This window comes from Claveliimonas bilis, from assembly GCF_030296775.1.
Taxonomy (GTDB): Bacteria; Bacillota; Clostridia; order Lachnospirales; family Lachnospiraceae; genus Claveliimonas; species Claveliimonas bilis.
Map to the genome: position 1 here is coordinate 173015 of NZ_AP027742.1, position 115343 is coordinate 288357.

The window sequence follows — 115343 nt, forward strand, 5'->3', positions numbered from 1 at the left end:
TGAGATCAGCCGTATGAAAAACGGTGAAGAAGGTCTGTTAAGTTACACTTATCAAGATAACCCGGTAGGAGAGGCAGTTGTGAAGCTTTCAGGGGATAAAGCGTTTAAAGATATTTCCGGAGAGGAAAAAATAGAAGAAAGTAAAATGCCGGTGTGGCAGCTTCTTCTGATATGCTTTCTCATTATTATCGTTTTACTGGCAGTTTGGCTTGTGATAGCAGCACAGCGCCGATCGAGAAGAAGGCGGCGCAGACGGCGCCGGAATCGTCGGGGAAGATAAACGCAGGCACTTGACTTGTCGAGGGTTTCCGTTTATAATTTTAAAGACGTAAAAACAGAAGAATTGACCATGCGTAAAAGACTATGACGAAGACAGTAGGATATATGGGAACGTTCAAGCGAGCCGGCGATGGTGGAAGGCCGGTGCAAGTAGTATATATCTGAATATCACTTTAGAGTCGCAGTTTCCGAAAGGACAGCATAAAATTCTTAGTAGGAACTGACGGGATCCGCCGTTACCGGAAGGCATATGTTGGTATGTTAGGTGGTTTATAAATGAAGGAATGCAAGCTTTCATCCTAATACACAGGATGGAAGCTTTTTTATTCAATACAATTTTACACAGGGTAATTCGCAGTTTTACACATGGCAAATTGTAATTTGGCACGTAGTAAACCTTAAAAGTGTTACGTGTCCTGCCAAAATAATAACAAGGAGGAAAAACATGTACAAGAAAGTTTCAACTGATTTGAAATTTGTTGACCGCGAAAAAGAAGTAGAAAAGTTCTGGGAAGAGAATCACATTTTTGAAAAAAGTATGGAAAACCGCAAAGAAGGCGAGACATACACCTTCTATGACGGCCCTCCGACTGCAAACGGAAAGCCGCACATCGGCCACGTCCTGACCCGTGTTATTAAGGACATGATTCCAAGATACCGCACCATGAAGGGATATATGGTTCCAAGAAAAGCAGGCTGGGATACGCACGGTCTTCCGGTAGAGCTGGAAGTTGAGAAATTACTCGGTCTTGATGGAAAGGATCAGATTGAGGAATATGGTCTGGAACCCTTTATTAATAAGTGTAAAGAAAGTGTTTGGAAATACAAAGGGATGTGGGAAGATTTCTCCGGAACCGTAGGTTTCTGGGCAGATATGGATAATCCCTATGTTACGTACCACAATGATTTTATCGAATCCGAGTGGTGGGCGTTGAAACAGATCTGGGATAAAGGACTTCTGTATAAAGGTTTTAAGATCGTTCCCTACTGTCCCCGCTGTGGCACTCCGCTTTCAGCCCAGGAAGTGGCTCAGGGCTACAAGGATGTAAAAGAGCGCTCAGCTATCGTCCGTTTTAAGGTAAAGGATGAGGATGCTTATATTCTGGCATGGACCACAACTCCGTGGACTTTGCCGTCCAATATCGGTCTTTGTGTGAATCCGGAAGAAGATTATGCGAAAGTAAAGGCAGCAGACGGCTATGTATATTACATGGCGCAGGCTCTTTTGGATACAGTGCTTGGAAAACTGGCAGAAGAAGGAAAACCGGCCTATGAAGTTCTGGAGACTTACAAAGGACAGGAACTGGAATATAAAGAATATGAGCCGTTGTATCAGTGTGCTTATGACTGTGCAGCAAAACAGAATAAAAAAGCGTTTTTCATAACATGCGACGGCTATGTTACACTGACAGACGGTACAGGTGTTGTTCATATTGCACCGGCCTTTGGTGAAGATGATGCCAAGGTAGGACGCAAATATGATATGCCGTTTGTACAGCTGGTAGATGAAAAAGGAAACATGGGAGAGACAACGCCATTTGCCGGCCTGTTTGTAAAGAAAGCGGATCCGGAGGTGCTGAAGGATCTGGAGGCGAGAGGGCTGCTCTTTGACGCGCCGAAATTCGAGCATAGTTATCCCCACTGCTGGAGATGTGATACACCGCTTATCTACTATGCGCGTGAGTCCTGGTTTATCAAAATGACAGCGGTAAAAGACGACCTGATCGCAAATAACAATACCATTAACTGGATCCCGGAAAGTATCGGAAAGGGACGTTTCGGCGACTGGCTGGAAAATGTTCAGGACTGGGGAATCAGCCGAAACCGTTACTGGGGAACTCCTTTAAATATCTGGGAGTGTGAATGCGGACATCAGCATTCCATTGGAAGCATTGAGGAATTGAAATCCATGTCTGACAACTGTCCGGATGATATTGAACTGCACCGTCCTTATATTGACGATGTAACTATCAAATGTCCGAAGTGCGGCGGGGAAATGCACCGCGTGCCGGAAGTGATCGACTGCTGGTTTGATTCCGGCTCCATGCCGTTTGCCCAGCATCATTATCCATTTGAAAATAAGGAGCTGTTTGAGCAGCAGTTCCCGGCGGACTTTATTTCCGAGGCAGTGGATCAGACAAGAGGATGGTTCTATTCTCTGCTTGCTATTTCCACTCTGATCTTCAACAAGGCTCCTTATAAGAATGTTATTGTTCTTGGGCATGTGCAGGATGAGAATGGTCAGAAGATGAGTAAGTCCAAAGGAAATGCGGTAGATCCTTTTGACGCTCTGGAGACATACGGCGCAGATGCGATCCGCTGGTATTTCTATGTAAACAGTGCGCCATGGCTTCCGAACCGTTTCCACGGAAAAGCGGTTGTAGAAGGACAGCGCAAATTCATGGGAACATTGTGGAATACGTATGCATTTTTTGTTCTCTATGCGAATATTGATGAATTTGACGCATCAAAATATGAACTGGAATATGACAAACTGCCGGTTATGGATAAATGGCTTTTGTCCAAGATGAATACACTGATCAAGGAAGTGGATGACCACCTTGGAAATTACCGGATCCCGGAAGCAGCAAGAGCGCTGCAGGATTTTGTAGATGACATGAGCAACTGGTATGTCAGAAGAAGCAGGGAGCGTTTCTGGGCAAAAGGAATGCCGCAGGATAAGATTAACGCGTACATGACTCTTTATACGGCGCTTGTGACTCTCTGCAAGGTGGCAGCTCCTATGATTCCTTTCATGACAGAGGAAATTTATCAGAACCTGGTAAGAAGCATTGACAAGTCTGCTCCGGAGAGTATTCATCTGTGCGACTTCCCAACAGCAGACGAGGCATTTATTGACAAAGAACTTGAGGCTAATATGGATGAGGTTCTGAAGATTGTCGTTATGGGTCGTGCCTGCAGAAATACGGCCAATATCAAAAACCGTCAGCCGATCGGACAGATGTTTGTCAAGACAGGAACACAGCTTCCTGAATTTTACCAGGATATTATAAAAGAAGAGCTGAATGTAAAGAATTTAACATTTACACAGGATGTACGTTCCTTTACTTCATATACATTTAAACCGCAGTTAAAGACAGTAGGACCAAAATATGGTAAAATGTTGGGTGGAATCAAAGCTGCTTTGTCATCACTGGACGGAAATGCAGCAATGGATGAAGTCAATGAAACAGGAGCTTTGAAACTCAATGTAAATGGACAGGAAATCACGTTGTTTAAAGAAGATCTTCTTATCGATACAGCACAGATGGAGGGATATGTATCAGAGGATAATAATGGAATTACAGTTGTTCTTGATACAAACCTGACACCGGAACTTCTTGAAGAAGGTTTTGTGCGTGAGATCATAAGTAAGGTACAGACAATGAGAAAAGAAGCGGATTTTGAAGTGACAGACAAGATTCACATCCGTTACGAAGGAAGCGAAAAGGCCGAAAAAGTATTTGCAGATCATGCTTCAGAAATCAGCAGTGAAACACTTGCACTTTCTGTTGAAAAATCCACTCCGGCAGGCTATGTGAAGGAATGGAATATCAACGGAGAAAAAGTGACGATCGGTGTCGAAAGATAAGGGTCTGAAGAAGGAGGATAATCATGTATAATCCGAGATTTGAAAAGGAAACTTTTAAAAAAGAGGTAAAGCATAATGTAAAGACTCTTTACCGCAAAACAATAGAGGAGGCGACTCCGCAGCAGCTTTTTCAGGCTGTGTCCTATGCGGTAAAAGAGGTTATTATTGATGACTGGATCGCAACACAGAATCAGTTTAAAAAGGATGATCCAAAAATAGTATATTATATGTCCATGGAATTTCTCATGGGAAGAGCGCTTGGAAATAACCTGATCAATATGACTGCTTACAAAGAAGTGAAAGCGGCGCTGGATGAAATGGGAATCGATCTGAATGCGATTGAGGATGAGGAGCCGGATCCGGCGCTTGGAAACGGCGGTCTTGGACGTCTGGCTGCCTGCTTCCTTGATTCTCTTGCAACACTTGGATATGCGGCATACGGATGCGGTATCCGCTACCGCTATGGTATGTTCAAACAAAAGATCGAAAACGGATATCAGGTAGAGACTCCGGATAACTGGCTGAAAGAGGGGAATCCATTTGAGCTTCGCCGGGAAGAATATGCCAAGGAAGTGCGTTTTGGCGGAAATATCCGCGTAGAATATGATGATTCTACAAACCGGACGAAATTTGTACAGGAAAATTATGAATCTGTACTTGCCATTCCTTATGATATGCCGATCGTGGGATATGGAAATCATCATGTCAATACGTTAAGAATCTGGGATGCAAAGGCTATTACTGATTTCCAGCTGGATTCCTTTGACAGAGGAGATTACCACAAAGCAGTAGAGCAGGAAAATCTTGCAAAAACCATTGTCGAGGTGCTCTATCCTAACGATAATCACTATGCGGGAAAAGAGCTTCGCTTGAAACAGCAGTATTTCTTTATTTCAGCAAGTATACAGGCTGCCATTACAAAATATAAAAAGACACATGATGATATTCATAAACTTCCGGAGAAAGTGATCTTCCAGATGAATGATACCCATCCGACGGTGGCAGTGGCTGAACTTATGAGAATCCTTCTCGATGAAGAGGAGCTCGGCTGGAATGAGGCCTGGGATATTACAACAAAGACATGTGCTTACACAAATCATACGATCATGGCAGAGGCATTGGAAAAATGGCCCATCGACCTTTTCTCCAGACTGCTTCCCCGTGTTTACCAGATCATCCAGGAGATCGACCGCCGCTTCCTTATTCAGGTAAGAGAAAGATACCCGGGCAATGAGGAGAAAGTCCGCAAGATGGCGATCCTCTACAATGGGCAGGTGAGAATGGCTCATCTTGCCATTGTTGCCGGTTTTTCTGTCAATGGTGTGGCAAGACTGCATACAGAGATCTTGAAAAATCAGGAGCTTCGAGACTTCTACGAAATGATGCCGCAGAAATTTAATAACAAGACAAACGGAATCACACAGAGAAGATTCCTGATGCATGGAAACCCTCTCCTTGCAGACTGGGTAACAGAAAAAATAGGTACAAAAGACTGGATCACAGATTTGTCACTTATGTCCGGATTGAAGAAATATGCGGATGATTCCAAAGCGCTGGCAGAATTTATGGATATTAAATATAAAAATAAAGTCCGTCTGGCAGAATATATCAGGAAGCATAACGGAATCGAAGTGGATCCACGCTCTATTTTTGATGTACAGGTAAAGAGGCTGCATGAGTACAAGAGACAACTTCTCAACATTCTTCATGTTATGTACCTGTATAATCAGATTAAGGAGCATCCGGAGATGTCCTTCTTCCCGAGAACCTTTATTTTCGGAGCAAAGGCGTCCGCAGGATATATCAGGGCAAAAGAGATCATCAAGCTGATCAACTCTGTAGCTGATATAGTCAATAATGACCGCAGCATTAACGGAAAGCTGAAGGTGGTATTTATTGAAGATTACCGTGTTTCCAATGCAGAGATCATCTTTGCGGCAGCAGACGTCAGCGAACAGATTTCCACAGCATCAAAAGAAGCTTCCGGAACAGGAAACATGAAGTTTATGCTGAACGGAGCGCCTACACTTGGAACTATGGACGGAGCCAATGTAGAGATTGTGGAAGAAGTCGGAATGGAGAATGCCTTTATTTTCGGATTAAGCTCTGAAGAAGTCATCAATTATGAAAATAACGGCGGTTACCATCCGCAGGATATTTACAACAGCGATCCGGATATCCGCAAAGTGGTAGATCAGCTGATCAATGGAACTTACTCCAACGGAGATCACGAGATGTACCGGGATCTTTATAATTCTCTTCTCTGTCCGAAAGACGGATCAAAGGCAGATATGTATTTTATCCTGAAAGATTTCCGCGCTTATGCCGAGGCACAGAAGAAAGTAGAAGAGGCGTATAAGGATAAAGAAAGATGGGCGAAAATGGCTCTTCTTAATACAGCATGCTGCGGTAAGTTTACCTCTGACCGTACGATTCAGGAATACGTGGATGATATCTGGCATCTGGATAAGGTGACAGTGGAGATTTAAAAGGTCAGGAATCCTGAAGGGTATAAAAGAGATAACCCTCTCATACATTAAGGTATGGGAGGGTTTATTTTATGCGGCAGAAGTTGAAAAAAATGGGATGCTATATCATTATTATTGTTTTGCTCCCTTATGTAGTGACCGTTTTCCTAAACGGGCCATCAATAGAAACAGCGGCTCCGGCAGACGAAATGGAGGTTATGGTAAAGCAGGGGGAAAAAGAAATACAGCTTCCTCTGGATGAATACGGAATTGGCAGGATGGCAAAGGAGATTCCGGCATCCTACGAAGAGGAGGCCATCAAAGTCCAGGCAATACTTGTCCGGACTGCCGTATACAAGCAATTGAAGGAAGAAGGCAGCGAGGCAGTTCTTGCAGACGATTTCTGGACAGAAAAAGAAATGAAAGAAGAGTGGGGGAGCAGGAAATTTTCCGAATATTACCGAAAAATGGAAAATGCCTGGCAGGAGACAGAGGGACAAGTTGTAATGTACGGCGAAGAACTGGCAAACACACCTTTTACCAGGCTGACAAACGGCAGTACAAGGGATGGAAAAGAAGTGCTGGGCAGCGAGGATTATCCTTATTTGAAAATCAAAGAATGTCCCCTCGATATTGAATCAAAAGACCAGATCAGGACAGTCACAACAGAGGACATGGACGCAGAAATAAAAGAAACGGATACGGCGGGCTATGTCACCAGTGTCCGAGTGGGAGAGGAGACTATGAGCGGCGAGGAATTTCGGGAAAAATATAAATTAGATTCCAGCTGCTTTATTCTCCAGAAGTATGATGGGAAAATGCGCATTACAACCCGGGGAATCGGTCATGGTCTGGGACTTAGCCAATATACGGCAAATGAGATGGCGAAAGAGGAAAAAACAACGGAAGAAATCCTGCAGTATTTTTTTGAAGGAACAGAAATAAGGGAGGTTGCGGAAATTATTAGAAATTCTGGTAATACAGAATAATGATATCAGCTTCTGGCAAAAATATAGCCAGAGGTGATGAATATGAATAAAAGACAAAAACCTTCAAAAAAGAGGAAGGGTGCCGGTATTGGAATCGCTGTCTGCTTTGTAGCCGCAATTATCATGGTTGGAACATATACGCTTCGGGATTATCAGGAAGCAAAGCGGCAGGAGCTGGCATTGTCAGAGGATGAGACAAAGGAAAAAGATATGCGGGAGGAAGAGCCGGAGGATGGAACAAAAGAAGAGGCAGGCAGTAATCTTGTGATCAATACAGAAGAAGATCCTACTGTTGCCAGCAGCAGCGCTGCAGAAGAGTCAGAGGAACAGGAAGACGCCCAAATTTCAGAAAATACAGATGGGACAGCCGGAGAAAACGGTTCATCTTCTGCAGGGATATCTGCGCAGACAGCCGGAAACAACTCATCTGTAAATTTTACAGAAAGCAGTAAGCTTTTGTGGCCGGTAGACGGAAATGTACTGATGAATTACAGTATGGACGAGACCGTATACTTTTCTACACTGGATCAGTACAAATACAATCCGGCACTGATCATTTCCGGTGCTGAAGGAGACCAGGTCATCAGCAGTACGGCGGGAGTAGTAAAATCCATTGATGAAAATGCCGAGACGGGGACAACAGTAAACGTTGATATCGGGAACGGATATGAGCTGTTTTACGGCCAGCTGAAAGATGTGACTGTTAATACCGGAGATTATGTGGAGGGCAAGACGGTACTGGGATATGTGAGCCAGCCTACAAAATATTACAGTGTTGAGGGTTGCAATGTATACTTTGAAATGAGAAAAGACGGACAGCCAATCGATCCGGTAACGTTTATGGAGTAAGTTTGGGACGTAACACTTTTTAAAAGTGTTACGTCCCAAACTGCCTTTTACGGTGGGCAAACTTGCGTTTTACGGTGTCTCTATTTGAAAAAAACGGTGTGTTTCGTTATAATAGAAGTGCAAAATGTGGAAAAGATGTGGATAAACTGTCAAAAGATGGGGGAAAAGCAAGTGGAAAACTTGTCGAAAACAAATTATACATACATTTTAAAATGTAAGGACGGTTCGTTGTATACGGGATGGACCAACAACCTGGCGAAACGTCTCCAGGCCCATAATGAGGGGAAGGGTGCAAAATATACCGGAAGCAGACGGCCTGTAACTCTGGAATATTATGAGATATATGAGACAAAGGAAGAGGCCATGCGTCGGGAATATGAGATCAAACATATGGGAAGAAAAAAGAAGCTGGAGCTTATTGAAAAGAAATGTCAGAAAGAAGACAAAGAAAAAAAGCCGGAGGAATTGTAACCTCTGGCTTTTCGTTCGGTACAATTTATTCAACCGGCTTACAGGACGAATGCATACATGACAACGAAGTGACATGCACTTCCTAACATGACGAAAACGTGAAAAATTTCATGACTTCCGAAATTTTTATGACGGTTGTTAAAAAGAGGAAGCTTCAGTGCATATATTACTCCGCCAATAGTATAGATGATTCCTCCGGCCAGCAGCCAACCGAATGCAGCAGGTGACATGGAATTGAGAATTTGTGTAAATGCCAGCACACACGTCCAACCCATTCCGATGTACAAAACGGAAGATACCCATTTGGGGCAAAATACCCAAAATGCCTTTAAAACAATTCCAAGAATAGCAATTCCCCATACAATGGACAGAAGAATAATACCGGTTTTTCCTTTCAGTACAAGAAGACAGATAGGAGTATAGCTTCCGGCGATAAGAATAAAAATCATCATATGGTCAATTTTTTTCAAAACAGTATTTATCTTTTCGGAACGATTAAAGGTATGATATGTGGTGCTTGCTGCATATAGCAAAATAAGGCTTACTGCATATACTGCTATGGATATAATATAAATGCGTCCCGGCTCATGTGCGGCCTTGATCAGCAGGGGAACAGCAGCAAAAATTGCCATCAGCATTCCAATGAAGTGTGTAATTGCGCTTCCAGGATCTTTTACGTGTGACTTGATCATTTGTGTCATAATCTTTACCTCCTAGAAATATAAAACATAATAAGTAGTTTTTAAAACTATATTATCCATATACATATATTATATACGCTTACGCCAAAAATGCAACAATTTTAAGAAATATTTTGAAAATCGAAATATTAAAACTGGACTGGTTAAAAAGTAAATAACTGGCTATTTTTACAAATCCACTCTGGTGATATGATAGACACATCAAAAGGAAAGAAAACGACAGAGAAAGGAAGCATCGAAATGGAACAAAAAAATCAGACGGTTACAAAACTAGCACAGACAGCGATTCTTGCAGCATTGTGTTATGTGTCATTCACATATCTACAGATAAAAATTCCAATGCCGGGCGGTGACGCCACATCGCTCCATATTGGAAATGCATTCTGCGTACTGGGAGCGCTTCTTCTGGGAGGCTGGTACGGTGGGCTTGCAGGAGCGATCGGAATGGGAATTGCAGATATCATGGATCCGATTTACATTACAGGAGCCCCGAAAACATTTTTCCTTAAACTGTGTATTGGTCTGATCGTGGGATTAGTTGCTCACAGAATAGCAAAGATCAATGAAAGTGACGATAAGGCGTATGTCTTTAAATGGAGTACAATTGCAGCGGTTGCCGGACTTGGATTTAATGTCATTGCAGATCCGCTGGTAGGATATTTTTATAAGATGTACATTTTGGGACAGCCGCAGCAGATGGCAGAAGTGCTTGCAAAATGGAGCACAGCCACAACATTTGTCAATGCGGTAGTATCTACTGTCCTCGTATCTGTCCTCTACAATGCAGTGCGTCCTATTCTTCTTAGGAGCGGTCTTATGCTGAAGCAGGAAAAGAGAACAGGAGTGCTGAAGCATTAGGAGAAAAGGCAGAATATTTGTAACAGCGCTATAAACCCCTGCCCTCGAAAAGAGGAGCAGGGGTTTTGACGGAAGGCCGTTTACAAGAAAAATATTTTTCTACAGCTTTGCTTTAGTAATTTTCGGCTTTTCTTTCAAAGTAAGCCTTCGGATGAGCACATACCGGGCAAACTTCCGGAGCTTCTTCTCCATAATAAATGAATCCGCAGTTTCCGCATTTCCATCCAAGAGGAGCGTCGCCTTTGAAAGTTTCTCCTGCTGTATAGTGATCCAGAAGTCTCTGATAGCGGGCTTCATGAGCCGCTTCAACTTTTGCAACACCCTCAAATTTTGCAGCAAGCTCTTCAAATCCTTCTTCTCTTGCTTCTTCAGCCATGCGTTTATACATGTCTGTCCATTCGTAATTTTCGCCTGCAGCGGCATCTTTCAGGTTTTCAGCAACATCACCGATTCCGTGAAATTCTTTAAACCACATTTTTGCGTGCTCTTTTTCCTGATTTGCAGTTTCTTCAAAAATGTTCGCCATCTGGACAAATCCTGCTTTTCTTGCAGCACTTGCATAATATGTATATTTGTTGCGTGCCTGTGATTCTCCTGAGAAAGCTTCCATTAAATTCTTTTCTGTTTTTGTTCCTGCATATTTAGACATAATTGATCCTCCTTTTGTTTATAGTAAGTGATAATGGATTTCTGTAAAGTGACTGATTAAGAATGATAAAAAGGGCTGTAGAAAAAAACTTATCCTGCAGCCCAGCGTTTTTTAGCCAAAGTATCTCTTTAACAGTCCTTCAAATGCTTTTCCGTGACGAGCTTCATCTCTTGCCATCTCATGAACAGTGTCATGGATTGCATCAAGGTTAGCAGCTTTTGCACGTTTTGCAAGATCAAATTTTCCAGCGGTAGCTCCGTTTTCAGCATCTACACGCATTTCCAGGTTTTTCTTTGTGCTGTCTGTCACAACCTCTCCTAACAGTTCGGCAAATTTGGAAGCATGCTCTGCTTCTTCCCAGGCAGCTTTTTCCCAGTAAAGTCCGATTTCCGGATATCCTTCTCTGTGAGCAACTCTAGCCATTGCCAGATACATACCAACTTCTGTACATTCTCCTTCGAAGTTTGCTCTTAAGTCTGCAAGGATGTCTTCGCTAACGCCCTGAGCAACACCTACAACATGCTCTGCAGCCCATTCTCTTTCTCCTGTCTGCTCTTTGAATTTTTCAGCCGGTGCGTGACAGACTGGACATTCAGCCGGAGCAGCTTCTCCTTCATAAACATAACCACATACTGTACAAACAAATTTTTTCATAGTTCTTTCTTCCTTTCTTATGATTTATTTTATTTTTAATATTAGTAATTGTTACTAATATTAATTTACAACTTTTTATCTGCATTGTCAATAGTTATTTTGTTTTCTTTTTCAAACAATCGCCGCATGTTCCGAAAAACATTGCAGTATGAGACTCTATAGAACCATCAAAACACTTTTCAGCAAGTTTGTCAATGGAATCCAGAGGTTCCATATATAAATCAATTACTTTGCCGCAAGACGTACAGATAACATGATAGTGAGGTTCTATCGTACCATCAAACCGGTCGCCCCCGTCAGGAGTCGTGATCTTGCTGATCTCGCCCATATCGGCAAGAAGATTGAGATTTCTGTATACCGTACCAAGACTGATGCGGGGAAATTCTTCGCGCACATGCATATAGACAGTATCGGCAGTGGGATGTTCTTTTGTGCTGGCGAGAAATTCTTTGATCGCCTCACGCTGACGGCTGTATTTCAAATTTGCCATGATGCATCCTCCCTTCCTAGTTAATAAATGCAATGTGAATTATATAATAATGATAATTATTACTGTAATTAAATTATACATCTTTATGAGGAAAAGTCAACTCTTTTTTAGGCAGTTCATTTTTTGTTTTGATTTGTACAATCTGAAATTTAACAAATTGTAACAAATTACGACTGAAAAAGAGAGAAATATTAAGAAAAACATAATAAAATGTAGAGAAAATTCAAAGAAATTCAGTTGACAATGCATAATGCGGTTGATATAATCATATCGTAACATTTGTAACAATTCTGTAATATTTACAAAAGATAAGAAAACATAAACGAAAGATCGAGGAGGTTGTTTATGAATTCTAATCTTAAAAGAGGATTGTTCTTAGTTACTTTGGCAGGAGTAATTTCAATTTCCGGGGAGACAGCAAAAGCAGCTGATTCGGATAAAGATACAGAAGCAGCGCTTCCGAATGTGGGAATTGAAGCGGTATTAAATGACTGTTACGCGTCAGATGAAAAGATTAATGTGGAGAGTTATTTAGTGCCGACAGAAAAAGGAGAGTATTCAGATATGGCGTTCACAAACGTGGGGACAGATACTTTTCTGTTTGTGCGAAGTGAACCAACGACACAGAGTGAATGGGTAGGAAAGTTGTATACGGATTATGCAGCCCAGATTATCGGACCAGTAGGAGAATGGACAAAAATTCGGTCGGGTTCCGTAACAGGGTATGTATATACAGACTATATTATAATAGGAAATAAGTCACAGCAAAAAGCCCAGGAACTCATACAAAATTCTGAAGGCCAGACAGAAGAGGAGCCCTTCCGCTACGCCGAATCCAGGCAGGAGGAAGAGGAACGGCTGGCAAGAGAAGCAGCAGAAGCCGCCGCAGCTGCACAGGAAAGGGCAGAGGCAGAAAGACAAGCCCGGGAAGCGGCAGCTGCCAAGGCGGCTCAGGCTGCATCAAGTACCGGACAGGCAATTGTAGATTATGCCTGTCAGTTTATCGGAAATCCGTATGTATGGGGAGGGACAAGCCTTACAAATGGAGCAGACTGTTCCGGTTTTGTCCAATCTGTATATGCACATTTTGGGATCAGCCTTCCGCGGACTACCTGGGATCAGGAAAATGTGGGTACAGGCATCAGCTATGACCAGGCATTGCCGGGGGATTTGATCCTGTACGAAGGACATGTGGGAATTTATATGGGAGATGGACAGATAGTAAATGCCATCAATCCTTCAAAAGGAATCGGAGTCATTCCTGCAACCTGCATGAGCATAAAGACCGTTCGACGGGTATTGTAAATGAAAGTTTCCCTTGTCAGGCGCATTTGCAGGATGATAAAATGGGATTGCACAAGATATCATTAGCAGGATGAGGGAAACCAGATGAAACGCATATTGTTGATCGAGGATGACAAAGATTTGAACAAAGGGCTGGTATATGACCTGGAAATGCATGATTACAGGGTATATCCAGCTTTTTCTTTATCGGAAGGAATGTTATATCTGGAAGAAAATAAAGTAGATCTGATTTTGCTGGATGGAAATCTTCCGGATGGAGATGGATTTGATTTTTGCCGGCAGGTGAAGAAAGAAAAGGAGACAGCGGTTATTTTTCTTACGGCAAGGGATATGGAGCAGGATGAACTGCAAGGATTTGACTGCGGAGCGGACGACTATATCACAAAGCCCTTTCATATGCCGATCCTTCGCCGGAGAATAGAGGCGGCGCTTCGCAAAACCGGCCGACAGGAGCAAAAAAGAGAGAACTCTGTATACCGGGATGATGCGCTTCTTATCGACTTTGAAAATCTGCAGGCCAGACTGAACGGCAGGGAACTCCTGCTGACACCGACGGAATTTCGGATCTTAAGACTGATGACTGTAAATAGGACAGTGACAAAGCAGCTTTTACTGGAAAAAATCTGGGATACATCAGGCAGTTTTGTAGATGAACATACTGTTGCAGTCAATATCAACCGTCTTCGGAAAAAGCTGGAAGGGAGCGGGCACGAATATATTAAGACGGTGTACGGCATGGGATACCAGTGGAGGGGGATGGAAATATGAGGCCGGGTATGGAATTGATTGTGGCGGGAACCCTGCTGGGAGCTGCTTTGATCATGCTTTTGCTCGCCGTGCTGGCGATGCTTTTGACAAGAAAAAATCTGACGGAATACAGTCGGAAGCTTTCCTATACACTGGATCGCATGATAAGCGGAGATAAGGAGATTGCCTTTGAGGAAGAAAAGGAGACACTGATCGGAAGAATACAGGTCAAAATGAGACAGGTCTACGAGATTATGCAGGCACAGGCAGATCAGAGATGGGAAGAAAAGAAACAGATGGAAGAGATTGTCAGTGATATTTCCCATCAGGTTAAGACGCCTATTGCCAATCTGCGCATGTATCATGAGCTGGCGGCCCAGGAGCCTGAGAAAGCCGGGGAATTTATGGAGGCAGAGGAAAGGCAAATTGATAAGCTGGAATTTCTCATGAAGACTATGATAAAAATGTCCAGGCTGGAGACAGGACTGATAGAAGTAAAACCGCTGAAAAATAAGGTTTACGACCTGATTTTTCAGGCAGTGTGTACCATCGCTTTGAAAGCGGAGAAAAAAGAGATAGATATAGAGGTGGAATGCAGTGAGAACCTGGAGGCGCTGTTTGACAGAAAATGGACAGTGGAAGCGCTGGCCAATATTCTTGATAATGCGGTAAAATACAGCGGAAAGGGCAGCAGGATCCGGATCAGAGCCGACAGGACGGACTATTTTGTGAGGATCCGTGTGGAGGATGAGGGAAGAGGGATTCGGGAAGATAATCTTCCCAATATTTTTAAAAGGTTTTACCGGGAAAAGGAAAGCAATGATGTAGAGGGTGTGGGAATCGGACTTTATCTGACTCGTCAGATTATTATGCAGGAAAAAGGATTTGTAGAGGCGTTGTCCCGACAGGGGATCGGATCTGTCTTTTCTCTGCATTTGCCTGCTGATGTACCGGAGACTTTTGAGGGATAAGGCAGACAGAAGTCATAAGATTATCTCGAAACTGTGATATTTTTGAGAGCAGTTTGAGATAATCTTTTTTTATGATGTAGAAAACGGAGGTTTCCTTCACAGGAAAAATCGCAGGACAGAAAGGACAGAAGAATTATGAACTATATTTTGGAAGCACAGAACCTGAAAAAATATTATGGAAAAGAGCCCAACATTACAAAAGCATTGGACGGTGTCAGCCTTGCAGTGGGGCAGGGAGAGTTTGTCTCCATCATTGGAACCAGCGGAAGTGGAAAATCTACGCTTCTGAATATGCTGGGAGGTCTGGATGTGCCGGACTTTGGCGAAATTATTATTCGGGGAAAAAAGATTGCCAAGATGAACGATGAGCAGCTTTCTATCTTCCGGAGGAGAAATATCGGATTTGTATTTCAGAATTACAATCTGGTTCCGATTCTGAATGTGTATCAGAATATCGTCCTTCCTATTGAGCTGGACGGGAATCAGGTGGATAAGGAGTATGTGGAAAAAATTATCCGTATGCTGCACCTGGAAGAAAAGCTGGAAAATCTGCCGAATAATCTGTCCGGCGGACAGCAGCAGAGGGTGGCGATCGCAAGAGCCCTTGCCAGCAAGCCGGCGATCATCCTGGCGGATGAGCCTACAGGAAATCTGGACTCCAGGACATCCCTGGAGGTGATGGAACTTCTGCGGATGACAAGTACGGAATTTGACCAGACGTTGGTAATGATCACACACAATCCTGAAATTGCTCAGGTGGCTGACAGGATGATCCGCATCGAAGATGGAAGGATCGTTAAAGGAGCGCCGTCTGTCAGGGAGAATCTGGGATAGAGGAGGAATAGAGATGCTTTTAGAAAATGACAATAAAAAATTTATCCGGACGTTATCCAACAACTGTCTGAAAGCAAATAAAATCCGCAATGCGATTGCTCTTCTTGCCATTATGCTGACGGCCCTCCTTTTTACGGCAGTAGCGACCATTCTCCAGGGGACTCAGATTAGTGTGCGGGAGCAGACGATCCGCCAGTCGGGAACAAGATTTATGGCTTCGATTAAATTCACAACGGCTGAAAAAACGAAAGAGCTTATGGAAGATCCGTTGTGGGAAACCGTGAGTGTAGAGCGGGTACTTTGGAAGATAGTGAATCCGGAGCTTATGGACATCAGTGTCAACATGGCGTGGATGGAGGAAACTTATGCAAAGAACAGTTATATGGAAATTGAGGAAGGGCATATGCCCGAGGAAGAATACGAGTTTGCCTGTGATACGGAGATTCTGCGGCTTCTGGGGATCCCGGAGGAAACAGGAACAAAGGTGAACATACAGTATCTGACGGATGAGGGAGTAAAAGAAGAACCTATGACGCTTAGCGGATACTGGGAGGGAGAAAAATATGAACAGACTGCTGAAGTGATGGTGTCGGAGGCATTCCTCGAAAAGAGGATTGATGAAAGCACCATCGCCCATGACGCCAGCGTCCCGGGATCTTACTGTATCCGCGGAAGCTTTGCTACGGATGAGGATGTGGAAGGCCAGTTAAACATGGTGATCGCCAACGCCGGATTTGATCCCGACGCAGAAAGAGGAAAAGAGGGATTTGTGGTCCATCACACGAATCCGGCCTATGAGAACAGGAATGAAATGGGAGGCGGAATGATAGCAGCGGCGGTTTTCGGAGTGCTGATGATCCTCCTGGCAGGCTATCTTATTATTTACAACATATTTCGCATTTCTATACTGAAAGATATTCGGCTGTACGGTCAGCTCAAAACGATCGGTACCTCGCCGAAGCAGCTGAAATATATGGTAAAGCGGCAGGGATATCTTCTGGCGCTGGCAGGGATTCCGGCAGGGCTTATCTTAGGCTGGCTTCTTGGAAATGTACTTCTGCCCCTTATCATGGCAAGTACAACAGTGGGAGAGTCTGTATTTATCATGCCCCATCCCGCTGTGTGGGTGGTGTCGGCAGCCTTTACCTTTCTTACCGTGTGGATCAGCTGCGGCCGCCCCGGAAAGCTGGCAGCCAGAGTATCTCCTGTGGAAGCGCTGCGATATCAGGACGGTGAGGAAGGCGGCAAAGCCAAAAAGAAAGGCAGAGATTCCCATCATCGGATTTTCCAGATGGCGTCGGCAAATTTAAAACGAAACAGAGGGAAGACAGTCCTTGTGGTCATGAGCATCGCCTTGAGCCTTATTCTTTTGAACAGTGTACTTGGTGCGACAGGATGCTTTGATAAAGAGATATATGTCCGCCGGAACGCAGTGACTGATTTTATTGTGCACAGCGGAAATTATGGGAATTTCAGTGTAGATGATTATACAAAAACACTGAATCCGAAGCTTTCCGGAAAGCTAAGTGAAATGGAAAATGTAAAAAATTTTGGGGAAGTATACTGCCATATTCTTCCGCCGGAACAGGTTACGGACATCGAGCAGGGATCCCTGATTAATATTACAGAGATTAACGGGAAAAGGACGAATATTGTAACCGAAGGCACAAAAGAAGAATTTGGAAATGCAGTTTCAGAGTTTGACTGGCGCCGTACAGTTTACGGGTGGAGCAGAAATATTCTGAATGATGTGATATTGATAGAAGGAGAACTGGATTATGACAAGTTGAACAGCGGAAACTACGTGATCATGGCAGGATTTTTAGGAGATGACGGCCTCTATGCGAAAGAGTCTCAGGAGTTCCATGCCGGTGATAAAATCCGGCTGGATATTGGCGGGGAAGAAAAGGAGTATGAAGTGCTTGCTGTGGCAGGTGCAGTGCATAATCTGACACTGGATTCTTCTTTGGGAGGATATGAGGCGGTTGTGTTTTCAAAGGAACAGTTTCAGGCTATATTCCCGGATGATACAGATCCGCTGGTCTGTGCATTTGATGCCGAGGAAGGTACGTTTGCCGAGGTAAACAGCGAGGCAGAACAGATCACATCCCAGTTGAACAGCAGCATGATCACCCGATTGTCGGAAGAAAGAGAGTTCGATGAGATACAGAGTACCTATCGGATCGTGGGAATCGTACTGGCGGCGGTCTTTGCCGTGATCGGCATCCTGAATCTTATCAATGTCATTTTGACCGGAGCGATTGCAAGACAGAACGAGTTTGCTGTCATGCGGAGTATCGGCATGAGCCAGAGACAGCTTAAGAAGCTGTTCATCTATGAAGGTGTCCTGTACGCCCTCCTGGCCGGGGCAGTAGGTATAACAGCCAGTGCGGCAGTTTCGCTTACTGCAGTAAAAGCAATCGTATCTAACTGGTGGTTTGCCAGGTACTCTTTATCAGTCCTTCCTGCATTTGAGGCGGCCCTTATATGCAGCCTTCTGGCAGCAGGAATTGCGTGGGTGATCGACCGTATGTGGAATAAAGGAAGCATTGTAGAAAAATTAAGAAGAATAGAGTAGAAAACGGACAAGAAAGGGCGTATTTGCTACCTTTCTTGTCCACTTTTTCTTTAATAACTTATGTAATGTTTCGAAAATCGAAATAATGTACAATTTACACAAATTTGTAAAAACATGGAAAATTTTGTAAAAAAGACTTATCCAAGTTATCCACATAAAAAACCATGAAAAAGGTGGAAAAATCAAAGTTTTTGAAAACTTATCCACATTATCCACATGGATATCCCGGTTTTTGGTGGATTACTTACGTCAAATAAAAGAACGAATGTTTTGTGAAGAAATGATAAAAATGAGTTTTTGTCGAAAAAACAGGAAAAGAAACTTGACAAATAAATAACCAGAAATTAACGAGAAATTTATTTTAAATGTTTACACAATGAAAGAAAGCAGATATAATAAAAACTACGTGGAAGATAAAGGAGGATTAATGAATTATGGTAAATAAAGAAATGACAATTGGCGAATTGTTAAGTGTAAATCCAGATGTGGCACCGATTCTCATGGAAATCGGAATGCATTGCCTTGGCTGCCCGGCTTCCCAGGGTGAAACATTAGAAGAGGCAGCTATGGTACATGGGATCGATGCGAATCTGCTGGTAGAAAAGATCAATGCGTTTATCAATGCCAATGCATAAATCAGGTTTTCTGGATTCAGGAAAGCAAAACATCCGGACAAGTCCTTGGACTGACCGGATGTTTTTTTTTGTCATTATTGATTTTTAAGTCTTTGATTAAATCTGTGAAAGATTCTGTACTGCATCCGCAGACAGTATAATCTCACAATGCTCTTCCAAATATGCCAGGGAGGCGCTGGAAGCTTTTTCCAAAGTTCCGTACTCGGACAGCATATTGCAGATTCGGTTAAATTCCCGTGTTGTGTGGTCTGACTGTGTCAGGGCAAGAATGTACATATCGGCTTTATGGTCTTTATACAATGTGTTGGAACCGAAATATATTGACTGCAGCAGATGAGCTGCATGAATCACCTGATCCATATTGGTAAAAGAAAACAGCCGGAGGGAAAGAGAGCGCTCCTTTTCTGACTTCTTATCGGAAGTTTCCGACACGGAGGAAACACTTTCCTTAACTTTTCCCAGGAGATTTAAAAGCTCCTCGGCGCCTTCCAGCTTTTCAAGGGCTGATTCCTTTACGGAGTCCCATTCTCCTCCCGGAGAAGGGGCAAATTTAGAAAATCTAGTATCGAGTTCCTCAGGATCTTCGACTTTTGTGATTATCAGCACGATTGAATCGGAAGAAGCGGGAATCGCTTCTATCATAAGAGGAATATCCTCGGCTTCAAAACCGAATTCAAATGCCGCTTGTTGCATCATATCATGGAAAAGTGATTTTGCCTTTTCAGTTCCATAGGCAAGTTCGCTTAACTGAAGCTGCCTGTCAGTTAAATCAGCACGTGTAAGAGTACAGCGAATCTGATTATCGTTGATCTTTTCAATCTTCATAATTATCACTTCCTTTTTCACAGTATATCATATGGGATGATCAGAGTTCAATAAAATAAAAATAAAAAAAGCTTGCGTTAACATAAAAATAGGTGCTATAATACCAATACAGAAATTAGTATTCCCAAATCATACATTCTTAGAATAGATCTGTCAATCAGATTTTATTTACGATCAGGTAATCTCAATGTAAATCTAGTAACCAATCAACAATATTTCAAACAAGTCGGATCAGACGCAATTCAACAGGAAAGTTTTATTTAATCAGAAAAAGTTCAAAAACATGTTTCAACAAGAAAAAGATCTGCTCGAAAAATGTTGAAAGAAGCGAGTGCTGTTTCTGTAATCAGACATATTTTAATATATCACGCACTTCCATAAGGAGATATGTCTGAATGTAAGTTTTAGTTATATTCCATTTTATGCAGACGGAAGGAAAAGGTTTCTTTGCAGCAGGAAAAAGGAGGCTGTGATGCCGGAAGAAAGAAAGGAATTTCAGGAAATGTTCAGTGAGCTGAACATGTATGAAAAACGGGGAGTATATATTGCAATGGAGGGAAAACCGGCAAGCCCGACACAGATCGTACAGGCGCATATGGTGAGTGAAGATTCCGGATATATGAGAGATTATGTTTTAAATGAAAACGGAGATCTGAAAGCGTTGTACTTCTATCATGTTAACCAGAGTATTTAAAAGTAAAAAAGCGCAGACACCCCTCGCGGAATAACGGAGAACAGTCCAGCCGCGCCATGTGGCAACCCTGTGGCTGAACTGTTACAAAAATATTCTTAAATGTCGAAATAAATAATGACGGAACCTGCAAAAGTTGATATAATGAGGTATATGTGGGAGGTGCAGCATGGAACAAAGACGCAGAAGGCGCCGTAGAAGGCGGCCGCAGTCAAGACGGAGAAGAAAGCGTAACCTGATTCTGAAAGTAGGTTTTTTCATAATACTGATAGTGGGAATTATTGCAGCTGTCTTTTTGTGGAGAAGATACGGACCCTCAAAAGAACAGGCGGATTTAAACGGATATTATGGAATAGAAAGTGAAGACCAGCTCGCTATCGTTGTAAATAATGATATTCTTGAACCAAAAGGAATGATATCGGATGGAAGAGCTTACGTAGAATACAGCATTGTCCGGGATTATATCAATCAGAGATTCTATTGGGATCCGAGCGAAAACATCCTGCTTTATACACTGCCCAATGATACGGTATCGGTAGATGTGGGAAGCACGGATTATACGGTTTCAAAACAGAAAAACACCGGGGATTACGTCATTTTAAAGACAGAAGGAAGTACAGCTTACATTGCGCTGGATTTTGTGAAACAGTATACGGATATGGAATATGAAGTCTATGACGACCCCAGTCGAGTGGTTGTAGTGACAGAGACCGGGGAAGTGAAGGTAGCAGAGGCGAAGAAAGATACGCAGGTACGTTATCAGGGCGGAGTAAAGAGTCCGGTACTTACAGAAATCAGTAAAAATGACATCGTAACTTATATTGAGGACGAAGGCGACTGGAAAAAAGTCCGCACGGAAGATGGATTTATTGGATATGTAAAGAAAAGCGCGCTTCGCGATGAGGAGACTCAGAAAATAGACAGAGGATTTGAAGAGCCTGAATATACCAATATTTCCAAGGATTATACTATTAACATGGCATGGCATAATGTTACAAACAGCGATGCCAACAGCAGTGTTCTGGAAATGATCGCCAGTACGAAAGGACTGACAACTATTTCACCTACCTGGTTCCATGTGGCAGATACATCCGGCAACCTGGAATCCATTGCTACAGCGGACTATGTGAATTACGCACATCAGTCAGATATAGAAGTCTGGGCGGCGATACGTGATTTCGACGGCGGAATTAATTCCGCGGAAGAATCCTATGAATTATTAAGCCATACTGCAAACAGGACAAACCTGATCAATCAGCTCATGTCAGAGGCACTCAGAGTAGGACTGGATGGAATTAATGTAGATTTTGAAAAAATTTCCGATGAGTGCGGAGAACATTACATTCAGTTTATCCGGGAGCTGTCTGTACAGTGCCGGAAAAACGGTATAGTACTTTCTGTGGATAATTATGTGCCGCAGTCTTATAATCAGCAGTATCATCGGGAAGAACAGGGAGTTGTTGCCGACTATGTAGTCATCATGGGCTATGATGAACATTACAGCGGTTCCCCGGAGGCAGGCTCAGTTGCTTCTTATGATTTTGTAAAGGCAGGTATTGAGAATACGCTCAAGGAAGTGCCGGCAGAGAAGGTGATCAATGCAGTGCCGTTCTTTACGAGAGTATGGAAAGAAACGCCTAAGACAGAAGAGGAGCTGGCAGCAGACCAGGGAACAGATGCGGAGCAGTATACTACAAAAGTAGAAAGCACAGCTTACAGCATGGCAGAAGCAAAAGCCGTAGTGCAGCAGGCAGGAGCCACTGCACAGTGGGATGACACGACCAAACAGAATTACGCGGAGTGGGAAGCAGATGGAGCGACCTATAAAGTATGGTTGGAAGATACCCAGTCTCTTGAGCCGAGACTTCAGCTTATGAAGGATTATAAACTGGCAGGTACAGCGGCGTGGCGCCTGGGTCAGGAAGAATCAGATGTCTGGGAACTGATTTTGAAATATGTAAATTAATAAACGTCTCCTGACAGACATATATTAAATAAAATATGTGTTGTCAGGAGATGTTTTTTTGCGGAAAGGATTGGAGTTTATTTTGGCGCTGGCTGTTCTTGCAGGGCTTGTCTTTGCAGGAAGAGAAGTCAGCCGGTATGCGTCGGCACAGAAGGTAGAGGCCAATAAGCTGGTTGTGCTGGATCCGGGGCATGGAGGAAGAGACCCGGGAAAGGTGGGAGTCGGGGATGTCCTGGAAAAAGATCTGAATCTTGCCATAGCAAAGAAGGTGAAGAAAATACTGGAGAAGGATGGACTGGAAGTCATTATGACAAGAGAGAAAGACGAGATGCTCTGTTCGAAAGATGCTTCTAATAAAAAAGTAGAAGATCTGAAAAACAGAATTGAACTTATTAACAGCAATGAACCGGCAGTGACAGTGAGCATTCACCAGAACAGTTATCCCGATGAAACAGTAAAAGGGTCTCAGATTTTTTATTTTACTCATTCGGCGGAGGGAAAAGAGGCGGCGGAAAGAATGCAGGAGGAATTTCTTGCCGCATTTCCCGATAATACGCGGGAGTTAAAAGCGAACGATACATACTATCTTCTGAAAAAAACAGAAGTTCCCACCATTATTGTGGAGTGCGGATTTTTGAGCAACAGTGAGGAAACAAAGCTTTTAAGCCAGGATGAATATCAGTTGAAACTGGCAAAAACGATTGCCAAAGGGATAGAAAGCTGGGCAGTGACGGCAGGGTAGTAAAAAGCAGGAAATAATGTTATAATAGAAAACATGGAAACAAAAGTAGAAAGAATAAATCGAGAACAAATGAATATGGAAATAATCCGTGAAGCGGGCAGTATTTTAAAAAAAGGAGGACTGGTTGCCTTTCCGACGGAAACAGTATACGGTCTTGGGGCAAACGCCTTGGATGAAAAAGCCGCAGCAAAGACTTATGCGGCCAAGGGAAGACCATCTGATAATCCTCTGATCGTTCACATTGCCAGGCTGGAAGATTTATATGAGGTGGCAGAGCATGTGCCGGAGAAGGCAGAGACTCTGGCGCGAAAATTCTGGCCGGGACCGCTTACGATGATCTTTGAAAAAACCTCTATTGTGCCCTATGGAACAACGGGAGGGCTGGAGACAGTTGCCGTTCGTATGCCGGATGATGAGATTGCAAGAGCACTGATCCTTGCCGGAGGCGGATATGTTTCCGGCCCAAGTGCCAATACATCAGGAAGGCCAAGCCCCACTACCGCCGGACATGTGATGGATGATCTGAACGGGAAAATAGAAATGATCCTGGATGGAGGAGCAGTTCATATCGGGGTGGAATCAACGATTGTAGATATGACTTCGGAGCCGCCTATGATCTTAAGGCCCGGTGCGGTAACAAAAGAAATGCTGGAAAAAGAAATCGGACAGGTCCTGGTGGATCATGCTGTCTTAGATGCAGACAGTAAAACGCCTCCCAAGGCTCCGGGAATGAAATACCGCCATTATGCGCCAAAGGCAGAATTGACTGTCATAGAAGGAGAGCTGGAATCTGTTGTAAGTACGATTCAAAAGATGGCGGGAGAAAAAGAGGAGCAGGGATACAGAACAGGTATCATCGCCACAGAAGAAACAGTAAACAGATATTCAGGCAGTAATATAAAATGTATTGGAACCAGAGAAGACGAAAGTACAGTGGCGGCAAATCTTTACGGCATTCTTCGGGAATTTGACGCTGATGGTACGGATTATATTTACAGTGAATCCTTTGATGCAGAAGGGATTGGAAGTGCTGTGATGAACCGGCTTTTGAAAGCAGCCGGACATCGTGTGATCAAAATTTAAGAAAGGGGCAGCAGCAGTGATACTGCCGCTGAGGTAATAAGTGCCGATCCCTTGTATATCGGCGCTGGGAAAATAAGATAAAACCAGGAGGAAAAAACAAATGTCAAATGTATATGTAATGGACCACCCGCTGATCCAGCATAAAATCGGCTTTATCCGCCGGCAGGAGGTGGGGTCAAAGGACTTTCGGGCTATTGTCAGTGAGATTGCGATGCTGATGTGTTTTGAAGCAACGAGAGATCTGAAGCTGCAGGATGTAGAGATTACCACGCCTATATGTCCTACCGTGGCGAAAGAACTGGAAGGAAAGAAGCTGGCGATCATACCGATCCTTCGGGCAGGCCTGGGAATGGTGGAAGGGATGCTTCAGCTCATACCTGCGGCAAAGGTGGGCCATATCGGATTATACAGAGATCCGGAGACATTGAACCCGGTGGAATATTACTGCAAACTCCCGGCAGACTGCGATGAAAGAGAAGTCTTTGTTGTAGATCCCATGCTGGCAACCGGAGGCTCCTGTTCCGCGGCTATTGAGCTTTTGAAAGCAAAAGGAGTAAAGAAGATCCGTTTCCTCTGTGTGATCGCAGCGCCGGAAGGAGTGGCGAGAATGCAGAAGGAGCATCCGGATGTAGATCTTTATATAGGCGCGCTGGACGATCATTTGAACGATCATGGATACATTGTACCGGGGCTTGGAGATGCCGGCGACCGCATTTTTGGTACAAAATAGCACAAAGGGGGAAGGACGAGATGGGAAGCAAAAGAGAAGGATATATAAGCTGGGATGAATATTTCATGGGAGTGGCAATCTTATCCGGACAGCGTTCGAAAGATCCGAATACACAGGTAGGGTGCTGTATCGTAAGCCAGGATAACAAGATTCTTTCCATGGGATACAATGGCTTGCCGATCGGATGTTCTGACGATGAATTTCCCTGGGACAGAGAGGGAGACGATCCCCTTGATACAAAATATGTCTATACTGTGCACAGCGAATTAAATGCGATATTAAATTACAGAGGAGGCAGCCTGGAAGGCGCTAAATTGTACGTTTCCCTGTTTCCCTGTAATGAATGTGCAAAAGCGATCATACAAAGTGGGATAAAAGAAGTGATCTATGACTGCAACAAATATGAAGGGACCCCGTCTGTGACCGCATCAAAGAGAATGTTCGACGCGGCGGGAGTGAAATATCACCAGTATAAGCGAACGGGAAGAAAGATAGAAATAGAGTTGTAATGCAATTTGGGACGTAACAAACTTTAAAAGTGTTACGTCCCAAATTGCATTAAGTGGTGGGTAAAACTGCGTTATACCCTGGGTAAAATTGATTTTGCCTGCCGGAGGAGAAAGCTATACCGCTTCCATGCGGCGTTTCCCCTGTAAATGTAACAGTCGATAAGATCAGGATCAGAAGCATTCTGGAAGTTATTGTAGGCATCTTCAATTTCCTGTCTGGCAAGAGCGATCTCTTCTGCAATATCAAAATTATCTTTGTCGAAAGACAGTCTTCTATAAATATCCTCTTCAGCTGCTTTTCCCCGTTGAAATAGTTTCATTGCGGCGGTCACCTCCATGGCTTTTTCCTCTTTATTCCTAGTATAGCCAGAAAGGTAGAATAAAATACCGTCAGGAAGGATATATATGGAAAAAGAGGAAAAGCAGGAAAAAATATGTCGGAAGAAAAACCAGGAATAATTTTTAATTTTTTTATCAGAGCATTAATAGGAATGGCAATTATTTTCTTTGTAAACTATTTTCTTGACAGCAGGGGAATTGAAGCGTCAGTAGGGATGAACGGGGTTTCGTTTTTGACATCCGGAATCCTTGGTATTCCTGGGGTTGCGTTGCTTTATGGTATTGTTCTCTATAAAGTTTTGTAGAAATCTCACAAAGTTTACATATCTTTCGAAAAGCTATGGACATTTATGGAAGACAGGGATATAATACATTCTACAAGTTGTCATAACTTGTATCTGATTGAATCTTGTTGAACGTCTGAATTGTTTCTGGAGTTCTTATGCCATTCGGTTAAGAAATTCAAAAACGCAAGCAAAACTGAATATGGAGTTATTTTTTTAGTAACAGGAGGGAACTTGTGAGCAGCAAAAACTTGGTCATCTGTGATCCGGATTCAGAATACGCTGCCAGGCTGGCTGTCTATTTCAGCGGGAAAAGGGAACTTGCCTTTCAAGTGAAAACATGCAGTTGTCCCCAGCAGATACAGCCGATCCTGGAAAAAGGTACCATCGATTTTCTCATGCTGGCGGAAGAGTTTTATGAACCATACCCGGATGAAGTGGTAAAAACTTCGGGCAAGCTTATTCTTCTGTCATCGGAAAAAAGGGAAATCTGTGCCGATTCCTGTCCGTCAGTTTTTAAATATCAGCCGGCGGAAAATATTTTTACAGAGCTTCTGCAAATATGCGCGAAAGAAAAGCAGGAGGATATTCTGAAGATACGAAAAGACAAAGAAGGCAGGATCATAGGATTTTATTCTCCTGTCCGCCGTCTCGGACAGACAGCGATGGCGTTGGAAATGAGCAGGGAGTTATCGAAAAAGGAAAACGTATTGTATCTGAATCTTGAAACTTACGCGGGCATAGACGGATACTTTCCGGACGAAACGCAGAAAAATTTATCTGTACTTCTGTATTATCTGAAACAGGAAACGAGGAATCTGGGACTGATATTGGCTGGATTGATCTGCCAGTATGAAGGAGTAGACTATATTCCGCCGGTTCAGATTCCGGATGATCTTAAAGAAATTTCAGCAGATGAGTGGATATGGCTTTTTGAGGAAATTCTGACAGGAAGCATTTATGATGTGCTGATATTGGACATAGGCGAGAGCATACAGGGGATTGTAAAAATTTTAAATGTCTGCGACGAAATATACATGCCTGTCTCAGATGACCGGTCTGCTGCTTCCAAAATCCGTCAGTTTGAGCGAATGCTGCTTCAGTCGGGAAGCAGTGAAACAGCAGAGAGGGTGGTTCGATGTGATTTCAGAAGAACAGCTGCAGGAAAAAATTATGAAAAGGCTCGATCTATCAAAGGAAATCGAAGATGACGAGCTGACGGGGCTGATATTCCGCGTGCTTGCAGAAGAAAGCGAGATGGAATATATTCCGCTGCAGAAAAAGGTAAGCCTGGGAAGAGAATTATTCAATGTTTTTCGAAAATTGGATGTATTGCAGGACTTTATTGAAGACGAAGAAATTACTGAAATTATGATTAATGGAACGCAAAATATTTTTGTGGAAAAAAGAGGAAAACTTTATCTGACAGATAAAAGATTTCCATCCAGAACCCGTTTAGAGGATGTGGTGCAGCAAATTGTGTCGGGAGCAAATCGCATGGTCAATGAGGCTTCCCCCATCGTGGATGCCAGGCTGGCTGACGGATCCAGGGTAAATGTCGTACTTTATCCCGTGGCTCTTAACGGTCCCATTGTAACCATCAGAAAATTTCCACAGGAGCAGATTACCATGAAGGAACTGATCAGACTTGGTGCTCTAAGTGAAGAGTTGGCTGAATTTTTAAAAATGCTGGTAGTATCGGGATACAATATTTTCATAAGCGGCGGGACAGGTTCTGGAAAGACGACGTTGTTGAATGCGCTGTCGCAATTTATTCCAAAGGATGAAAGAATCATTACGATCGAAGACAACGCAGAGCTGCAGATCCAGGGAGTTCCAAATCTGGTAAGGCTGGAAGCAAGAAATCCAAATGCAGAAGGAACCGGAGAAATCACCATACGCAGTTTGATACGCTCGGCTCTTCGGATGCGGCCGGACCGGATTATTGTAGGGGAGGTCAGAGGACCGGAGACAATTGACATGATACAGGCAATGTCTACCGGTCATAAAGGAAGCCTTAGCACCGGACATTCGGACAGTCCAAAGGACATGCTTCAAAGACTGGAAACCATGGTGATTATGGGAATGGACATTCCTCTGGCAGCTGTTCAAAGACAGATTGCGTCGGCTATAGATATCATTATACACATTGGCAGACTGCGTGATAAAAGCAGGAAAATACTGGAGGTGGTAGAGGTTCTGAATTATGAGGAGGCTCAGATTAAAACAAGACCACTTTATGAATTTGAGGAAACAGAAGGAGGAAAACCGGGGGAAATGGTTAAGGGAAGCTGGAAAAAAGCTGCTGAGTTATTCCACAAAGAAAAATTATTTTCAGCAGGATATCAGGAAATATGAATATGTTGTGGCATTTACAAAAGCTGCGGCTCTTTTGGGGCTGATCGCATACTTGTATTACGAATCTATATGGGCGTTTTTTCTTCTGACGCCGGCGATAGTCGGATATATGAAGATTTGGGAACAGGAATGTGTACAACAAAAGGAAAGAGAATTTCGGCAGCAGTTTCAGGAGGCGATCCGCTTGATGCTGGCTTCGCTGAATGTAGGGTATTCCTTGGAGAACGCTATAAAAGAAACAAAAAAAGATCTTGATATACTTTATAATGGACAAACGGCAATCCAAAGAGAGTTTACCTATATGATCCGCCAGATTTTTGTTCAAATTCCTACGGAACAGATTTTGGAGGAGTGGGCGGACCGGGTAAAGCAGGAAGACCTGCAGAATTTTGTAAATGTTTTTGTGACAGCAAAAAGAAGCGGAGGGGATCTTCTGTCTATTATCAGAGATTCTATTGGGCAGATCAGGGACAAAATCGAAGTGGAAAGAGAAATCGAAACACTGATCGCTGCTAAAAAGTATGAATTTAAAGTAATGTCAGCGATTCCTTTTGGAATTATCGGATATATGAAAATCAGTTTTCCGGAATTTATGGAAATCTTATACGGAAATGTTTTAGGAGTAGGAGTGATGAGTATATGTCTGATGATATACGCCGGAGCCTACTATTTTGGACAAAGAATTGTAAATATAGAAATTTAATGGCAGCGGTGTTGGTGATAACCGGAATCCTGGCAGCGGTTCTTCTTGCAAGCGATATTGGAAAATCCATTGTTTCGCAGAAAACGATTTCAAGAAATTCCTATGGAGAAGGAACGGTAAAAAAGCAGCTGGAGATTTCGGCAGACGGTCAAAAAATAGAAGAACCAATCGAGATTGAGATAATGGAAAGGCAGTATACAGCCGGAGAAATTCAGGAGGTGTTCCGTCGAGCGGTAGAGCAGATAGAAAGACTGGCATTGGCAGAAAATGAAAGTGCGGAAAAGGTGCAGACGGATCTTAATCTGGTTACAAGTATTCCGGATGAGCCTGTAAAAGTAGAGTGGGAGCTGGACCGTTACGATATCATGGACATCAATGGGAAACTTCATGAGGAGACGGTTGAAGAATTGGAACAAAAGGGTGAAACGGGGATTCTGGTACAGTTAAAGGCATGCCTGACTTATACAGAAGATGAGACTAAGCAGGCTATGCATGAGATGGCAGTTCGCGTGTATCCTCCAGTGAAAACAAAGACAGAAAATCTAATCGCGGACATTAAAACAGAAATCTCAAGAATAGATACGAAAAATAAGACAAAAGAAACAATAAAATTACCTGAAAAAGTAAATGGAAAGGAAATTTCGTATTACTATCCTATGGACTTCCGGGGATTAACTGTGTTGATTATGGGGATTGTGGTGGCAGTACTTCTGTTTTTCCTGGACAGACAAAACAGGAAAAAAGAACAAGATGACAGAGACAGGCAGATGATGCAGGATTATCCCCGGATTGTAAGCCAGCTTAATCTGCTTTTAAGCGCCGGGATGAGTACAAAAAGCGCATGGAAAAAGATTATAGATGAATATAAGAAAAAGAAGATAAAGGGAAAGAAAAGGTACGCCTATGAGGAGATGGAGGCGGCCTGGAATGAAATGTGCAGCGGAGTACCGGAAAGAGAGTGTTACGAGCAGTTTGGAAGCAGGTGCAGGCTGCAGGCATATATGAAATTAGGGACGCTGCTGTCCCAGAACTTGAGGAAAGGGACGAAGGGGCTGGCAGATATGCTGCGTCTGGAAGGGATTCATGCTTTTGAAGAGAGGAAAGCATTGGCAAAAAGATTAGGCGAAGAAGCGGGGACAAAACTTCTTCTTCCCATGTTTTTTATGCTGGCGGTTGTGATGATCATCATTATTGTTCCGGCCTTTTTATCCATTCAACTATAGAGTTTATAAGGAAGGAGAACATATGTGGAGACTACATTATTTTATGCATTTGATGAAAGAAAAAAAGGGAATTGGCGTAGTGGAAGTGATTTTAATTTTAGTTGTGCTGATTGGGCTTGTCATTATTTTTAAGTCCCAGCTTACCAGCCTGGTCCAGACTATATTTCAGAAAATTACAAGTGAAAGTGCAGGAATCTGAAACGTTGGAGAACCTGCGGGGAGAAATGACTGCTTTTTTAGCATTGATTTTTATTTTGCTGATTTCCTTTGCGGGTTCTTTGATGGAAAGCGTTTCTATACAAAGCGCGAAAAACTACAGAAGAGCGGATATGAACCGGGCGGTGGAATCGGTGTTTGCAGAGTATCAGAAAGAGATGCTGGAAGAATTTGATCTGTTTGTCCTGGAAGGAAGTTATGAAAGCGGCAGCTATTCTAAGGATAGGATCATGGATCGGCTTTCCTATTATGGTGCGGGAAATATGGAGCACAGTATAAAAAGAATGGAAATTATCACGGACCGAGGAGGAGCACCTTTTCTTGAACAGGTGAATCAGTGGGTAAAGCATAAATACGGTTTGGATAAGCTGGATGGGCTGCTGGGAGAGGCGCAAAGTTGGAAAAGCCAGAGCGAAGAGGCAAAGAAGTTCCAGAAAGAGGAAGAAAATCAAAATCAGACACTGGAAGATTTGCTGAAGGAAAATGAGCAGCAGCTGCCGACAGAAGATAATCCTTTAAATACAGTTTCCGGGCTGAAAAATTCTCCGCTTTTAAACCTTGTTATGCCAAAGGAAAAAACAGTATCGGCGAAAAGTATCGAACTTTCTTCCATGGTATTTCACAGAAGCCTGGAAGAAGGATATGGAGACTTCCAGGATGTTTCAGATGGGACAGGCGCTTCTTCTCTGGCGCTGGGAGTATATCTTTTAGAGCACTTCAAATCGGCAGTTTCAAAAGAGGAGAGTGATACCGGGGCATCAGCAAGTGCGCTGGAGTATGAATTGGAATACATACTTGGCGGAAAAGGCAGCGACAGAGAAAATCTGGAATATGTTGTACAGCGGCTCCTGGCTATCCGAGTAGTTCCTAATTATATTTATCTGCAAAGCGACAGTGCAAAGAAGGCGGAAGCAAGAGCGATGGCGCTTACTTTGTGCACATTGCTGGCTGTCCCGGCAATTACGGAGGCAGTTATGCAGGCGCTTCTGTTTGCCTGGGCCTTTGGAGAGAGCGTGGTGGATATAAGAGCTTTGCTGGACGGAAGAAAAGTACCTTTAACGAAAGATCGGCAAAGCTGGCAGCTTCAGTTGTCCGCCCTGTCCCGGCTGGGAGAAGAGGGAGAATGGAAAAGCGGACAAGATTCAGAAAAAGGATTGGATTATACCGATTATATAAGAATCTTACTTTTCCTGCAAAACACCGGGCAGACAGCCCGGCGCAGCCTGAATCTGATGGAGCAGAAATTGAGAACAGAGAAGGGATTTACCTGGTTTCGGGCAGATTACTGTATCACAAAAATAGAGTTTGAATCTGTTTGCAAACTTCGCAGAGGGATCAATTACCGCTTTGCTACCTATTTCGGATATAACTAGATTTTATATATTGCTGAGTTTCAGAGATTTACCTATATAGCCAGACAAAAGAGAAGCCGGAAACATGGAAAGGCGTCCTTTTGAAGGAATTATTTACTATGGAAAGAGAGGTGCAAAATGGCTTTCACGGATACAACCATGTTCTTTAATCAAAATATCTCACATCGTCATCATTGTTTGTTGAACAAAAGGGCGCCTTTCTGTGTTTCCGGAAGTATAACAATAGAGGCAGCGCTGGCTGTTCCTATGTTTTTTCTGGCAATTATTGCGCTTTGCTATATGATGGAAGTAATGTCAGTGCGGACAAGCATACGAAGCGGAATGCAGTCGGCGGGGAAGATGGCGGCCAGAGAAGCATATATGAAGCCGGTTCTCATTCCGGGAGAGATTGAAAAAACGGTGATTGAGTCAATTGGAGAAGAGCGGCTGGAGCAAAGTATTATAGAAGGTGGCAGTCAGGGAATACGCTGTGAAAAATCCTACATGTCTCCGGTGACAGGACTTATGGAGATCCGGGTAAATTACAGAGTGTTTCTTCCGGTGCGATTCTTTGGACAAATTACAGTACCGATGGAAGAGTCCTGCAGATTAAAAGGATGGATAGGATACGAGAAAACAGGATTTTTACATAGGGATGAAACCGTTGTTTATATTACAGAGACAGGGATGGTCTACCACAAAGACTATCACTGTACCTATCTGGAGCTGTCGATCAAAACAGTACCGTCCAATGAGGTAGATGCTCTTAGAAATAAAAGCCAGGGGAAATATTATCCCTGTGAACGGTGTACAGGCCGCCAGCTGGGGGAAGAAGTGTATATTACAGATTATGGAAATCGCTATCATTCATCTTTAAGCTGCAGCGGTCTGAAAAGAACAATTTATGCAGTACCGCTGTCAGAGGCGGCGGGGAAAGGAGCTTGTTCAAAATGCGGATAACAAAAATCATTCAGGAACTTAATGTGGAAAACCTGATATGTTTAGGGGTTCTGACAGGAATTTCTGTGTATGATATATTATTCAGGAAAATTTCCGGATTTGTCCTGATGTTGGGAAGTATACTGGCAATAGGATATGGACTGACCGTATCGGAAAATCCCTGGTATATTTGTGCGGCAGGAGCGGCAGTCGGAGGCATCTTGCTGGGAATTGCCTATGTGACAGATCAGGCGGTGGGATATGGAGACGGTTGGCTTTTGGCAGCTCTTGGTGTCTATCTGGGAATCTGGGCTGTTCTTGAAGTGCTGATCGTGGCATGGGGGCTGATGGCAGGGGCAGCCGCAGTGTGCCTTGTAAAGAAAAGATGGTCCAGACATGCAGCTCTTCCAATGACGCCGTTTGTAACTTTTGGTTTTATTATATTTATGGTCAGTGAATGTATTTATGAGTGACAGGAAAAAGGATAAGTCAATATTAAAAAAGAAATATCAGGGAAGCCTGACTGTGGAGGCAGCATATCTGATGCCGGTGATAGGGATGATATTAGCAGTCAGCATTTTGGCATTATTTTATTTTCATGACAAGAATATTATTTCTTCATGCGCTTATGAAACTGCAGTAGTTGGGAGTACGAAGGCGAGAGAAAAAGATGGTGTCAGTCCTGATATTCTGATCCGGGCTTTTCAGGAGAGGATACATGGGAAATGTATCCTCTTTCCGGATGCAGCTGTGGAGGTGCAGGTGAAAGAAAACATGATCCTAGTTCATGCTTATTCCCGAAGAAAGGGAATGACAGTATCGACAGAGCATAGAATGAAAGTGACGGATCCTGAAAAATATATACGTGATTTTCGAAGAATCGGGAAATAAGGGAGAAGATATGTTAGAAAAGGAATATGGAATAGAAAAGGCAGAGTATAGAAGAGGACTTGAGCAGACTATGCTGATATTTGAAGGAGAAACTGCCTACATAGAAGATTATCAAATGAAAATGCTGGAAGAAAATCATATAAAAGGGTTTTTGGACGTAAGGGGGAGGGGACAGGATGGAACCAGTTTGTATGAATATGATATTACTGGAAAAAGAAGCATAAAATCGATCTATGAAGAAAGAAAAATCACTATAAGAGAAATGAAAAAATTTACAAAAAAAGTCTTGGCACTGCTAAGAGAAGCATCAAGATATCTTTTGGATGCGGATAGGATTGTTTTGGATCCGGAATTTATTTTTTATGAAAATGGGGAATATGCTTTCTGCTACTATCCGCTGGGAGGATGGGATGTATGGAAGGCTTTTCATAAACTAACAGAACATTTTGTGCAGTGGACAGATTATCAGGATGACAATAGCGTGAAATGCGCTTTTTTGCTGCATAAGGAAACTATGCGTGAAAATTATAGTCTGAGGAAAATTTTGAAAAAACTGGAAGAAGATGAAGAAGAAAAAAAGACAGCAATACTTCAGCATACAGAACAAGAACCTGCGGAATATTCATATGACACAAAAGAACATGACTGGATTACAAGTCAGGAAATGGGAAGCAGTATACTGCGAGAGACGGATAATATGTGGAACCCGGTAAAAAACTTTCTGAAACGCCATAAAAAACCGGTATGGAAAGCGTGGGACGGAATTTATATTGATGAAGAAGAATTATAACAAAATGTAGTAATTTGCAGGAAATGTTTCAATCTGTTGACGGAAGAAGAAAAATACACACTCCGTTTCGATTTATGATATAATATCGTCAGACACTATATCTTTGCCCCAAGAAGTGTACATTTGGGCAGACTTCATTAAAGGAGAAAAAATGTACCAGAAAAAGGCAGTATTTACAATTGGATTATTGGCAGTAAACGTGGCAGTATTTTTCTTTCTGGTATTTCAGGGAAGAACAGAAGATCCGATCTTCATGATAGAACATGGCGCTATGCTTACTCCTTTGGTGGAGCAAGGTGAGTATTATCGAATGATCAGCAGCATCTTTTTGCACTTTGATTTTTCTCATCTTATGAACAATATGCTAAGCCTTGGGTTGTTGGGGTGGCAGCTGGAATTGACACTTGGAAAAATAAAATATGTTATTATATACCTCTGTTCAGGTATTGCCGGAAATCTGCTGTCTATGATTGTGGATATCAGAACAGGAGAGTATGCGGTAAGTGCCGGCGCTTCAGGGGCAATCTTTGGCATTATCGGAGCGCTTCTTTATATAGCGGTCAGAAATCATGGCAGGATTGGCAGGATATCCGGCAGAGGATTGGCGTGGATGGCAGTCTTTACATTGTACTATGGGTTTACAAGCACAGGAGTAGATAATTACGCTCACATTGGCGGGCTGGTCTGCGGATTCATCCTGGCAATATGTTTATATTGGAAGAAGGATCGTGAATACGGTTCCTTTTCCTACCGTTGATGTTACAGTTATCTGACCTTCATGGGCATCGATGACCCGGCGGACAATGGCAAGTCCCAGTCCGGTTCCATTGGATTTATAGGTCACAAAGGGCTGAAAGATCTGGCTTTGCTGTTCCTCGGAGATACCACAGCCGGAATCCTCAATCTGTACAGCAATATTGTGGTTCTGTACAAATGCTTCAAGCCGGATAGAGCCGGATCCGTCAATAGATTCTGCAGCGTTGCGCAGAATATTGAGAAATACTTCCTTAAGTTTTGTGCGGTCTGCACAGACAGTTGGAAGGGAAGGAGACAAAAAAGAGGTAAATTCAATCGGACCATCCATGCAGGAAGAAGCAAAGGAAAGTACGATATGCTCCATAAATTCGCGGAAAGAAAACACGGAACGGCTTAAGGATGTACTGTGATTCAAAGAAGAAAGCTCTTCAAGAAGCTGTTTCATATATTCAATATCTTCGCGCATAGAACGCCAGTAACGGTCAGAGATGATTTCGGGATGGCGTGATTCCAGAAACTGAAGCGTACTGTAGACTAAAGTGAGGGGATTTCTGATTTCATGGCTGATAGCTGATATCGTTTCCTCCTGAGATGACAAAAGTTTCTGGATCAAAGTTCGATTTTCGGGCTTTTCTGACATTAATTGTTCTAATTTGTCGTAATCAGTACTTGTAAACATAGGATACTACCGCCTTTCTGGACTTCAAGTTTAGCACTGGCGGTTCAAATATTCAATTACTATTTTAAGGAAAGAAGGATGATGATATGAGAGATGAAAACTGTATTTTTTGCAAGATAGCAAATGGAGAAATTCCGTCGGCTACTCTTTATGAGGATGATGATTTTCGCATTATTCTGGATCTGGGACCTGCATCCAAGGGGCATGCACTCCTTTTACCTAAGGAACATTACGAGAATCTGTATATGCTTCCCGACGAACTGGCGGCAAAAGCATTGCCGGTTGCAAAAAAAATGATTACAAAACTGACAGAAGTGCTGGGCTGTGACGGATATAACGTCGTGCAGAATAATGGCGAGACTGCCGGCCAGACGGTATTCCACTTCCATATGCATTTAATTCCGCGTTATAAGGGAGACCAGGTTGGGCTTGGATGGAAAATGGGAGAGCTTACAGACGAGGAACGGGACGACATTCTTGCCAAATTGCGAGAGGCCTGATAGAAAAAGGAATACAAGGGATAAAAGGAATATTGATGTGGAAATAGAATTCATAGGAGGATCCGGATTCGATGCCATATATGAACAGCATAAGGCCAAAATCTTTCAGACAGCAATGATGTACACAAAGGAATGGCATACTGCAGAAGATATTACACAGGAGGCATTTCTTAGATACTATATCTACATGGAACATGCGTCGATCGATAATACCAGACAATGGCTGTTGACAACAACCAGAAATATAGCTTTGAATTACAGAAGAGATCGCAGCAGAGAACAGCTTGTAGATTTTGAAGAATTTGGTGAAGATAAAATGGATTGCAGTGAGAGCACTGAAACGATATTCTTTAGAAAACTCTGGAAGAGAGAAGTGTTTACATCCAAAAATGAAATTTTAAATTCCACCTCTCCTACGGGTAGTAGCGTTTACTTCTGCACAGTTGATATTTACTCTTTCATACATCCATGGTATGGTTATCTCTCCTTCTGACAGCAGTAGAAGGAGGCTCATCATGAGTAAATATATTCCTGGTAACCAAAAACATCTTACCCTTGAAAACCGTATCTATATCGAAAACGAACTAAATAAGGGCACTTCCTTTAAGGATATTGCCAGGTTCCTGTGTAAGGATCCTACTACAATCTCTAAAGAAGTCAGGGCTCACCGTCTCTCAGACTGGTATCACAAAGGGACTTTCTATAATGCCAAAAACTTCTGTATTCACCGCTATCACTGTAAGAAAACGAACGCCTGTGGAAAGATTGTCCTGTGCGGAATCAAATGCGCATCCTGTCCTACCTGCAACCAAACCTGCAGAAACTTTGAAAAAGAGCATTGCGTAAGGCTTGACCGGGCTCCCTATGTCTGCAACGGCTGTACGAAAAAAATCAATCACTGCACGCTTGCCCACAAATACTCTTATAACGCCAGGTTCGCTGACAGGAAATACCGGGAAAAACTCCGGGATTCTAGAACAGGTATTAACATGACCAAACGGGAGCTTCACAAAAAGGATCAGATCATTTCCCCTCTGATCGAACAGGGACAGTCTCCCTATCATATCCTGACAAACCATCCGGAGCTGGATATGTCCGTCCGTACCCTGTATTCGTATCTTGACCAGGGACTCTTTACGGCAAGGAACATAGATCTGAAACGGAAAGTTCATTTCAAACCAAGAAGGTGCCATAAAACACAGATCACGGACAGAGCAGTCTTTAGCAACCGATTATATCATGACTTCTGTTCCCTTGCCCTTACAGGCTATGTCCAGATGGATACTGTCCATTCTTCCAGGGAATCAAAAAAGACCTTGCTGACCATGTTTTTCACCAAAGAAAAACTCTTCCTTGCTTTTCTGATGAACCGCTGCACCAAAGGCGCTGTCCGTCTTGTTTTTGACCGTCTGGAAAAGCGTATGGGAACCTATGAATTTACTTCCGTGTTTGAATATATCCTCACGGACCGGGGCTCTGAATTTGGTGATCCGGATGCTTTGGAAACCGGCGTAAACGGAATACAGCGTTCCAGCATTTATTACTGTGACCCGATGCAGAGTGGGCAGAAGGGCGGATTGGAACAAGCACACACGATGCTGCGGATGATCCTCCCAAAAGGAACCAGTTTTGAATTCCTTACACAATGGGACGTAAACCTGATTGTGAACCATATCAATTCCACACCGAGGGAAAGCCTGGGTGGGAGGACGCCATACAGCGTCGCGTTGGAAGCACTTGGAGAAGAGGTCTTAAACGCATTTCAGCTTAGACCGATTGCCCCGGATGAGGTAAATCTGACGCCTAAGCTGATCCGCTTTAATCACTAATCAACTGATCGAAATCTGCTGTCAGACTGGAAGTAAACGTTTCACATTTTTTAGATGTGGCCGGTGGAATTCAGTCCCGCACACCGTATTCCAGCGGTCCGTTTCCCATGCCCAGAAATCAAGTATTTTTCGATGAGTTTAGCTAATTATAACAGAAAACTGGAGATTTTGCTTAAAAATCCCCTGTAAAATCCGCGAAAAATAAAGTATGGTGGAATTTACCTCTTCACCGGAATTTAAAATTTCAATTTAGCGAAGTGTTTACATCTACGATAACGATTTTAGATGCACTGTATGAAAAGAATCGCCGATGGTATGATGCGGTTACGCTGGTTTACTGTATGGAAAGACCGCAGAAAGAAGTAGCGGAGTGTATGGGTGTTAATCTGGATACTTTACATAGTATGTTGTATAGAGCAAGAAATTGGATAAAGGAGTATTGCAGAGAAGAATATGACCACATCCATGAAGCATAAAAACAGGTGCCGATACGACACCTGTTTTTTACAGCAATATTATTCATTGACAGCAGATTCAATTAAATCAATAATAGTGTCAATAGAATTTTGTTGGTGAGATTTCGCCATAGCATCTACATACTGCCGGCGATTTGCATACAATTCATGGATAGATGAAAGCAAAGTTTCACTGGTAATATTTTCTTCTTCCAGAACAAGGCTGAAGCCCTGGCGTTCAAAGGAACGGGCATTCAGGATCTGGTCGCCGCGGCTTGCATTGGCAGATAAAGGTATCAAAAGATTGGGCTTATGAAGGGCAAGCAGCTCACAGATAGCATTTGCACCGGCTCTTGATATTACAATATCCGTAAGTGCGAACAGATCTTTCAGCTCATCTTTGATGTATTCGTACTGGACATAGCCGCTTATATTGTTTAAAGTAGGGTCAAGCTTGCCGCGTCCGCACAGATGAATGATCTGGAACTCTTTCAGGATTTCAGGAAGATTACTGCGCACGGCATCATTGATCGCAGCGGCTCCCAGGCTTCCGCCAATAATAAGAATAACCGGTTTGTCGGGAGATAATCCCGTAAATAATCTGGCTTTTTCTTTATCGCCTTCCAGCAATTCCTGACGGATGGGAGAGCCGGTCAGAACCGCTTTGTCTGCGGGGAGAAGTTTTACTGTCTCCGGGAAATTGCAGCAGACTTTTGTGGCAGAGGGAATCGACAATTTATTTGCAAGACCGGGAGTCATATCGGATTCATGTATAATAGTAGGTACTTTACATTTTTTTCCGGCCATGACAACAGGAACGGATACAAAACCGCCTTTAGAAAAAATAACATCAGGATTTAATAGTTTGATCAACCTTTTTGCTTCCCCAAACCCTTTCAATACGCGAAAAGGATCTGTGAAATTCTGAAGGCTGAAATAGCGGCGGAGCTTCCCGGAAGAAATTCCATGATAAGGGATGCCGAACTGCTCGATCAATTCTTTTTCAATGCCATTGTAAGAACCAATATAGTGAATATCATACTGCAATTCTTTTAGCCGCGGCAATAAAGCGATATTAGGGGTAACATGGCCGGCGGTACCGCCGCCGGTTAAAATGATACGTTTCATATTGTTCCTCCGATTTAAACATTCTAAGACAATTGTATACGTAACAAGGGAAAGGGTCAAGAAAAAGTCATAAATGAAAATGCTATAAATCGAAAATCGAGAGAGGTATGTCATGAAAGAACAATTCGACAACGAACAATTCAGTCAGTTTTTGAATGAACAGCTTCAGAGGGAGGCAGAAGAAATAGAAAAAGAGCTGGAAGAGCATCCGGAGCTTGCTGATCTGTCCCCTGATGACAGTGTGAAGGACAGGCTGTATGCACAGATAGAAGAATACGAGACACAGAAAGCTCTCAGTAAATTGTCGGAGAAGGACCGGGAGGCTCTCCGTCTGGGAAGAATGCTTCAGAAAGAGCGGGAAGAAGATGAGACCCGCCGGACAGTACGAAAACGCCGTATGGGCTGGAGACGTATTGCGGCCCTTGCTGCTGTGATGATATTTGTGCTGGGACTTGGAATCACAAGTGTAGGCGGACCGAAACGAGTAATGGAAGTCATGCAGCAGATGGTTGGCGGAAGAGAGATGACGAGAATTAATTCAGATGATGACGAGATATTGAGTTCCGGAGAAAGCGAAGAAGAAAAGTCATATCAGCAGATAAAAGATGAATTGGGGATTGATCCGGTGAGACTATTCACAAACATAGATGGAATGCGGTTTGTCGGGGCAGAAATAGATGAGATGATGCAGACGGCAAATCTGCTTTTTGATATGAAAGGAAATGTTGTTTCGTATATTGTCAGCCTGTCCTATGCGGATGGTTCTTTTGGTTCTGATATTGAAGATCAGCTGGTCGATACCTATCCATACAAGACAGAGCACTTTACTGTTGAGGTGAGAGAATATCTGATTTCAGAAACTAATGAAACAGAATTTTCAGCAGAGTTTGATTATCAGGAGGTTCATTATCAGCTGACAGGTATTATGGAAAAGGCAGAATTAGAAGAAATTTTAAAAAATTTACATTTTTTATAAAAATCCCGTCAGTTTTTGTCCTTATATGTGTCTTACTATATGAGGAAAGAAAAGTAGGAAATGTGGAGGGATGATATGAAGAGAAGGATTATATCTGTGTGCTGTGCTGCTGTGATGATTATGGGACTAACAATCAGCGCGGGATTCCAAACAAATGCGACTGAAAGTCAACCTATCAACAATCACTCATATCTCACACACGAAACAGAATCTACAGGTATAGCCACACTAATTACCAGAGGTGCAGACCTTCAGACCGGGTATTCTAAAATTGTACGGTTAGGTCCCGGAGTCATCTATGCCGGAGGAACGACTATTGCACAGCATGAAGTAGAATCTGTAAAAGTGTCTGTGATGGTAGAACGGGCAAAGGATGAAAACGATGACTGGCACTATGTAGATCTTTGGCAGAAGGAAAATAAAGATTCACTTTCTGTCAGTTCCAACAAACGGTTGGAGGTCGAAGGGGACTGGTATTACCGTGTCCGCTGTGTACATTCGGCAGGAAATGACATGAGCAGTTCTTACACCGATGGTATTTACATTGAGGAACCTTAGACCTTTGTATTAGCCAGAAACATGACCAAGCACCATGCTGGGACTGTTGTATTTACTACTTTGCGGTGCAAATTGGAAACTATATGAAACCTAATTTTTTTATTTTTTCCTTACATTGAGAAGCCGTCATCAGGTCTGAAAGGACTAAAGTCGTCGCAAAGTAGTAAATACAGCAGTTCCAGCAAAAAGAAAGCAAGAGAACAAATCCAAGAAACAGGAGAGGAAGGTGAGCATGAATGCTTGCCTTCCTTTTCCGTTATAGATAAATATAGAAAATTGACAAAAATACCCGGGGTATATGTCGATTTGGGACGTAGTAAACTTTAAAAGTGTTACGTCTCCTGTTAAACATTTAACAATCTTTTGCGGCGCGCAGGGCTTTTGCCAGCTGATCCGGGCAGGATGTCGGTTTGTTGCCGCAGCGGATTCCCTCCATACGCTCGATGGCCTCGTCCACGTTCATTCCTTTGACGAGATGAGAAATTCCCATTGTATTGCCTGCGCATCCTCCGACAAACTCTACGGATTTAATGGTGTCTCCGTCTAATTCTACATTGATCTGTCTGGAACAGACGCCCATTGGTCTGTACTGCATATCTATACCTCCTCTGTAGTCATTAAGAAAATATCAATATTTTTATTATGACAGATGGTACCCCTTATTGGCAAGCCTGTTTCATACAAAATTCCGTCAGCGGCAGTATCCCGGACTTGCCAAAGCAGCCCGGAACGAATATACTCAATGCAGTAAGAAAAAGTAAAAGGAGGCAAAGCGTATGATAGGAATTATCGGAGCAATGGAAGACGAAGTGGCGGCTCTGAAAGAAGCTATGGAAATAGAAAAAACAGAGGAACAGATCGGCATGACCTTTGTGAAAGGGAAACTGTGCGGAAAAGATGCGGTTGTAGTACGAAGCGGTATCGGCAAGGTGAACGCTGCCCTGTGTGCACAGATTCTTGCTACGGTGTATAAGGTGGACGTGCTGATCAACACAGGAATTGCCGGATCTTTGGATGCCAGAATTGATATTGGAGATATGGTTATTTCTACAGACGCTCTGTATCATGATATGGATGCGGTGAATTTTGGTTATGAACCGGGACAGATCCCGCAAATGGATATCTTTTCTTTTCCGGCGGATGAGCGCCTCATAGAACTTGCGAAAGCGGCAAACGAGGAAGCAAATCCGGATATCCACACTTTTACAGGGAGAATTGTGACTGGAGATCAGTTTGTATCATCAAAAGAAGTAAAAGAAAGTATTGTAGAAAAATTCCATCCTCTGTGCACAGAGATGGAGGGAGCGGGCATTGCGCACGCCGCCTACCTGAACAAAATTTCGTATGTCATAATCCGGGCGATTTCGGATAAAGCCGACAACAGCGCCACGATGGACTATCCGGCTTTTGAAAAGCAGGCAATCAGCCACAGTGTAAGGCTTGTAAAAAATCTGCTTCCGCGGATCTGAAAAATGAGTCCTGCCATTTTTGTCAAAAAAGAAGAAAAACCAACAAAATGCAAGAAACCAGAGACGAAAACTGTTGAACGGTTTTTCTGATTTCTTCTTCCGGTTCGAGTATAATCGAATCAAAGAAGGAGGGTTTTGTGATGTTAGAAGTGGTATTGGACAAGCAGATCCTGGTCATACTGATCGGGATAGCAGCGGTATTAGGAGTGCTTAGTAAATGTGTGGCGGGATTTTCCCTGAAAAGGCTGGTTCGGGCAGCAGGAAACATGAACAAAAGCAGTCATGCTCTGGTCCGGCTGATCAAAGCAAAATTTGAACATACCTGCATGATCAGCGACCGGGTGCAGAATGTAGATGCCTTTGTGGGAAAATATCTCTATGAATACCGCGTGGTGGGACTTCGTCTCCACACATGGCGGAGGATGGAAAAGGCGGCGGTATGGCTCTGCCTGATCTTCGGTCTTGCCGGAGCAGCGGCATGGTACTCACTATATGGTATGGGAGATCAGGTGCTTCAGTACGCTGCCGGGGGAGCGGGAACGGCCATCCTTGTATTTCTGTTCCAGCTTACCGGAGATGAGAAGTATCAGCTGGATGCAGTGAAAAATTACATGGTAGACTACCTGGAAAATATCTGCGCCCGCAGGTACGAAAAGGCGCAGCAAAAAGAGATACGGGAAGAGTGGAAGGAAATGGCGCCGCCTGAACCGGAAAGAACCCCAATACAGAGTGGGGCGGTTTCACAGACGGTTGCAGATACCCGGGCAGCAGGCGACGTGCTTCTGGAAGAAGACGAACCATCGCCGGAACCCCTTGCTTCCAGGGAGGCAGGAGCACAGACTGTTTCGGAAGCAGCCGGAGCCTGGGAGGCGGCCAACCGCATGGAGCCGGAAGTTGCTGCGGTAAAAAGAACAGAAGAGCAGAAAAAGGAAGAAAACGCAGCTTTCAGCCAGCGGACCAGAAACAGCTCTGTAAAAAATGCCTCAGTAAAAAGGAAGGCAGAGGAAGCGAGAGATCTGAAAGACGAGTGCAAAGACCAGAAAGAAAAAGAAGTGCCCAAAGAAGTACTGATAAGAGAGATCCTGGAAGAGTTTCTGGCTTGATTTCCATACGCTATTTTCCTTGCCAAGAGGGGGCAATACTGCTAAAATAAAAATAGCGTAGTGTGCGATACCGATGGAAAAGTGTTGCAGGCGCGTTAAAAAGCTACCGGGGGGCACATGTAATAATAGCAGATTACCCGGATGGAAATAACATAAGATAGATAGAAGGAAGGTATTACTATGAGCAGTAAAGTGACATTTGATTATTCAAAAGCAGCAGCATTTGTAAAAGAACATGAAATAGAAGCTATGAAGAAGATCGTGGAAGATGCAAAAGATGTGCTGACAGGCAGAAATGGTGCGGGAAATGATTTCCTCGGATGGATCGATCTGCCGGTTGACTATGATAAAGAAGAGTTTTCACGTATCCAGAAAGCAGCAGAGAAAATAAAGGCAGATTCCGAAGTGCTGATCGTGATCGGAATCGGCGGATCCTACCTGGGAGCAAGGGCAGCAATTGAATTTCTGCGCCACAATTTCTACAACATGGTTCCAAAGGAAATCCGTAAGACACCGGAGATTTACTATGCAGGAAACAGCATAAGCAGTACCTACCTGAAACATCTTATTGACGTGATCGGAGACAGAGATTTCTCCGTAAATATTATTTCCAAATCCGGAACTACAACAGAGCCGGCTATCGCATTCCGTATTTTCAAGGAAATGCTGGAGAAAAAATACGGCAAAGAAGAGGCGGCAAAGAGAATTTACGCTACAACTGATAAAGCAAAGGGAGCGCTGAAGAACCTTGCAACAGAAGAAGGTTATGAAACATTTGTTGTTCCGGATGATGTAGGAGGACGTTTCTCTGTACTGACAGCAGTAGGCCTTCTGCCGATCGCAGTCAGCGGAGCAGATATTGAAAAGCTGATGGAAGGCGCGGCATCCGGAAGAGAGATGGCTTTGAACAACCCATTTGAAGAAAACGACGCTCTCCAGTATGCGGCAATCCGAAACATTCTGCACAGAAAAGGAAAATCTGTGGAAGTGCTGGCAAACTATGAGCCAAGCCTTCACTATGTATCAGAATGGTGGAAACAGCTTTACGGCGAAAGCGAAGGAAAAGACCAGAAGGGAATCTTCCCGGCATCTGTTGATCTTACGACAGACCTTCACTCCATGGGACAGTTTATCCAGGATGGAAGCCGTATCATGTATGAAACCGTAATGAATGTGGAAACTTCTCAGGAAGAGATCATTCTGAATGAAGAGCCGGTAGATCTGGACGGATTGAACTATCTGGCAGGAAAGACCGTTGATTTTGTAAATAAGAGCGCAATGAACGGTACTGTTCTTGCACATACAGACGGAAATGTTCCGAACCTGATGGTAAATATTCCGGAGCAGAACGAATATTATCTGGGACAGCTGTTCTACTTCTTTGAATTTGCATGCGGCGTCAGCGGATATGTATCCGGTGTAAATCCTTTCAACCAGCCGGGAGTAGAGAGCTACAAGAAAAACATGTTTGCTCTTCTTGGAAAACCGGGATACGAAAAAGAAAGAGAAGAACTTCTGAAAAGATTGTAGAGAATATATATGGAGACACTATACAGCAGGCTGAAGGCATACAGCGATACGGATTATTATGGCTTCCACATGCCGGGACACAAAAGAAATCAGATACGTTTTGGTGAAGGGCTTCCCTATGGGATCGATATTACAGAGATTGAGGGGTTTGACGATCTTCATCATGCAGACGGCATTATAAAAGAAGCCCAGCAGGAGGCGGCCAGGCTCTACGGAGCAGAGGAAACGAAGTTTCTGGTAAATGGAAGTACAGCAGGGATTTTAAGTGCTGTTCTTGGCTGTACGAAAAAGGGAGATCAGATCCTTGTTGCAAGAAACTGTCATAAATCCGTCTACCATGCCATATTTCTGAATGAGCTGGAACCGGTCTATCTGTGGCCCGGTTTCAGCCGTCAGTTTCAGTTAAATACGGAAATCTCCGTAAGCGCAGTGAAAGCTGCGCTTACTAAGCATTCCCGGATAAAGGCGGTTGTTATTGTCTCACCCACCTATGACGGAGTTGTCTCTGATATTGAGTCAATTGCAGAGGCAGTCCATGAAAGGGGAATCCCCCTGATCGTGGATGAAGCCCACGGCGCACATTTTGGATTTCACCCTTATTTTCCGGAAAATGCGCTGAAAAAAGGTGCGGATGTGGTGATCCACAGCCTTCATAAAACCCTTCCCTCTCTGACACAGACAGCGCTGCTCCATATGAGAGGGGAGTATATAGATAAAAGAAGGATTTCTTCTTATCTGGATATGCTCCAGTCAAGCAGTCCTTCCTATATCCTGATGGCGAGTATTCATGAATGTATTCGGATGCTCAGGGAGGAGAAGGAGCAGCTTTTTGAACCTTATGTAAGGAATCTTGATACTCTGCGGAAAAATCTGCAGAATCTGAAACATTTGAAACTGGTACAGACAGAACATTACGACCGGTCAAAACTTGTAATTTCTGTAAGACATACGGATATGAGCGGCAGAGAGCTGTACAGGGAGCTTTTGGAAAAGTATCATCTTCAGATGGAGATGGCGGCGGGATCCTATGTACTTGCCATGACATCTTCGGGAGATACGAAGGAAGGATTTGCACGGTTTGAGCAGGCCCTGTTTGAGCTGGATGCAGCTGCTAAACTTCGGGAAAACGTACAGGAAGACGATATAGCAAAACTGCCTGAAAATTCTGTTATCTGTACAAGCGCCAAGGCAGCCCTTTGCGGGGCGAAAGAAACAACATACCTGCCTGTTGAAAAGAGCGAGGGAATGATCTCTTTGGAGTATGCCTACCTCTATCCGCCGGGCTGCCCGATGATCGTACCGGGCGAGCGGATCAGCAGGGAATGTATCAAACGGCTTGCAGGCTATCAAAAGCTTGGTTTTAAAATAGAAGGCCTGGAAAAAGAAGGAAGCATTGGAGTCTGGAACAATGGGTAAAATATTTTATATCATGGGAAAAAGTGCATCCGGAAAGGACACGATCTTCAGAGAACTCAAAGAGCGCTGTCCACAGCTTGGAATGGTTGTCCCTTATACGACAAGGCCGATCCGTGCAGGAGAAAAAAACGGGGTGGAATATTTTTTTACAGATGAGGCGGCTTTGGCTAAAATGGAAGCAGAGCACAAGATCATAGAAATCCGCTCTTATGATACGGTTCATGGCATCTGGAAATATTTTACTGCAGCGGACGGGCAGATTGATCTGGAGAGTTCTGATTATCTGATGATCGGAACGCTGGAATCTTATGGAAAAATGAGAGAATATTACGGGGAAGAACATTTGATTCCCCTTTATATAGAAGTCGAAGACGGGGAGAGGCTTACAAGGGCGCTCCTTCGGGAACGGCAGCAGGCACAGCCTAAATACAAAGAAATGTGCCGCCGCTTCCTGGCAGACGAAGAGGATTTTTCAGAAGAGAACCTGAAGAAGCTGGGTATCAGACGAAGGTTTGACAACAGCAGCAAAGAACAATGTTTAGAAGAAATCACAGAGGTAATATACAATGGCAAGCTTTAAAGACGTAGTAGGACATAAGGATATTATAAAATATATACACAATGCAGTAGAGGAAAATAAAGTGTCCCACGCCTACATTCTGAATGGAGAGCGGGGATCCGGCAAAAAAATGCTGGCCAATCTTTTTGCCACAACACTCCTGTGCGAAAAAGGAGGGCCGGATCCATGCAATGTGTGCCATTCCTGCAAGCAGGCAGAAAGCGGCAACCACCCGGATATTATCCGGGTGAACCATGAGAAGCCCAATACCATCAGTGTGGATGATATCCGGCAGCAGGTGAACAATGATATACAGATCAAACCTTATCAGGGACCTTATAAAATTTATATTATAGCAGAAGCGGATCTGATGTCAGTACAGGCACAGAACGCCCTTTTAAAGACCATCGAAGAACCACCGGAATATGCGGTTATCTTCCTTTTGACAGAAAATGCAGAAGTGCTGCTGCCGACGATCACATCCAGGTGCGTCATGCTGAAGCTCCGGAATATCCGGGATACGCTGATCCGAAAATATCTGATGGAAAGCCTGCAGATACCGGATTACAAGGCGGACATGTGCACGGCATTTGCCCAGGGAAATATGGGGCGCGCTATTATGCTGGCAAACTCCGAATATTTCAATGAGATCCGGGAGGAAGCGGTACAGCTTTTAAAGTACATCAACGAGATGGATGTCAGCGAAATTGTGAAGGCCATTAAAAAGATCAGCACCTATAAGCTGGAGGTAAACGATTATCTGGATATCATCATGATATGGTACCGGGATGTACTGCTGTATAAGGCAACAAAAGAAATGGACAGGGTAGTATTCAAAGATCAGCTTCCTTATATCCAGGAAAGGGCGCGCAAAAGCTCCTACGAAGGGATTGAGCTGATACTGGAAAGCCTGGAAAAAGCAAAGCAGAGGCTGAAAGCCAATGTTAATTTTGAACTGGTGATGGAGCTCCTGCTTTTGACGATAAAGGAGAACTGACAATATGATAAAAGTAATTGGAGTAAGATTCCGCACTGCCGGAAAGATCTATTTTTTCTCCCCCGGAAAGCTGGAGATCAAGCAGGGAGACAACGTGATCGTGGAAACGGCAAGAGGAGTGGAATTTGGTTATGTGGCAGCAGGGCCGAGGGAAGTAGAAGAAGATAACATAACCCTTCCCCTGAAGTCTGTCATTCGCATTGCCACAGCGGATGACATCCGGAAGGAAGAAAAGAATCGGGAGAAAGAAAAAGAAGCATTCAAGATCTGCCTGGAGAAAATACGCAAGCACGGTTTGGAAATGAAACTGATCGATGCGGAGTATACATTTGACAATAATAAAGTACTGTTTTACTTTACTGCAGACGGACGGATCGATTTCCGCGAACTGGTAAAAGATCTGGCAAGTGTGTTCCGCACCAGGATTGAGCTGCGCCAGATCGGCGTGAGGGATGAAACGAAAATCCGGGGAGGTATAGGGATCTGTGGCCGTCCGCTCTGCTGTCATACATATTTGACAGAATTTGCGCCGGTATCGATCAAAATGGCAAAGGAGCAGAACCTGTCTCTGAATCCAAGCAAAATATCAGGAGTGTGCGGCCGTTTGATGTGCTGTCTGACCAATGAGGAGGAGACGTACGAAGAACTGAACAGCCGGCTGCCGGCAGTGGGAGATACGGTGACAACGCCGGAGAAACTGCGGGGAGAAGTGCAGTCTGTCAATGTGCTGCGCCAGCTTGTCAAAGTAGTGGTGCAGCTGGATGATGACGAAAAAGAAATCCGGGAATACAAGGCCGGAGAGCTGCGCTTCCGTTCCAAAAAGAAGAAAAAAGAAATGAAGCTTAGCAAAGAAGAGCTGAAAGAACTGAAGGCCTTGGAAGGTAAGAATGAAGGGGTATCCAAATTAGATGATGAATAATTTAAAACCAGGAGAACGGCTGGATGACCTGCAGATCAATGGATACCGGATCATCCAGAGTCCGGGCAGATTCTGCTTCGGTATGGATGCGGTTCTTCTCTCGGCGTTTGCAAAAATAAAAAGAGGGGAAAAGGCACTGGACCTGGGAACGGGAACAGGAATCCTCCCTCTGCTTCTTGAGGCAAAGAATCCGGAAGGACAGTCTTTTGCAGGGCTGGAAATTCAGGAAGAGAGCGCTGACATGGCAAGAAGAAGTGTATGCCTGAATCATTTGGAACAAAAGATTTCGATCGTAACAGGAGATATCAAGGAGGCATCCGCCCTTTTCGGCGCCGCCTCCTTTCATGTCGTTACGGTGAATCCGCCCTATATGATCGGGCAGCATGGATTGAAAAATGAAAATTATGCCAAATACGTGGCGCGTCATGAGGTGCTCTGTACGCTGGAAGACGTATTAAGACAAAGTGCTCTTGTTCTGAAAGAAAAAGGAAGATTTTATATGGTGCATAGGCCCTTTCGGCTTACGGAGATCCTGGCAGGAATGAGCAGGTATCATCTGGAACCTAAGCGTATGCGCCTTGTCTATCCCTATAGAGACAAAGAGCCGAATATGGTCCTGGTAGAAGGGGTGAAAGGCGGCCGTCCCCGCCTGACGGTAGAACCGCCTCTGATCGTATACAAAAAAGGCGGGACTTATACGGAAGAATTATTAAAACTGTACGGCCTGGATGAACCAGACGAAGAAAGGGCAGGGAAATAATATGGCAGGTACTTTATATTTGTGTGCGACTCCCATTGGGAATCTGGAGGACATGACATACCGGGCGGCGAGGGTGCTGAAAGAGGCAGACCTCATTGCAGCGGAGGATACCCGCAATACTATCCGGCTTTTGAATCACTTCGATATTCATACGCCTATGACAAGTTACCATGAATATAATAAAATTGAAAAAGGGAAAAAACTGCTGCAGCTTCTTATGGAAGGAAAGAACATTGCCCTTGTTACAGATGCGGGGACGCCGGGAATTTCCGATCCCGGAGAAGAGCTGGTGAAAATGTGTGCAGATGCGGGAGTGACGGTTACGGCCATTCCCGGGCCGGCAGCCTGTGTCACGGCGCTGATCCTGTCCGGCCTTCCCACAAGGAGGTTTGCATTTGAGGCGTTTCTCCCCTCCGATAAAAAAGAGCGGAAAAGTGTTTTGGAAGCACTTAAAAGGGAAACAAGGACGATCGTTCTTTACGAAGCGCCCCATCGGCTTTTGAAAACGCTGAAAGAGCTGGAAGATGTGCTGGGAGACAGGCTGATTTCCGTATGCCGGGAGCTGACAAAGAAACATGAAACAATTTTCCGCACAACACTTAAGGAGGCTTTGCAGTATTATGAAGCCAATGAACCAAGAGGGGAATGTGTGCTCGTCATTGAAGGTAAAAGTATACAGAAGCTGCAGGAAGAAACACGAAGAAAGTGGGAGGAAATGAGCATCCCGGAGCATATGGAATATTATACCGAACAAGGGGTAGAGAAGAAGGAAGCCATGAAAAAGGTGGCAAAAGACAGGGGAATTTCCAAAAGAGATGTTTACCAGGCTCTTTTATCCTGACAACAGCAGTATGACGGCAGCAGGAGAAATCTTCTTAGTCAACTTGTATAGAAAAATAAAAAAAGATTGTTCAACTTTGGTATAGTCGTATTTACCCATTTTTAATATACTTTTTACAGAATAAAAGAGTCGGCGAACAGGAGGAACGAAAAGAAATGGCAAGTTTATCATTAAAGCATATTAACAAAACATATCCTAACGGATTTGAAGCAGTAAAGGATTTTAATATGGAAATCGAAGATAAAGAATTTATTATCTTTGTAGGACCGTCCGGATGTGGTAAATCCACAACACTTCGTATGGTTGCAGGTCTTGAGGAGATTACTTCCGGTGAACTTTACATCGGAGACAAGCTTGTAAACGATGTAGAGCCAAAAGACCGTGATATCGCGATGGTATTCCAGAACTACGCTCTGTATCCGCATATGACAGTTTATGACAATATGGCATTTGGACTGAAACTTCGGAAAGTACCGAAAGACGAGATCGATAAAATGGTACGTGAAGCTGCAAAGATCCTGGATCTGGAAGCACTTCTTGACCGTAAGCCGAAAGCTCTTTCCGGTGGACAGAGACAGCGTGTTGCTATGGGACGTGCGATCGTTCGTAATCCAAAGGTATTCCTTATGGATGAGCCTCTTTCTAACCTGGATGCAAAACTTCGTGGACAGATGCGTATTGAGATTTCCAAACTTCATCAGAGACTGGGAACAACGATCATCTATGTAACACATGACCAGACAGAGGCTATGACTCTGGGAACAAGAATCGTTGTTATGAATGCAGGTGTTGTACAGCAGGTAGATACTCCGCAGACACTGTACGATTATCCGTGCAACCTGTTTGTTGCAGGATTTATCGGATCACCTCAGATGAACTTCGTAGACGCTGTATGTAAAGTGAATGGAGACAAGGTTGTTCTCCAGGCAGGTCCGTCCTCAATCGAGCTTCCGCCGGCAAAGGCAAAGAAACTGATCGAAGGAGGATATGACGGAAAGACAGTTGTACTTGGTATTCGTCCGGAGGATGTACATGATGAGCAGATGTTCATTGAGGCATCTCCTAATACAGTAATCGAAGCTAAGATCCGCGTATACGAAATGCTGGGAGCAGAAGTATTCCTGTACTTTGATTACGAGGGAGCAAGCATGACAGCAAGAGTTGATCCAAGAACAACCGCAAGAACAGGCGATGTTGTAAAATTTGCGCTGGATGCAGAAAAGATCCACGTATTTGACAAAGAGACAGAGCAGACAATCACAAACTAGATTTCGGCTTGAAAATAAAAGGGGCGGTACGAAAGCGAGGTACCGCCCTCTTTTGTATTAAGGCAAAAGTCAAAAACCGACATTTTTTGACGGCTGTTTCATAAGGCGGCAGCAATGTAGGGATGAGATAGTGAGGGGAGAATAAAATGAAGATCAGAACATCTCAAATTGCTGCGGTGTTGATATTGGGAGCCGTCATCGGATACCTTTCTGCCAGAAAGTATCAGACAGAGAGAGAAATACATCTGTTTGACTGCCGGATGAAAGAGTGGAAAAGGCAGTCAGAGTACAGGGAAAGGATGTGAACAGTTGCTTTCAAATCAAACGATACAGAAACTGATACAGGAGATCAGAAGAATCGCCGGACTGGAATGCTCCATATGGAGTCAAGAAGGAAAATGTGTGGCAGCGACCAGTATAAAGGCAAAGCCTGACGCCGATTCTATCGCAGAATTTATTGCAGAATTTGAACATTCCGGTACGAGGGAAACTATAGGAAAAGAAAGCCTGTTTCTGGCAGAGGGAGATACGGCGTATGTTCTGGCTGTGGACGGGACGGATGAGAGAGCAGTCATGGCCGGAAGGTTCGGCGTCAGTCATTTGGAAAGCCTGATCCAGATCAACCGGAACCGAATGGACAAAAATCGTTTTATCCAGAATCTTCTTCTGAACGATATGCTGTTGGTTGATATTTATAATCAGGCAAAAAAACTGAAGATACCTGTTACCGGAAAACGAGTGGTATTTTTGATAAAATCCAGGAGTGAAACAGAAAGCATTGTCATGGAAACACTTCGGAGTCTTTTTGCCACAGGAATAAAAGACTTTATAACGTCAGTAGAAGAGGGACATGTAATTTTGATAAAAGCGCTGGAAAAAACAGAGGATTATCCGGAAGTACAGCATATTGCCGATGTTATTGTAGATACGCTGGGAATGGAAGCGATGGTTGGCGTCCGAGTAGCTTTTGGCACGATCACAGAAGAGCTTAAGGAAGTTTCAGGCTCCTATAGAGAGGCAAAAACAGCGCTGGAGGTAGGGCGGATTTTCTATCCGCAGAAACGGGTGCTCAATTACAAAGTGCTTGGGATCGGACGGCTGATCCATCAGCTTCCCGAAAAGCTGTGTGAAATGTTTCTGGATGAGGTGTTTGAAGGAAATGCGGCAGGCAGTTTTGAGGAGGAAGAACTGACGGCAGTTTATACGTTCTTCGAAAATAATCTGAACATATCGGAAACGGCGCGGAAGCTTTATGTACATCGAAATACTCTGGTATATCGCCTGGAGAAGATCCAGAAAAAGACCGGACTGGATGTGCGGGTGTTTGAAGATGCTATGACCTTTAAGATTGCGCTGATGGTGGAAAAACATATGAGAGCAATGAAAGAAAAAGAACACAGCAGTGAGGATGCAATTTGACTTTTGGACAGAACCGGGCTACAATAAACAGACAGGTGCCAGCAAAGGGCAGAAGAAAAAAGAATCAGGAGGAATTGCAAAGATGATAAAGCTTTACGATAACGGCGTATATCTGATAAACGGCACAAAAATCGTTGAAGATATAGAAGAAGTGCGCCACGAAACCGGAAGCAGTGTGACCAGAGAAGAAGCAGCTTCCCAGACAATGGCCTACAATATTTTGAAGGAGCACAATGTGTCCGGAAATATGGAACGCCTTCAGATTAAATTTGATAAGCTGACTTCCCATGACATTACGTTTGTAGGAATTATCCAGACAGCGAGAGCATCAGGCCTGGAGAAATTTCCGGTTCCTTATGTCCTGACAAACTGCCACAATTCCCTCTGTGCAGTAGGCGGAACCATCAATGAAGATGACCATATGTTTGGACTGACCTGTGCAAAGAAGTACGGTGGTGTTTACGTACCGCCTCATCAGGCAGTCATTCATCAGTTTGCAAGAGAAATGCTGGCAGGCGGCGGAAAAATGATCCTCGGTTCAGACAGCCATACCCGCTACGGAGCGCTGGGAACGATGGCTATGGGCGAAGGGGGACCTGAGCTTGTAAAACAGCTTTTAAATAAAACTTATGATATAAAAATGCCGCAGGTAGTAGGTATTTATCTGGACGGAGAGCCGATCAAAGGGGTAGGTCCTCAGGATGTGGCGCTGGCAATTATCGGCGCGACTTTCGTAAATGGTTATGTTAATAATAAGGTGATGGAATTTGTAGGTCCCGGTGTGGAAAAATTAAGCACAGACTTCCGTATCGGAATCGATGTTATGACGACAGAGACAACCTGCCTGTCTTCCATCTGGAAGACAGATGAGACGATCCGCGAATTTTATGAGATCCACGAAAGACCGGAGGATTATAAGGAACTGAATCCGGGCAGTGTGGCATATTATGACGGTATGGTCTATGTAAACTTAAGCGAGATCCGTCCGATGATCGCGATGCCGTTCCATCCTTCCAATGTATATACGATCGACGAGGTCAATGCAAATCTGGCGGATGTCCTTCATGATGTAGAGAAGAAGGCGCTTGTCAGCCTGGACGGCGCAGTGGATTACTCCCTGCAGAGTAAGATCGTTGACGGAAAACTGTATGTGGATCAGGGAATTATTGCAGGATGTGCAGGCGGCGGATTTGAAAATATCTGTGCAGCTGCCGACATTATCAAAGGACATTATATCGGAGCAGATGAATTTACTTTCAGCGTATATCCGGCAAGTACGCCAATTTATATGGAACTGGTGAAAAACGGAGCGGTTGCAGATCTGATGGAGGCAGGAACAATTGTCAAGACAGCCTTCTGCGGCCCATGCTTCGGAGCGGGAGACACTCCGGCAAATAACGCATTTTCTATCCGTCACTCCACAAGGAACTTCCCTAACAGAGAAGGCTCCAAGCTGCAGAGCGGACAGATCGCTTCCGTTGCCTTAATGGATGCAAGATCGATCGCAGCTACAGCAGCAAACAAAGGGTTCCTGACTCCGGCAACAGCGATGGATGTAGAATACAAAGGGCAGAAATATCACTTTGACAGCAAGATCTATGCAAATCGTGTATTTGACAGTCACGGCGTGGCAGATCCGTCAGTAGAGATCAAATTCGGACCGAATATTAAGGATTGGCCGGAGATGTCAGCTCTGCCGGAGAATCTGATCCTGAAAGTTGTATCAGAGATCCACGATCCGGTAACCACAACAGACGAGCTGATTCCTTCCGGAGAGACATCTTCTTATCGTTCTAACCCGCTGGGGCTTGCAGAGTTTGCGCTTTCCAGGAAAGATCCTGCATATGTGGGCAGAGCAAAAGAGGTGCAGAAAGCTCAGAAAGCCATCGAAGAGGGGACCTGCCCGCTGGATGCACTGGAAGAGTTAAAGCCGGTCATGGCGAAAATCCAGGAGACGTATCCGGAGGTCGGAAAAGGCAATATCGGTGTGGGAAGTACGATTTTTGCAGTAAAGCCAGGAGATGGCTCCGCCAGAGAGCAGGCGGCCTCCTGTCAGAAAGTGCTTGGCGGATGGGCCAATATCGCAAACGAATATGCTACAAAGAGATACCGCTCAAATCTGATTAACTGGGGAATGCTTCCATTCCTTACAAAAGAAGATCATGAGCACCTAAGTTTTAAAAACGGGGATTATATTTTTGTCCCTGACATTCGCAAGGCAGTAGAAGAGAAATCGAATGTCATTACAACTTACATTGTAAAAGAGGATGGACTGAAAGAGCTGGATCTGGAACTGGGAGATCTGACAGATGCAGAAAGAGAGATCATTCTTAAGGGATGTCTGATCAATTATTATAAAGGATAATGTTTTAGGTAATGTAGTGTAAATATTGAGGCAGATGGTACTTGAAAAGAGTACAGGCTCCTGTGTTACAGTTGATTTATTATTTTGAGAGTCTTGTCTGCAAAGCGGGATACTTCATATTATGTATGGAGCATCCCGTTTTTTGTTTCCCGCGTTTAAATATCATCTTATCATTCGGCGTGCAGTCAAGAATTACACACAGTTTTTCAAGTGTCAGTAAGGAAGTACATGAGTTTAATTTTTTATATACCATGTATAGTTTTTGTTACAGGTTTTTCTCCTGGAGGACTTAAAATAGTACATGATGATATGATAAAATAGAATCAGTGTACCGGTCAGCAGGAGGTTGGCCGGGCGCTCCTGGAAGAAGAGGTTTTTATGAAATTATTGAAACTTGTGATCGTGGACGATGAACCCATCCTGCTGCAGGGACTGCTTGACACCTATGACTGGGCGGATATGGGCTTTAAGGTAGTGGGCTCGGCCCAGAGCGGCGAACAGGCCATAGAAGTGATCAAAGAGACAAAACCCCATGCGGTGCTGACGGACATCCGGATGAAGCAGATCACGGGGCTTATGGTGATGGAGGAGATCCAGAAAACGGACATGGACTGCATGTTTATCGTCCTCAGTGCCTACCGGGATTTCGACTATGCCCAGCAGGCCTGTGATCTGGGGGCTTTTGCTTATCTGCTGAAGCCTATTGAGGACGAAAAGCTTAGGGAGACCATGGAGGCAGCCTACCGGACCTGCATGGAGCAGATGGAGCAGGAGGCCAGGTATGAGAGCTGGGAGAAGCTTCTGGTAAAGGATGGGACCAGCTTTCAGCAGGTGGTTGTACAGAATTATGTCCGGGACAGGCTCCCGGAGGAAAAAGTGGAAGAAGTTTTCCGGACGCTGGGGGATATGCCTGGAAATGAGGAGCGCTTTATCACTGTGTATGCGGATATAGATGTGGCCTACAAGATCACGGATTACCTGGATTATGAAGCGGCCAGATTCTCACTTCTTAAAAGGCTGGAAGAAGAGTTGGAGAGCCGCTATTTCTGCTGGCGGGCTGACGGGGAGGAGACGGGCAGCGCATTTATCGTCCGCACCACGGACAAAGAGGCGGTGGGAAAGCTGAAGCACTTCCTGGAATACATCAAAAAGGAGGAGCAAAGCAGGGTCATAGCCGCCATATCCAAGCCCTACAAAGGAATTGCCGGGATCAAAAGAAGTTATGTGGAAGCACGGAAGCTGTTCGAGATTGCCAGTGTGTCCGGAGCGGGTGCTTTTACTTCCCCGGAGGGGGTGGAGCTGCCGGACCAGGCGGCAACGGCCGGAGAAAGCGGGGACAGGGACAACCTCATCGTGAACGCTGTGCGCAGGAACAGTGAGAAAGAGCTGAAGGAGGCCTTTGTCCAGTTTGTCTACGGGCTGCCCCATGAGGAGGAACAGCAGCGGCAGCATCTCCACCGGATGATGCTGAAAGTGGAACTTATGCTCCAGGCATCTTACGGGCTGACGGAAGATATCCGGGAAAAGTTCCGAGGCTATTATGATAATCTGAGGAGCATCAGCGCGGCTAAGATGGTTGATGTCTGTTATCGGATCCTGTGCGCGGCCATTGAAGTGAGAAAAAGCGACGCAAAACAGGATGAGACAAGATATTTCAAAGAGTACATGTCAGAGGCAGTGGCCTACATAGAGGAGCATCTCAGGGACGAGGAACTGTCTATTGTATCTGTAGCTTCCCATATTTATCTGAACCCGGTCTATTTTGGGAGGGTGTTTAAAAATACGTTCCATATGACGTTTAAGCAGTATCTTCTCCAGCAGAGGATGGAGAAGGCCAAAAAGCTGCTGGAGGAAGGAAAAGGCAGTATCGGAGATATCTGTGAGGCGGTGGGAATCCACAACCCGTCCTATTTTTCCCATGTGTTCAAGCAGTACACGGGAAAGCTCCCAAGCGAATACAAGAAAGAGTATGAGGGATAGACAGAAATCAATATGAAAAGAAACGAGAAGGTATCTGGTATACAGAAAAAATATCTGAAGTATACAGCGGCGCTCCTGGGGCTTGCGCTTCTTCTCTCCAGCCTGGGGGCCGGCCTGTATATAAAGAACAGGCTGACCCGGGCGGTGATCGCAAAATACGAGTTCATGACGGAGAGAATGGGCATCAGCCTGGAAAATCTGTTCCGTCAGAGCGATGAGGCGACGGCAGAGTGCGTCCTTTATGACGATGTGCAGCAGAGCCTGCGCAGTAAGGGGCTGGAGGAAGTCAGCCGCATTGGTCTGAGTAAGTATTTCGCCTATGTGGGGCTGGAGCACATCGCGGATTACTGCTATGTGGATAATAAAGGGAACGTATACAGTAAATCCTATTCAGATGTAACCTTTGAGGATGTGACGGACAGCGGTTTCCAGGACTATCTGGGAGAGGACTACGCCCGGACGAAATGGTTCTGGGCGAAGGATACGCTTTTTGGAACAGAGCAGGAGGCGCTTTTTATCGGAAGGTATGTCCGGAGCATGGAGTACGCCCACGAGCCCGGGATGTTGTTCTTCAAGATGGATGATGCGTTTCTGGAGGGGATCACAGGGACAAGTGGAGAGCTGACAAGCGAGGCGGCGGTTGGAATTATCGACACCAAAGGACAGCTCTGTTTTTCCTCGGTCCCGGAGGAATTCAGCCTGGGTAAGAAGCGCCAGGCAGATATTTCGGAGCGTATCGCCGGGAGCGGATCTGCCGGTATGATCCTGGAGGGGGAGCACATTCCTGGGGGCGTTCTGTCGGCGTACCGGGATGAGGCCAGCGGGCTGGCGGTCTTTTCCTTTGTGCCGGACAAAGTTTTGAACCAGGGGATCTTCCCTGTTTTCCTGGTGCTGGCCGGGATCTACCTTGTAGTGCTGGCTGCGGCTGCGGTGCTGAGTATTTATTTCTCCAGAAGATTTACAAAGCCCATCCAGGAGATCCGGACGGCCATGGCGGAATTTGACGGCAGCAATTTTGATCGGACCATAGAGCTTCACACAAACACAGAGCTGGACGAGATCGGTCACTCCTACAATGAACTGCTCGGGAATATCCAGAGGCTGCTGGAGGAGATCAAGGAGCAGGAGAGAGAGCTGCGCACATCGGAGCTGAACATGCTGATCAGCCAGATCAATCCCCATTTTCTGTACAATACACTGGATACGATCTATATGCTGGCACGGATCAACAAGGAAGAGACAACTATGCGGATGATCCAGGCCCTGTCCAGATATCTGCGGCTGTCGCTGAGCAAAGGAAACGATATAGTGACTGTGGAAGATGAGCTGGAGAATGTGAAGAGCTACTTGGAGATCCAGCAGATACGAAATAGAGATCTTTTCTCATATAAAGTGGAATGCCAGGTGGATGCCGCCCATACAACCGTTCTGAAGTTGGTTCTGCAGCCTCTTGTGGAAAATGCAGTAAAATATGGATTCCAGGATATTTTTGAGGGAGGACAGATCCGGATCACTGTGTGGAAGGAAGAAGGAGAGCTGTACCTGGAGGTGTATAATAATGGCACCCCCATGGAGGCGGACATGGTGCAGAAGATCAACGGGATGAACAAGCTGCCGCTGGGAGAGATGAAAAACAGCTTTCCGGATAAGAGGCATGGCTACGGCGTGGTAAATATTTTGACCCGGCTTCGGCTGAAGTACGGGGACGGGGCGGCTTTTTACTGCAAAGCGCAAGCTGATGGAACAACGTGTACAATTAAAATTCCTCAAGGAGACGGGCAGGAGGCATATGAGCAGGAACAGATACAGATTTAAAGGAAGATTCATACAGGCGGCAGCGGTTTCCCTGCTTTTCTCCGTAGCAGCCGCAGGCTGCGCGGGAAGGCAGGCAGAGGAAAAAGCAGGCGGGGAGGAGGTGTCCATCCCGGTCATCCTGATCGTGGACTCCTCTACAGGAAATAAAAATGAGGAGGATGTGATCCAGGCATTCAATGAATTGTATGATGGAAAGTGGCAGGCGGATGTGGAGTGGGTCATGGAGACGGAGGAAGAGTACCGGCAGAACCTGAAACGGCAGAATGTGACGGATACCCTCCCGGCAGTTATTACGGATCTTCGGATGCTTCCCGCTTTCTATTATACGATGATCCAGGATGGCAGGATCGAGGAACTGTCCGGATATATCAAGGAAGATGAAGAGTGGATGGAGATGATCGAGCCGTCGGTGCTGGAGTCCTGCAGCGAGGAGGACGGCAGTATTTATCTGGGCCCTGTCAGTACGGCGGCATTTTCCTGTTCCGGGATTTTCTGGAATGAGGAGCTGTTTGCCCAGGCAGGCATTGAAGAATTTCCTGACACATGGGAGGAATTTTGGCAGTGCTGTGAGAAGCTGGAGAGCTGCGGTATCACTCCGCTGGCCCTTCATACGGAAGGGACAGCCTGGGCGCCCATGCTTTTTGCCACGGCGGAGACAGCCTCCACGGAGGAAGGGCTGCAATTCATGCAGCAGTTCTACCCGGACACCTACCAGGGTGAAAGCGGGCTGCGTATTGCCCGGACACTGGAGCGGCTGTTTCAGTACACCACAGATGATGCGCTGTATGTTGATTTTGATGTGTCCTATGAAAATTTTTTCTCCGGGAAGGCAGCTATGATTCCCAACGGATACTGGATGATGGATCAGATTCCGGAAGAGTGGCAGGACAAAGTAAGATTCTCGGCATTTCCGGAAAACAGGCTGATCTCATCTCCGGAGACGTTTGGCTGGGCCATTGTGTCCAGCTACAGCCAGGAAGTCAAAGAGGGAGCGGCGGCTCTTCTGAAGCTGCGCACGCAGATGAACATGGAGCAAAGGGAGGAACTGTTTGAGAAGAACCCGGATTCCCTGACCCAGGCGGAGAGGGACTATATAGAGACTTACAAAAGCGGTCCGGTCCTTGTCCCTAACTACCAGGTGAAATGGAACTCCATCCTGCAGGAGGAGACGCTGGGAACCATCCTCCCTGATCTGGCCCAGGGCAAGATCAGCCCGGAGGAATTTACAAGAAAAGAAGATGAGAGCATCCAGGAATTTCTGGAGGAGCAGTGATACTTCAGCGCCGGAGAACATACCGGCTCTGAAGTATTTTTTTTGGCATTCCTGGTTTTCTATTTGATAACGGGGAGGAGAAAAGGGCGGTTATAATAATCCCAGAACAAAGAAAACCGAGGTTTTCAGAAAGGTGAGGAAGGATATGAAAAAGAAAAAAGTAATGTCATTATTATTAGTTGCGGCGATGACAGCAGGCCTGGCAGCAGGATGCGGAAGCTCCTCCGATTCCGGGGACAGCGGAAGCAGCGAAGCAGAAGGAAAGGTATATTATCTCAACTTTAAACCTGAAGCGGACGATTACTGGCAGGAACTGGCGGAAGTCTACACAGAGGAGACGGGCGTGGAGGTGACAGTTCTGACAGCAGCTTCCGGAGAGTATGAGAAAACTCTGAAATCAGAAATGGCAAAGACAGATGCGCCTACCCTGTTCCAGGTAAACGGACCGGTGGGACTGGCAAGCTGGAAAGACTACTGTTATGATCTGTCTGATTCTGACATAGCAGGGGAGCTGACAGACGACAGCTTTGCGCTGATGGATGGCGATAAGATGGCAGGTATTGCCTACGTTATCGAGAACTACGGCATTATCTACAACAAGGACCTTCTTGAGAAAGCAGGCTACACAGCAGAGGATATCACAGACTTTGACAGCTTTAAAAAGGTAGTGGAAGACATCACGGCAAGAAAGGATGAACTTGGATTCTCCGCATTTACATCAGCAGGAATGGACAGTTCATCTGACTGGAGATTCAAGACACATCTGGCCAATCTTCCGATCTACTATGAGTACAAGGATGAGGGTATTGACAATACAGATGCCATCAAGGGCACATACCTTGACAATTACCGCCAGATCTGGGATCTGTACATCAATAATGCAACCTGCGAACCGACAGAGATTTCCACAAAGACAGCCGACGACTCCACAGCAGAATTTGTGACAGAGGAAGCAGTCTTCTACCAGAACGGTACATGGGAGTACAACAATATTGCGGATATCGGAGATGAGAACCTTGGCATTCTTCCGATCTATATCGGAGTTGAGGGTGAGGAGAACCAGGGCGTCTGCACAGGAACAGAGAACTACTGGTGTGTAAATTCCCAGGCATCTGAAGAAGATATCCAGGCAACACTGGATTTCATGAACTGGTGCGTAACTTCCGATGAAGGTGTAGAGTCTATGTGCAAAGATATGGGATTTGTCATTCCGTTCAAGTCCAACCTTGAGTCTGAAAATACACTGGTGAATGAAGCAAACGCATATATGGAAGACGGAAAAACACCTGTGACATGGGTATTCTCAACCATGCCTTCTGAAGAGTGGAAAAACGGTGTGGGTTCTGCGCTGACAGCATATGCGGCAGATCAGACAGATGCCAACTGGGATAAAGTTGTAAGCGCGTTTGTAGACGGATGGGCTACAGAAGCAGCGGCATCGGCAGAGTAATCTTTCCGGAAGAGCTGAAAGATATATAGAATTGAACAGGAAAGCGGCGGGCAGAAAAAGTCTGAACGCCGCTTTTTCAGAAGGAGGAGGATTTATATGGAAAAAGCGATCAAGCGGTATATGCCCATCTTTGTGCTTCCCACATTCTGCGCGTTTATCCTTGGATTTATTATTCCGTTCATAATGGGGATCTGGCTTTCGTTCTGTAAATTTACCACAGTCACAGATGCGAAATTTGTCGGATTATCCAATTACATTGAGGCATTTAAGGACACTGTATTCAGACATTCTTTCTGGTATACAGCCCTTTTCGCTGTGGTCTCTTTGGTGGTGATCAATGTGATCGCCTTTGCCCTTGCCATGGCGCTGACACAGAAAATGCGTGGAACCAATATTTTCCGCACGATCTTTTTTATGCCGAACCTGATCGGAGGCATCGTACTTGGCTATATCTGGCAGCTTATTTTTAACGGCATACTGGCTCGTTACAATACAGCGTTGGGACTGAATGAGTGGTATGGATTCTGGGGACTGATTATTCTGGTGAGCTGGCAGCAGATTGGTTATATGATGATCATTTACATTGCAGGGCTTCAGTCCATCCCCGGAGATGTGGTGGAGGCGGCCCAGATCGACGGCGCATCGAGGATCCAGAGACTTTTCAAAGTGACCATCCCCATGATGATGCCATCCATCACCATCTGTATGTTCCTGTCTATTACCAATGGATTCAAGCTCTTTGACCAGAACCTGTCACTGACGGCAGGAGAACCGTCCAAGATGTCCGAGATGATGGCGCTGAATATCTTCAACACATTCTACGGACGTACCGGATGGGAGGGCGTCGGACAGGCCAAAGCGGTGATCTTCTTCGTCATCGTTGTGGCTATCGGTATGCTCCAGCTTAGGGCTACCCGTTCAAAGGAGGTGCAGCAGTAAATGAAAAAGAGAAGCAGGATAAGCGCAGCTGGGACCGGTATCTTTACCATTCTTGGACTGGTTTACATCGCCCCCATACTGATCGTGCTTATGAATTCCTTTAAGAAAAAAGTATATATCAACAAAGAACCCTTTACGCTGCCGATAGAAAAGACATGGAACGGCCTTGAGAATTATCTGACAGCCATTGACAAGTACGAGCTGCTCAGCGCCGTGGGCTGGACGGTATTTATTACCGTTGGCTCTGTACTGGTGATCCTTGTGTGCACATCTATGTGTGCCTGGTATATTACAAGGGTAAAGACAAAGTTTACAAAGCTTCTCTATCTGCTCTGCGTGTTCTCCATGGTAGTACCTTTCCAGATGGTGATGTTCACCCTGTCTCTGGTGGCGGACCGGACCAGGCTCAACACACCCTGGGGAATTATCATCATTTACCTGGGATTCGGGGCAGGACTGGCAGTCTTTATGTTCTGCGGCTTTGTAAAGTCCATCCCGCTGGAGATCGAGGAAGCGGCTCTTATCGACGGCTGCACGCCTCTTCGTACCTTCTTTTCTGTGGTGCTTCCTATTATGAAACCGACATATATATCTGTGGGGATACTGGAAACCATGTGGATCTGGAATGACTTCCTCCTGCCATACCTCGTGCTGGACCTGAATGAATACAAGACCATATCCATTGCGATCCAGTATATGAAGGGAAGCTACGGACGGGTGGATATGGGCGCCATCATGGCGGCGCTGATCCTGGCGGTCATCCCGGTGATCATTTTCTATCTGTCCTGCCAGAAGCATATAATCAAAGGTGTGGCAGCAGGCGCAGTAAAAGGATAAACTATAAAAAAGCAAAGAGAGGGCTGCCCGGTGGGGGCAGCCCTTTTTAAGAAATTCCTGCATTTACTCGTTTCCAGAGCTCCGGACCGAGAATGACAGTCAGAATAATTTTTACAGAATCTCCTGCCAGATACGGAATGACGCCAATAGCTAACGCGGCAGTAAAAGACAGCTCCATTTGAAATGAGAGCCAGTATGTACCGAATAAATAAAGGACAGCGGTTCCGGCGATCAGACCGATAGCATGAAAGATACGGTTTTGCGGAAAATGATCTATGATAAGTCCGCCGATTATAGTAAGGAAGATAAAACCGATCAGGTATCCTCCGGTGGGACCGGCAAATTTGGCAAATCCTCCGGAAAAGCCGGAAAATACAGGAAGTCCGGCAAGCCCCAGAAGAAGGTAGATAATGTAACTTAAAGTAGCCTTCTTCCATCCTAGAAGATAGATACTGAATCCGATGACAAGATTTGTCAGCGTGATCGGTACAGGGCTGAAAGGAATGGGAATAGAAAGCGGTGCCAGAATACAGGTCACAGCTGTTATTAAAGCAGTCAGTACCATAGAACGCGTGGAAAGGCGAATGCTGCCTGGAGATGCTGTCTGTGAAGGGTGTTGTGGTAAGTCATCTGGTTTTTGAAACATAGCTACAATCCTCCTGTAAAATACTTTATAAAAAGTATAAAAGAAGGAAAGTGAATTGTCAACTAAATAAAAAATGAAGTTAACAATATGAAGTGAGTGAAATGGTGAAAAAATATAAATTATCAGAATATTATTATACAATAAGAAAATTATAAATTAATTAAAATAAAAATAAAAAATAGTATTGACAAATAAAAGGGGTGGTGCTATTATAAAGTCAATCCAAAAGAAATCCAATAAACCAGATAAAAGTTATATATTAAATTTAATAAAATTTATTTCTGACGAGAAAGGAAATAAATAAAAAGTAATAAGTATAATATATAAATAATATCTGAAAAGGATTTCAAAATATATTTCATATGTTGGTGAGATATATAGAGCGGAAATAAAACGGAAGGAGGCTTAATCCATTGGACAATTCAGAATTTCATAATCAGTATATCGGTGGTAAGGCAAATGAAGGTTCCCATAGAATAAGCCTTAATTATAGAGAAGCCGGTAAAAGTTTATAAAGGAAAAATCGGAGAGTATAATCACCGGTGTAAAGAGATTAAAATTTGCAGATATACTGAATAAATACCACGTAGATCAAAGATATTAGAGGATGCGTGAAGAAGTATCGGACTAATATATCAGATTTATATCAGGGAGCTATATAAAATATATGTTATAGAAGGAATAGCTTAATAGCGTTACAGATTATATAGTTATAATAAGGGATGAAGAGCTGTAACGGGAACGGTTATAGATATTATAATAACTCGGAAAATATTTTATATAGAGAATATGAGGGCGATATAAATATATGATTCAGGAATAAGAAATCCAGACTTTGAGAAAAAATCGAATAAAAGGAAAAAGGCAAGGGAACGCAATTAATCGAAAAATATCCTCCGAGATATAATTTAAAATATGATAAAATTTAATAGAAAGCAGCCACTGTAAAAAAGTTTCAAGTATTTACGGTGGCTGCTTTTTTCTATGAAAATAGTCTCGGCACTATCTTGGGAGGTAAAATATCATTTTTCGCCATAAAATCCCCATTTTCCAATATATTTCTATTTTGACATTGACTATCCTATATGCTACACTAAAAGAGTTAAAATATATACAAAAGTAAACATTATTGAGGTGAGAATATTGGATAAATATGAATATCGGGTTAAAACAGAGCAAATGCTCGAATACATGGAAAAGAGGCAGTATAAAAAAGCCATGGAGATTGCTGACACGATCGACTGGCGAAGAGTAAAAAATGCTTCAATGCTTAATAATGTCAGCGAGATATACGAATACAACGGGGAGTACCAGAAGAGCAGAGACATTTTATTTGTCGCTTATGACCGCTCTCCTGGCAGTAGAAAGATCGTATATCGTCTGGGAATCTTGGCATTAAAGATCAATGATATTGAAGAAGCTTCCGATTGTTATGAGGAATTTGTAAAGCTGGCTCCGAAGGATCCGAACCAGTATATATTAAAATATAAAATTTTGAAAGCACGGCGTGCGCCTGTGTCAGAGCAGATTGCTGCACTGGAGGACTTCAAAAAGGCAGAGTATGTGGAAAAGTGGGCTTATGAGCTGGCGAAGCTTTATGATGAGGCAGGTATGACAGCAGAATGTCTGGAAGAATGCGACGACCTGATTCTGTGGTTCAGCGAAGGAAAATACGTTTACCAGGCGATGGAACTGAAGATGAAATATAAGCCGCTGACACCGTTGCAGCAGGAGAAATACAATAGTATGGGCGGCCAGAAAACCGGCAGAAGAGAAATGGTAAGAGCGTCGGCAGAAGAGGATGTGAAGCCTCAGGAAGCGGAAGAGGAAATGCAGGATGAACTGGAAGAAGCGGAGGATTCCCTGGAACAGGAGGATATTCCGGAGGTAAAAGAGTCAGGCACTCTTTCAGAGGAGGAAGCTGCTACCAGGGAGATTCGTCTTGATGAACTTAGAGCGGCACAGGAAAAAGCTAAAGAGGAAATGGCAGCCAAGCCTAAGGAAAAATCATCTATCCGCCAGACTGTAAAGGGAGCAACGCTCTCCGAGGCGCTGGCGAATGGCGTGCGTGTTGCAAAAGGACTGGATATAGAGGAAAAGGCCAGCACAAAGCAGGATGAGGCGATGCGTATCACGGGTCAGATGAAGATAGAGGAAATTCTGGCAGAGTGGGAAGCAAAGCAAAAAGGCAATGCGGAGGCTATTGAAGAGCAGAGAAAGAAAGATGAAGAAAAACTGGCGCAGAGACGGCTGGAGGCACAGCGCCGCCGTGAAGAGGAAGCCAGAAGAATAGAAGAACAGCAGCGTGCAGCGGAAGAAGCCAGAAAAATTGCAGAGCAGAAAGCGGCGGAGGAGGCAAGGAGACTTGCGGAGCAAAAAGCCGAAGAGGAGCGCATTCTTGCAAAACAAAAGGCGGATGAAGAGAAGAGACTTGCGAAGCTGAAAGAAGAGGAAGAAGAAGCCCTTCTGGATCGGATCGCATCCGGAAAAGCAACGGAAGAATTTAAAGAAGCAGTAAGAAATGCAGTTGAACCGGAAGAAGAACCAGAAGAAGTAATCGAAGAAATGATCGAGGAGGAACCGGACGAGCCTGTGGAAGAAGTGGTTGAAGAAATCACTGAAGAGGAGATCGCAGAGGAAGAAGACGAACCGGAAGAGCCTGCAGAAGAAGTAATGGAAGAATCCGCTGCAGAGGAAATATTTGAGGAAGCGGACGAGCCGGAAGAAATGCTGAATGCAGAAGTGCAGGACGAAGAAGAAATTCCTGAAGAGAGTCAGGATATGAGCATGACAGCGGATCTTAGACAGCTGATGGCTGAATTGGAAGCAGAAGATCAGCCGGAGGATAAGGGCATGAATCTGGGAGGTCTTTCCATAGAAGAGCCTGCTGACGAAGAAGTTTCTGATTATATCGGCGAAGAAGAGTCATATGATGAGGCGGACTATGATGAAGTAGATTACGACGAGTCAGGCTTTGAAGAGGATGATGGATTCGAAGGCGATGATGACTTCGAAGATGAGGATGATTTCGAAGACGAATATGAAGATGAGTATGTCGAAGACGATTACGAGGATGAATACGAGGACGATTATGCCGACGAATACGAAGATGAATATGAGGATAATGACCTTGAAGATGATATGGATGACGACAGCTTCGATGAAGATGACTACAGCGACTATGATGATATAGAAGATGACGATTATGATGATGACTTCTATGATGACGAGGAAGAGGAGACGAAACCGAAGAAGAAACAGCAGGAAGAGCTGGTGATCGAAGAGCCTACGGAAGAGGAGATCCAGAAGCGTATTAAGAAAGGCAAAGGCGGCGTTCCATTTGATACAGGATTTGTAGTGACAGGGCGTTATGATTTGAGCGCTACAAGTGAGATCGGTCTGAAGGCGGGACTTACAGAGGAGCAGAAACAGCTGTTTTCTTACTTTGTTCCGGTGCGTGGTATGAGTGAACAGATAGTAGAAGTTCTGGATAATGACCGCCGGGAGAGAAGAAACGGAACGTCGAAAGTTGGAAATATCCTTGTTATCGGACACAAAGGATCCGGTAAAACTGTTCTTGCGGTTGATATTGTCAAAGCAATTCAGAAACAGCGTAACCTTAAACAGGGAAAAGTTGCCATTGTAACAGGAGAAGCCTTAAATAAAAAGGATATCCCTAATATCATTCAGAAGCTGAAAGGCGGAGCAATTATCATTGAGAAGGCCGGAAAGCTGAATGCCAGAACGGTCCGTGATCTGAACATTCTGATGGAAAAGAAGACAGGAGAGCTTCTGTTTGTGCTGGAGGATCAGAGAAAAGCGTTAGAACGGCTCTTCACTGCCAATCCGGAGTTTAAGAAGAAATTAACTTCTAAACTGGAGCTTCCGGTATTTGTTAATGATGAGCTTGTAACTTTTGGACAGACCTATGCTAAGGAAAACGGGTATAAGCTGGATGAGATGGGTATATTGGCACTGTACAGCAGAATTGATGTGATGCAGAGAGAAGATCATGCCGTGACGGTAGCTGAAGTAAAAGAGATTATGGATGCAGCGATTGAACATTCCCAGAAAGCGAATGTAAAGCATCTGGCAAGACGTATGTTCCGCAAGGGAACAGACGAATCAGACCGCATTATTTTGAAGGAAGACGACTTCAAAATCTAGAGAATAACGGAAACAAAAGAGAAAGAGTTTTGGCGATGTATTTTGTCAAAACTCTTTCTTTTTGACAGGTAATAAAGTATAATGAAGCTATCACAAATTTAAGACGAGAGGGTGGGCTTATGGGAAAAACAAAGACCGTAAAACCATATGAAATCGGAGAACTGGATCATTATCTCTTTGGACAGGGGAACCATTATGAGATATATAAGAAATTGGGGGCGCATCGGGTAAAGAACGGAAAAAAAGAAGGGATATATTTTGCAGTCTGGGCTCCCCATGCGGAAGAAGTCTCAGTGGTCGGAGATTTTAATAACTGGGATGAATCAGCCAATGTCATGGAAAGAGGAGAACCACTGGGGATTTATACCTGTTTTATACCGGATGTGCCGGAGTATGCTTTATACAAATATTGTATCAAGACATATAAAGGGGAATATATTTACAAGGCAGATCCTTTTGCAAATTATGCAGAGCTTCGTCCGGGAACTGCCTCCAGAATTATTGATATCAGCGATATTTCCTGGTCGGATCAGGCGTGGATGGAGCAGAGAAAGGCATGGAAGCATACAGAACAGCCTATGTCGATTTATGAGGTCCACATCGGCTCATGGAAAAAGCATCCTGACGATGAGGACGGTTTTTATAATTACCGGGAATTTGCGCGTGAGATTACGAAGTATGTTAAGGATATGGGATATACCCATATTGAGATTATGGGCATTGCCGAGCATCCCTTTGACGGTTCCTGGGGATATCAGGTGACAGGATATTTTGCTCCTACCTCCCGGTACGGAACACCTCAGGATTTTGCCTGGATGGTGAATTATCTTCATAAAAATAAGATTGGGGTTATTCTTGACTGGGTTCCGGCTCATTTTCCAAGAGATGCCCATGGTCTTGCGGACTTTGACGGTACGCCGACTTATGAATATGCGGATCCCAGGAAAGGGGAACATCCCGACTGGGGGACAAAGATTTTTGATTATGGAAAAAATGAGGTGCAGAATTTCCTGATCGCAAACGCATTGTTCTGGATAGAAGATTTTCATGTTGACGGTCTGCGGGTTGACGCAGTTGCTTCTATGCTTTATCTGGATTACGGAAAACGCGACGGGGAATGGGTACCGAATAAATACGGCGGAAATAAAAATCTGGAAGCTATCGGATTTTTCAAACATCTCAATTCTGTTGTGCTGGGAAGGAACCCGGGAGCGCTGATGATCGCTGAAGAATCCACGGCCTGGCCCAAGGTGACGGGAAGTGTGGAGGATGACGGTCTGGGCTTCAGCCTGAAATGGAACATGGGATGGATGCATGATTTTACAGAATACATGAAGCTGGATCCTTATTTCCGTAAAGGGGCTCATAACTTGATGACATTTGCCATGAGTTATGCATACAGCGAAAAGTATATTCTTGTATTGTCTCATGACGAGGTTGTGCATTTGAAGTGTTCTATGATCAATAAGATGCCGGGACTTGGATTTGATAAATATGCAAATCTGAAGGTCGGATATGCTTTTATGATGGGACATGCCGGTAAGAAACTGTTGTTTATGGGACAGGAATTTGCACAGCTTCGGGAATGGAGTGAGAAGAGGGAACTGGACTGGTTTCTTCTGGAGGAGCCGGAGCACCAGTATATACAGAACTGGATGAGAGATCTTCTGCATTTATATAAACGAAACAAGGCCATGTATGAACAGGATGATACGTGGGAAGGATTTGAGTGGGTAAATGCAGATGATGGAGACAGAAGCATTTACAGCTTTATCCGTCATTCCAAAGGAAATAAGAAAAATCTGCTTTTTGTATGTAATTTTACACCTATGGCAAGAGATGATTATCGTGTAGGCGTTCCGAGAAGAAAGCAGTATAAGCTGATCTTGAACAGTGATGATAAAAAGTATGGCGGAACAGGCGAGGAAAGACCACAGATCTATAAGGCGAAAAAGGGTGAATGCGACGGAAGGCCGTATTCGTTTGCCTATAAGCTTCCGCCATATGGAGTGGCTGTGTTTGAGTTTTAAAGAATATCAATAAATCTTGTTCGGGCGGAGAAATACAGACCGTAAAAGGGAGGTTTATTTCTCCGCCTGAATTTTGCTGTTTGATAAAAGGGAAAGGAAAAGAAGAGAAATGCGCCTTAGAAATATACCAAGAGCAGATCGGATTTTGAGTGAGCACCAAAAGGTAATTAAAAATGAAGCGGAGAAAAAAGGAAAATGGAGCATGGTCTTTGAAAATGAGCATCCGGTCTATGTAGAGATAGGGATGGGGAAAGGACAGTTTTTAACAACATTAGCGGAAAAGAATCCGGATAAAAATTATATCGGGATTGAGCGCTATTCCAGTGTTCTGCTAAGAGCAGTAGAGCGTCTTGATGCTATAGAGGAGAAACAGGGCGTGAAGCTGGAAAATATCCGCTTTATCTGTATGGATGCAGCAGATGTGCCGGATGTGTTCGAAGAAGAAGAGGTGGCGGGAATTTATTTGAATTTTTCAGATCCATGGCCTAAAAAACGTCATGCAAGAAGAAGGCTGACTTCAAGGGAATTTCTGAAAAGGTATGAAAAAATACTCGATGAAGATGGGGTGGTGGAATTTAAGACGGATAATCAGGAGCTGTTTCAATTTTCCCTGGAGCAGGCTAAAGAGACTGGATGGAACTTAAAAGCCATAAGCTGGGATCTTCACCACGATAAAGAAATGTGCCGGGGCAATGTGATGACGGAATATGAAGAAAAGTTTTCTTCACAGGGCAATCCTATCTGTAAGATGACTGCAGCGCCGTCAGTCAAGGATAAAGGGATCTCTGCATAATATATAGAGAAAACAAAAAAGGGAGCCTTAGGCATATGGGACGAAGAAAATCTGGACGAAGAATGTCAAAGCTGTACTGCAGGCTGTATTGGATAAGAAAGAAAAGTCCCATGATCGACTGCCTGCATAAATCTTTGGATGAAGTATACCGGATATTAAATTCCAAATGCTGACCGGCTGGAAAGGAAAGAGATGCTGCATTTGACAGAGGGAAATTTCCAGGCTGAAGTAAATCAGGCAAAGTTTCCGGTGGTGGTTATGTTTTATGCTTCCTGGTGTCCAAAATGTGCAATGACGAAGCCAGTGGCAGAGGATATAGAGAAACGGTACCGGAAAAAAGTGAAATTTTGTGAAGTGGAAATTGAGGAATGTCCGAATTTGGCGGTGAAATATGGAGCGGATATTGTTCCGACTCTTGTAATGTTCAAAAACGGGACTGTAAAAGCAAGAATGCAGGGAACAGTAGGAGAAAATATATTGGAAAAGAGAGTCAGGGAGCTGCTTTAGGGCGGCTCCTTCGTTTTTTTTCATCTAATTTTAAGAAAACTTTCATGTACTTTTTGGAATAAGTGTGTTATATTGGTGACGGTAAAACATACCCTTTTGGATAAGGGTGGAGCCGTTTATCAAAAATAATTAAAAAGGGAGACAAGGTATTAACCGAAAGCTATGAAAATGAAAAAAATTTTGCCAATTCTTATGGCAGCAGTTATGACAACGTCAATGGTACCAATGACGGCTGGAGCAGTTGATACAGCTGACAGCAGCCAGGGAACAGAGGATACTGCATCGCAAAATACAGAAACGGGAAGCGATGCCGCAGCAGATGGAGCTTCCGGAACCGCAGGGGAGGCAGAAGGCTCAGGAGCAACAACGGACGGAACAACTTCATCAGATGGAACTGTGGGAACAGAGGATGGAACCACATCGGATACTGCAGGAGAAACAGAAGGAACAGATGGGGCTGCAGGAGCAGAAGAAACAACAGGCGAGGATTCTACTGCAGAAGAGACTACAGATGAAACGACAGAAGAAACAGAAGACGGCCAGACGGATAGTGAGAAAGTTGTTACTCTGGGAGAGAATCTTACAGAAGAACAAAGAGCATCCATGTATGAATATTTTGGGACTTCAGCGGATGAAGTAAAAACTATCGTTGTTACTCATGCAGACGAAGTACAGTATATGCAGGGCATTGCTACTGACGAACAGATCGGACCTACAACTAACAGCTGTGCTTATGTAGAGCCTACAGATTCCGGAGGAATCAAAGTAAAAACGGCAAATCTTAATTATGTGACCAGTGCTATGATCGCAAGTACGCTGACAACAGCAGGTATGGAAAACTGTAATGTTATTGCAGCTTGTCCTTTTGAAGTTTCCGGAACCGGAGCGCTGACGGGAATTATCATGGCATATGAACAGGCAAGCGGCGAGAATCTGGACGAAGGCCAAAAAGAAGCTGCTATGGAAGAGCTTGTCACAACCGGAGAGATTGCGGACAGTGTTGGACAGGAGAAAGCAACGGAAGTGATAAAAGACGTGAAGACAGAAGTGCTGGATCAGGGCCTGACAGATGAACAGGAGATTGGTGAGGCGGTTGACAACATTGCACAGGAAAACGAAGTTACTTTGACAGATGATCAGAGACAGCAGATTGTCAGCCTTATGGAAAAAATTTCCCAGTATGATTATGATGTGAATGCGCTGAAAGATACGCTCGATAACCTTACAGCAGATGATGGAGCGCTGGCAAACATATGGAATTCAGTAAAGAGTTTCTTTGTCGGATCTGATGATGGTATTTTAAGCGAAACAAACGATGAGGCACTTGGCTCCGATGTCATTACTGACAGTACGGTGAATGAAAGCGGATTTAAAGACGGGCTTCTGACAAGGATCAAGAATTTCTTTACAGGGGAATAATAGTTAATTGACATACAAATTGACACGTAACACTTTTGAAAAATGTTACGTGTCAATTTGTGTTAAACGGTGTGCTTTTTTGCGGAAAGCCCTGTGTAAAACTGCGTTTGCTGCTATTGCGGAGGCAGAAACAGGCCGATTTCCGGAGGACAGCACGAAAAAAAGAAGAATAAAAGTGCAGAAAGGAACCAACAGAAAAAAATTTTCATCGGATCGGCGCGCCGGAAACGGGGAAATAAGTTGCTGGAGGCAATATAACAAAGGCAGATTCCTGTAAAATAAATCAGGATATCCAGAAGCAAAATACTCCGACCGGCAATAAAAGTATAGAGATAAAATAGTACTGTAATGGCAGCCATGGCAAAGATCACGCCGACAAAGCGGGAAGCAAACAGCATGGAAGGATTCGGCCGTCGAAGGGAATATTCCGCTATGGTCAGAAACAATACGGGGAAAAAGACCAGCTTCAGATGTTCCCAGACAGATTCATTTACTGGAACGATCAGGGCCAGAAAAGGATTATAATCGGAAAATTCGTAGAGAAAATGACAGATGCTGCCAAGTATAAAAGTCCATAAAATATATGTAAAATCGCGGCGATGATATAAACGGTACAAATTTTTGCTCCTTTCCGGTTTTGTATAGGCCTGTCCCACCGGCAAGAGGATGGCAGAACTGGAATAGTCCGGTCTTGCGGACTAAAAAAAGTATATGTAACTTTCAGGAAAAAAGAACCGGATATCCGTAAATTTCGGACGACGGATTTTGCAGAGCTTGAGGAACTTTTCGTCTGCTAATGACTAAGAGCTATGGAAAATGAAAAAAATAGAAAAAACTACTTGCATTGTGTCTGAAACTATTATATAATATTTCTTGCGTTAAGGAAGTCTTAACAAAATAATGAGATATGCGCGATTAGCTCAGCTGGCAGAGCACCTGACTCTTAATCAGGGTGTCCAGGGTTCGAACCCCTGATCGCGCATTTAAAAATCACTGTTTTTGCGGACATTGTGAGCTGCGGGGACGGTGGTTTTTTTGTACAGGAAAGAGCGGAGGAAAAAGAGATTATGGGAAATTTTTTGGTAAATAGTGAAGGCTATCTGACGGGAGCAGGATATGTGGCGGCGGTGATTGCGGGAATCCTGCTTCTGGCTGTGGGTGTATATTTTGCCAGAAGGGGAAAACAGGGGAGAAGGATCAGTACAAAACAGCTTGCCTTCTGCGGAATGGCAATGGCGCTCGCTTTTCTTACTTCATATATTAAAATTTTTCAGTTGCCATGGGGCGGAAGTGTTACTCTATGCAGTATGCTTTTCATTGTACTGATCGGAAACTGGTATGGGGTAAGGACGGGCATTTTCGTGGGATGTGCTTATGGAATCCTGCAGTTTCTTCAGGAACCATATGTGTTGTCGTTGTTCCAGGTATGCTGTGATTACTGGTTTGCCTTTGCCGCCATGGGAATAGCAGGATTTTTTATGCGTTCGAAAAATGGTCTTTTGAAGGGATATGTTGCAGCAGTTCTGGCACGTGGCGCTTTTCATTCTCTGGGCGGTTATCTGTACTGGATGGACTATATGCCGGAAAATTTTCCACAGGCTTTGAAGAGCCTGTATCCGATCTTATATAATTATAGTTACATTTTAGCGGAAGCAATACTCACAATTATCATTATTTCTATACCGGCAGTAGCAAAGAGCCTGAACCGGATAAAACAGTTAGCGCAATGAAAAGAAAAAAGCAAGAAAAAGAGAAAAAACGGGGGAGATGGAAACGACGGCTTCTTTTTATCTGTGTGCTTGTCTTTCTGATCCCTACAGGATACTATGGTATTGATTTTGTTTATCGGGGGCAGACCGAGCCGCAGGTATCTGCTGTTCAGACAAGCACAGACGGCGCTGTCTATTCCCTGGGAGAATTTAAGGAACGTCTGAAACCTTACAGAGGACTGTATGAAGAAGCTGTCGAAAAACATAAAGATGAAACGGACAGCGGCACCTATGTGATTCCGGGACTGAAGGCAACTATGACAGTGCGGGGAAACAGAGACAGGAAAGCGTCTGTATGCGGCGGCATGACGCCTCAGGGGATTACGGTGTCAGATAAATACCTGTTCATCAGTGCATATTGCCATACCAAAACCCATAATTCAGTAATTTATGTGATAGACAAGGAAACTCACGAGTTCCTGAAAGAGCTTGTCCTTCCCAATAAAGCCCATGTAGGCAGTCTGGCCTATGATGATGAATATCACAATCTTTGGGTGTGTGGGAGCAGGAACGGAGTGGCACAGGTGAACGCGATCTCGGCAGAAGAAATAGAAGCCTATCATTTTACGGAAGAATACAGGCCGATCCGGTTCCTTCATGTAAACAATATTTTGGATATTCCCCGGAGTTCCTTCATGACATATGATCATTCCTATCTGTATGTGGGTTATTATTCGACAAAAGGAAACGGAATGATTAAAAAGTATGAGCTCCAGGATGATGGAAATATTCAAAGTGTCCGGGTGGAATATGACGGACAGCACAGCCGTCAGGGAGTTGCAGATGAGGATGATTTGGAAATTTCCCGATATGCACAGGGAATGACCTTCCTTGGAGATATGCTTTTTCTTTCCTATTCTATGGGAATTACACCTTCCCGTTTGGCCGCTTACCAGGTATCAGACGGAATACGGGACTATACAGACGAGATGGCTTTGCAGGATATCCGGCTCCCCCGTATGCTGGAACAGATATGCATGGATGGAGGAACAATGTATCTGCTGTTCGAATCGGGAGCATATGCTTACAGAGGCCTTCCGGGAATGGCAGTTGACAGGGTACTGAAGATAGACATTCTGGAATGACATTGGGAAAAAGGTATCCGGCACAGGAGAGAAAGCAGCAGAACCGGTATGAGGAAACAAGGGTTCATTATATAGAAGAATAAGACGCCAATAGAAACGGCCGTATACAGAAAATCCCTGCAGGGGTTTGCTGTATACGGCTTATTTTTTTGCCTTTGATAAGTACATCAGGCGGAAGGTGTCTCGTCTGTATATACGATAATAATATGTCGGAGCGTTTCATGTAAATAGGGGAGGTACTCCTCAATGGACACAGGTTGATTGTGGAGGATGCAGTTATAACTTGTAGCTCCGATCAGCTCGATTATGGTAAAAAGCATCAGCTCAGGAGATTTACATTTTATATGATACTTTTCCATGGACTGCAGATAATGATCATAGAAGTCCTGAGATGCCATAAATTCTGTGCTGGAAAAAGTGTGTTTGAAAATACCCCATGATAAATTTTTGGCAACAAATTCCATCAGGGAATGCTGGCGGCAGAAACAATCAATGATATAGTCTGTAATAAACAGAAGTTCTTCTTCGAAGCTATTTATACTGTTTTTTTCAAGTTCCTGGCAGGCATTGTCGAATAACTGCCCGGCTTTGTAGGCAATGACCCGGTTTCTGAGGTCATATTTATCCTCAAAATACAGGTAGAAAGTACCTTTCGCGAGTCCGGCATGGTTGACAATATCCGATATGGTTGTTTTGGAAAAGCCTTTTTCTGTAAATAGTTGGAAAGCCGAGGAGAGCAGAGCATCTTTCTTTCTCTTTTTATTATCATCAATTTTACCCATTTGTGTACCTCAATCCTTTGTTGTCTCAAACAGCCCTGCGGAATCAGTGCCGCGCTGATCTGTCTGAAGCGTTACTTATATTATGTAAGAAAAACGCAGGAAAGTCAATAAATGACCAAAATTCATTTTTTTGACTCGAAAATATTGACTATTAGTCATTTTTTAATTATACTTAGGGCTGTGACAGCTGTACAAAATAAGCTGCTTTAGAAAAATATGCAGTGAAACGAAAAGTTAAATAGGAAAAGGGGTTGATACTGGTGGTGAAAGTCGGCAAATGGATTGCCAGACACAGAAAACTTATTCTACTTTTGGGAGTGCTTCTGGCAATTCCTGCTGTGGTCGGGATGGGAATGACCCGGGTGAATTATGATCTGCTTAGCTATCTTCCGGAACACCTGGAAACTGTCAAAGGGCAGGATATTCTCGTAGATGAATACGGGATGGGTGCATTTTCTATGGTGGTTGTAGAAGATATGGAATTGAAAGATGTACAGAAGATGGAAGAAAAATTCAGCAAAGTTCCTCATGTAAAAGATGTGCTGTGGTATGATGATGCCGCAGATCTTAGCTTTCCGGTGGAAATGGTTCCTGAAGAGATGAGGGAAACATTTTTTCGGGGAGATGCAACGATGATGCTGGCGCTTTTTGACAATACTACCTCTTCGGACGAGGCTATGGATGCGATCACACAGATGAGGGAAATTGCAGATAAACGGTGCTTTATCAGCGGTATGACGGGAGTGGTCACAGATATTAAAAACCTGTGCCTTCAGGAGCTTCCGGTCTATGTGGTAATTGCAGTACTTTTGTGCCTTTTAGTGCTGGAGCTGACATCAGCGTCCTTCCTGGTGCCGGTGCTGTTTCTGGTAAGTATTGGTTTTGCAGTTCTTTATAATATGGGAACTAATATTTTTTTGGGAGAAATCTCCTATGTCACACAATCCTTGACAGCAATACTGCAGCTTGGGGTCACGATGGATTATTCTATTTTCCTGTTAAACAGTTATGAGGAAAATAAAAGAAGATTCCCGGGAGAAAAAGAGCGTGCCATGGGGCATGCCATTGCCAATACCTTTAAATCTGTAATGGCAAGTTCTGTAACAACGATTGCCGGATTTGCCGCGCTTTGTTTTATGACGTTTGCCCTGGGGAGGGATCTGGGGATTGTCATGGGGAAAGGCGTCATTATGGGAGTGATCTGTTGTGTTACAGTGCTTCCGGCGCTGATCCTTACATTCGACAGAGGAATTGAAAAGACTTCCCATAAACTTTTGATTCCCAGTATGGATCATCTTTCCGGATTTATTACAAAGCATTACAAAGCGTGGATCGTGTTGTTTCTACTGTTGCTTGCTCCGGCGATTTACGGAAACAGCAATACTCATATCTATTATAATATTGCACAGTCACTGCCGGCATCCCTTCCCAGCAATGTTGCCAATGAAAAATTATCAGAAGATTTTGACATGGCAAATATGCATCTGATTCTTATGGATAAAGATATGGATGAGGTGAAGAAGCAGAAAATGCTGGAAGAAGTTGGAGAGGTAGAAGGGGTGAAATGGACCCTTTGTCAAAATTCACTGATCGGGCCTTCTGTGCCGGACTCTATGATTCCACAGGAAATCAGAGAAATGTTGAAAAGTGAACACTGCGAGCTGGCGTTTGTATGTTCGGAATACGGTTCCGCGACAGATAAAGTCAATGCTCAGATTGCCCGGATTGATACTATTGTAAAGTCATATGACGAAAATATTATGGTGATTGGTGAGGCGCCGCTGATGAAAGATCTTCAGGATGTGACAGATGTGGATCTCAAAATGGTAAATACTGTGTCTGTCGCGGCAATTTTTCTGATCATTATGCTGACGTTCAAATCTATTTCAATCCCGGTTATTCTTGTAGCTGTAATTGAATTTGCAATTGCTGTCAATATGGCAATTCCATATTATCAGGGCATCAGCCTGCCTTTTGTAGCAAGCATTGTGATCGGAACAATACAGCTTGGCGCGACAGTGGATTATGCGATTCTCATGACGAGCCGATACCAGAAGGAACGACAGAGGGGACGGACTAAGAAAGAAGCCATTGATATAGCGCACAGAGTCAGTATGGTATCCATAGTCAGCAGCGGGTTCAGTTTTTTTGCGGCTACATTCGGAGTTGCGATTTATTCTAATGTAGATATGATCGGCTCAATCTGTACGCTTCTGGCGAGGGGAGCTCTAATCAGTATGTGTGTAGTGATTTTGCTGCTTCCGGCAATGTTTATGATATTTGATAAAGTAATCTGTAAGACATCAGTCGGGTTTGCCATAGAGGATAAGAAATATTGTATAGAAAGGATGTAGGTTCATATGAACAGAAACAGAAAAAAAGTGGCAGTTTCCATCGCGGCAGGAATGTCGGCGGTGATGTGTGTGATGCCGGTCAACGCAGCGGCAGAAAGTGAGATCAGTAAGGATGAAACAGTATATGTCAATGCAGACGCCAGTGGAAAACAGACAAAAGTGACCGTATCAGACTGGCTTAAGGGAATCGAGAACTCAGGAAGCCTTTCGGATGTCAGTTCTTTGGATGAGGTGAAAAATGTAAAGGGAGAAGAAACATTTACAAAAAACGGAAGTGAGATAGTATGGAATGCGGAAGGAGAAGATATTTACTATCAGGGAACAGCAAAACAGGATCTTCCGGTTTCTGTAGAATTGACATATTATCTGGACGGGAAAGAGATGAAGCCGGAAGAATTAAAAGGAAAAAACGGACACCTGGAAATACGGATCGATTACAGGAATTATGAAAAACGAAAAGTTTCTGTAAATGGAAAAGAAGAGGAGGTATATAGTCCCTTCGTTATGATGACAGGGCTTGTTCTTCCGAATGAAACATTTTCTAATGTGGTAATCGATAATGGAAAGGTGATCAATGATGGAAACCGGAATATTGTAATTGGATTTGCTATGCCGGGACTTAAGGAGAGCCTGGATCTTGAGATGAAAGAAGCCGAGGATTTGGCACTTACGATCCCGGAGACTTTGAATATTTCCGCAGATGTGGAAGACTTTTCTATGTCGCCTGCTTTTACAATAGGATTGACAGACCTTTTGGAGGATATTCACACCGAGGACATTACAGATTTTGATTCCCTGCAGGCTTCGATAGATGAACTGGAAAATGCAGCCCTGGAACTTACAGACGGTTCCCGGCAGCTCTCCGCCGGGGCAGATACTCTCGGAAGCAGTTATGAAGAGTTTGACGAGGGGATTCAGGCACTTAAAAGTGGAATTGAGATTTTAGATGAAGGGGCCGGAGCGCTTGCACTTGGTGTAGATCAATATACAGAAGGCGTGGATGTGCTGAATGGCAGTATTCAAAAGTACCTGGGAGTAAATGGCGAGTTGTCCGGGACAGTGACGGAATATGTCAACGGGGTCAATACAATTGCACTGGGGGCCCGGGAGTATACAGAAGGCGCGGACGCGTTGGCTGAAGGAGTGACCGCCTATATAAAGGGAGAACAGCAGCTTTCGGAAAGGGCGGAAAATCTTTCGAAGCTGGGAGATGGACTTGAACAAGTAAAGACAGCAGCGGCACAGCTTGCTGCCAGTGTGGATGGAGAGGGAAGTTCCGGTGAAGATATCCTGGCAGCATCAGAGGAACTTGCAAAAGAAACCGGCAGACTTCGGGAAGTACTCTCTGAAGATGCAGTAAACAATCTACTGATTCAAGTGGATCATATGATAAAAGTAAGCCGTGAGCTGGCGAATGCTTCAGAAGGACTGGAAACAGAACTGCAGGAAGAGATGATATATCCGGCGGAAAATATTGCGGCTGCGTTGGAAGATGTTTCCGGGCAGCTTGAAACAATGGATTCGCAGCTGTCCTGTTTGGAAGCGGACTGTATAGACCAGGTCAGACAGATCAACAATACAGTAGCATTGAATAATGAAAAAATTGCCAGTGCGAAAAATGCGGCGGAGCAGAGCGTTTCTTCCATCGAGACCACGATAGGTAAGTTGGAACAGGAGGCTAATTGCCTGGAGCAGGAAGGACAGGACGGAACCGCGGAAGAGGTCCGTCAGGTGATCACTGACCTTGATCATGCGAAGAATGCGGCAGAGAACTTAAGTGGAATGGAGAACTTGAACACTGTTCAGGAACCGGACTTTTCACAGATAGATATCTCGGGAATTTCGAAAACAATTGACAGTATCGAATCTGACCTAAATACTTTTGAAACGGCCGCAGGAAAGCTTCCGGGAGAGATGGAGGATCTTAAGGGGGGACTTGATGAGATCAGCAGTGTAAAAGAGCAGCTTCCCGAAGAAGATCTGAAAGATCTGGGGAGCCGGGTGGAAACTTTAGAGGAAGGCATGCGTGGGCTGAACGGAGCAGTAGAAAGTTTGTCAGGAGGAATGGAACAATTAAAGGATTCATCAGAAGAACTGGGAGAGGCCTCGCAAGGAATTGACAGTCTTCTGGATGGATTTGACAAGTTGAACGGTTTTAATGACAGCTTACGAAATGGAGCAGATCAGATAAAAAACAGCAGTCCTTCCATTGCAGCTGGGATAGAGACCATGTCAGGAGGAACGAACAGATTGGCAGCCGGATTGGATACTCTGGGAACACAGATGGCGCAAGGAAGTGCCGGTCTTTCTGGAAGAAGCGGTTCATTAAGAAACGGAGCGTTCTCTCTTGCATCAGGAACAAAAGAGCTGACCAAGGGAGGGAGCTCTCTGCAGTTGGGAAGTGCACAGGTGAAAGGAGGGATCTCCCGGCTCCAGTCCGGTGCCGGAGCTCTTTCAGCGGGTATGGCACAGTTGGAGGAAGAAGGAACGTCCCGGATCCAGAAAGCAGTAAAAGAAGAATTGCAGGGAGTGTTGGACCGCCTGGAGGCTTTGTCTTCTGAAACGTGCCGTTATGATACATTTAGCGGAAAAGATTCTTCTATGGATGGAACAGTAAAATTTGTTATTGAAACGGAAGGAATTGAATAGACGGATCAAAGGGAACAGCTTCCGGCAGTTTTATAAATGTTCCGGTGTTTTTCGGCGAAACTGCGAGGGGGACATTCCGGTTGCGTGTTTGAATGCCTGCCGGAAGCTGTTTGGTTTTTCTATTCCGATTTTTTCAGCAATTTTCTGAACTTGATATTTTGTTGATGAAAGCAGGATTTTTGCCCGTTCTATGCGCAGTTCCATATGGAAGATGTCCAGGATCAGTTTGTAGATCTGGCCAGTGGACAAACAAAAGAAATGAAAGCCCAGATTGATCCGGAGTTATAAAGGCCTGTTATCTGGACCAACATTTGACAACGGGATCTCCAAGTGTTGTGATTGACCGTGAATTTGCAATTCTCAGATTGTCAGACCTTGCTGATGCGGTACACCTTTACGGATGCAAGTTCTGTATTCGGTAGTGATTATTGGAACTCTCTGGTAAGAAAAGGAGCAGACAGCGAAAACCCGTTAACCTTAAAGGCTAACGGGTTTCGTTGTTGTTATAGTTATCTAAAGGAATGAGAGTAAAGTGTGACGCCAGAAGTTGCGAAGTCTGGCGCGTTACTTTGTGAGGGGGAAAGATAGTTGTTTATCAACTATCTGATTCATAGTATAAAGAATAAATGTGTCAAAAGTATGATAGAATTCTAAAAGAAAACGAAAATTTCTTAACTCCGAATTAAGAAAGTATTGATTTTGTATTTTCGGTGAAAAAGGAAGTCTTGTGTGACTCATCCTTGGGATTCATTTTGCGTGGTTGACATTTTACTTATCTTTGCTATAATATACTTAACAAGGGAACCGATAGCTAGCTGAAATCTAGCCACCTCGGTAATTATGTTTCATAAAATAACGCTACACTTTTCCGGGTGAGGGCGTTATTTTTTGTTATGCTTATTGACGGTCATAACAAAGGTGATAACAGCAACCAGCATAATAACAAAAGTAAATAAATCGCTGTATGTTACGTACATAAGCACCAGCCCCTTTCTCTTATGAGTAGGTGGCTACATACCGCCCCATCGGTTCCCTGGGTAAATACATTATGTAGAATTGTATGAGTTTATTTTATCAGATGAGATAGATTATGACAACTGAAAGTGAAAAAATTATGTCACTATAAAAATGGAATATAGACAGTGGAAATCAACTGGTCTGCAAGACTTAAAGTGGGCAGTTGACATTTTACTTATCTTTGCTATAATATACTTAACAAGGGAGCCGATAGCTAGCTAAAACCTAGCCACCCGGCGAATATGTATTGTAAAAATAGCGCTACACTGGCTGGGTGGGGGCGCTATTTTTTGCGGTGGTTATCGGCTGCAAGGCTAATAACTGCACAAAGCATAATGATAAAGGTAAATAGATCAGACCATGTTATCATAAGCACCAACCCCCTTTCTGCCGGGTAGCTGGCATATCGCCCCATCGGTTCCCTGGGTAAATACATTATGTAGAGTTATATGAGTTTATTTTATCAGATGAAATAGATTATGACAACTGAAAACATAAAAATTATGTTGATATAAAAAGAAATGGGATACAGACAGCAAAAACCCACTGACCTTTCGGCCGGTGGGTTTTCGTTGTCGTTATAGTTATCTAAAGGAATGAGAGAGTAAAGTATGGCGTCGGGAGATTGCGGATCCTGACGCGTTACTTTATGAGGGGGAGATAGTTGATGTGTTCTTCAACTATCTGACTCTTATTATAAAGGGAAAATATGTCAAAAGTATGAGGAGAAAATAAAAGAAAACGAAATATTCTTAAGCCGGGTTTAAGATTTCATAAACTGCTGCTTATCTCATGGAATATTTGGAAAGATGACTATAAAGAGGTGACAGGAGGGGTTGAAAAAAATAGTCAATGAATTACAATAAAAATGAGTTGGCTCTCAGAAGGATATCTCTTGGAGAAGCGGCGAATGAATCTCCCTGTTTCTTTTGAGGAAATGGTAAGGGAATTTGATCAATGGAAAGAAATGCTGCGCAAAATAAGCTACAAGGAGAATTATTTATGAGCGTGATAGATATTAAGAATCTTACAAAAGATTATGGGGATCAAAAAGGCATTTTCGATATTTCTTTTTTTGCCAATGCAGGGGAGACAGTTGGGTTTCTGGGGGCAAATGGAGCAGGTAAAACAACGACGATCAGACATCTGATGGGGTTTATTAAGCCTGACAGAGGATGTTCGGAAATTTTTGGTATGGATTGTTTTCGGCGGGCGGCTGATATTCAGAAAAGGATTGGGTATCTTCCGGGAGAAATTGCCTTTATGGATCACATGTCCGGTATGGACTTTATTCGTTTTATGGCGGAAATGAAGCAGATGAAAGATTTGGGATATGCCGGCGAGCTGATCGATTATCTGGAGCTTGATCCTAAAGTAAAATTGAAAAAAATGTCAAAAGGTATGAAACAAAAGATCGCTCTGGTAGTTGCCTTCATGCAGGATGCACCGGTTCTGATCCTCGATGAGCCTACAAGCGGGCTTGATCCGCTTATGCAAAATAAGTTTGTGGAGATGATAAAGGAGGAGCAGCGGAAAGGAAAAACGATTCTGATGTCCTCGCATATTTTTGAGGAAATTGAAAATACATGTGACAGGATTGTTATGATAAAGAATGGAAAAATAGTTGCTGACGAAAATATGGAGAAAATCAGGACAGAAAGAAGCAAACATTATGAGATTACATTTTCGGACGAACGAAGTGCAAAAATGTTCCAGGGAAAATATCCGGGCAGTAAAAGGAGCTGCAATACAGTATGTTTTTTAATGAAAGGAAATACGATGGAGCTGTTGCGTGAATTGAATCGATATGAGGTGGAGGATATCAATGCCAGACACCAGACATTGGAAGAAGTATTTTTGCAGTATTACGGAGGGGAACGGGTATGAGTATGCCGCTTTTGAAAATGGGGATAAAGTCGAACGGCAGGCTGTTGCTTTTGTTTATGGGTATTATCACAATATATGCAGGTGTCATTACGGCGATGTATGATCCGGAACTAGGAGAAGGGATCAATGCTATGGCAGAAAGTATGCCGGAGCTTTTTGCGGCATTTGGAATGCAGAATCCGGGAATTACTTTGCTGGATTTTATTATTAACTATCTGTACGGTTTTATTCTGATCGTCATTCCATTTATATATACGATGATCATGTGTTATAAGCTGGCAGCGCAATATATAGATAAAGGTTCAATGGCTTATTTGCTAAACACACATTACAGCCGGAAGAAAATCTTAGTTACACAGGGGTTTGTTCTGTTGTTGGGTATCCTGCTGCTGGTTGTGTATGCATCTGTTTTGGTGATAGTATTCAGCGCTTTGATGTACGAAGGAGAGCTTGAGGTTTCGGAATTTCTTGTTTTAAATGCAGGACTGCTATTTTTGGAGTTTTTTTTGGCGGCCCTTGGTTTTCTGACTGCATGTATGTTTAATGAACTGAAATATTCTGTCGGCATTGGGGCGGGACTTGGCCTAATCTTTGTTCTTATACAGATGCTCTCCCAGGTAAATGATAAGGTGAATTTTCTAAAATATTTTACGCCTTTAAGCTTGTTTATGCCGGAAGAAATCGTACAATATGAACCAGAGGCGTTAGCTGGAGTCGGGATATTATTTGTGTTGACGTTTTGTCTTTTTACAGTTTCTGTGGCAGGATTTGAAAAGAGGGATCTGCCGCTTTAAATACAAACGGATGGAGGAATCAAAATGAAACATACAGTGATTGTCCGTATGGCATGCCTGGAAGATGCGCCGGAAATATTGGAGATTTACAGGCCGTATGTAGAGAAAACGGCTATTACGTTTGAATATGAAGTGCCTGATCTGGAGGAATTTCGACAAAGGATGACAAATATTCTTCGGGAACACCCTTATCTTGTAGCGGAAGAAGACGGTGAAATAATCGGCTATGCCTACACGGGAAACTTTGTGGGGAGAGAGGCGTACAGCTGGTCGGCAGAGACAACGATCTACATAAAAGAGGGCCAGAGAAAGAACGGTGTAGGAAGAAAGCTGTATCAGGCACTGGAAGATGCTTCCAGACTTAGAAATATTCGAAATCTCAATGCCTGCATCGGATATCCGGAGGAAGAGGACGAATATCTGACAAAGAACAGCGCTTCTTTCCATGAGCATTTGGGATATAAACTTGTGGGAAAATTCCATAACAGCGGTTTTAAATTCGGCAGATGGTACCATATGATATGGATGGAAAAGATGATCGGAGATCATGAAGGAGATCCGGGACCGGTGATCCCTTTCCCGGAGATTTCTGCAGAAGTGCTGAAAGAAATTGGAATAGAAAAACAGAAGCTCCCTTCATAGGATAACCTGTGAAGGGAGCCTGTAGTTATAGTTATTTAAAAGGAATGAGAGTAAAGTTTGCATCGAAGGGCGAACCCTTCGATGCATTTACTTTATGAGGGGGGAGATAGTTGATGTGTTTTCAACTATCTGGTTTTATTATAAGAGGAAAATGTGTCTAAAATGTTTTCAGAATCTAAAAGAAAACAAAATTTTATTAAAAACATCTTAACTGGAAAAAGAAAATCTGGAAAAACCAGGATGGAAAGAAAAAGTAAAAATGACGAAATGAGACAAAAAAGAGAAATGTGGTTGTAGATATGATACAAAGGCAAAATTGCTGAAATATAAAAGAATTGCAAAAAAGATACAAAAAAATAGAAAATAAAAGAAGATTATTGTGCAAAAATAGTCTTGAAAAAAATCTCAAATAGAAAAGGCGGAAGAAAAAAAGAAAAAACACATAATTTTGACAAAAAAGTGGAAAGAAAAGGAGAGGTTTTTCATAAAAAAGAGGAAGAAATCCATAGGGAAACAAGGCGCTAAAATGTCGTTAAAATTGATTGACAAAGCTAAAAGATAGCAGTAATATCTACAAGACAAAAATAGAGGAAAGAAGGGGATAGTACGGAAGAATTAACGGAAAAGCTGCTGGAAGAACTGAACTGTCAACCGGTTTTTGAAATTCCGATCTTCGGCGGCATTGCCGTAAATGAGTCCATTGTCGTTACCTGGATTATTATGGCAGCGCTTACGATTCTCTCCATATTGTTTGTGAGAAATCTGAAAATAGAGAATCCCGGGAAAGTTCAGCTTGCATTGGAATCGGCTATCGGATGGGCGCAGGATTTCTTTGAGGGTATTATCGGCAAAGAAAACAAACGCTACATCCCCTATTTGATTACAGTGGCACTTTATCTTGCAGTATCAAATGTCATTGGCCTTGCCGGATTTAAGCCGCCGACAAAGGATCTCAATGTAACGGCGGCACTTGCCATCATGAGTATGCTGGTGATTGAGTATTCAGGCATACATAGAAATGGTATGAAGCATTGGGTCTGCCATTTTGCCAAACCCGTTCCCATTGTAGCACCGATCATGGTGATGGAAATCTTTATCCGCCCGTTGTCGCTTTGCATGCGGCTTTTCGGTAATATGCTGGGAGGATTTGTGGTTATGGAACTTGTAAAACAGGTCGTGCCACTTTTAGTACCAATTCCGTTGAGTTTTTATTTTGACATATTCGACGGACTTTTGCAGGCATATGTATTTGTATTTTTGACTGCATTATTTATGAATGAGGAAATGGAATAGAGAAAGAAAAGGAGAGTAAAAGACATGACAGGAACAATTATTGCAATCGGAGCTGCAATCGCAGTATTTACAGGTATTGGAGCAGGTGTTGGTATTGGAATTGCAACAGGAAAAGCAGCAGAGGCTATTGCAAGACAGCCGGAAGCAGAAAGCAAGATCAGCAAAACTCTGATCCTTGGATGTGCTCTTGCAGAAGCTACAGCTATTTATGGTTTCATTATCGGCCTTCTTGTTATTTTCTTCCTCCAGTAGGAATGGAAACCGGAAAGGGAAGACGGAATATATAGAAAGGCAGGTACTGGGAAGTGTTAAGTTTAGACTTTAACTTTGTCCTGGAAATGATAAACCTGGTAGTTCTCTTCCTTCTGCTTCGAAAATTTCTGATCAGACCGCTGACTGATATTATGGAAAAAAGAAAAGCCATGATCGAAGAAGGGCTTCAAAATGCCAGTGATCAAAAGGCACAGGCCCTTGAGATGAAAGAAAAGTATGAACAGGCTTTAAGCGGGGCGAAAGACCAGTCTCGCCAGATGATCGAGCAGGCCAGAGCGGATGCGAAAAAGGAATATGACCGCATTTTGGACGATGCGGGAGAAGAGGCGGAAAAGATCATAAAGACAGCCAGGGAAACCATTGATCTGGAAAGAGAACAGACATTAAGAGAAATGAAAACAGAGGTTGCAGGGCTTGCTGTAGATGCCGCAAGAAAGATACTTACAGAAAACTGCAGCGAAGAAAACAGCCAGGCAATGTATGATCAATTTCTGAAAGAAGCAGGTGACCCCAATGAAAACAGCGAAAAGTAGAGAAGCGTACTGTTCCATGGCATCTATACGTTATGCGAAGGTGCTGTTTGACCTGGAAGTTTCCGAAGAAGCAATCATGGCGGCAGAGCAGATTTTTGAAGAATCCCCGGAACTTGTACAGGTTCTTCAGAATCCGGTGGTGACACTGGAGAAGAAGCATAAGTTGATCGACAGGATTTTTGATCCGTCAATCCGCAATTTTCTTAAGGTAGTGACAGACCACGGAAAGGCCGGAGATATTTCAGAGATATTTGCAGCGTATCGTCAGAAGAAAAATGAGATGTCAGGTATTGTGACTGCGCATCTTGTATATGTGACAGCTCCGACGGACGGGCAGAAGAAAGAAATGGAAAAATTCATATGTGATAAGTTCCATGCCAGGAGTGTGGAGTGGAACATGGAGAAGCGCCCGGAACTGATTGGCGGGTTCCTTCTGCATGTGAATGGCAGGGAGTATGATTACAGCATACAGGGACGCCTGAAGAGATTAGAACAAAAATTGACCTGGAGGTGAAAAACTTGAGTACAATCGGCTCAACAGAAATTATCTCTATTATAAAAGAAGAGATAGAAAATTATGACGTGATAAGCAGAGATCAGGAAGTTGGATATGTTGTCTCTGTTGGAGATGGAATCGCCTCCGTTTATGGAATAGACCATGCCATGTACGGTGAAATTGTGACACTGGAAACAGGTCTGAAAGGTATGGTGCAGGATATCAAGCAGAATGAGATTAGTTGTATCTTGTTTGGAGATGATTCTGATATAAAGGAAGGAACTAAGGTGGCAAGAACCGGTAAAATGGCCGGTATTCCTGTAGGGGAAGCCTATATTGGAAGAATTGTGGACGCCCTTGGTTCTCCTATTGATGGGAAAGGAGAGATTGAGGCGGCAGATTATCGTCCGGTAGAGGAGGAAGCACCGGGGATCGTTGAGCGTAAATCCGTAAGCGTTCCGCTGGAAACAGGAATCCTTTCTATTGATTCCATGTTTCCTATTGGCCGGGGACAGCGTGAGCTTATCATCGGTGACCGCCAGACGGGTAAAACGTCTATTGCGCTGGATACCATACTGAACCAGAAAGGGAAGGATGTTATCTGTATTTATGTTGCAATCGGTCAGAAAGCTTCTACTGTGGCTCAGCTTGTAAATACGCTGCGTTCTCACGGCGCTATGGATTATACGACTGTATTTTGCTCTACAGCAAGTGAATGCGCGCCTATGCAGTATATCGTACCTTACTCTGCCACAGCCCTGGCAGAATATTTTATGTATCAGGGAAAAGATGTACTGATCGTTTATGATGATCTGTCGAAACATGCGGTGGCTTACCGTGCGATTTCGCTCCTGTTGGGGAGATCCCCGGGGCGGGAGGCGTATCCGGGAGATGTCTTTTATCTGCATTCCAGACTTTTGGAGAGAAGCAGCCGCTTAAATGAAACAGCAGGAGGAGGTTCTATTACAGCCCTTCCGATTATTGAGACTCAGGCGGGAGATGTATCAGCCTACATTCCTACCAATGTCATTTCCATCACAGACGGACAGATTTTCCTGGAAAGCGATCTGTTTAATGCAGGTATGAGACCGGCGGTCAATGTAGGCCTTTCGGTTTCCCGTGTCGGCGGCGCTGCACAGACAAAAGCAATGAAGAAAGCGTCGGGAAGCGTACGTATTGACTTGGCACAGGCAAGGGAGCTGGAATCTTTTACTCAGTTCAGTTCGGATCTTGATGACGCTACAAAAATGCAGCTGAAATATGGAAGCTGTCTGACAGAGCTTCTGAAGCAGCCGCTTGGCAATCCATTAAGTCTGCATGCACAGGTGATTACTTTGTGTGCGGCGACTCACAAGCTGCTTCTGGATGTAGAAACAAAGAAGGTAAAAGAAGTACAGCTGGATATGCTGGATTACTTTGACAGGGAATATCCGGAGGTTTGTAAGGCCATCGAAGATAAAAAAGTATTAGATGACGAATTGCTTCAAAAGATTCTGGATATTGTAAAGGAATTTAAAGAGAAAAGATAAGCAGGTGTGATTATGGCAAATGCAAGAGAATTAAAAGAGCGGATGGCCAGTATTCAGGAAACAAAGAAAATTACAAATGCCATGTACCTGATTTCATCCTCTAAAATGAAGCAGGCCAGAAAGAAGCTGACGGAAACAGAGCCTTTCTTTTATGCTATGCAGGTGGAAATCGCAAGAATCCTGCGTCATGTGCCGGATATGCACAGCCATTTCTTCGACCGGAGAGAGAGGATTCCGGAGGAAGAAAGGACGATAGCATGTATTGTCATTACGGCAGATAAGGGACTGGCGGGAGCTTACAATCACAATGTATTGAAAAAGGCGGAAGAGCTGCTGGCAAAACCGGGCAGACATAAAGTATTCGTGCTGGGAGAAGTAGGAAGGCAGTATTTTTCCAAAAGGGAGGATGAGCTGGATTCCGAGTTCCGTTACACGGTACAGGATCCTAATCTGTACCGCGCAAGAAAGATTGCGATGGGCATGATTGAATTATTTGAGGAAGGTAAGGTAGATGATATCTATATTATCTACACCCAGATGAAAAATGCACTGCAGGCAGAGACGGAGGAGTTAAAGCTTCTTCCACTGCAAAAAATAAATTTTTCTCCGGAAGAAATGCTTGCGGAAGCAGGGGTATACCGGGAATCCGTTACGCTGTATCCTTCAGCGCACAGGGTCATGGACAGTATTGTACCAAATTATCTGGTAGGAACAATATACGGATGTCTGGTGGAGTCCTATTGCAGTGAGCAAAATTCACGTATGCAGGCTATGAAAAATGCAACAGACAGTGCAACGGATATGCTGGCTGAATTAAATATAACCTATAACCGTGTAAGGCAGGCGGATATTACCCAGGAATTAACAGAGGTAATCGGCGGTGCCAACGCACAGAAAAGGAAGTGAGACAAGGCATTATGACAAAAGGAAGAATTGTACAGGTTATGGGACCTGTTGTAGATGTGGAATTTGATAGTATAGAAGATCTTCCCTTTATCAAGGATGCGCTGGAAGTAGATAACGGTGGCAAACGCTGTGTAATGGAAGTTGCACAGCATGTGGGAAACAACACAGCCCGCTGCATCATGCTTGCTTCCAGTGACGGACTTTATAAGGGAATGGAAGTAACTGCAACCGGAGCAGGAATTAAGGTGCCGGTAGGAGAACAGACGCTTGGACGCCTTTTCAATGTGCTTGGCGAAACCATTGATGATAAGGAAAAGATCAGTGAAGATACGGAACATTGGGTAATCCACAGAAAAGCGCCCAGTTTTGAAGAACAGAGTCCGGCGGTAGAAGTCCTGGAAACGGGGATCAAGGTCATTGACCTTCTGACCCCATATGCAAAAGGTGGTAAGATTGGTCTTTTCGGAGGTGCGGGAGTCGGAAAAACTGTCCTTATCCAGGAGCTGATCCATAATATTGCTACAGAGCACGGCGGATATTCTATTTTCACCGGAGTCGGAGAGCGTTCCCGTGAAGGAAATGACCTCTGGACAGAAATGAGTGAATCAGGCGTTCTGAATAAGACGGCTCTGGTATTCGGGCAGATGAATGAGCCGCCTGGAGCTCGTATGCGTGTAGCAGAGACAGGGCTTACCATGGCAGAATACTTCCGGGATCGGGAACATCAGAACGTACTGCTTTTTATCGACAATATTTTCCGTTTTGTCCAGGCCGGGTCAGAAGTTTCCGCGCTTTTGGGACGTATGCCTTCCGCTGTAGGGTATCAGCCGACTCTGGCAAACGAGATGGGCGCCCTGCAGGAGCGTATTACATCTACAAAAAACGGATCTGTTACTTCTGTGCAGGCAGTTTACGTTCCGGCAGACGACCTGACGGACCCGGCGCCGGCCACAACATTCTCCCATCTGGATGCGACAACCGTTCTGTCTCGTAAGATTGTGGAGCAGGGTATTTATCCTGCTGTGGATCCTCTGGAATCCACTTCCCGTATTCTGGAGGCAGACGTAGTCGGAGAAGAGCATTACATGGTAGCGCGCCGCGTACAGGAGATTCTTCAGAAATATAAAGAGTTGCAGGATATTATCGCGATCCTTGGTATGGAAGAACTGTCAGAAGAAGACAAGATGACAGTAAACCGTGCAAGAAAGATCCAAAGATTCCTGTCCCAGCCATTCTCGGTAGCAGAGACGTTTACAGGAATCCCCGGAAAATACGTGCCTTTAAAAGAAACCATCCGCGGATTCAAGGCAATTATAAATGGGGAAATGGATGGATATCCTGAAAACGCATTTTTCAATGTAGGAACAATAGATGAAGTTATAGAAAAAGCAAAGGCGGAAGCGAAGGAGTAAGCGCTTATGAAAACATTTCATCTAAGAGTTATATCCAGTGATAAAATTTTTTATGACGGGCAATGCGAAAATTTGATCCTTCCTATTGAGGACGGACAGTTCAGCGTACTGGCCCACCATGAAAATATGGTCGTGGCAGTAGAAATCGGCGAACTGCACCTGAAAACTCCGGAAGGGGAATGGATTACGGCAGCAGTGTCACAGGGATTTGCAGAAATCATCAACAACCGGGTTTCCGTCCTCGTCAATGCGGCAGAACGGCCCGAAGAAATAGATGTCAAAAGAGCAGAAGAGGCAAAACAAAGAGCAGAAGAACGACTGCGCCACAAACAAAGCCTTCAGGAATACTACTTGTCACAGGCATCCCTCGCAAGAGCCATGGCCCGCCTCAAAACATCAAAACATAAGCATTGGAATATCTGATGGCAACGAGCCATGCAAAAAGCGAAAAAACAGCCAGTCCCACTTTGCCGTGCTTGCACGAGCAAAAGCGGGGCTGGCTGTTTTTGAAGATTTTTATAGGGCGAGAGCCCGAGACCGAGAGTATGGCGGAGCCATAGTCTCGGTCGCATGGCGAGGAAAGAAAACCTGGTCAGAGGGCGAGAGCCCGGGACCGAGAGTATGGCGGAGCCATAGTCGAGGTCGCATGGCGAGGAAAGAAAATCTGGTCAGAGGGCGAGAGCCCGAGACCGAGAGTATGGCGGAGCCATAGTCGAGGTGGCATGGCGAGGAAAGAAAATCTGGTTTAGGGCGAGAGCCCGGGACCGAGAGTATGGCGGAGCCATAGTCGAGGTGGCATGGCGAGTGGAGAAAATCTGGTTTAGGGCGAGAGCCCGGGACCGAGAGTATGGCGGAGCCATAGTCGAGGTGGCATGGCGAGTGGAGAGGTCTTACTTGTGAGGTTCCGGCATATCCGTTATAATAAGGAAAACGACGAGAGGCAAAGGAGGCAGCACATGAAAAAGTTAAAAACAAGATGGACCGATCAGGTTAAGGAAAGCCAAGGCCAGGTGCTGCAGGAATATCCCCGGCCTTCCATGAAACGGGAAAGCTATCTGAATCTCAATGGATTCTGGGACTATGCTATCATGGGGACGAAGCGCATTCCGGACCGATTTGACGGGAAAATACTGGTGCCGTTTTCTCCGGAGGCGCCTCTTTCCGGAGTGGAAAGGCAGCTTCGGCCAAGGCAGGTGCTGTGGTACAAAAGGATCCTGCCCCGGGAAGTGAGAAAAGAGAATGGGAAAAGATGGCTTCTGCATTTCGGTGCGGTGGATCAGTTTGCGGCTGTATATATAAATAAGATATTGGTAACGAAACACCTTGGCGGATATCTGCCCTTTACTGCAGATGTAACAGATGCCCTGAAAGAAGGAGAAAATGAGCTTTTAGTGGCAGTAAGAGATTTTACGGATCACTCCTATTACAGCCGGGGAAAGCAGAAACTTGCCAAAGGCGGAATGTTTTATACTGCACAGAGCGGAATCTGGCAGACCGTATGGATGGAGCAGGTTCCCGGCCGATATATTACAGAGATAAAGACTACACCTCTATTTGATGAAGAAATGATTGAAATAACGGTGTGTTCTAACAGGGGCGGAAGATTTACAGTGGAAATTTCTTCGGAGGAAATGCAGCCCGTAGAAGCTAAAGGGGAAGCAGGGGTTCCTTTACAGATTCCGATTCAAGAGATGCATCCCTGGAGTCCGGAAGATCCGTTTCTGTATCAGATGACAGTTACATTTGGAGAAGATACAGTGGACAGTTATTTTGCTATGCGCAAGATCTCGGCCAAAAAGGATGAGAAAGGTATTTTAAGGCCGTTTTTAAACAACCGCCCATATCTGCAGAAGGGAGTGCTGGATCAGGGATACTGGCCGGATGGACTTTATACTGCGCCGACCGATGAAGCGTTGGAATTTGATATTAAAGAGATGAAGCGACTGGGATTCAATATGCTTCGCAAGCACATTAAGATTGAGCCGGAACGCTGGTATTATCACTGTGACCGCCTGGGAATGCTGGTGTGGCAGGATATGGTCTGCGGAGGCCGTCCGTACAAGCGCTGGTATGTCACTTACATGGCAAATGCATTTGAAAAAATAAATCTGCGTGTGACGGATCGTACATATGGGCTCCTTGGGAGAAGAGAAGGGAAAAGCCGGGAAATTTTTGTAGAAGAAATGAAAGAGACTATCCGGCTTCTGCAGAATCATCCGTCTATCATTACATGGGTCCTTTTCAATGAAGGTTGGGGGCAGTTCGATGCGAAAGAGATTACGGCGGCTGCCAGGGAACAGGATGAAACACGTCTGGTGGATCAGGCCAGCGGCTGGTTTGATCAGGCCGGTGGAGATTTCCGGAGTATCCATAATTATTTCTTTGAGTTGAAACTTAGAGCAGACAAGAGGATTACTGCGCTGACAGAATTTGGCGGTTACTGCTGGAGGGTTCGGGAACACAGCATGTACAGTAAAGTATATGGATACCGCATTTTCGGAAGTAAAAGAGAACTGACACGGGGATATTCACAATTGATGCGGAAACAGATTATTCCGAAACTGGCGGAGGGACTGTCTGTGACCATTTACACCCAGCTTTCTGATGTGGAGGAAGAAGTAAATGGAATTTATACCTATGACAGAGAAATGCTGAAAATAGAGGAAGAAGTTTTGAAGGAGTGGAATGAGCAGTATGATATATGATCTGAATGGTATTCCTGTGCAGATAGAGTATCGCAGGATTAAGAATATTAATCTGTATATCAGACCTCCGGCAGGGGAGGTGCTTGTGACTGCGCCGAAAGGAACACCTTCTGGACGGATTAAAAAATTTGTGGACTCAAAAGAGGAATGGATCAGGCTCCATCAGGAGAAGATGAGGGCGCAGGCAGGAAAAGGAGAGGCAGGGCAGCCCACAAAGGGGCAGATTGAGAAAATGAAAAAACAGGTACTGCAATATGCGAAAAAGTGGGAGCCGGTTATGGGAGTACACGCTTCCGGGTGGACCTTTAGATGGATGAAGACGAGATGGGGCAGCTGTACGCCGAGGACAGGGAAGATCAGACTGAATACAAAGCTGATTTTCTGTCCGGAAGAGTGTCTGGAATATGTGCTGGTGCATGAGCTGTGCCATTTGATCGAGCCAAGTCATAATCAGCGTTTCCAGAATTATATGACAAAATTTCTTCCGGACTGGAAGATAAGAAGAAAGAGGTTGAGGGAGTCAGGAGTATGATCTACACATGGCTTGCAGATATTTCAAAATTGACGGAAGAGAAGTGCTTTAAGAAATTTTATGAGCTTGTGCCGGAAGAGCGAAAAAGGAAAGCAGACAGGCTCCGGTTTCCGATAGACCGTGCCCAGAGCGTGGGAGCCTGGATTTTATGGGAGAAAATGAAATCTTATTACGGCTGGAGTGGAGAAGAAACTTTTAACTTGTCTCACTCTGGGAAGTATGTCCTTTGCAGTGCCTCTGACCGGGAGGGGGAAATGGTCGGATGCGATATTGAAACGGTCAAAGAAGCAAGGATGAAGGTGGCGGAAAGATTTTTTTGTCCGGGGGAGATGGCACATATTCAAAAACAGGATGGCGACAGGAACCGGGCGGATGCATTTTTCAGGTATTGGGTGCTGAAAGAAAGCTTTATGAAAGCGGTGCGCCTGGGAATGAAGCTTGATACAAGAAAATTTGAGATAGAATTTGACAAAGAAGATCATCCGGTACTTGTGAAAAAGCCGGAGGAATTTCCGGAAAGATTTTTTTATAAAGAATATCAGATGGACGGTGTAAATGCTAAAATGGCGGTGTGCAGTACATCGGATCAGTTTGCGGAAATACAAGTGACAGAGCTGGAAAGCGAAATCCCGGATTGACGGATATCTTATGTTTTGATAAAATATTTATGGGAAAAAGATAGGTTTATGAAGAAATAAAAAAGTTTACTAAAGAAAATTTGTAGACCTTCAGGGAGAGTATATTTCAATTGAATAAGGAGGAATATCATGTTAGATCTTACATTCGGAGAACAGGTCAAAATTATCTTAAGCCGAAAAGGCATGACAATCAAAGAACTCGCAGAGATAATTGAAGAGCGGACCGGGAAGAAGATGTCCCGGCAGAATCTGACTCAGCGTTTGGGAAGGGATAATTTCCAGGAGCAGGATATGCGCATGATTGCCGAAATTCTGGAATGCCCGTTCCACCTTAGTATTTTAGGGGAAGCCAAGGCAGAGGAAGAAAAGGAAAACAGACAGGCTGCGCCGACGGAGGCGGAGCTTACTTTGCTTACCAAAAAGAAGAAAAGAAAAGAGAAGAAAATGCCGGCGGAAAGAGATATTACAATCGGAGAGCTGATGGATATTCATCATAGCCTGGATGAGTTGGAAACAGCTCCGGAAACAGAAGAACCGGAAGCAGACATTGCAGCGGCAGATGATTCGGAAGCGGATGAGGTAATACCGGAAGAAGAACCCCAGGAGACGATCCGGGAAGAGGCAGAGGAGAAGGAAGAGGAGCCACAGGAAGAGCTGCAGAAAGAAGTGGTACAGGAAAGTGAAAAACCGGTTAAAAAGCAGAGAGGAAGCTGGAGAGATTTCTTCCAGAGAAGAGTAAGAAAAGAAGACGCAAAGACGGAACAGGAAGTCCAGGAAGAAAAAGAAGAAAATGCCATGGAAGTTTCCGATGAAATATCAGAAGCGTTGTCAGATGAAACGGAGGAAAAAGACCGGGAGAGTAAGGAGCAGAATAGTTCGGAAGAAGAAATAGAAAACAGACAGGCAGAAGGTGAGATGGATCTGCCGGGGGATCCGGAGGAAGAGGATTTGGAAAAAGGCGAGGTAAATCCTTATACCGGCCATGAATATGAGACAAACACTGTGCGTATGCATCCGAAACGAATTGGATATGTACAGGTCTATGACAGGAGCAACCACCAGTGGACAGATATGACAGAATGGGCTTTCCTGGGATATCAGGAGAGAAAGAAAGCGTTGCTTGGAAATGATTATGAGCCTCCGATTTATTTAGATTAACGGGAAGAGCAAAAGGTAGGATTTGTTCTTGGAGGAAACAGGAAAGGCGGTGCGGTATTCGGTGAAATGGGAACAGCTTTTGTCGCCGCAAAGAAGCAGAGAGAGCAGCAGAAAATATGTCAGATCAACAGATTTGCGAAGTGAATTTGAGAAGGATTACCACCGTATTATTGGCAGTGCTTCTTTTAGGAGGCTGCAGGATAAGACGCAGGTATTTCCTTTGGATAAAAGTGATTTTATCAGAACGAGACTGACGCATTCTCTGGAAGTGTCGTCTCTGGCGAAATCATTGGGACAAAACATCGGGGAAAATATTCTTGCATATAAAAAGGACCCGGAGTTTACTCCGCAGATGAAAGAGGATATCTGCAATATCCTTCAGTGTGCCGGATTGATCCATGACATTGGGAACCCGCCCTTTGGACATTTCGGTGAAACAGCTATACGGGAATGGTTTCGGAGGAATCTTTCAAAGCTTACTTTTCACGGGAAGCTGATAGAAGATGTGCTGACGGAACAGATGAAAGAGGACTTTTATCATTTTGAAGGGAATGCCCAGGCGCTTCGTCTGGTGACCAAGCTTCATTTCCTGGTTGATGAAAACGGGATGAATCTGACCTATGCTCTTTTGAATACGATCGTAAAATATCCGGTTCCCTCGGTGGGGATTCGGGAGGATTCGGAAGATATTAAAGAGAAAAAGATGGGCTACTACTATGCGGATGAAGATATGTTCCGCGAAATACAGCAGGCCACAGGGACAAATGGCTGCAGGCATCCCCTGACATTCATTTTGGAAGCGGCGGACGACATAGCCTACAAAACTGCAGACATCGAAGACGCGTTTATAAAAGGCTTCATTTCCTACTATTTTCTGCTACAGGAACTTGAGAAACTTGAAAATGATAATAAAAACGAAAAAGTTTCTTTTAATCCAGCACAGAAATTAGCCCAGTTATATGAAAGAGGATTGGAAAAGAAGGTAAGAAATCCGGAGGAATATGCGGTTAAGAACTGGATCGTAAGAGCGCAGGGATTCCTCATATCATGCGCGACCTTTGGATTTACGTCCAACTATAAAGAAATTATGGAGGGTACCTATAAACATGACCTGTTTTATGGGACCTTTGCAGAAGAGCTGATGGAACTGCTGGGAAGAATGGCTTATCAGCAGGTTTTTACCTCCAGGCCCATTTACCGGATGGAGGTGGCAGAAGCGGTTATGATCGATTATCTGATGGACTGTTTTGTGAGTGCAATCATCAAATATGATGATCCGGGAGAAGAGCTGGATTCCATTGATGAGAGGATGGTTTCCTTCATATCCAGTAACTACAAAAATGCCTATCATTATCATGCAAAAGGAAAAACGGACGTGGAAAAACTCTATCTTAGGCTGCTGCTTGTTACAGATTATATCTGCGGCATGACAGACAGTTACGCAAAGCGGCTTTATCAGGAGCTGAAAGCGATTCTGTAAGGAAGAGGCATTTTCCGTGGGTGTGGCGAATAGATTGTGATAACCAAACAAAGAATGGAAGTGGAGGTTTGAAACGGTTTATTCGCTATTTGTATGAATACCAGAATGGACAGCGAATCCGAAATGTAGGATTTGTCAAGGTAGAACAGCAGGATGAAAATACGGTGGTACATATTCATGGAAAGGGGCTTCACCTTGCAGAAGATAAGACGCTGAAAGTCTATATTTTTTATTTAAAAGGAGGACAATGCATCGGGATCTGGCAGGGGGACATTGAACATGTAAATCCGGCAGTCAATTATCGACTTTTTTTTACTCCTGAAGATACGGGAAGGCGGGAAAATTATTCTCGTATTGAAGGCGTTATTCTGGAAAACGGAAGCAAAAGGCGGTTTGCAGCAGTATGGGATGATACTCCGGCAGCTGTGGAACAAATGCAGCCGTGGAAAGAAGATCCGGAACCGGATATTTTAGAGATGACACAGAGAAAGGCCGAAGAAGAACAGATCCGGACGCAGGAAGATGAAGTATGTGAGGAAGAGATGGATGGCGAGATGTCAGAGGATGATTGGATAGATACCGGCGAGGAAGAAGGAAAAGCAGAAGAGAGGGGATCAGAGGAGGGATCTCGGTCTTCGTCAGATGGGGTTCGGTATATCAAGATCCAGCGCCAGGATATTGCAGGGCTGAAACGATGCGAATGGCGGCTTGCCAATAATAGTTTCCTGCTGCATGGGTATTACAATTATCATCATCTTCTCCTGATAGAAGAAGGAGAACAGTGTTTGCTGGGGGTTCCGGGCGTGTATCATGCCAGAGAGGCCCAGGCGGCAGAAGCATTTGGCTTTCCGCAGTTCCGGCGGATCGCAGATGATGAGATAGCCCTGGAGGCGGATGAGAAAAACGAAGAAGATGATTTTGGGTACTGGTGCCGCCAGGTGAAACGGTAGCAGTTTGGGACGTAACAAAGTTAAACTTTGTTACGTCCCAAACTGCACTAATCGGTGGGTAAAAATGAAGAAAGTGGTGGGTAAAAATGAAAGATACGGATGAAAAGTATATGAAGGAAGCGTTGAAGCAGGCGAAGAAGGCCTATGCGCTGGAGGAAACGCCGATCGGATGTGTGATCGTGCACGAGGGAAAAATTATCAGCAGGGGGTATAATAGAAGAAATACGGACAAGAACCCACTGGCTCATGCGGAGATTACGGCAATTCGAAAAGCCAGCAAAAAGCTGGGGGACTGGCGGTTGGAGGGGTGTACTTTGTATGTGACGCTGGAACCATGTCAGATGTGTGCGGGGGCAATCATCCAATCCCGCATGGACCGAGTAGTGATCGGATGTATGAATCCGAAAGCAGGCTGCGCAGGTTCTGTTTTAAATCTTCTTCAGGTGGACAGGTTTAACCACCAGGCGGATGTAACGCGAGGGGTGTTGGAAGAGAAGTGTTCGGAACTGATGAAATCGTTTTTCAGGGAACTGCGGGAGAAAAAAAAGAAGAAGGAAGGTGCCTGATAAATGGGACCTTCCTTCTTTATATATACACGATGTCGGATTTCTTTTTTGTGCATTGCGCTTCGAACTGGGCCAACAGGCGTTACCTTGGCAGTTTACTCAACCCAGGCACCCTCACGGCACCCGGAAGGTTCCGCTTAGTGCTGCTTCGTTCCCGACCTGACACGGTTCACGGATTTCCGTCGCGTAAGACCCGGATATCAACGTCACTTACCAAGGGCAGCCCTGCCAGCTTTCGCCCTCTGCGCAATATCACCCCTGCTATAGCGGATTGCAGGTTCAAGGTACCGCTACCACCCCGGCTGCACGGTTCACTATTTTACCTTGTTTTGGGAAAAATGTCAATGAACCTCCAAAAATGAAATTTTAAATTCCACCTCTCCTACGGGTAGTAGCGTTTACTTCTGCACAGTTGATATTTACTCTTTCATACATCCATGGTATGGTTATCTCTCCTTCTGACAGCAGTAGAAGGAGGCTCATCATGAGTAAATATATTCCTGGTAACCAAAAACATCTTACCCTTGAAAACCGTATCTATATCGAAAACGAACTAAATAAGGGCACTTCCTTTAAGGATATTGCCAGGTTCCTGTGTAAGGATCCTACTACAATCTCTAAAGAAGTCAGGGCTCACCGTCTCTCAGACTGGTATCACAAAGGGACTTTCTATAATGCCAAAAACTTCTGTATTCACCGCTATCACTGTAAGAAAACGAACGCCTGTGGAAAGATTGTCCTGTGCGGAATCAAATGCGCATCCTGTCCTACCTGCAACCAAACCTGCAGAAACTTTGAAAAAGAGCATTGCGTAAGGCTTGACCGGGCTCCCTATGTCTGCAACGGCTGTACGAAAAAAATCAATCACTGCACGCTTGCCCACAAATACTCTTATAACGCCAGGTTCGCTGACAGGAAATACCGGGAAAAACTCCGGGATTCTAGAACAGGTATTAACATGACCAAACGGGAGCTTCACAAAAAGGATCAGATCATTTCCCCTCTGATCGAACAGGGACAGTCTCCCTATCATATCCTGACAAACCATCCGGAGCTGGATATGTCCGTCCGTACCCTGTATTCGTATCTTGACCAGGGACTCTTTACGGCAAGGAACATAGATCTGAAACGGAAAGTTCATTTCAAACCAAGAAGGTGCCATAAAACACAGATCACGGACAGAGCAGTCTTTAGCAACCGATTATATCATGACTTCTGTTCCCTTGCCCTTACAGGCTATGTCCAGATGGATACTGTCCATTCTTCCAGGGAATCAAAAAAGACCTTGCTGACCATGTTTTTCACCAAAGAAAAACTCTTCCTTGCTTTTCTGATGAACCGCTGCACCAAAGGCGCTGTCCGTCTTGTTTTTGACCGTCTGGAAAAGCGTATGGGAACCTATGAATTTACTTCCGTGTTTGAATATATCCTCACGGACCGGGGCTCTGAATTTGGTGATCCGGATGCTTTGGAAACCGGCGTAAACGGAATACAGCGTTCCAGCATTTATTACTGTGACCCGATGCAGAGTGGGCAGAAGGGCGGATTGGAACAAGCACACACGATGCTGCGGATGATCCTCCCAAAAGGAACCAGTTTTGAATTCCTTACACAATGGGACGTAAACCTGATTGTGAACCATATCAATTCCACACCGAGGGAAAGCCTGGGTGGGAGGACGCCATACAGCGTCGCGTTGGAAGCACTTGGAGAAGAGGTCTTAAACGCATTTCAGCTTAGACCGATTGCCCCGGATGAGGTAAATCTGACGCCTAAGCTGATCCGCTTTAATCACTAATCAACTGATCGAAATCTGCTGTCAGACTGGAAGTAAACGTTTCACATTTTTTAGATGTGGCCGGTGGAATTCAGTCCCGCACACCGTATTCCAGCGGTCCGTTTCCCATGCCCAGAAATCAAGTATTTTTCGATGAGTTTAGCTAATTATAACAGAAAACTGGAGATTTTGCTTAAAAATCCCCTGTAAAATCCGCGAAAAATAAAGTATGGTGGAATTTACCTCTTCACCGGAATTTAAAATTTCAATTTAGCTGTCAATGAACCTTGCACATATTTCATTGTAAATTCCTATGGAATATAGTAGAATAACAGGCATGATGAAGAAGAAAATTGTGTTAGCAGCTATAAATGCAAAATATATTCATTCCAACCTGGCGGTGTACAGCCTGAAAAGCTATGCACAGGCTTGTTTTGTGATGCCTGGCTCTAAAGAGAACAAAGAATCCAAAGAGTCTGCCGGCAGCGGATCGTGCACGGAAAGCGATGGACCTTATATAGAAATTGCAGAATATACCATCAATCAGCAGGAGGATGCGATTCTGGAGGATCTCTATAAAAGACAGCCGGATATGCTCTGCTTCTCCTGTTATATATGGAATATTTCCATGGTAGAAGATCTTATCAGGGAAACAGCCAAAATTCTTCCCGATACCGAAATCTGGCTGGGAGGACCGGAAGTGTCTTTCGATGCGCCTGCCATGCTGGAACAATTTCCTGAAGTGAAAGGAATCATGAAGGGTGAGGGGGAAGAAACCTTTGCAGCTCTTGTGTCCGGGGAGAATAAAAGCTGCTTAAAGGGAATTGCCTGGAGAAATGAAAAGGGAGAGATTGAGGACCATCCCTGGAGAGAGGTCATGGATCTGGACAGAGTTCCGTTTGTCTATGGGGATATGAAAGAATTTGAGCATAAGATCATATATTATGAAAGCAGCCGGGGATGTCCGTTCTCCTGCAGTTACTGTCTGTCTTCCGTAGATAAAAAGCTTCGCTTCCGAAGTCTGGAGCTGGTGAAACAGGAACTGCAGTTTTTTCTGGAACACAAGGTCCCCCAAGTGAAGTTTGTGGACCGGACATTTAACTGCAGTCACCGTCATGCGATGGAGATTTGGAAGTATATCCGGGAGCATGATAATGGTGTTACCAATTTTCATTTTGAAATATCTGCAGATCTTCTGACGGAAGAAGAGATTGAATTGATGGGGGCCATGAGGCCGGGACTGATTCAGCTGGAGATTGGCGTGCAGTCTACGAATCCCGACACTATCAGAGAAATTCATCGGACGATGCAGTTTGATAAGGTTGCTGAAAAGGTGAAGAAAATTCAAAAAAATCACAACATTCATCAGCACCTGGATCTGATAGCGGGATTGCCTGGTGAAGATCTGGCAAGTTTTTCGGCTTCGTTTGATGATGTTTATCGCCTGCATCCCGATCAGCTTCAACTCGGTTTTTTGAAAGTGCTGAAGGGTTCCTTTATGGAAACGCGGAAAAAGGACTACCGTCTTGTCTGCAAAAGCAGCCCTCCTTATGAGGTCCTTAGGACAAAGTGGCTTTCTTATGCTGATATACTTATTTTAAAAGGCGTGGAAGAGATGGTGGAGGTTTATTACAACAGCGGACAGTTTACACTTTCTATAGAATGTCTGGAGAAAAATGTAAAATCTCCCTTTGATCTGTATAGAAATCTGGCGGAATTTTACGAAAGAAAAAGGCTCAATTTCCTTCAGCATTCCCGGCCGGCAAGATATCAGATCTTTTTGTCTTATATTGAAGAAACTTTTCCGGAAGAGAAAGAGAAGTTCAGGGAATGCCTGGTTTTTGATTATTATCTGCGGGAGAATGCCAAGAGCCGTCCTGAGTTTGTCGGGGAATACCTGGTAGAAAAGGAAGCAGCGCGCCTTTTCTATGAGAGGGAGGAAAAGGAACACATATACCTTCCTCATTACATGGAATATGACAGAAATCAGATGAGAAGAATGACGCATCTGGAATATTTTCCATTGAAAGGCAGGTACATTTTGTTCGATTACAGCAGGAGAGATCCATTGACAAAAGATGCGCTGTGGCTTGAGGTGAAAGTGCCGGAGCGGATTGGAAACGGGAGTGACCGGCAGGTTGCAAAAAGCAAATAAAGAGTTTAAAATGTAGGCAGCAGAGTTAAAGAAGAGAGGAATATCAGAAAATGAATTTTAATAATAAGAAAACGAGAAGGGTCATCGCTATCGTTATTATGATTGTGATTGTTGCTATGGTAGCAACATCAGTGATTCCTTCGATTATGGTGTAGACCGGATTTAACATGAGAAGAAATAAGATGGAGTGAGAATAAAGAGGTGAAATCATGACGTCAGAAAGAAGGCGCCGTAAAGTCACAAGAAGAATGAGCCTGAAAAGGAAAAGGAGGATGACAGTTCTGTTTTTTGCAGCAGTTTTTCTGATCCTTCTTGTTTTTGCAGGCTCTTATCTTGCGCTTAGAAAATATGTAAATACAGTAGAAGGAGATATTATCGCGGACAATATCAGCATCGGGACAGTAGATGTGTCGGGGTTGACAAGGAACCAGGCGAAGGAACTGCTTGAGGAGCATCTGGCAGAAGACCGGGCTGTAACCGTTTCACTGAAAACGGAAAATGGAAGTGCCGATGCTACATTGGAAGAGTTGGGACTTTCTTCTGATGATCTGGACAGCCTTACAAAAGAGGCGGTAGATTACGGGAAAAAGGGAAGTGTCTGGACCAGATACCGCCGTATGAAGAGGTTGGAAGCGGATGGTCTTGTGATCCGGGAAAAGTTCACTTTGGATAAAGAGTTGACAGAGGCCGTTTTAAATGAGCGGGCAGTTCCTCTGATAAAGGGAGCCCAGGATGCGGCAATAGAGAAAACTGCCACAGGCTTTAAGATCACCCCTGAACAGGAAGGAAAAGCGGTGGACATAGAAGCAACGATTGAAGTCATCACAGAGCAGCTGAATCAGGAATGGAATCATGAAGATTTTTCTGTGGAGGTTTCTACCAAGAAAGAAGAGCCGGAAATTACTGAGGAGGATCTCTCGGAAATTCAGGATGAACTGGGAAGCTTCTGGACAGACGCCGGAGGAGGAGAACGATGGAATAATTTGAAGACCGGGACGGAAAGGCTGAACGGTAAGATCCTCATGCCGGGAGAAACGTTGTCTGTAGGGCAGGTTACCGGACCATATACTGCTGAAAACGGATATGTGGAAGCCGGCGCCTATGAGAACGGGCAGGTCGTCTCGGATTACGGCGGAGGCATATGCCAGGTATCTACAACTCTTTACAATGCAGTGATCTATGCGGAGCTTGAGATAGTGGAGCGTGCGCCTCATTCCATGACAGTGGCCTATGTAAAACCGTCCAGAGATGCGGCGATCGCAGGAGACTATCTGGATTTTAAATTCAAAAATTCCTATGATACGCCGATCTATATATATGGAGAAATTAACAGCAGCAACCAGCTTCAGTTTATTATATACGGCAAAGATACAAGGCCGGAAGGCAGGAAAGTGGAATACGAAAGCGAGACAGTCAGCACGACAGAGCATGGAACAACATATAAAGAAAATCCGGAGGCGGCCTTTGGAACAATGACAAGTACCGGCAGTCCTCACGATGGCGTTGAGGCAAGGCTCTGGAAGATTGTCTATGAGGATGGCGAGGAGGTAAGCCGGGAAGTCTTTAATACAAGCAGCTATTCGGCTTCAGATGAAATTATTGAAGTGGGAACGGCCGGAGGCAGTGAAGAGGCAGTAGCAGCACTGCAGTCAGCTATCGCTTCCCAGGATGCGGCTAAGATCTCGGAAGCAGTCAGCAAAGGCGGCGGTCAGGCAACGGAGAATCAGGAAGATGCTGCAGCGCAGCAGACTGACGAACAGGCCCGGGAGCAGTCGTAAAATAAGACCGGAGAATGGAGTATGAGAAACAAATCCATGGATAAAGAGAATAAATATGAAGCAGTGGCAGAAACGTCTGTTTTGTACGGAAACAACCGCGCTTTGGCAGCCCTGGCATTTTATCATGGAATGTATGCGATGGCGGCCGCTGAAGCGGAAGGCCTTAAAGTAAAAGCCAGGATTCAGGCGCCCGCCGGGACGGAAAAATCTTATGTGTCCTGGCTGAAGCAGGATTTAAGAGAGAAAAGCAAAAAAGAGGGGATCCGAAAGGCGGAAATAGAAACGGCGGTGAATGGAGCTCTTCTTGTTCCTGAAGTGACCGTCACCATCAGCGGAGTGACAGAAAAAAAGAGAAAAGGGTCAAAAGAAGCGGAAGAAAAAGCGGTTGTCATGACAAAATGGGCCGGCATGGAAGGAATGCTTAGAATCGTATCGGAAAAACAGGAAGAGCTGTCCGGCCATTTTGCGCCTGCATTTTTAAGAGAAATACAGAAATATCAAATCTGTCCGGAAAATCTTCGGGAAATCGATGCAGTGAGGGAGAGCGGAGCAGATATTGTGCTGCATGTGGGCCATGGAGGGATACTTGCCGCGCTGTGGCGCCTGGCAGAGCAAACCGGTGGCGGAATGAGGATCGATATGAAGAAGATCCCCGTTTTACAGGAAACCATAGAGGTATGTGAGTATTTCCGGCTGAATCCTTATCAGCTTACGTCAGCCGGCTGTTTCCTCTTTACTGTATCAGATGGAGAGAAGGCGGTGCAGATGCTGGAGAAAAGAGGCATTGCAGCACGGATGATCGGGAGAATAACTGCCGGCAGAGACAAGGTGATCCAAAATGGAGAGGAGATCCGTTATCTGGACCGGCCTGCTCCGGATGAGATCTTCAAATTATATCAGTGACGAAAAGGAGAAAAACAGATGTTGAATATTGTGTTGCATGAGCCGGAGATTCCGGCCAACACAGGGAATATCGGAAGAACCTGTGTGGCTGCCGGAGCCAGGCTTCATCTGATCGAACCTCTTGGCTTCCGCCTAGATGAAAAAAGCCTGAAGAGGGCCGGCATGGACTATTGGAAAGACCTGGATGTAACAACGTACATCGACTATGAAGATTTTCTGGAGAAAAATCCGGGAGCAAAAATCTACATGGCAACGACAAAAGCTGAAAAAATATATACAGAAGTAAATTATGAACCGGACTGTTATATCATGTTCGGAAAGGAAAGTGCAGGAATACCAGAGGAGATTTTGGTAAAACATAAAGAAGAAAGTATCCGGATCCCGATGGTAGGAGACATTCGCTCGCTGAATCTGGGAAATTCTGTTGCGATTGTACTGTATGAAGCGCTTAGACAAAATAATTTTGCAGGAATGTGCAAAGAAGGGCATTTACACCGTTTGGAATGGGAGTAAAAGCCCTTTTTTTACTTTATAGGAAATTCCGATTTTTGGATAAGGGGGAAAAAGCCCTACTGATCGAACATATGTTAAATCAACAGGGGAGTGGGCATGACAATAGGACGATGGTTAGATTTAGAAGATATAAAAACCTTCTTCTCCAAACAAATCGTCAAAAGGGTCGTCTTCATTCAGAAAATAATCCATATCCAGAAGGTCATCCTCGCTCATATGGCGAATGTCCTCGGATGTCATTCCTTCGGGTGGATTCTCTATGTACTTTTTGCGCAGTTCCTCAATATCTGGTTTCATGGTAAGCAACCTCCTTTGAGAGGATTATATCACAACGGTTCTACGCGGAGGAACGCTTTCCACGAGATTTGGACATTACTTTCTCGTACATTTCTTCGAGAGGTACGCGCTTGTGGTTGTAATAAAGTTCCAAGAACTCCATTTTATGATTACACTCGGAACAATACAGGGGGTCATATCCGAAGGAGAGAAAAAGAGATGTTCTCCATTGAGTGAAGCTGCGGTATATCCTATGCTTTTCTTTTGAGATGACACGGTGCAGTTTTGAATCAATCTTGCGGTGCCTTGCATACAGACCGCCATAGCGGATCATTTTAAAATGTTTTTCCGGGATGTGTCGGATGAGACGTTTTATGAAATCCATAACAGGCAAAGTTTCTTCCACATACTGTTCATCTTCGTGACGGTTATAGTGGAAAGTAACGATATCTCCGTCATACCGGTCAATCCTGGAAGTGGCAATTACTGGCCTGCCAAGATAGCGGCCGATGTATTTAGCCACTACTTTCGGATCGCAGAGATTCGGTTTAGCATAGACATAGAAGCCCTGCTTATGCTGAGTGTAACATTTCGCTTTCACTTTTTTGAAAGAAGGTCCAATCCGGTCTTCCAGTTCATTGAGAAGAGCCGTGCGGAAAGCATTGCGCAGATAGTTGTAGTTAAAGTGTTTTACATGGCGCCAGAAGCCGTCATTACTGTAGCCACCTTCGGAAAGGAGGCAGTGAATGTGGGGATTCCATTTGAGATCGCGGCCAAAAGTATGAAGGACCATGATATAGCCGGGAGTAAAATTTTGGGCATGGTTTAGATTGAAAAACATCCTTGATATTACACTGGAGACGGAATGGAAGAGACAGTTCAGAAGAGATCGGTCCTGAAGGAAGAAGCTGCGGAGATTTTCATCAATAGTAAAAACGCAATGGCGGTGTTGGACGCTAACGAGTTTGAAAGACATACTGGTGGTGCGTTCCATAGAATATTTGTTGCCACATGAAGGGCAAAAACGGCTGTGACAGCGGAAAGGAACGAATTTGAAGTTCCCGCAGTGCGGACAATTGTACATGGCACCGCCAAAAGAAGGATCACCACAGTTGATCATCTTATTGATATTTTCCATCTCAGTCTCTCTGGGATGAAGAGTATATTTAATTTCTTCATAATGGTCTGCAAAGATTCTTTGTAAGATGTTCATAAGTCTATTATGCAAGAAAAAGTAACAAAAGAAAACCCCCTATCCCCTCATGATTGAGGGGTAGGGGAGTTGAATAGGCGAAGCCTATTTTTTATGCCATTATAGAGGCCTGAAATCGCCTGTGCGACAAGACTGATTAAATGGGAAATTGTTTGAATTGAGTGATTATTGCAGGAGACGATTTAAAAAGTTGAGACTTTAAACTGGACTTTTCTACTGATTCATAGTAAAATCTTAACTACAAGAGAGGTGGTGAACACATGGTAGAGGAAACCATTAAGTCCATAAAGGAGACAGAAAAGCAAGCAGAAGAGCTTGTAAAACAGGCAGAAGAAAAATGCCGGGGTATCCTTGATCATGCATCGGAGGAAGCGAAGGAGATGAAGGATAAGACGCTCGAAGATGCAAAATCCAAAGCTGAGGCGGAGATGGACGCTGCCCGGGCCGAGGGAGATGAGACAGCGAAAAAAGCGCTCGAAGAGGTAAATGTGCAGGTCGCTGCTCTCAAAGAAGAAGCGGGGAAAAAGATGGATGAAGCTGTTCAGACCGTCATTGATAACCTCGTCTGATGTGGGAAGGACCATCACAAAAACAGGAAAAGGAGGGATGAGTCTATGGCAGTATTGCAGATGCAAAGAGTCAGTATCTGTGCGCTGAAGAAGGACCGGAAGTCAATTCTGGAGAAGCTGCAGTCCATGGGGATCCTGGAAATCAGCCAGGTGGCCGATGAGGATGACGCATTTTCCAGAATGGATACCATGAATGCCCGGGTCAGCTTTGAAAAAAAAGCCAATATTGCGGATCAGGCGTTGGATGTACTGGATGGATACGCTCCGGAGTCAAAATCCATGTTTGCTTCGTTGGAAGGCAAAAAGCTGATCGGCAGCAGCCGATTCCAGTCAGCGGTTGCCGACAAAGAGAAAATCATGGATACGGCTGCTGATCTGATCCAGACCAGTAAGGTTATTGCAGAGAAAAAGGCGGCGATCCTGAAGCTTGAAAATCAGATTGAAAGTCTGACCCCGTATCTTTCTCTGGAAGTTCCAATGAACTATTCCGGAACAAAAAAAGTTGCCATGTTCATAGGGACCATGGCGGCGGAGACGCAGCTTCAGGACGTATACAGCACTCTGGCAGAGCAGCTCCCCGAAGTGGAAGCTGTCGATATACAGATCATATCATCTGATCAGGATGCGGTATATCTGGCGGTCCTTTGTATGAGAAAGGACGCGTCAAAGGTGGAAGAGGTCTTGAGATCAGCGGGATTTGCCAGACCGGCACAACTGTCGGAGGAAGTACCGTCTGTTAAGACGCAGGAGCTGAAAGAAAGCATACAACAACTGAATAATGAAATCAAAGAGCAGGAAGACAAGATCAAGTCCTGTGCCGAAGAGAGGGAGCGGCTGAGATACATTTCAGACTATTTCCGCATGAGAGCTGAGAAATATGAGGTGCTGGGAACCCTGCCCCAGTCACAGAGGACATTTGTCATCAGCGGATACACAGCCAAAAAATTTGTGCCTGCGCTGGAAAAAGCCATTGGCGCAAATTACGACTGTGTAATGGATGTAGAAGAAGTGGGAGAGGAAGAAGAAGTTCCCACCATTCTTCAAAACAACAGTTTTTCCAGGAGCTGGGAAGGAATCGTGGAATCCTATGGTCTTCCGAAAAGAGGAGAATTTGACCCGACAACGATCATGTCATTTTTCTATGTATTTTTCTTTGGCATGATGCTGTCAGATGCGGCATACGGAGCAATTTTGGCAATTGCCTGCTTTGTCCTGCTGAAGAAATTTCCGCGTATGAGTCCCGGAATGTACCAGTCTATCAAACTGTTTATGTTCTGTGGAATTTCCACTGTCATTTGGGGAATCCTGTTTGGCGGATACTTTGGAAATATTGTGGATGTGGTATCGGCAAAATTTTTCGGAACAACGATCACACCGGCGGCATTATGGTTTATTCCTTTGAATGATCCGATGAAGCTGCTGGTATACTCTATGCTATTTGGCGTGATTCATCTTTTTGTAGGGCTGGGAATTAAAGGATATATGTGCATTAAAAACAGACAGTTTATGGACTTTTTCTGTGATGTGGTGTTATGGTTCTGCCTGGTTGTGGGATTGATCCTGATGCTGCTTCCGAGCAGTTTGTTTGCATCTATCGCCCAGACAGAGATCGTATTCCCGGATGTGGTGAATCTTATGGCCAAGGTTTTGGCGATTTTTGGAGCAGTCGGAATTGTTCTGATGTCGGGGCGGGGAACGAAAAACCCAGGGATCAGACTTGCTCTTGGAGCATACGATCTCTACAATATTACCGGCTGGTTAAGCGATGTGCTGTCCTATTCTCGTCTGCTGGCGCTGGGATTGGCAACGGGAGTTATTGCTTCTGTTATCAACCAGATGGGAAGCATGGTGCCGAATAATATTTTCGGAATTATTGCATTTATTGTTATTTTTATTGTAGGTCATGCACTGAATCTGGCGATCAACCTGCTGGGAGCATATGTGCATACAAATCGTCTGCAGTTTGTGGAATTTTTCGGTAAATTTTATGAAGGTGGAGGAAAACCTTTTGAGCCTTTCTGTGCAGACACGAAATATGTAGATATTAAGGAGGAAACATAGGTTATGAATATTTTGGAAAATTTAGGAATTGTATATGCTTTGCTTGGTGCAGCAGTAGCAGTATTATTTGCAGGATGCGGTTCAGCCATTGGTGTAGGTATTGCAGGTCAGGCAGCAGCCGGCGTTGTAACAGAAGATCCGAGTAAATTTGCAAAAGTTCTGGTCATCCAGCTTCTGCCTGGTACGCAGGGACTTTACGGACTGCTGGTCGGATTCATTACACTGTCCAAGATCGGTATCCTCGGAGGAGGAATTGCAGATATCAGTGTACAGACAGGACTTCTGATCCTTGCAGCATGCCTGCCGGTTGGTATTGTGGGACTGATCTCCGGTAAATCACAGGGACAGGCAGCAGCGGCTTCTATTGGAATCGTGGCAAAGAAACCGGATCAGTTCGGTAAAGCGATGCTGTTCCCGGCGATGGTTGAGACATACGCCATCCTTTCTCTTCTGATTTCTTTCCTGGCAGTAAACGGAATCCAGGTATAGTGAAAAGAAACCAAAAATAAAGGGAGAAAAAGGAGAGCTGAAAATGACTGGATTAGAAAAAATGAAAAGCCAGATCCTGGATGAAGCGAAAGCAACTGCTGACAGCAAGATCCAGGAGGCCGAAAACCAGGCAAAAGAGATCCTGGATACGGCCACACAGGAAGCGGCAAAAGCTGCAGACGGCATCTCCCAGAAATCAGCGGCAGAAATTGCAAATTATAAGGAGCGGGTGGCATCTTCCATTGACCTTAAGAAAAGAACAGAAATCTTAAAAGCAAAGCAGGAAGTGATTGCCGAAGTTCTTGAAAAAGCCTATGAGACAGTATGTGCGATGGATACAGAATCCTATTTCGCGCTGCTTGAAAAAATGCTTGATAAATATGCACTTGCCCAGGAGGGAGAAATCTATTTTTCTGCAGCAGACCGGGAGAGAATGCCGGACGGATTTGCAGCAAAAATAGAGGCGGCAGCGAAAGCCAGGGGCGGAAGCCTGAAGTTTGGAGAAGAAGATAAAAAAGTGACGGACGGTTTTATCCTTGTGTACGGCGGAGTGGAAGAAAACTGTACGATAAGGGCAATGTTCGATGCGAAGAAAGATGAATTATCAGACTGTGTTTATCAGCTGTTATTTTTATAAGCCTGGCAAAAGCGTAAGGAGGAGCTTAAATGAGTGAAATGTATACCTACGCGGTTGCGCGCATACGGGCTTTGGAAGTCTCTCTTTTTTCCAACGCTGTGATCGAGCAGCTGATTGCGTGTCAAAGCTATGAACAGTGCATTCAGTTTCTCGCGGAGCGCGGATGGGGAGACAACGATACGTCTGCAGATGCAGAAAGGATGTTAAAAAGAGAGGAAGAGAAGATATGGCAGGTTATGAAGGAACTTTCCATAGATATGAAAAAATTTGACGTCCTCTCATATCCGAAGCTTTTCCATAATCTGAAAGCGGCCATCAAAGAAGTGTGCACGGAAGATACAGGACGTGACATTTACTATGAAGATGCGGCTGTCCCGGGAAAAGAAATGCTGGAAATTATCCGGGAGAAGGATTTTGGACGGCTGCCCGGAATCATGAGTTCTGTGGCGGCGGAAGCTTACGATACTCTGCTTCACACCCGTGACGGGCAGCTCTGCGATATTATGATCGACAGGGCGGCGCTGGATGCGATCTACAAAGCAGGGATGGAAGCGGAGGATAAGATCATCCGGGATTACGCAGAATCAGCGGTTGCAGTTGCAGACATCAAGATTGCCGTACGTTCACAGAAAACCGCGAAAACAATAGAATTTATGAAACGGGCTATGGCTGAATGCAAAAGCATCAGTGTGGATCAGCTGTCCAGGGCAGCCCTTAACGGGCCGGAAGCAATCCGGGACTACCTGGCAGGTACAGAGTACGCAGGAGGCGCCGAGGCACTTGCAGAGTCCCCGTCCGCATTTGAACGCTGGTGCGACAACCGCATCATACAGACGATCAGCCCGCAGAAATATGAATCATTTACCATAGGCCCGGTAGTAGCCTATGTACTTGCAAGGCAGAATGAAATCAAAACGGTACGAATCATACTTTCCGGCAAGCGAAGCGAACTTCCGGATGATTCAATCCGGGAAAGGGTAAGGGAGATGTATGTATAAGATAGCAGTAATGGGCGACTATGACAGCGTTTATGGCTTCGCCGCACTTGGGCTGGATATATTTCCCATCGCATCCCAGGAGGAGGCCGAGGCAAGATTACATCAGCTGGCAGCAGAAGAGTATGGGGTGATCTATATTACAGAAGCGCTGGCAGCTGAATTAAAACATGAGATTGCAAGATATCAGGATCAGATCATTCCGGCGATCATAGAGATTCCCGGAGTGTCCGGAAATACGGGGAATGGTGTCCGCGGCGTGAAAAAATCCGTGGAACAGGCAGTCGGTTCTGACATCTTATTCAGTAACTAAGAAAGTAGAGGTGATTCGTCCGTTATGAGTACAGGTACGATTAAAAAAGTAGCAGGACCCCTTGTCATTGCATCCGGTATGCGTGATGCAAACATGTCCGACGTTGTACGTGTAAGTAAG

Annotated in this window: 111 protein-coding genes, 1 tRNA gene and 1 other RNA gene (2 of these 113 running past the window's edge); 97 read left to right on the forward strand and 16 right to left on the reverse strand. The window is 44.3% G+C overall.

The features are described 5' to 3' along the window. The 6 genes from R2J37_RS00770 to R2J37_RS00795 form a co-directional block, all read left to right on the forward strand. Window positions 1-280: the end of a D-alanyl-D-alanine carboxypeptidase family protein gene (locus R2J37_RS00770; RefSeq protein ID WP_316265992.1), read on the forward strand. Its footprint begins 1100 nt before the window's first position; the window shows 280 of its 1380 coding nt (coding positions 1101-1380); its start codon lies beyond the left edge, outside the window; the stop codon is at window positions 278-280. 444 nt (window positions 281-724) lie between these two features. Further along, window positions 725-3871 carry an isoleucine--tRNA ligase gene (gene ileS / locus R2J37_RS00775; protein ID WP_230107425.1) on the forward strand — a complete coding sequence of 1049 codons (3147 nt, stop codon included), beginning with the start codon at window positions 725-727 and terminating at the stop codon, window positions 3869-3871. Window positions 3872-3894: 23 nt separating this feature from the next. Beyond that, on the forward strand, window positions 3895-6360 hold the full coding sequence (locus tag R2J37_RS00780; RefSeq protein ID WP_316265993.1) for a glycogen/starch/alpha-glucan phosphorylase: 2466 nt from the start codon (window positions 3895-3897) through the stop codon (window positions 6358-6360). 71 nt (window positions 6361-6431) lie between these two features. Next, the gene (locus tag R2J37_RS00785; RefSeq protein WP_316265994.1) at window positions 6432-7328 is read left to right on the forward strand and encodes a SpoIID/LytB domain-containing protein; all 897 of its coding nucleotides are present in this window, start codon (window positions 6432-6434) and stop codon (window positions 7326-7328) included. 42 nt (window positions 7329-7370) lie between these two features. Beyond that, complete coding sequence (locus tag R2J37_RS00790; protein WP_316265995.1) at window positions 7371-8177, forward strand: M23 family metallopeptidase; 807 nt, start codon at window positions 7371-7373, stop codon at window positions 8175-8177. Window positions 8178-8333: 156 nt separating this feature from the next. After that, window positions 8334-8648 carry a GIY-YIG nuclease family protein gene (locus R2J37_RS00795; protein WP_316266963.1) on the forward strand — a complete coding sequence of 105 codons (315 nt, stop codon included), beginning with the start codon at window positions 8334-8336 and terminating at the stop codon, window positions 8646-8648. A 38-nt stretch (window positions 8649-8686) separates the two neighbouring features. Here R2J37_RS00795 and trhA read toward each other — a convergent pair whose 3' ends face one another. Then, window positions 8687-9340: a PAQR family membrane homeostasis protein TrhA gene (gene trhA, locus R2J37_RS00800; RefSeq protein ID WP_416387397.1), complete on the reverse strand. Its 654-nt coding sequence runs from the start codon at window positions 9338-9340 to the stop codon at window positions 8687-8689. 249 nt (window positions 9341-9589) lie between these two features. Between trhA and R2J37_RS00805 the strand changes: the two genes are divergently transcribed. Further along, complete coding sequence (locus R2J37_RS00805) at window positions 9590-10207, forward strand: ECF transporter S component (protein WP_230107418.1); 618 nt, start codon at window positions 9590-9592, stop codon at window positions 10205-10207. Between the two features lie 112 nt (window positions 10208-10319). On the opposite strand, the gene rbr is transcribed toward R2J37_RS00805, so the two are convergent. From rbr to R2J37_RS00820, 3 genes are all read right to left on the reverse strand, one after another. Then, window positions 10320-10856, reverse strand: coding sequence for a rubrerythrin (rbr, locus tag R2J37_RS00810; RefSeq protein WP_230107417.1), 537 nt, complete (start codon window positions 10854-10856; stop codon window positions 10320-10322). A 111-nt stretch (window positions 10857-10967) separates the two neighbouring features. Next, on the reverse strand, window positions 10968-11510 hold the full coding sequence (locus R2J37_RS00815) for an NADH peroxidase (protein ID WP_230107416.1): 543 nt from the start codon (window positions 11508-11510) through the stop codon (window positions 10968-10970). 94 nt (window positions 11511-11604) lie between these two features. Further along, window positions 11605-12000, reverse strand: a complete 396-nt coding sequence (locus tag R2J37_RS00820) for a Fur family transcriptional regulator (protein WP_316265997.1) — start codon at window positions 11998-12000, stop codon at window positions 11605-11607. A 345-nt stretch (window positions 12001-12345) separates the two neighbouring features. Here R2J37_RS00820 and R2J37_RS00825 point away from each other — a divergent pair, with 345 nt between their 5' ends. The 6 genes from R2J37_RS00825 (at window position 12346) to R2J37_RS00850 (ending at window position 19070) form a co-directional block, all read left to right on the forward strand. Continuing rightward, window positions 12346-13305, forward strand: coding sequence for a C40 family peptidase (locus tag R2J37_RS00825; protein WP_230107414.1), 960 nt, complete (start codon window positions 12346-12348; stop codon window positions 13303-13305). An 84-nt stretch (window positions 13306-13389) separates the two neighbouring features. Then, window positions 13390-14073: a response regulator transcription factor gene (locus R2J37_RS00830; protein ID WP_316265998.1), complete on the forward strand. Its 684-nt coding sequence runs from the start codon at window positions 13390-13392 to the stop codon at window positions 14071-14073. Beyond that, window positions 14070-15023 (forward strand): sensor histidine kinase, encoded by a 954-nt coding sequence (locus R2J37_RS00835; protein ID WP_316265999.1) that lies wholly within the window; start codon window positions 14070-14072, stop codon window positions 15021-15023. Before R2J37_RS00830 ends, R2J37_RS00835 begins: the two co-directional genes overlap by 4 nt. Before the next feature lie 135 nt (window positions 15024-15158). Further along, on the forward strand, window positions 15159-15857 hold the full coding sequence (locus R2J37_RS00840) for an ABC transporter ATP-binding protein (protein WP_230107411.1): 699 nt from the start codon (window positions 15159-15161) through the stop codon (window positions 15855-15857). 13 nt (window positions 15858-15870) lie between these two features. Then, window positions 15871-18435 (forward strand): ABC transporter permease, encoded by a 2565-nt coding sequence (locus R2J37_RS00845; RefSeq protein ID WP_316266000.1) that lies wholly within the window; start codon window positions 15871-15873, stop codon window positions 18433-18435. Window positions 18436-18869: 434 nt separating this feature from the next. Then, on the forward strand, window positions 18870-19070 hold the full coding sequence (locus tag R2J37_RS00850) for a DUF1858 domain-containing protein (protein WP_230107409.1): 201 nt from the start codon (window positions 18870-18872) through the stop codon (window positions 19068-19070). 96 nt (window positions 19071-19166) lie between these two features. Here the strand turns inward: R2J37_RS00850 and R2J37_RS00855 are convergent, their stop codons facing one another. After that, window positions 19167-19895 (reverse strand): adaptor protein MecA, encoded by a 729-nt coding sequence (locus tag R2J37_RS00855; RefSeq protein ID WP_316266001.1) that lies wholly within the window; start codon window positions 19893-19895, stop codon window positions 19167-19169. A gap of 472 nt (window positions 19896-20367) precedes the next feature. On the opposite strand from R2J37_RS00855, the gene R2J37_RS00860 reads away from it, so the two are divergent. The 6 genes from R2J37_RS00860 (at window position 20368) to R2J37_RS00885 (ending at window position 25616) form a co-directional block, all read left to right on the forward strand. After that, window positions 20368-20589, forward strand: a complete 222-nt coding sequence (locus tag R2J37_RS00860) for a hypothetical protein (RefSeq protein ID WP_230107407.1) — start codon at window positions 20368-20370, stop codon at window positions 20587-20589. 166 nt (window positions 20590-20755) lie between these two features. Continuing rightward, window positions 20756-22552: a glycosyl hydrolase family 18 protein gene (locus R2J37_RS00865; RefSeq protein ID WP_230107406.1), complete on the forward strand. Its 1797-nt coding sequence runs from the start codon at window positions 20756-20758 to the stop codon at window positions 22550-22552. Window positions 22553-22610: 58 nt separating this feature from the next. Next, entirely contained in the window at window positions 22611-23294 is a 684-nt protein-coding gene (locus R2J37_RS00870; protein ID WP_256193398.1) for an N-acetylmuramoyl-L-alanine amidase, read from the forward strand. A gap of 69 nt (window positions 23295-23363) precedes the next feature. Further along, window positions 23364-24377: an L-threonylcarbamoyladenylate synthase gene (locus R2J37_RS00875; RefSeq protein WP_316266002.1), complete on the forward strand. Its 1014-nt coding sequence runs from the start codon at window positions 23364-23366 to the stop codon at window positions 24375-24377. Between the two features lie 100 nt (window positions 24378-24477). Further along, window positions 24478-25107, forward strand: a complete 630-nt coding sequence (gene upp / locus R2J37_RS00880) for a uracil phosphoribosyltransferase (protein WP_230107403.1) — start codon at window positions 24478-24480, stop codon at window positions 25105-25107. Window positions 25108-25127: 20 nt separating this feature from the next. Next, window positions 25128-25616 (forward strand): deoxycytidylate deaminase, encoded by a 489-nt coding sequence (locus R2J37_RS00885; protein WP_230107402.1) that lies wholly within the window; start codon window positions 25128-25130, stop codon window positions 25614-25616. A gap of 71 nt (window positions 25617-25687) precedes the next feature. On the opposite strand, the gene R2J37_RS00890 is transcribed toward R2J37_RS00885, so the two are convergent. Then, window positions 25688-25936: a DUF2508 family protein gene (locus R2J37_RS00890; protein ID WP_230107401.1), complete on the reverse strand. Its 249-nt coding sequence runs from the start codon at window positions 25934-25936 to the stop codon at window positions 25688-25690. A gap of 114 nt (window positions 25937-26050) precedes the next feature. Between R2J37_RS00890 and R2J37_RS00895 the strand changes: the two genes are divergently transcribed. The 12 genes from R2J37_RS00895 to R2J37_RS00950 all read left to right on the forward strand — a co-directional run bounded on the left by R2J37_RS00895 (window position 26051) and on the right by R2J37_RS00950 (window position 35468). Then, complete coding sequence (locus R2J37_RS00895) at window positions 26051-26260, forward strand: pro-sigmaK processing inhibitor BofA family protein (protein ID WP_230107400.1); 210 nt, start codon at window positions 26051-26053, stop codon at window positions 26258-26260. A gap of 215 nt (window positions 26261-26475) precedes the next feature. Next, window positions 26476-27450 carry a P-loop NTPase family protein gene (locus tag R2J37_RS00900; protein ID WP_316266003.1) on the forward strand — a complete coding sequence of 325 codons (975 nt, stop codon included), beginning with the start codon at window positions 26476-26478 and terminating at the stop codon, window positions 27448-27450. Further along, window positions 27380-28597 (forward strand): TadA family conjugal transfer-associated ATPase, encoded by a 1218-nt coding sequence (locus tag R2J37_RS00905; RefSeq protein ID WP_230107398.1) that lies wholly within the window; start codon window positions 27380-27382, stop codon window positions 28595-28597. The genes R2J37_RS00900 and R2J37_RS00905 overlap by 71 nt, the downstream gene beginning before the upstream one ends. 7 nt (window positions 28598-28604) lie before the next feature. Further along, the gene (locus tag R2J37_RS00910) at window positions 28605-29300 is read left to right on the forward strand and encodes a type II secretion system F family protein (protein ID WP_230107397.1); all 696 of its coding nucleotides are present in this window, start codon (window positions 28605-28607) and stop codon (window positions 29298-29300) included. Beyond that, entirely contained in the window at window positions 29237-30523 is a 1287-nt protein-coding gene (locus R2J37_RS00915; protein ID WP_316266004.1) for a type II secretion system F family protein, read from the forward strand. Before R2J37_RS00910 ends, R2J37_RS00915 begins: the two co-directional genes overlap by 64 nt. A gap of 22 nt (window positions 30524-30545) precedes the next feature. Beyond that, window positions 30546-30722: a Flp1 family type IVb pilin gene (locus R2J37_RS00920; RefSeq protein ID WP_230107395.1), complete on the forward strand. Its 177-nt coding sequence runs from the start codon at window positions 30546-30548 to the stop codon at window positions 30720-30722. Window positions 30723-30726: 4 nt separating this feature from the next. Next, window positions 30727-32112, forward strand: coding sequence for a DUF5702 domain-containing protein (locus R2J37_RS00925; RefSeq protein WP_316266005.1), 1386 nt, complete (start codon window positions 30727-30729; stop codon window positions 32110-32112). Window positions 32113-32229: 117 nt separating this feature from the next. Beyond that, window positions 32230-33051, forward strand: a complete 822-nt coding sequence (locus R2J37_RS00930; protein ID WP_256193405.1) for a TadE/TadG family type IV pilus assembly protein — start codon at window positions 32230-32232, stop codon at window positions 33049-33051. After that, window positions 33042-33503, forward strand: a complete 462-nt coding sequence (locus R2J37_RS00935) for a prepilin peptidase (protein WP_230107392.1) — start codon at window positions 33042-33044, stop codon at window positions 33501-33503. Before R2J37_RS00930 ends, R2J37_RS00935 begins: the two co-directional genes overlap by 10 nt. Next, complete coding sequence (locus R2J37_RS00940) at window positions 33496-33921, forward strand: TadE family protein (protein ID WP_316266006.1); 426 nt, start codon at window positions 33496-33498, stop codon at window positions 33919-33921. The genes R2J37_RS00935 and R2J37_RS00940 overlap by 8 nt, the downstream gene beginning before the upstream one ends. A 10-nt stretch (window positions 33922-33931) precedes the next feature. Further along, a complete protein-coding gene (locus R2J37_RS00945; protein ID WP_316266007.1) occupies window positions 33932-34711 on the forward strand; it encodes a DUF6382 domain-containing protein in 780 nt (259 codons plus the stop codon). 151 nt (window positions 34712-34862) lie between these two features. Then, complete coding sequence (locus R2J37_RS00950; protein ID WP_316266008.1) at window positions 34863-35468, forward strand: rhomboid family intramembrane serine protease; 606 nt, start codon at window positions 34863-34865, stop codon at window positions 35466-35468. Here the strand turns inward: R2J37_RS00950 and R2J37_RS00955 are convergent. Then, on the reverse strand, window positions 35421-36146 hold the full coding sequence (locus R2J37_RS00955) for a sensor histidine kinase (RefSeq protein WP_316266009.1): 726 nt from the start codon (window positions 36144-36146) through the stop codon (window positions 35421-35423). The genes R2J37_RS00950 and R2J37_RS00955 overlap by 48 nt on opposite strands. Before the next feature lie 86 nt (window positions 36147-36232). Between R2J37_RS00955 and R2J37_RS00960 the strand changes: the two genes are divergently transcribed. From R2J37_RS00960 to R2J37_RS00970, 3 genes are read left to right on the forward strand one after another with little or no spacing between them, the layout of a single operon-like run. Continuing rightward, window positions 36233-36646 (forward strand): HIT family protein, encoded by a 414-nt coding sequence (locus R2J37_RS00960; RefSeq protein ID WP_230107387.1) that lies wholly within the window; start codon window positions 36233-36235, stop codon window positions 36644-36646. Further along, the gene (locus R2J37_RS00965; protein WP_316266010.1) at window positions 36576-37139 is read left to right on the forward strand and encodes an RNA polymerase sigma factor; all 564 of its coding nucleotides are present in this window, start codon (window positions 36576-36578) and stop codon (window positions 37137-37139) included. The genes R2J37_RS00960 and R2J37_RS00965 overlap by 71 nt, the downstream gene beginning before the upstream one ends. Window positions 37140-37161: 22 nt before the next feature. Continuing rightward, window positions 37162-38475: an IS30 family transposase gene (locus tag R2J37_RS00970; RefSeq protein ID WP_316264893.1), complete on the forward strand. Its 1314-nt coding sequence runs from the start codon at window positions 37162-37164 to the stop codon at window positions 38473-38475. A gap of 515 nt (window positions 38476-38990) precedes the next feature. Here R2J37_RS00970 and R2J37_RS00975 read toward each other — a convergent pair. Further along, window positions 38991-40058 (reverse strand): undecaprenyldiphospho-muramoylpentapeptide beta-N-acetylglucosaminyltransferase, encoded by a 1068-nt coding sequence (locus R2J37_RS00975; protein WP_316266011.1) that lies wholly within the window; start codon window positions 40056-40058, stop codon window positions 38991-38993. Between the two features lie 112 nt (window positions 40059-40170). Here R2J37_RS00975 and R2J37_RS00980 point away from each other — a divergent pair, with 112 nt between their 5' ends. Together R2J37_RS00980 and R2J37_RS00985 are read left to right on the forward strand one after the other, a co-directional pair. Next, window positions 40171-41034, forward strand: a complete 864-nt coding sequence (locus R2J37_RS00980; RefSeq protein WP_316266012.1) for a DUF4367 domain-containing protein — start codon at window positions 40171-40173, stop codon at window positions 41032-41034. Window positions 41035-41109: 75 nt separating this feature from the next. After that, window positions 41110-41592 carry a DUF6147 family protein gene (locus R2J37_RS00985; RefSeq protein ID WP_316266013.1) on the forward strand — a complete coding sequence of 161 codons (483 nt, stop codon included), beginning with the start codon at window positions 41110-41112 and terminating at the stop codon, window positions 41590-41592. Between the two features lie 352 nt (window positions 41593-41944). Here R2J37_RS00985 and R2J37_RS00990 read toward each other — a convergent pair whose 3' ends face one another. Continuing rightward, window positions 41945-42187, reverse strand: coding sequence for a TIGR03905 family TSCPD domain-containing protein (locus R2J37_RS00990; protein WP_316266014.1), 243 nt, complete (start codon window positions 42185-42187; stop codon window positions 41945-41947). A 181-nt stretch (window positions 42188-42368) separates the two neighbouring features. Here R2J37_RS00990 and R2J37_RS00995 point away from each other — a divergent pair, with 181 nt between their 5' ends. From R2J37_RS00995 to R2J37_RS01085, 19 genes are all read left to right on the forward strand, one after another. Then, window positions 42369-43061, forward strand: coding sequence for a 5'-methylthioadenosine/adenosylhomocysteine nucleosidase (locus R2J37_RS00995; RefSeq protein ID WP_230107381.1), 693 nt, complete (start codon window positions 42369-42371; stop codon window positions 43059-43061). A 140-nt stretch (window positions 43062-43201) separates the two neighbouring features. After that, a complete protein-coding gene (locus tag R2J37_RS01000; protein WP_316266015.1) occupies window positions 43202-44164 on the forward strand; it encodes a hypothetical protein in 963 nt (320 codons plus the stop codon). A gap of 180 nt (window positions 44165-44344) precedes the next feature. Next, window positions 44345-45694, forward strand: a complete 1350-nt coding sequence (locus tag R2J37_RS01005) for a glucose-6-phosphate isomerase (RefSeq protein WP_230107379.1) — start codon at window positions 44345-44347, stop codon at window positions 45692-45694. A gap of 9 nt (window positions 45695-45703) precedes the next feature. Beyond that, window positions 45704-47110 (forward strand): aminotransferase class I/II-fold pyridoxal phosphate-dependent enzyme, encoded by a 1407-nt coding sequence (locus tag R2J37_RS01010; protein WP_316266016.1) that lies wholly within the window; start codon window positions 45704-45706, stop codon window positions 47108-47110. Further along, a complete protein-coding gene (locus tag R2J37_RS01015; RefSeq protein ID WP_316266017.1) occupies window positions 47103-47690 on the forward strand; it encodes a nucleoside/nucleotide kinase family protein in 588 nt (195 codons plus the stop codon). Before R2J37_RS01010 ends, R2J37_RS01015 begins: the two co-directional genes overlap by 8 nt. After that, window positions 47677-48666, forward strand: coding sequence for a DNA polymerase III subunit delta' (holB, locus tag R2J37_RS01020; protein ID WP_316266018.1), 990 nt, complete (start codon window positions 47677-47679; stop codon window positions 48664-48666). The genes R2J37_RS01015 and holB overlap by 14 nt, the downstream gene beginning before the upstream one ends. Before the next feature lie 4 nt (window positions 48667-48670). After that, window positions 48671-49585: a PSP1 domain-containing protein gene (locus R2J37_RS01025; protein ID WP_316266019.1), complete on the forward strand. Its 915-nt coding sequence runs from the start codon at window positions 48671-48673 to the stop codon at window positions 49583-49585. Continuing rightward, on the forward strand, window positions 49575-50345 hold the full coding sequence (locus tag R2J37_RS01030) for a tRNA1(Val) (adenine(37)-N6)-methyltransferase (protein WP_316266020.1): 771 nt from the start codon (window positions 49575-49577) through the stop codon (window positions 50343-50345). Before R2J37_RS01025 ends, R2J37_RS01030 begins: the two co-directional genes overlap by 11 nt. A gap of 1 nt (window position 50346) precedes the next feature. Next, window positions 50347-51186: a 16S rRNA (cytidine(1402)-2'-O)-methyltransferase gene (gene rsmI, locus R2J37_RS01035; RefSeq protein ID WP_256193420.1), complete on the forward strand. Its 840-nt coding sequence runs from the start codon at window positions 50347-50349 to the stop codon at window positions 51184-51186. Window positions 51187-51341: 155 nt separating this feature from the next. Next, window positions 51342-52454, forward strand: coding sequence for an ABC transporter ATP-binding protein (locus R2J37_RS01040; protein WP_316266021.1), 1113 nt, complete (start codon window positions 51342-51344; stop codon window positions 52452-52454). A gap of 146 nt (window positions 52455-52600) precedes the next feature. After that, window positions 52601-52759 carry a hypothetical protein gene (locus tag R2J37_RS01045; protein WP_230107371.1) on the forward strand — a complete coding sequence of 53 codons (159 nt, stop codon included), beginning with the start codon at window positions 52601-52603 and terminating at the stop codon, window positions 52757-52759. Between the two features lie 4 nt (window positions 52760-52763). Beyond that, on the forward strand, window positions 52764-53873 hold the full coding sequence (locus R2J37_RS01050) for a PucR family transcriptional regulator (protein WP_230107370.1): 1110 nt from the start codon (window positions 52764-52766) through the stop codon (window positions 53871-53873). Window positions 53874-53955: 82 nt separating this feature from the next. After that, window positions 53956-56238: a hydratase gene (locus R2J37_RS01055; RefSeq protein ID WP_316266965.1), complete on the forward strand. Its 2283-nt coding sequence runs from the start codon at window positions 53956-53958 to the stop codon at window positions 56236-56238. Between the two features lie 378 nt (window positions 56239-56616). Further along, a complete protein-coding gene (locus tag R2J37_RS01060) occupies window positions 56617-58218 on the forward strand; it encodes a response regulator (protein WP_230107368.1) in 1602 nt (533 codons plus the stop codon). A 12-nt stretch (window positions 58219-58230) separates the two neighbouring features. Further along, window positions 58231-60033 carry a sensor histidine kinase gene (locus tag R2J37_RS01065; RefSeq protein WP_230107367.1) on the forward strand — a complete coding sequence of 601 codons (1803 nt, stop codon included), beginning with the start codon at window positions 58231-58233 and terminating at the stop codon, window positions 60031-60033. After that, window positions 60008-61306 (forward strand): ABC transporter substrate-binding protein, encoded by a 1299-nt coding sequence (locus R2J37_RS01070; RefSeq protein ID WP_316266022.1) that lies wholly within the window; start codon window positions 60008-60010, stop codon window positions 61304-61306. The genes R2J37_RS01065 and R2J37_RS01070 overlap by 26 nt, the downstream gene beginning before the upstream one ends. 145 nt (window positions 61307-61451) lie before the next feature. Beyond that, window positions 61452-62756, forward strand: coding sequence for an ABC transporter substrate-binding protein (locus R2J37_RS01075; protein WP_316266023.1), 1305 nt, complete (start codon window positions 61452-61454; stop codon window positions 62754-62756). A 96-nt stretch (window positions 62757-62852) separates the two neighbouring features. Beyond that, window positions 62853-63695 carry a carbohydrate ABC transporter permease gene (locus R2J37_RS01080; RefSeq protein WP_230107364.1) on the forward strand — a complete coding sequence of 281 codons (843 nt, stop codon included), beginning with the start codon at window positions 62853-62855 and terminating at the stop codon, window positions 63693-63695. Continuing rightward, window positions 63696-64532 carry a carbohydrate ABC transporter permease gene (locus R2J37_RS01085; protein ID WP_230107363.1) on the forward strand — a complete coding sequence of 279 codons (837 nt, stop codon included), beginning with the start codon at window positions 63696-63698 and terminating at the stop codon, window positions 64530-64532. A 46-nt stretch (window positions 64533-64578) separates the two neighbouring features. On the opposite strand, the gene R2J37_RS01090 is transcribed toward R2J37_RS01085, so the two are convergent. After that, a complete protein-coding gene (locus R2J37_RS01090; protein ID WP_230107565.1) occupies window positions 64579-65097 on the reverse strand; it encodes a biotin transporter BioY in 519 nt (172 codons plus the stop codon). A 1260-nt stretch (window positions 65098-66357) separates the two neighbouring features. Here R2J37_RS01090 and R2J37_RS01095 point away from each other — a divergent pair. From R2J37_RS01095 to R2J37_RS01120, 6 genes are all read left to right on the forward strand, one after another. Next, window positions 66358-69345: a hypothetical protein gene (locus tag R2J37_RS01095; RefSeq protein WP_416387398.1), complete on the forward strand. Its 2988-nt coding sequence runs from the start codon at window positions 66358-66360 to the stop codon at window positions 69343-69345. Window positions 69346-69464: 119 nt separating this feature from the next. Then, window positions 69465-71375 (forward strand): 1,4-alpha-glucan branching protein GlgB, encoded by a 1911-nt coding sequence (gene glgB / locus R2J37_RS01100; RefSeq protein WP_316266025.1) that lies wholly within the window; start codon window positions 69465-69467, stop codon window positions 71373-71375. A gap of 109 nt (window positions 71376-71484) precedes the next feature. Further along, on the forward strand, window positions 71485-72168 hold the full coding sequence (gene trmB / locus R2J37_RS01105) for a tRNA (guanosine(46)-N7)-methyltransferase TrmB (RefSeq protein WP_316266026.1): 684 nt from the start codon (window positions 71485-71487) through the stop codon (window positions 72166-72168). 35 nt (window positions 72169-72203) lie between these two features. Next, a complete protein-coding gene (locus R2J37_RS01110) occupies window positions 72204-72341 on the forward strand; it encodes a hypothetical protein (protein WP_230107360.1) in 138 nt (45 codons plus the stop codon). 19 nt (window positions 72342-72360) lie between these two features. Beyond that, entirely contained in the window at window positions 72361-72675 is a 315-nt protein-coding gene (locus tag R2J37_RS01115) for a thioredoxin family protein (protein WP_230107359.1), read from the forward strand. Between the two features lie 168 nt (window positions 72676-72843). Further along, a complete protein-coding gene (locus R2J37_RS01120; protein WP_316266027.1) occupies window positions 72844-74094 on the forward strand; it encodes a DUF1002 domain-containing protein in 1251 nt (416 codons plus the stop codon). A 113-nt stretch (window positions 74095-74207) separates the two neighbouring features. Here R2J37_RS01120 and R2J37_RS01125 read toward each other — a convergent pair whose 3' ends face one another. Then, on the reverse strand, window positions 74208-74711 hold the full coding sequence (locus R2J37_RS01125) for a DUF6512 family protein (RefSeq protein ID WP_230107357.1): 504 nt from the start codon (window positions 74709-74711) through the stop codon (window positions 74208-74210). 292 nt (window positions 74712-75003) lie between these two features. On the opposite strand from R2J37_RS01125, the gene R2J37_RS01130 reads away from it, so the two are divergent. The 3 genes from R2J37_RS01130 to R2J37_RS01140 all read left to right on the forward strand — a co-directional run bounded on the left by R2J37_RS01130 (window position 75004) and on the right by R2J37_RS01140 (window position 76948). Further along, window positions 75004-75076: transfer RNA gene (locus R2J37_RS01130), tRNA-Lys, on the forward strand. Between the two features lie 85 nt (window positions 75077-75161). Then, the gene (locus R2J37_RS01135; RefSeq protein ID WP_256193430.1) at window positions 75162-75824 is read left to right on the forward strand and encodes an energy-coupled thiamine transporter ThiT; all 663 of its coding nucleotides are present in this window, start codon (window positions 75162-75164) and stop codon (window positions 75822-75824) included. Next, window positions 75821-76948 (forward strand): YncE family protein, encoded by a 1128-nt coding sequence (locus R2J37_RS01140; RefSeq protein ID WP_316266028.1) that lies wholly within the window; start codon window positions 75821-75823, stop codon window positions 76946-76948. The genes R2J37_RS01135 and R2J37_RS01140 overlap by 4 nt, the downstream gene beginning before the upstream one ends. 167 nt (window positions 76949-77115) lie before the next feature. Here R2J37_RS01140 and R2J37_RS01145 read toward each other — a convergent pair whose 3' ends face one another. Next, the gene (locus R2J37_RS01145) at window positions 77116-77730 is read right to left on the reverse strand and encodes a TetR/AcrR family transcriptional regulator (protein WP_230107354.1); all 615 of its coding nucleotides are present in this window, start codon (window positions 77728-77730) and stop codon (window positions 77116-77118) included. Between the two features lie 260 nt (window positions 77731-77990). Between R2J37_RS01145 and R2J37_RS01150 the strand changes: the two genes are divergently transcribed. Both R2J37_RS01150 and R2J37_RS01155 read left to right on the forward strand, forming a co-directional pair. Continuing rightward, complete coding sequence (locus tag R2J37_RS01150) at window positions 77991-80084, forward strand: efflux RND transporter permease subunit (protein ID WP_316266968.1); 2094 nt, start codon at window positions 77991-77993, stop codon at window positions 80082-80084. Between the two features lie 6 nt (window positions 80085-80090). Beyond that, entirely contained in the window at window positions 80091-82733 is a 2643-nt protein-coding gene (locus R2J37_RS01155) for a coiled-coil domain-containing protein (protein ID WP_316266029.1), read from the forward strand. A 30-nt stretch (window positions 82734-82763) separates the two neighbouring features. Here the strand turns inward: R2J37_RS01155 and R2J37_RS15260 are convergent, their stop codons facing one another. Continuing rightward, window positions 82764-82937: a helix-turn-helix domain-containing protein gene (locus R2J37_RS15260; RefSeq protein WP_416387393.1), complete on the reverse strand. Its 174-nt coding sequence runs from the start codon at window positions 82935-82937 to the stop codon at window positions 82764-82766. Between the two features lie 1815 nt (window positions 82938-84752). Here R2J37_RS15260 and R2J37_RS01160 point away from each other — a divergent pair. The 19 genes from R2J37_RS01160 (at window position 84753) to tadA (ending at window position 101544) form a co-directional block, all read left to right on the forward strand. After that, complete coding sequence (locus R2J37_RS01160; RefSeq protein WP_316266030.1) at window positions 84753-85637, forward strand: ABC transporter ATP-binding protein; 885 nt, start codon at window positions 84753-84755, stop codon at window positions 85635-85637. Continuing rightward, window positions 85634-86431 carry an ABC transporter permease subunit gene (locus R2J37_RS01165; protein ID WP_316266031.1) on the forward strand — a complete coding sequence of 266 codons (798 nt, stop codon included), beginning with the start codon at window positions 85634-85636 and terminating at the stop codon, window positions 86429-86431. The genes R2J37_RS01160 and R2J37_RS01165 overlap by 4 nt, the downstream gene beginning before the upstream one ends. Before the next feature lie 24 nt (window positions 86432-86455). Next, on the forward strand, window positions 86456-87073 hold the full coding sequence (locus R2J37_RS01170; protein ID WP_230107349.1) for a GNAT family N-acetyltransferase: 618 nt from the start codon (window positions 86456-86458) through the stop codon (window positions 87071-87073). A 153-nt stretch (window positions 87074-87226) separates the two neighbouring features. After that, window positions 87227-87370 carry a hypothetical protein gene (locus tag R2J37_RS01175; protein ID WP_316266032.1) on the forward strand — a complete coding sequence of 48 codons (144 nt, stop codon included), beginning with the start codon at window positions 87227-87229 and terminating at the stop codon, window positions 87368-87370. Window positions 87371-87703: 333 nt separating this feature from the next. Continuing rightward, window positions 87704-88366 (forward strand): F0F1 ATP synthase subunit A, encoded by a 663-nt coding sequence (locus tag R2J37_RS01180; protein ID WP_230107562.1) that lies wholly within the window; start codon window positions 87704-87706, stop codon window positions 88364-88366. A gap of 24 nt (window positions 88367-88390) precedes the next feature. After that, window positions 88391-88618 (forward strand): ATP synthase F0 subunit C, encoded by a 228-nt coding sequence (gene atpE, locus R2J37_RS01185; protein ID WP_230107347.1) that lies wholly within the window; start codon window positions 88391-88393, stop codon window positions 88616-88618. Between the two features lie 53 nt (window positions 88619-88671). Continuing rightward, window positions 88672-89172 (forward strand): F0F1 ATP synthase subunit B, encoded by a 501-nt coding sequence (atpF, locus tag R2J37_RS01190; protein WP_230107346.1) that lies wholly within the window; start codon window positions 88672-88674, stop codon window positions 89170-89172. After that, window positions 89153-89686, forward strand: a complete 534-nt coding sequence (gene atpH, locus R2J37_RS01195; RefSeq protein ID WP_230107345.1) for an ATP synthase F1 subunit delta — start codon at window positions 89153-89155, stop codon at window positions 89684-89686. The genes atpF and atpH overlap by 20 nt, the downstream gene beginning before the upstream one ends. A gap of 5 nt (window positions 89687-89691) precedes the next feature. Beyond that, complete coding sequence (gene atpA / locus R2J37_RS01200; protein ID WP_276535499.1) at window positions 89692-91197, forward strand: F0F1 ATP synthase subunit alpha; 1506 nt, start codon at window positions 89692-89694, stop codon at window positions 91195-91197. A 12-nt stretch (window positions 91198-91209) separates the two neighbouring features. After that, entirely contained in the window at window positions 91210-92103 is an 894-nt protein-coding gene (atpG, locus tag R2J37_RS01205; protein WP_256193438.1) for an ATP synthase F1 subunit gamma, read from the forward strand. An 11-nt stretch (window positions 92104-92114) separates the two neighbouring features. Then, window positions 92115-93515: a F0F1 ATP synthase subunit beta gene (gene atpD / locus R2J37_RS01210; protein ID WP_316266033.1), complete on the forward strand. Its 1401-nt coding sequence runs from the start codon at window positions 92115-92117 to the stop codon at window positions 93513-93515. Window positions 93516-93521: 6 nt separating this feature from the next. Beyond that, window positions 93522-93938: an ATP synthase F1 subunit epsilon gene (gene atpC, locus R2J37_RS01215; RefSeq protein WP_230107341.1), complete on the forward strand. Its 417-nt coding sequence runs from the start codon at window positions 93522-93524 to the stop codon at window positions 93936-93938. 533 nt (window positions 93939-94471) lie between these two features. After that, a complete protein-coding gene (locus R2J37_RS01220) occupies window positions 94472-96220 on the forward strand; it encodes a glycoside hydrolase family 2 protein (RefSeq protein WP_230107340.1) in 1749 nt (582 codons plus the stop codon). Continuing rightward, complete coding sequence (locus R2J37_RS01225; protein ID WP_256193441.1) at window positions 96201-96752, forward strand: M48 family metallopeptidase; 552 nt, start codon at window positions 96201-96203, stop codon at window positions 96750-96752. Before R2J37_RS01220 ends, R2J37_RS01225 begins: the two co-directional genes overlap by 20 nt. After that, entirely contained in the window at window positions 96749-97390 is a 642-nt protein-coding gene (locus tag R2J37_RS01230; protein WP_316266034.1) for a 4'-phosphopantetheinyl transferase family protein, read from the forward strand. Before R2J37_RS01225 ends, R2J37_RS01230 begins: the two co-directional genes overlap by 4 nt. A 129-nt stretch (window positions 97391-97519) precedes the next feature. Continuing rightward, entirely contained in the window at window positions 97520-98548 is a 1029-nt protein-coding gene (locus R2J37_RS01235) for a hypothetical protein (RefSeq protein ID WP_316266035.1), read from the forward strand. Between the two features lie 61 nt (window positions 98549-98609). Continuing rightward, window positions 98610-100028, forward strand: a complete 1419-nt coding sequence (locus R2J37_RS01240) for a deoxyguanosinetriphosphate triphosphohydrolase (protein WP_316266969.1) — start codon at window positions 98610-98612, stop codon at window positions 100026-100028. A gap of 68 nt (window positions 100029-100096) precedes the next feature. After that, complete coding sequence (locus tag R2J37_RS01245; protein WP_316266036.1) at window positions 100097-100978, forward strand: hypothetical protein; 882 nt, start codon at window positions 100097-100099, stop codon at window positions 100976-100978. An 86-nt stretch (window positions 100979-101064) separates the two neighbouring features. Further along, window positions 101065-101544, forward strand: a complete 480-nt coding sequence (tadA, locus tag R2J37_RS01250) for a tRNA adenosine(34) deaminase TadA (protein ID WP_230107335.1) — start codon at window positions 101065-101067, stop codon at window positions 101542-101544. A gap of 48 nt (window positions 101545-101592) precedes the next feature. Here tadA and ffs read toward each other — a convergent pair. Continuing rightward, an RNA gene (gene ffs, locus R2J37_RS01255) (signal recognition particle sRNA large type) lies at window positions 101593-101854 on the reverse strand. Window positions 101855-102028: 174 nt separating this feature from the next. Between ffs and R2J37_RS01260 the strand changes: the two genes are divergently transcribed. From R2J37_RS01260 to R2J37_RS01280, 5 genes are all read left to right on the forward strand, one after another. Beyond that, window positions 102029-103342 carry an IS30 family transposase gene (locus tag R2J37_RS01260; protein WP_316264893.1) on the forward strand — a complete coding sequence of 438 codons (1314 nt, stop codon included), beginning with the start codon at window positions 102029-102031 and terminating at the stop codon, window positions 103340-103342. Between the two features lie 316 nt (window positions 103343-103658). Next, window positions 103659-105476, forward strand: a complete 1818-nt coding sequence (locus R2J37_RS01265) for a B12-binding domain-containing radical SAM protein (protein WP_316266037.1) — start codon at window positions 103659-103661, stop codon at window positions 105474-105476. Between the two features lie 209 nt (window positions 105477-105685). Beyond that, window positions 105686-107254 carry a VanW family protein gene (locus R2J37_RS01270; RefSeq protein WP_230107333.1) on the forward strand — a complete coding sequence of 523 codons (1569 nt, stop codon included), beginning with the start codon at window positions 105686-105688 and terminating at the stop codon, window positions 107252-107254. Between the two features lie 21 nt (window positions 107255-107275). Beyond that, the gene (locus R2J37_RS01275) at window positions 107276-108157 is read left to right on the forward strand and encodes an AIR synthase-related protein (protein ID WP_316266038.1); all 882 of its coding nucleotides are present in this window, start codon (window positions 107276-107278) and stop codon (window positions 108155-108157) included. A gap of 18 nt (window positions 108158-108175) precedes the next feature. Next, window positions 108176-108670, forward strand: coding sequence for a tRNA (cytidine(34)-2'-O)-methyltransferase (locus R2J37_RS01280; protein WP_230107331.1), 495 nt, complete (start codon window positions 108176-108178; stop codon window positions 108668-108670). Window positions 108671-108790: 120 nt separating this feature from the next. On the opposite strand, the gene R2J37_RS01285 is transcribed toward R2J37_RS01280, so the two are convergent. Then, window positions 108791-108967: a hypothetical protein gene (locus tag R2J37_RS01285; RefSeq protein ID WP_164488446.1), complete on the reverse strand. Its 177-nt coding sequence runs from the start codon at window positions 108965-108967 to the stop codon at window positions 108791-108793. A gap of 40 nt (window positions 108968-109007) precedes the next feature. Beyond that, window positions 109008-110159 (reverse strand): IS91 family transposase, encoded by a 1152-nt coding sequence (locus R2J37_RS01290; protein ID WP_463510212.1) that lies wholly within the window; start codon window positions 110157-110159, stop codon window positions 109008-109010. A gap of 260 nt (window positions 110160-110419) precedes the next feature. Between R2J37_RS01290 and R2J37_RS01305 the strand changes: the two genes are divergently transcribed. The 7 genes in view from R2J37_RS01305 to R2J37_RS01335 are tightly spaced (at most 45 nt apart) and all read left to right on the forward strand, a layout consistent with a single transcriptional unit that may run on beyond the window. Beyond that, window positions 110420-110728, forward strand: coding sequence for a hypothetical protein (locus tag R2J37_RS01305; protein WP_230107330.1), 309 nt, complete (start codon window positions 110420-110422; stop codon window positions 110726-110728). Window positions 110729-110773: 45 nt separating this feature from the next. Then, window positions 110774-112789 carry a V-type ATP synthase subunit I gene (locus tag R2J37_RS01310; protein ID WP_230107329.1) on the forward strand — a complete coding sequence of 672 codons (2016 nt, stop codon included), beginning with the start codon at window positions 110774-110776 and terminating at the stop codon, window positions 112787-112789. Between the two features lie 3 nt (window positions 112790-112792). Then, window positions 112793-113278, forward strand: a complete 486-nt coding sequence (locus R2J37_RS01315) for a V-type ATP synthase subunit K (protein ID WP_230107328.1) — start codon at window positions 112793-112795, stop codon at window positions 113276-113278. 43 nt (window positions 113279-113321) lie between these two features. Then, complete coding sequence (locus R2J37_RS01320; RefSeq protein ID WP_230107327.1) at window positions 113322-113915, forward strand: V-type ATP synthase subunit E; 594 nt, start codon at window positions 113322-113324, stop codon at window positions 113913-113915. A 29-nt stretch (window positions 113916-113944) separates the two neighbouring features. Then, window positions 113945-114913: a V0D/AC39 family V-type ATPase subunit gene (locus tag R2J37_RS01325; RefSeq protein ID WP_230107326.1), complete on the forward strand. Its 969-nt coding sequence runs from the start codon at window positions 113945-113947 to the stop codon at window positions 114911-114913. After that, window positions 114906-115223 carry a V-type ATP synthase subunit F gene (locus R2J37_RS01330; RefSeq protein ID WP_230107325.1) on the forward strand — a complete coding sequence of 106 codons (318 nt, stop codon included), beginning with the start codon at window positions 114906-114908 and terminating at the stop codon, window positions 115221-115223. Before R2J37_RS01325 ends, R2J37_RS01330 begins: the two co-directional genes overlap by 8 nt. Before the next feature lie 24 nt (window positions 115224-115247). Beyond that, a protein-coding gene (locus R2J37_RS01335) for a V-type ATP synthase subunit A (protein ID WP_230107324.1) crosses the window boundary here: on the forward strand, window positions 115248-115343 show its beginning. Its footprint extends 1671 nt past the window's final position; only the first 96 of its 1767 coding nucleotides appear in the window; its start codon is at window positions 115248-115250; its stop codon lies off the right edge, out of view.

Bases quoted from the DNA above. Each gene is read 5' to 3' on its own strand.
- ileS (WP_230107425.1), top strand. From the start codon at position 725: ATGTACAAGAAAGTTTCAACTGATTTGAAATTTGTTGACCGCGAAAAA.
- R2J37_RS00780 (WP_316265993.1), top strand. From the start codon at position 3,895: ATGTATAATCCGAGATTTGAAAAGGAAACTTTTAAAAAAGAGGTAAAG.
- R2J37_RS00785 (WP_316265994.1), top strand. From the start codon at position 6,432: ATGCGGCAGAAGTTGAAAAAAATGGGATGCTATATCATTATTATTGTT.
- R2J37_RS00790 (WP_316265995.1), top strand. From the start codon at position 7,371: ATGAATAAAAGACAAAAACCTTCAAAAAAGAGGAAGGGTGCCGGTATT.
- R2J37_RS00795 (WP_316266963.1), top strand. From the start codon at position 8,334: ATGGGGGAAAAGCAAGTGGAAAACTTGTCGAAAACAAATTATACATAC.
- trhA (WP_416387397.1), bottom strand. From the start codon at position 9,340: ATGATCAAGTCACACGTAAAAGATCCTGGAAGCGCAATTACACACTTC.
- R2J37_RS00805 (WP_230107418.1), top strand. From the start codon at position 9,590: ATGGAACAAAAAAATCAGACGGTTACAAAACTAGCACAGACAGCGATT.
- rbr (WP_230107417.1), bottom strand. From the start codon at position 10,856: ATGTCTAAATATGCAGGAACAAAAACAGAAAAGAATTTAATGGAAGCT.
- R2J37_RS00815 (WP_230107416.1), bottom strand. From the start codon at position 11,510: ATGAAAAAATTTGTTTGTACAGTATGTGGTTATGTTTATGAAGGAGAA.
- R2J37_RS00820 (WP_316265997.1), bottom strand. From the start codon at position 12,000: ATGGCAAATTTGAAATACAGCCGTCAGCGTGAGGCGATCAAAGAATTT.
- R2J37_RS00825 (WP_230107414.1), top strand. From the start codon at position 12,346: ATGAATTCTAATCTTAAAAGAGGATTGTTCTTAGTTACTTTGGCAGGA.
- R2J37_RS00830 (WP_316265998.1), top strand. From the start codon at position 13,390: ATGAAACGCATATTGTTGATCGAGGATGACAAAGATTTGAACAAAGGG.
- R2J37_RS00835 (WP_316265999.1), top strand. From the start codon at position 14,070: ATGAGGCCGGGTATGGAATTGATTGTGGCGGGAACCCTGCTGGGAGCT.
- R2J37_RS00840 (WP_230107411.1), top strand. From the start codon at position 15,159: ATGAACTATATTTTGGAAGCACAGAACCTGAAAAAATATTATGGAAAA.
- R2J37_RS00845 (WP_316266000.1), top strand. From the start codon at position 15,871: ATGCTTTTAGAAAATGACAATAAAAAATTTATCCGGACGTTATCCAAC.
- R2J37_RS00850 (WP_230107409.1), top strand. From the start codon at position 18,870: ATGGTAAATAAAGAAATGACAATTGGCGAATTGTTAAGTGTAAATCCA.
- R2J37_RS00855 (WP_316266001.1), bottom strand. From the start codon at position 19,895: ATGAAGATTGAAAAGATCAACGATAATCAGATTCGCTGTACTCTTACA.
- R2J37_RS00860 (WP_230107407.1), top strand. From the start codon at position 20,368: ATGCCGGAAGAAAGAAAGGAATTTCAGGAAATGTTCAGTGAGCTGAAC.
- R2J37_RS00865 (WP_230107406.1), top strand. From the start codon at position 20,756: ATGGAACAAAGACGCAGAAGGCGCCGTAGAAGGCGGCCGCAGTCAAGA.
- R2J37_RS00875 (WP_316266002.1), top strand. From the start codon at position 23,364: ATGAATATGGAAATAATCCGTGAAGCGGGCAGTATTTTAAAAAAAGGA.
- upp (WP_230107403.1), top strand. From the start codon at position 24,478: ATGTCAAATGTATATGTAATGGACCACCCGCTGATCCAGCATAAAATC.
- R2J37_RS00885 (WP_230107402.1), top strand. From the start codon at position 25,128: ATGGGAAGCAAAAGAGAAGGATATATAAGCTGGGATGAATATTTCATG.
- R2J37_RS00890 (WP_230107401.1), bottom strand. From the start codon at position 25,936: ATGAAACTATTTCAACGGGGAAAAGCAGCTGAAGAGGATATTTATAGA.
- R2J37_RS00895 (WP_230107400.1), top strand. From the start codon at position 26,051: ATGTCGGAAGAAAAACCAGGAATAATTTTTAATTTTTTTATCAGAGCA.
- R2J37_RS00915 (WP_316266004.1), top strand. From the start codon at position 29,237: ATGTCTGATGATATACGCCGGAGCCTACTATTTTGGACAAAGAATTGT.
- R2J37_RS00920 (WP_230107395.1), top strand. From the start codon at position 30,546: ATGTGGAGACTACATTATTTTATGCATTTGATGAAAGAAAAAAAGGGA.
- R2J37_RS00930 (WP_256193405.1), top strand. From the start codon at position 32,230: ATGGCTTTCACGGATACAACCATGTTCTTTAATCAAAATATCTCACAT.
- R2J37_RS00935 (WP_230107392.1), top strand. From the start codon at position 33,042: ATGCGGATAACAAAAATCATTCAGGAACTTAATGTGGAAAACCTGATA.
- R2J37_RS00940 (WP_316266006.1), top strand. From the start codon at position 33,496: ATGAGTGACAGGAAAAAGGATAAGTCAATATTAAAAAAGAAATATCAG.
- R2J37_RS00945 (WP_316266007.1), top strand. From the start codon at position 33,932: ATGTTAGAAAAGGAATATGGAATAGAAAAGGCAGAGTATAGAAGAGGA.
- R2J37_RS00950 (WP_316266008.1), top strand. From the start codon at position 34,863: ATGTACCAGAAAAAGGCAGTATTTACAATTGGATTATTGGCAGTAAAC.
- R2J37_RS00955 (WP_316266009.1), bottom strand. From the start codon at position 36,146: ATGTTTACAAGTACTGATTACGACAAATTAGAACAATTAATGTCAGAA.
- R2J37_RS00960 (WP_230107387.1), top strand. From the start codon at position 36,233: ATGAGAGATGAAAACTGTATTTTTTGCAAGATAGCAAATGGAGAAATT.
- R2J37_RS00970 (WP_316264893.1), top strand. From the start codon at position 37,162: ATGAGTAAATATATTCCTGGTAACCAAAAACATCTTACCCTTGAAAAC.
- R2J37_RS00975 (WP_316266011.1), bottom strand. From the start codon at position 40,058: ATGAAACGTATCATTTTAACCGGCGGCGGTACCGCCGGCCATGTTACC.
- R2J37_RS00980 (WP_316266012.1), top strand. From the start codon at position 40,171: ATGAAAGAACAATTCGACAACGAACAATTCAGTCAGTTTTTGAATGAA.
- R2J37_RS00985 (WP_316266013.1), top strand. From the start codon at position 41,110: ATGAAGAGAAGGATTATATCTGTGTGCTGTGCTGCTGTGATGATTATG.
- R2J37_RS00990 (WP_316266014.1), bottom strand. From the start codon at position 42,187: ATGCAGTACAGACCAATGGGCGTCTGTTCCAGACAGATCAATGTAGAA.
- R2J37_RS00995 (WP_230107381.1), top strand. From the start codon at position 42,369: ATGATAGGAATTATCGGAGCAATGGAAGACGAAGTGGCGGCTCTGAAA.
- R2J37_RS01000 (WP_316266015.1), top strand. From the start codon at position 43,202: ATGTTAGAAGTGGTATTGGACAAGCAGATCCTGGTCATACTGATCGGG.
- R2J37_RS01005 (WP_230107379.1), top strand. From the start codon at position 44,345: ATGAGCAGTAAAGTGACATTTGATTATTCAAAAGCAGCAGCATTTGTA.
- R2J37_RS01010 (WP_316266016.1), top strand. From the start codon at position 45,704: ATGGAGACACTATACAGCAGGCTGAAGGCATACAGCGATACGGATTAT.
- R2J37_RS01015 (WP_316266017.1), top strand. From the start codon at position 47,103: ATGGGTAAAATATTTTATATCATGGGAAAAAGTGCATCCGGAAAGGAC.
- holB (WP_316266018.1), top strand. From the start codon at position 47,677: ATGGCAAGCTTTAAAGACGTAGTAGGACATAAGGATATTATAAAATAT.
- R2J37_RS01025 (WP_316266019.1), top strand. From the start codon at position 48,671: ATGATAAAAGTAATTGGAGTAAGATTCCGCACTGCCGGAAAGATCTAT.
- R2J37_RS01030 (WP_316266020.1), top strand. From the start codon at position 49,575: ATGATGAATAATTTAAAACCAGGAGAACGGCTGGATGACCTGCAGATC.
- rsmI (WP_256193420.1), top strand. From the start codon at position 50,347: ATGGCAGGTACTTTATATTTGTGTGCGACTCCCATTGGGAATCTGGAG.
- R2J37_RS01040 (WP_316266021.1), top strand. From the start codon at position 51,342: ATGGCAAGTTTATCATTAAAGCATATTAACAAAACATATCCTAACGGA.
- R2J37_RS01045 (WP_230107371.1), top strand. From the start codon at position 52,601: ATGAAGATCAGAACATCTCAAATTGCTGCGGTGTTGATATTGGGAGCC.
- R2J37_RS01055 (WP_316266965.1), top strand. From the start codon at position 53,956: ATGATAAAGCTTTACGATAACGGCGTATATCTGATAAACGGCACAAAA.
- R2J37_RS01060 (WP_230107368.1), top strand. From the start codon at position 56,617: ATGAAATTATTGAAACTTGTGATCGTGGACGATGAACCCATCCTGCTG.
- R2J37_RS01065 (WP_230107367.1), top strand. From the start codon at position 58,231: ATGAAAAGAAACGAGAAGGTATCTGGTATACAGAAAAAATATCTGAAG.
- R2J37_RS01070 (WP_316266022.1), top strand. From the start codon at position 60,008: ATGAGCAGGAACAGATACAGATTTAAAGGAAGATTCATACAGGCGGCA.
- R2J37_RS01075 (WP_316266023.1), top strand. From the start codon at position 61,452: ATGAAAAAGAAAAAAGTAATGTCATTATTATTAGTTGCGGCGATGACA.
- R2J37_RS01080 (WP_230107364.1), top strand. From the start codon at position 62,853: ATGGAAAAAGCGATCAAGCGGTATATGCCCATCTTTGTGCTTCCCACA.
- R2J37_RS01085 (WP_230107363.1), top strand. From the start codon at position 63,696: ATGAAAAAGAGAAGCAGGATAAGCGCAGCTGGGACCGGTATCTTTACC.
- R2J37_RS01090 (WP_230107565.1), bottom strand. From the start codon at position 65,097: ATGGTACTGACTGCTTTAATAACAGCTGTGACCTGTATTCTGGCACCG.
- R2J37_RS01095 (WP_416387398.1), top strand. From the start codon at position 66,358: ATGCTCGAATACATGGAAAAGAGGCAGTATAAAAAAGCCATGGAGATT.
- glgB (WP_316266025.1), top strand. From the start codon at position 69,465: ATGGGAAAAACAAAGACCGTAAAACCATATGAAATCGGAGAACTGGAT.
- trmB (WP_316266026.1), top strand. From the start codon at position 71,485: ATGCGCCTTAGAAATATACCAAGAGCAGATCGGATTTTGAGTGAGCAC.
- R2J37_RS01110 (WP_230107360.1), top strand. From the start codon at position 72,204: ATGGGACGAAGAAAATCTGGACGAAGAATGTCAAAGCTGTACTGCAGG.
- R2J37_RS01115 (WP_230107359.1), top strand. From the start codon at position 72,361: ATGCTGCATTTGACAGAGGGAAATTTCCAGGCTGAAGTAAATCAGGCA.
- R2J37_RS01120 (WP_316266027.1), top strand. From the start codon at position 72,844: ATGAAAAAAATTTTGCCAATTCTTATGGCAGCAGTTATGACAACGTCA.
- R2J37_RS01135 (WP_256193430.1), top strand. From the start codon at position 75,162: ATGGGAAATTTTTTGGTAAATAGTGAAGGCTATCTGACGGGAGCAGGA.
- R2J37_RS01140 (WP_316266028.1), top strand. From the start codon at position 75,821: ATGAAAAGAAAAAAGCAAGAAAAAGAGAAAAAACGGGGGAGATGGAAA.
- R2J37_RS01145 (WP_230107354.1), bottom strand. From the start codon at position 77,730: ATGGGTAAAATTGATGATAATAAAAAGAGAAAGAAAGATGCTCTGCTC.
- R2J37_RS01155 (WP_316266029.1), top strand. From the start codon at position 80,091: ATGAACAGAAACAGAAAAAAAGTGGCAGTTTCCATCGCGGCAGGAATG.
- R2J37_RS15260 (WP_416387393.1), bottom strand. From the start codon at position 82,937: ATGGAACTGCGCATAGAACGGGCAAAAATCCTGCTTTCATCAACAAAA.
- R2J37_RS01160 (WP_316266030.1), top strand. From the start codon at position 84,753: ATGAGCGTGATAGATATTAAGAATCTTACAAAAGATTATGGGGATCAA.
- R2J37_RS01165 (WP_316266031.1), top strand. From the start codon at position 85,634: ATGAGTATGCCGCTTTTGAAAATGGGGATAAAGTCGAACGGCAGGCTG.
- R2J37_RS01170 (WP_230107349.1), top strand. From the start codon at position 86,456: ATGAAACATACAGTGATTGTCCGTATGGCATGCCTGGAAGATGCGCCG.
- atpE (WP_230107347.1), top strand. From the start codon at position 88,391: ATGACAGGAACAATTATTGCAATCGGAGCTGCAATCGCAGTATTTACA.
- atpH (WP_230107345.1), top strand. From the start codon at position 89,153: ATGAAAACAGCGAAAAGTAGAGAAGCGTACTGTTCCATGGCATCTATA.
- atpG (WP_256193438.1), top strand. From the start codon at position 91,210: ATGGCAAATGCAAGAGAATTAAAAGAGCGGATGGCCAGTATTCAGGAA.
- atpD (WP_316266033.1), top strand. From the start codon at position 92,115: ATGACAAAAGGAAGAATTGTACAGGTTATGGGACCTGTTGTAGATGTG.
- atpC (WP_230107341.1), top strand. From the start codon at position 93,522: ATGAAAACATTTCATCTAAGAGTTATATCCAGTGATAAAATTTTTTAT.
- R2J37_RS01220 (WP_230107340.1), top strand. From the start codon at position 94,472: ATGAAAAAGTTAAAAACAAGATGGACCGATCAGGTTAAGGAAAGCCAA.
- R2J37_RS01225 (WP_256193441.1), top strand. From the start codon at position 96,201: ATGAGCAGTATGATATATGATCTGAATGGTATTCCTGTGCAGATAGAG.
- R2J37_RS01230 (WP_316266034.1), top strand. From the start codon at position 96,749: ATGATCTACACATGGCTTGCAGATATTTCAAAATTGACGGAAGAGAAG.
- R2J37_RS01235 (WP_316266035.1), top strand. From the start codon at position 97,520: ATGTTAGATCTTACATTCGGAGAACAGGTCAAAATTATCTTAAGCCGA.
- tadA (WP_230107335.1), top strand. From the start codon at position 101,065: ATGAAAGATACGGATGAAAAGTATATGAAGGAAGCGTTGAAGCAGGCG.
- R2J37_RS01260 (WP_316264893.1), top strand. From the start codon at position 102,029: ATGAGTAAATATATTCCTGGTAACCAAAAACATCTTACCCTTGAAAAC.
- R2J37_RS01265 (WP_316266037.1), top strand. From the start codon at position 103,659: ATGATGAAGAAGAAAATTGTGTTAGCAGCTATAAATGCAAAATATATT.
- R2J37_RS01270 (WP_230107333.1), top strand. From the start codon at position 105,686: ATGACGTCAGAAAGAAGGCGCCGTAAAGTCACAAGAAGAATGAGCCTG.
- R2J37_RS01275 (WP_316266038.1), top strand. From the start codon at position 107,276: ATGAGAAACAAATCCATGGATAAAGAGAATAAATATGAAGCAGTGGCA.
- R2J37_RS01280 (WP_230107331.1), top strand. From the start codon at position 108,176: ATGTTGAATATTGTGTTGCATGAGCCGGAGATTCCGGCCAACACAGGG.
- R2J37_RS01285 (WP_164488446.1), bottom strand. From the start codon at position 108,967: ATGAAACCAGATATTGAGGAACTGCGCAAAAAGTACATAGAGAATCCA.
- R2J37_RS01290 (WP_463510212.1), bottom strand. From the start codon at position 110,159: ATGAACATCTTACAAAGAATCTTTGCAGACCATTATGAAGAAATTAAA.
- R2J37_RS01305 (WP_230107330.1), top strand. From the start codon at position 110,420: ATGGTAGAGGAAACCATTAAGTCCATAAAGGAGACAGAAAAGCAAGCA.
- R2J37_RS01310 (WP_230107329.1), top strand. From the start codon at position 110,774: ATGGCAGTATTGCAGATGCAAAGAGTCAGTATCTGTGCGCTGAAGAAG.
- R2J37_RS01315 (WP_230107328.1), top strand. From the start codon at position 112,793: ATGAATATTTTGGAAAATTTAGGAATTGTATATGCTTTGCTTGGTGCA.
- R2J37_RS01320 (WP_230107327.1), top strand. From the start codon at position 113,322: ATGACTGGATTAGAAAAAATGAAAAGCCAGATCCTGGATGAAGCGAAA.
- R2J37_RS01325 (WP_230107326.1), top strand. From the start codon at position 113,945: ATGAGTGAAATGTATACCTACGCGGTTGCGCGCATACGGGCTTTGGAA.
- R2J37_RS01330 (WP_230107325.1), top strand. From the start codon at position 114,906: ATGTATAAGATAGCAGTAATGGGCGACTATGACAGCGTTTATGGCTTC.